Genomic DNA, 111795 nt, shown 5'->3' on the forward strand with positions numbered 1-111795 from the left:
GCCGCCGCCCGCACCGCCGCCGCCCGCACCGCCGCCGCCCGCACCGCCGCGGCCCTGCCGCTGCTGGCCGCGCTGCTGCTGGCCGCGCTGCTGGGGCGGCCGCCCGCCCCGCTGGGACCGGCCGCCGCCGCCCTCGGCGTCCGGCGCGGCCGCCTCGTCGTCCAGCCGGAGCGTCAGCGAGATCCGCTTGCGCGGGATGTCGATGTCCAGGACCTTGACCCTGACGATGTCGCCGGGCTTCACGACGTCCCGCGGGTCCTTCACGAAGGTCTTCGACAGCGCGGAGACGTGTGCCAGGCCGTCCTGGTGGACGCCGATGTCGATGAACGCCCCGAAGGCCGCGACGTTCGTGACGACCCCCTCCAGGACCATCCCGGAGGACAGGTCGGAGATCTTCTCCACGCCCTCCTTGAAGGTGGCCGTCTTGAAGGCGGGACGCGGGTCGCGACCCGGCTTCTCCAGCTCCCGGAGGATGTCCGTGACGGTCGGCAGACCGAAGCTCTCGTCGACGAAGTCGGCCGGCTTCAGCGAGCGCAGCACGCCCGTGTTGCCGATCAGCGACGCGACCTCGCTGCCCGCCGTCTTCACCATCCGCCGCACCACGGGGTACGCCTCGGGGTGGACGCTGGAGGCGTCCAGCGGGTCGCTGCCGCCCCGGATCCGCAGGAAGCCCGCGCACTGCTCGTACGCCTTCGGACCGAGCCGCGCCACGCCCTTGAGGGCCGTGCGGGAGGTGAAGGGGCCGTTGGCGTCGCGGTGCGCGACGATGTTCTCCGCGAGGCCGGAGGTGATGCCGGAGACCCGCGCCAGCAGCGGTGCGGAGGCGGTGTTCACGTCCACGCCCACGCCGTTCACACAGTCCTCGACCACCGCGTCGAGCGAGCGCGACAGCTTCACCTCGGACAGGTCGTGCTGGTACTGACCGACGCCGATCGACTTCGGGTCGATCTTCACCAGCTCGGCGAGCGGGTCCTGGAGCCGGCGCGCGATGGAGACGGCGCCGCGCAGCGACACGTCCATGTCGGGCAGCTCCTGCGAGGCGAACGCGGACGCGGAGTACACCGACGCGCCCGCCTCCGACACCATCACCTTCGTGAGCTTCAGCTCCGGGTGCTTCGTGATCAGCTCACCGGCGAGCTTGTCCGTCTCGCGGGAGGCCGTGCCGTTGCCGATCGCGACCAGCTCGACGGCGTGCTCCTTGGCGAGCCGGGCGAGCTTGGCGATGGCCTCGTCCCACCGGTTGGCCGGGACGTGCGGGTGGATGACGTCCGTGGCGACGACCTTGCCGGTCGCGTCGACGACGGCGACCTTCACGCCCGTGCGGAAGCCGGGGTCCAGGCCCAGCGTCGCGCGCGTGCCCGCCGGGGCCGCCAGCAGCAGGTCCCGCAGGTTCGCGGCGAAGACGTTCACCGCCTCGTCCTCGGCGGCGGTGCGCAGCCTCAGGCGCATGTCGATGCCGAGGTGCACGAGGATGCGGGTGCGCCAGGCCCAGCGGGCGGTGTCCGTGAGCCACTTGTCGCCGGGACGGCCGCGGTCGGCGATCCCGAAGCGGTGGGCGACGATCCCCTCGTACGAGGACGGTCCCTCGGTGGGCTCCTCCGGCTCCAGGACGAGGTCGAGGACGTCCTCCTTCTCGCCGCGCAGCATGGCGAGGATCCGGTGCGAGGGCAGCGCCTTGAAGGGCTCGGCGAAGTCGAAGTAGTCGGCGAACTTGGCGCCCGCCTCCTCCTTGCCCTCGCGCACCTTGGCGGCGAGCCGTCCGCGCACCCACATGCGCTCGCGCAGCTCGCCGATCAGGTCGGCGTCCTCGGAGAACCGCTCGGTGAGGATCGCCCGGGCGCCGTCCAGGGCGGCCTGCGGGTCGGCGACGCCCTTGTCGGCGTCGACGAAGGCCGCCGCCGCGGCGAGCGGTTCCACGGACGGGTCGCCGAGCAGGCCCTCGGCCAGCGGCTCCAGACCCGCCTCGCGCGCGATCTGCGCCTTTGTGCGCCGCTTGGGCTTGAACGGCAGATAGATGTCCTCGAGACGCGCCTTGGTCTCGGCGGCCCTGATCTGCGCCTCCAGCTCGGCGCTGAGCTTGCCCTGCTCGCGCACCGAGTCGAGGATCGCCGACCGCCGGTCCTCCAGCTCCCGCAGATAGCGCAGCCGCTCCTCGAGGGTGCGCAGTTGCGCATCGTCGAGCATCTCGGTCGCTTCCTTGCGGTAGCGGGCGATGAAGGGCACCGTCGAACCGCCGTCGAGCAAGTCGACGGCCGCCTTGACCTGCCGCTCCCGTACGCCGAGTTCTTCGGCGATCCTGCCTTCGATGGACCCTACGAGGGGTGTCGTCACGATCCCGTACCGCCTTCTCCACTGAGGTTGCGCGGCAATTGTGGCAGGTGACGCCGACATCGGGGGCTCAGGGCGGTACTCGGGGGGACCGCGCGCCGCGCACGGGCCCGGTCCACGCGCGGCCCATCCGCTCCGGCCGGGCCCCTCAGCCCTTGCCGATCATTCCCTCCGGGAACGCGCCGGCGGCGAAGGCGGTCATCAGCAGGCCCTTCGCGATCTCGGTGAGCCGTTCGACCCCGGCGGCGCCCAGGTGCTCGTAGGGAGCCCGGTCGAGGCGGTCCGTCCTGGTCTCGATGTCCCGGCGCAGTTCCGTACCGGCCGGCGTCAGCTCGCCCTCCGCGTCGAGCAGCCCGCGCCCGCGCAGCCGCTCCGACGCCGCCTCCCAGTCCCGCCGGGACCAGCCGCGGGTGCCGAGGACCCAGCGGGGTGCCATGCCCTTGCCGGTCGCGGTGTGGCTCACGAGGGCCTCCACCGGGTCGAGCTCGGCGTCGAGCAGCGCCGCGAGGTGACCGTCGCCCCGGTACTCGCGCAGCAGGGTGGCCGCGTGCCACAGCGCCAGGTGCGGCGCCTCGGGGACGGGCAGGTCGGCGTGAGCGGCGTACAGCGGGCGGAAGGCGGGGGTGCAGGCCTCGGCCGCGCGCAGGGCGAGCTTCGCCGCCTCGGCCACCTCACCGGACGCGAGGACGTCCTCGCCGAGCAGCCGCCTGAGCGTGGCGTCCACGGCACGCAGGCGCGCCGCGAGCACCGTCTCCGGAGAGGCGGCCCGCCACACCGCGGGCACGTGTCCGGCGACGAGTTCGTGCCGGAAGTTGAAGAACGTCGCCGTCACCGTGCCCGCGCCGACCGCGCCCATCGCGGCGGCCCGCACCGCGAAGTACGCGCCGCGCTCGTCCTCGATGCCGACCGCGGCCAGCTCACGGCCCAGATCGGGCGAGAAGTAGTGCGTCGAGTGCAGCGGGTTGAGGACGTTGTGGCAGCGCCGGCCGGCGCGCTCCGGCAGTGAAGGGGTCATACCCCGCACATTACCGACTGGTTGGTATGCCGGGAACTCCCGGACGTCCGATGGCAGGAAAGGTGGGATGCCCGTCATTGCGGCCATCCGCCCACCGGTCGAGAATCGACCCATGCGAACGGTCCTGATCGTCCTGTTCGACGGTGTGCAGAGCCTCGACGTCACCGGCCCCCTGGAGGTGTTCGCGGGCGCCGAGACCTACCGCGGCGGCTCGTACGCCATCCGCACGGCCTCGCCGGACGGCGCCCCGGTCCGTACCTCCAGCGGTCTCGTCCTGGTCCCGGACCAGGCGCTGGCCGACGCGCCGGACCCGCACACGCTGCTGGTGCCCGGCGGCAGCGGCACCCGGCGTCCGGATCCCGGCCTGATCGACTGGCTGCGCGCCCACGGGCCGCGCGCCCAGCGCCTGGTCTCGGTGTGCACCGGCGCCGGCCTGCTCGCGGCGGCCGGCCTGCTCGACGGCCGCCGCGTGACCACCCACTGGGCCCACTGCGACCGGCTCGCCCGCGACCACCCGGCGGTCACGGTCGATCCCGACCCCATCTACGTGCGCGACGGCAACGTCGCCACGTCGGCGGGCGTCACCTCCGGCATCGACCTGGCCCTCGCCCTCGTGGAGGACGACCTGGGCCGGGACGCCGCCCTCACCATCGCCCGCCATCTCGTCGTCTTCCTCCGCAGGCCCGGCAACCAGGCCCAGTTCAGCGCCCAGCTCGCCGCCCAGACCGCGCGACGCGAACCGCTGCGCGAGGTCCAGCACTGGATCTCCGAGCATCCGGGCGACGACCTGAGCGTCGAGTCGCTCGCGGTCCGTGCCCGTCTCTCGCCCCGGCACTTCGCGCGGGCCTTCCGGTCGGAGACGGGCACGACGCCCGGACGGTACGTCGAGCGCGTACGCCTCGAACACGCCCGCCGCCTCCTGGAGGACACCGCGGACGGCATCGAGGAGGTCTCCCGGGCGTCCGGCTACGGCACGCCCGAGGCCATGCGCCGCGCCTTCCTGAAATTCCTCGGCGCGGCCCCCGCGGAGTACCGCCGCCGCTTCCACCCGGCCCCCACGCCCTGACACCCCGGAGGAATCCCGTGCAGATCGCCATCGTCCTCTACGACCGCTTCACCGCCCTGGACGCCGTGGGCCCCTACGAGACGCTCGGCCGGCTGCCCGACGCGGACACCGTGTTCGTCGCGGAACGCACCGGCCCGGTCCGCTCCGACACCGGCCGGCTCGCGCTGACCGCGGACAAGAGCCTCGCGGAGGTGCCGCACCCCGACATCGTGGTCGTACCGGGAGGGCCGGGCCAGAGCGACCAGATGGACAACCCGGTCCTGCTCGACTGGCTGCGCGCCGCCGACGCCACCAGCCTCTGGACGACCTCGGTGTGCACCGGGTCCCTGCTGCTCGCGGCGGCGGGGCTCCTGGAGGGACGCCGGGCCACCTCCCACTGGCTGGCGCTCGACCAGCTCGAGCGCTTCGGCGCGACGCCCACGGGGGAGCGGGTCGTGTTCGACGGCACGTACGTGACCTCGGCCGGCGTCTCCTCCGGCATCGACATGGGCCTGACCCTGCTCGGCCGGATCGCCGGGGACGAACACGCCCAGGCCGTCCAGCTCCTGACCGAGTACGACCCGCAGCCGCCCTACGACGCCGGGTCCCCGGAGAAGGCGCCCGCGCACCTCGTCGAGGAGTTCCGCGGCAAGAGCCGTTTCCTCCTGACGTAGGGCCCTCGGCTCTCGCCTTCAGGTACCGCGCCCCGCGCCCCGCGCCCAGTGCCCCGTGTGCCGCGCGGGCGGACCCCCGAACCCTCAGGGTGCCCAGGTGAACCGCGGCTGCCTGCGTTCGAGGAAGGCGGCGACCCCCTCCGCGGTGTCGCCGCCGGCGCGCGCCTGCCGCGTCCAGTGCTCGTCCCGGTCGGTGCGCCCGTTCACGAACTCCTTCGCCGCCGCCTGCGTCAGCAGCGAGCGCGCGGCCAGGACCCGGGTGAACTCCGCGACCCGCTTGTCGAGTTCGCCCTCGGGCAGCACCTCGTCCACGAGGCCGGTGCGCAGCGCGCGCTCGGTGTCGATCAACTCGCCCGAGAAGAGCAGGTACTTGGCGGCGGACGGCCCCACCAGTGCCGCGAGCCTGCGGGTGGAGGAGGCCGGATAGACGATGCCGAGCTTCGCCGGTGTCACCCCGAACAGCGAGCCCTCCTGCGCGAAGCGCAGATCGCAGGCGGCCGCGAGCTGGGAGCCGCCGCCCACGCAGTAGCCGCGGATCGCGGCCAGCGTCGGCTTGGGGAACGCGGCGAGGGCCTCCTCGGCGAGCACGGCGAGGCCCTGGGCCTCGTCCGGCGACTCCCGCAGAGTCGAGATGTCCGCTCCGGCGCAGAACGTGCCGCCCTCGCCGGTGAGCACGAGCGCGTGCACGTCGGCGCGCGCGCCCAGCGTCTCCAGCAGCGGCGGCAGCGCTCGCCACATGGGTGTCGTCATGGCGTTCCGCTTGGCGGGGTGATGGATGACGACGGTGGCGACCCCGTCGCCGACGTGGTGCAACAGTTGCGGCTCCATACGGCGGATGCTATCCGGAGCGTCCGGCCGGACTTCGATCATGGTTCCGGACGCTGGAGCGGGCGGTGGAGCGGGCGGTGGAGCGGCCCGGAACGAACCGGGTCAGCCGGGGGTCAAACCCGTACAACCCGAAGAGTCTCGGAAGTCGACACGAAAGTGACAAGCCCTGTCGTAGAGATGGCTTTGTCTGACATTTGCGGTCAGAAATCGGCGATAATTGCTGACTTCTGTTCAGTCAACCGGTACGGACCGGCGCATTACCAACACTCGACGTGTGGTGACAATCGAGCGCAAGGGTGGCGACCGGACGATGGAGAACCTCGGGCGCGGGTCCGACCCGAGCCCCGAAGGCGGAGTCGCGACTCCCGACGTCAGATCGCCCGGACCGCTGCCGTACGAGGGGGTGTGGCGGTTCACCGCCGCAGCCGTCGACGCCTCGGTGCCGCAGGCGCGGCACGCCGTCCGGGATCTGCTGGTCCGCCAGGGGGTTCCGGTCTCGGACGATGTCGTTCAGGGACTGCTGTTGATCGTCTCCGAACTGGTCACGAACGCCGTCAAGCACGCGGCACTTCTGTCGCCGATGCTCGCGGTGGAGGTCGCCGTCGGTGCCGACTGGGTGCGGGTGTCCGTCGAGGACGACCACCCCTACCGTCCGACCGCCCTGGAGGCCGACTACGGCCAGACCGGAGGCCGGGGGCTGCTCCTGGTGCGCGAGGTGACCCGGGAGTTCGGCGGCGGGTGCGACGTCGAGTACACCGCGGGCGGCGGCAAGGTGATCTGGGCCGCCCTGCCGCTGGGATCCGTCTGACCGTCCCCGCCCGCCGCGTGGCGACGGGAACGGTCGGACAGACCCTGGTCGCGAGCGTCTGTGCGTCCGGCGGAGCGGCTACCAGCCCGCGGACGGACCCGTCAGCTCCCGCATCGCCGGACGGGCCGCGTCCAGCACCGTCATGAACCACGCCGAGAAGGGCTCCTTCGCGTGCCGCTCCGCCAGCTCGGCGGCGGTCACGAAGTCCGTCGAGCCGACCTCCTCCGGGTCGGGCCGCGGCGCCGACTGCACCATCCCGACGAACAGGTGGTTGTACTCCTGCTCCACCAGGCCCGAGTCCGGGTCCGGGTGGTTGTAACGGACCGTGCCCGCCTCGGCGAGCAGCGTCGGCGACACGCCGAGCTCCTCGTAGGTCCGCCGGGCCGCCGCCGCGAAGGGTGCCTCGCCCGGGTAGGGGTGGCCGCAGCAGGTGTTCGACCAGACGCCGGGCGAGTGGTACTTGCCGAGCGCGCGCTGCTGGAGCAGCAGCCGGCCCTGCTCGTCGAAGAGGAACACCGAGAACGCCCGGTGGAGCTGTCCCGGGGGCTGATGGGCCGCGAGCTTCTCCGCCGTACCGATCGTGTTGCCGTCCTCGTCGACCAGTTCCAGCAAGATCGCTTCAGCGGTGCCGTTCGACGAACTGTGCGTCGCGGTGGCAGGTGTGATCGGCATACCCATCCTTCGCATCGGTTTTCCAGGGCCAAGTCTGCCGTACGAATCCGGCACTCCCGGCACTTCGCGACTCTCCGCATGTCCCGCCCCGGGGTCCCCGGGGCGGGACACGCGGCCCACGTGGGTCAGACGCCGAACGCGGCCGGATACCTGATCGTGCCCGGTGCCACCGGCACGGAATCGTCGAGGACGAGGGCCATCAGGTGTTCGGACGGCACGTCGAAACCCGGCCGGATGCCGTGGCTGGCGGCGGGTCCGAAGCCGAACCTCGGGTAGTACCCGGGATGCCCGAGCACGAGGACGAGCCGCTCGCCGCGTGCCCGTGCCGCCTCCAGCACCGCCCGTACGACGGCGCTCCCGGCGCCCCGGCGGTGCAGGTCGGGACGGACGGCGACCGGCGCCAGGGCGGCCGCCGGGACCTCGTCGACGTGACAGCGGGTGATCAGGGCGTACGCCGCGATCGTGCCGTCCGGGGCCTCGGCGACGTACGACAGGCCGGGCAGCCACGCTCCGGGATCGGCGCGCAGCGCGTCCACCAGATCGGCCTCCTCCGCCCGGCCGAAGGCGGCGGCGGTCACGGCGTGCACCTCGGCGGCGTCCGCGGAGGTCTCCCGGCGGGTACGCCAGACGGTGCCGCCGCGGGCTGCGGGGCCGGTCGGGGGAACGGTCAGGGGATCGGCCGACGGTTCAGTCGGGGGAGTCGACGGTTCAGTCAGGGGATCGGTCATGGGGAACCCTTGGATGAGGGGCCCGGCCGATGTGTCGCTGGACGGCGGGTCAGCCCCGGGCCCGGAAGACGGGGACGACGAGGTCGCTGCGCGTGGCAGCGCCGGACACGGCCGTCATCAACCCACCTCCTGGGATCCCGGTCACGCTAGCAGCGCCCGCCCGGTGCCGCCTCCGGATTTCCCGGCGCGATCTCCCGGTGCCGGATCCGCCCGTCCGGGGGCGCGGGCGAGCGGCGCGACCGTCAGTGGCAGAGCTTCGCCTCGTGCTCCGCGTGTCCGCTCGGTTCGAGCTGGAACGTGCAGTGCTCGACGTCGAAGTGGACGCCCAGACAGCCCTGGAGCTCGTGCAGCATCTTCTCGTGGCCGATCGCGTTCAGGACGTCGGAGCTGACGACCACGTGCGCGGAGAGCACCGGCATCCCGGAGGTGATGGTCCAGGCGTGCAGGTCGTGGATGTCCTCGACCCCGTCCAGGGCCAGGATGTGGGATCGCACCTCCGCCATGTCGACCCCCTTGGGCGCCGCCTCCAGGAGCACGTCGAGCGTCTCCTGGAGCAGCTTCCAGGTGCGCGGGACGATCATCAGCGCGATGGCGATCGAGGCGATGGGGTCCGCCGCCTGCCAGCCGGTGGTCATGATCACGACGGCGGCGACGATGACGGCCACCGAGCCCAGCGCGTCCGCCGCGACCTCCAGGAAGGCGCCCCGCACGTTCAGGCTGTCCTTCTGTCCGCGCATCAGCAGCGTCAGCGAGACCGTGTTGGCGATCAGGCCGAACACGCCGAACACGATCGTCAGTCCGCCGTGGGTGTCCGCGGGGGTGATGAAGCGCTGGATCGCCTCGACGAGCACGTAACCGCCGACGACGAGCAGCAGCAGGCAGTTGGCGAGCGCGGCGAGGATCTCGGCCCGCGCGTAGCCGAAGGTGCGCTTCTCGCTCGGCGGGCGGGCCGCGAAGTGGATCGCGAGCAGGGCCATGCCGAGCCCCAGCGCGTCGGTCGCCATGTGCGCCGCGTCCGCGACGAGCGCGAGCGAATCGGCGAGCAGACCGCCGAAGATCTCGACGACCATGACGGTGAGCGTGATCGCCAGCGCGACGCGCAGCCTCCCCCGGTACGCGGCCGTCGCCGTGCCGGTCGGGGGAGCGCCGTGCGCGTGCCCGTGGTCGTGCCCAGCCCCCATGAAGCCGCCTCCTGTTTTCCGCTCGGTCCTTCCGCACGGATTCCCGGACGGATTCCCGCTCGGACTTCCGCCCGGTCGTGCCAGTCAACTACGGGCGGGGGGTATCGGGCAACGCGGCACTGAACACCGTTGTCATATGCTCTGACCTGCGGAAATGATCAGCAGGTCAGAGCATCGGAGTGATCATGCGCCGGTGGTCCCGGGGTGGTGCAGCAGCCAGCCCCGCCAGGCCGACTCCACCATCTCGCGGACCCCTCGGCGCGCGCTCCAGTCCAGCTCGGCGGCGGCCAGAGCGGCCGAGGCGACCGCGCGGGGGGCGTCGCCGGGGCGGCGCGGCTCCACGAGGGGCTCCAGCGGGTTCCCGGTGACCTCGGCGATGAGCGTGACGAGCTCCCGTACGGAGACACCCTCGCCCCGGCCGATGTTCACCGTCAGATCGCCGCTCGCCCCGCCCGTCAGCCGCCGGGCCGCCGCGAGGTGCGCCTCGGCCAGGTCGGCGACGTGGATGTAGTCGCGTACGCAGGTGCCGTCCGGCGTCGGGTAGTCGTCGCCGAAGATCCGCGGGGCCTCGCCGCGGGTGAGGCGGTCGAACACCATCGGCACGATGTTGAAGATCCCGGTGTCGGCGAGCTCAGGCGAGGCCGCGCCCGCCACGTTGAAGTAGCGCAGGCACACCGTGGCGATGCCGTGCGCCCGGCCCGCCGCCCGCACCAGCCACTCCCCGGCGAGCTTCGTCTCGCCGTAGGGGCTCATCGGCGCGCAGGGGGTGCCCTCCGTGATGAGGTCCACATCGGGGTTGCCGTAGACGGCGGCCGACGAGGAGAACACGAACCGCTCGACGCCCGCCCCGGCCGCCGCCTCCAGCAGCGTCGCGAGGCCGCCCACGTTCTCCTGGTAGTAGCGCGTCGGCTGGGCCACGGACTCGCCGACCTGCTTGCGGGCGGCCAGGTGCACCACACCCGTGATCCGGTGCTCCGTCAGGACCCGCTTGAGCAGATCACCGTCCAGCGACGACCCCTGGACGAGGGGGATGCTCTCCGGAAGCCGGTTCGGGATCCCCGACGACAGGTCGTCGAGGGCGACGACGCGCTCCCCGGCCTCCGCCATCGCCCGCGCCACGTGTGCCCCGATGTATCCGGCTCCGCCTGTGATCAGCCATGTCATGGACGACCACCCTATGCGGGTCCCGCGCCCGGTCCGCTCCGCCCGGCTTCGAGGGACGCGGGGGTGCCGTACGGCATGCCGGGAATGTTCCGGTCCGCGCCGCCGAGCTTGTGACCCCGGCCCGGGATCACCGATGATGATCTCGCCGCCCGCGGGACAAAATCGGTTGATCGGGCCGTGAACGGGCGGTGAACGCCCGCTTCCCTTCATCCGATAGCCTCTGCCGACATGCCGCCGGGGCCGCCGCCGTGGACCGGGGCCCATCCCATCACGCACACGCCGGACGCCAGGTCGCGCCGGCACCCAGGGAGTGAGTTCGCTGCCGACCGCCATCCTCACCGGCCAGCCGGTCCCCGGATCGTCGCTCGAAGGCGATCTGCGGTCCCTCGGCTTCGACGTGCGTCCCGCGTCCGACGCGGCCGAGACCGAGACCCTGCTCGCCGCCGTGCCGGCGACCGAGCGGGTCGCCGTCGTGGACGCCCGCTTCGTCGGGCACGTGCACGCCCTGCGTCTCGGGCTGACCGACCCCCGCTTCGCGGCCTCCGCCATCCCCGGCGCCGTGTCCGTGCAGCCCGAGGCCCGGCGGGCCCTGACCCGCGCCGTGACCCGCGAGACCGTGGCGTCCGGCAACGGCGCCGCGGCCCCGGACGACCTCGTCGGGCGCCTCGGCGAGGCACTCGAGGCCGACGAGCTCTCCGTGTACCGCCCGGAGCTCGGTACCCTCGTCGCCGCGGTCCCCGCCGATCCGCAGGAGCGCAACGGCGTCCGGCAGGCGGTCCTGGCCGTCGACGACGAGGCCGTACGGCTGCGCAGTGCCGTCAAGGCCCGCGACGGCTTCTTCACCACGTACTGCATCAGCCCGTACTCGCGTTACATCGCCCGCTGGTGCGCCCGCCGCGGCCTGACCCCGAACCAGGTCACCACCGCGTCGCTGATCACCGCGCTGATCGCCGCTGGCTGCGCCGCCACCGGCACCCGCGTCGGCTTCGTGGCCGCCGGTCTGCTGCTGCTGTTCTCCTTCGTCCTCGACTGCACGGACGGACAGCTCGCCCGCTACTCCCTGCAGTACTCGACCCTCGGCGCCTGGCTGGACGCGACCTTCGACCGCGCCAAGGAGTACGCCTACTACGCGGGACTCGCGCTCGGCGCGGCCCGCGGCGGCGACGACGTGTGGGCGCTCGCGCTCGGCGCGATGATCCTCCAGACCTGCCGGCACGTCGTGGACTTCTCCTTCAACGAGGCGAACCACGACGCCACCGCCAACACCAGCCCCACCGCCGCCCTCTCGGACAAGCTCGACAGCGTCGGCTGGACGGTCTGGGTGCGCCGGATGATAGTCCTGCCCATCGGCGAACGATGGGCCATGATCGCCGTCCTGACGGCGCTGACGACCCCCCGCATCACCTTCTACGCGCTCCTCGCCGGCTGCGCCTTCGCGGCCACCTACACCACGGCGGGCCGGGTCCTGCGCTCGCTCACCCGCAAGGCGAGCCGCACGGACCGCGCCGCCCGGGCCCTGGTGGACCTCACCGACTCCGGCGCGCTCGCCGAGTACCTGACCCGTCACGCGGGCCGGCTCCCGCGCATCCCCCCGGCCGTCGTCGCCCTCGTCGCCGGAGCGGTCGTCGTGACATGCGCCGCACTGGCCCCGTACGGGAGCTGGCTCCCCGTCCTGGGTGCCGTCGTGTACGTGCTGCTGTCGCCCGCCGCCCTGCTCAGGCCCCTCAAGGGCGCCCTGGACTGGCTGGTCCCGCCGTTCTACCGCGCGGCCGAATACCTCACCGTTCTGGCACTGGCGGTCGACGCCGACGTGAACGGAGCGCTTCCGGCGGCTTTCGGCCTGGTGGCCGCGGTCGCCTACCATCACTACGACACGGTGTACCGCATTCGCGGAAACGCCGGAGCCCCCCCGCACTGGCTGGTGCGGGCGATCGGCGGGCACGAAGGCAGGACGCTGCTGGTCACCGTCCTGGCCGCGCTGCTCACCGCCGCACAGTTCAAGGTCGCGCTCACGGCACTCGCCGTGGCCGTGGCGCTGCTGGTGCTCGTCGAGAGCATCCGCTTCTGGGTGTCCTCCGGGGCGCCCGCCGTACACGATGAAGGAGAACCCGCATGATCGGCCTCGTGCTGGCGGCCGGCGCCGGACGGCGTCTGCGCCCCTACACCGACAGCCTCCCGAAGGCTCTCGTGCCGGTTGGCCCCGCGGGCATAGAAGACTCCATCACGGTCCTGGACCTGACCCTCGGCAACTTCGCCGAGATCGGCCTGACCGAGGTCGGCATCATCGTCGGCTACCGCAAGGAAGCCGTCTACGACCGCAAGGCCGCCCTCGAGGAGAAGTACGGCCTCAAGATCACCCTCATCGACAACGACAAGGCCGAGGAGTGGAACAACGCCTACTCCCTGTGGTGCGGACGTGACGCCCTCAAGGACGGCGTGATCCTCGCCAACGGCGACACCGTGCACCCGGTCTCCGTCGAGCGCACGCTGCTCGCCGCCCGCGGCGACGGCAAGAAGATCATCCTCGCCCTCGACACGGTGAAGAAGCTCGCCGACGAGGAGATGAAGGTCGTCGTGGACCCCGACAAGGGCGTCCAGAAGATCACCAAGCTGATGGAGCCGTCCGAGGCCACCGGCGAGTACATCGGGGTCACCCTCATCGAGGGCGCCGCCGCCGCGGAACTCGCCGACGCCCTGAAGACGGTGTGGGAGACCGACCCGCAGCAGTTCTACGAGCACGGCTACCAGGAGCTCGTCAACCGCGGCTTCCGGATCGACGTCGCGCCGATCGGCGAGGTCAAGTGGGTCGAGATCGACAACCACGACGACCTCGCCAAGGGACGTGAGATCGCGTGCCAGTACTGACGAGGCTCATCCCCTCGCCGGTCGTCGTCGACATCCGTCCCGGTGCCCTGGACGACCTGGCGAGCGTGCTCAGCGACGAGCGCATCTCGCACTCGGGCAAGCTGGCCATCGCGGTCAGCAACGGCTCGGGCGCCCGGCTGCGCGACCGCATCGCCCCGGCCCTGCCCGGCGCCACCTGGTACGAGGTCGGCGGCGGCACCCTCGACGACGCCATCCGGCTGGCCGGCGACATGCGGGCCGGCCACTACGACGCGGTCGTGGGCCTGGGCGGCGGCAAGATCATCGACTGTGCCAAGTTCGCCGCGGCGCGGGTCGGGCTGCCGCTCGTCGCCGTGCCCACGAACCTCGCGCACGACGGACTGTGCTCGCCGGTCGCCACCCTCGACAACGACGCGGGCCGCGGCTCCTACGGTGTGCCGAACCCGATCGCCGTGGTCATCGACCTCGACGTGATCCGTGAGGCGCCGGTCCGGTTCGTCCGGGCGGGCATCGGGGACGCCGTCTCCAACATCAACGCGATCGCGGACTGGGAGCTGTCCAACCGCGTCACGGGCGAGAAGATCGACGGACTGGCCGCCGCCATGGCGCGCCAGGCGGGCGAGGCCGTGCTCAGGCACCCCGGGGGTGTCGGCGACAACGGCTTCCTCCAGGTACTGGCCGAGGCGCTCGTCCTCACCGGCATCGCGATGTCGATCTCGGGCGACTCCCGGCCGGCCTCCGGCTCCTGCCACGAGATCAACCACGCCTTCGACCTCCTCTTCCCCAGGAGGGCGGCCAGCCACGGCGAGCAGTGCGGCCTGGGCGCGGCCTTCGCGATGTACCTGCGCGGCGCCCACGAGGACGCGGCGTTCATGGCCGAGGTGCTGCGCCGGCACGGACTGCCGGTGCTGCCCGAGGAGATCGGCTTCACCGTGGACGAGTTCGTCGAGGTCGTGGAGTTCGCTCCGCAGACCCGGCCCGGCCGCTACACGATCCTCGAACATCTCGACCTGAAAACCCACCAGATCAAGGACATCTACTCCGACTATGCCAAGGCCATCGGTAGCTGAACTCCGCCCCGTCGTTCATCCCCCCGGGGTGAAGGACCGGCGCAGCGGTGAGCACTGGGCGGGACGCCTGTACATGCGAGAGATCTCGCTGCGCTGCGACCGGTACCTGGTGGACACCAGGATCACGCCCAACCAGCTCACGTACCTGATGACCCTCTGCGGCGTGCTCGCGGCCCCGGCCCTGCTGGTGCCGGGGATCGCGGGCGCGGTGCTGGGCGTGGTGATGGTCCAGCTCTATCTGCTGCTCGACTGCGTCGACGGCGAGATCGCGCGCTGGAAGAAGCAGTACTCGCTCGGCGGGGTCTACCTCGACCGCGTCGGCGCCTATCTCACGGACGCGGCCGTCCTCGTCGGCCTCGGCCTGCGTGCCGCCGACCTGTGGGGGACCGGACGCGTCGACTGGCTGTGGGCCTTCCTCGGCACCCTGGCCGCCCTCGGCGCGATCCTGATCAAGGCGGAGACCGACCTCGTCGGCGTCGCCCGGCACCAGGGCGGGCTGCCGCCGGTCAAGGAGTCCGCCGCCGAGCCCCGCTCCTCGGGCGTGGCGCTGGCCCGCAGGGCCGCCGCGGCGCTCAAGTTCCACCGGCTGATCCTCGGCATCGAGGCGACCCTGCTGATCCTGGTCCTCGCGATCGCGGACCAGATCAGGGGCGACCTGTTCTTCACCCGCCTCGGCACCGCCGTGCTCGCCGGCATCGCGCTCCTGCAGACCGTGCTGCACCTGGTGTCCATCCTCGCGTCGAGCAGGCTCAAGTGAGTACCGCGACGAAGGTCGGCGCGGTGATCATCACCATGGGCAACCGCCCCGACGAGCTCAGGGCGCTGCTCGACTCCGTCGCCAAGCAGGACGGCGACCGCGTCGAGGTGGTCGTGGTCGGCAACGGCTCACCCGTCCCGGACGTCCCCGCGGGAGTGCGGACGGTCGAGCTGCCCGAGAACCTCGGCATCCCCGGCGGCCGCAACGTGGGCATCGAGGCCTTCGGCCCCGGCGGCACCGACGTGGACGTCCTGCTCTTCCTGGACGACGACGGCCTGCTGGCCCGGCACGACACGGCCGAACTGTGCCGCCGGGCCTTCGCCGACGACCCCGAGCTCGGGATCATCAGCTTCCGCATCGCCGACCCCGACACCGGTGAGACCCAGCGCCGCCACGTGCCGCGGCTGCGCGCCGCCGACCCGATGCGCTCCTCGCGCGTCACCACGTTCCTCGGCGGCGCCAACGCGGTCCGTACGAAGGTCCTCGCCGAGGTCGGCGGACTCCCGGACGCCTTCTTCTACGCCCACGAGGAGACCGACCTGGCCTGGCGGGCCCTCGACGCCGGCTGGATGATCGACTACCGCTCCGACATGGTGCTCCTCCACCCGACGACCGCCCCCTCGCGGCACGCCGTGTACCACCGGATGGTGGCACGCAACCGCGTCTGGCTCGCGCGCCGAAACCTTCCCGCACCACTCGTCCCGGTCTACCTCGGCGTCTGGATGCTCCTGACGCTGCTGCGCCGCCCCTCGCGGGCCGCTCTGCGGGCCTGGTTCGGCGGATTCCGGGAAGGCTGGAGGAGTCCCTGCGGACCGAGGCGTCCCATGAGGTGGCGCACGGTGTGGCGGCTGACCCGACTGGGCCGGCCTCCGGTCATCTGACAAGCTCGACCCTGAGAGCACCCGGGCCCTACCCGGTTCCCCGGCACATGCCCACGCCCGAACCGGCTGTGCGCATCTTGAAGACGAAAGTTCCCCTTGTGAGTGAGACCACGCATGACGGCGGAGTCGCGGTGAGCGACCGGCCGTCGCCCGACGACGGGCTTTCCGCGGCCGAGCTGGCCGCCAAGTACGGCCTCGCGGTCAGCGGTGCCCGGCCCGGGCTGGCCCAGTACGTCCGCCAGCTCTGGGGCCGGCGGCACTTCATCCTCGCCTTCTCGCAGGCGAAGCTCACCGCCCAGTACAGCCAGGCCAAGCTGGGCCAGCTCTGGCAGGTGGCGACGCCGCTGCTCAACGCGGCCGTCTATTACTTCATCTTCGGCCTGATCCTCAAGGCCGACCGCGGGATGTCGCACGACGTGTACATCCCGTTCCTGGTGACCGGCGTCTTCGTCTTCACCTTCACCCAGAGCTCGATCATGGCCGGTGTCCGGGCGATCTCGGGCAACCTCGGACTGGTGCGCGCGCTGCACTTCCCGCGCGCCTCGCTGCCCGTGTCGTTCGCCCTCCAGCAGCTCCAGCAACTGCTCTTCTCGATGATCGTGCTGTTCGTCGTGGCGATCGGCTTCGGCAGCTACCCGGGCCTGTCCTGGCTGCTGATCGTCCCGGTGCTGTTCCTCCAGTTCCTCTTCAACACCGGCCTCGCCCTGATCGTGGCGCGGATGGGCGCCAAGACGCCCGACCTCGCCCAGCTCATGCCGTTCCTCCTGCGCACCTGGATGTACGCGTCCGGTGTCATGTTCTCCATCAGCACCATGCTCGCCGGCCGCCCCGAGTGGATCGCCCGGGTGCTCCAGGCGAACCCGGCCGCCGTCTACATGGACCTGATGCGCTTCGCGCTCATCGACGGCTACGGCGCCTCCAACCTGCCCCCGCACGTATGGGCCATCGCCGTCTTCTGGGCCGTGGCGACGGCCGTCGGCGGTTTCGTCTACTTCTGGAAGGCTGAAGAGAGGTACGGCCGTGGCTGAGCTCGACAAGAGGTCGCACATTCCGACCGTCATCGCGGACGAGCTGCACATCGTCTACCGCGTGAACGGCGCCAAGACGGGCAAGGGCAGCGCCACCGCCGCCCTCAGCCGCATCCTCAAGCGTGGCGAGGAACGCGGCGTGCGCAAGGTGCACGCCGTCAAGGGTGTCTCCTTCACCGCCTACCGCGGCGAGGCCATCGGCCTGATCGGCTCGAACGGCTCCGGCAAGTCCACCCTCCTGCGGGCCATCGCCGGCCTGCTGCCCGCCGAGAAGGGCAAGGTCTACACCGACGGCCAGCCCTCGCTGCTCGGCGTGAACGCGGCCCTCATGAACGACCTGACCGGCGAGCGGAACGTCATCCTGGGCGGTCTCGCCATGGGCATGTCCCGCGAGCAGGTCAAGGAGCGCTACGAGGAGATCGTCGACTTCTCCGGGATCAACGAGAAGGGCGACTTCATCACCCTGCCGATGCGGACGTACTCCTCCGGTATGGCGGCGCGGCTGCGCTTCTCCATCGCGGCGGCCAAGGACCACGACGTCCTGATGATCGACGAGGCCCTCGCGACCGGCGACCGCTCCTTCCAGAAGCGCTCCGAGGCCCGCATCCGCGAGCTGCGCAAGAGCGCCGGCACGGTGTTTCTGGTCAGTCACAACAACAAGTCGATCCGTGACACCTGCGACCGCGTGCTGTGGCTGGAGCGGGGCGAGCTGCGCATGGACGGGGCGACCGAGGACGTGCTCAAGGAGTACGAGAAGTTCACGGGCAAGTAGCCCGATTCGCCCAGGGCCCCGCCGGAACTCTCCGGCGGGGCCCTGCGTCTGCAAGGGAAACGCCAACTCCCGTCGGCATGAGGAATCTTGACGCCAATCGGTGTGTTGTTGTGATGTGCAGGACACCCCGGCGGAGTGTGCCGCGTTGTACAACGTAAGCTGTACCGGTGCTGAAACGCGTCAAGTAGGGCGATAATACGCGACACCCGGCACCGTCACGCCGAGCGGATCTCCGGGCGGCGTGTCCGAAATGGGCAGTGTTGGGTCGGCAGTGTAGAACGGGAGATGTGACGGCAATGGCTACGGTGACTCTCCAGCTCCGCGATGCGTGTGCCGTCCTCGCGTCGGGCGGCGAGCGGTGACCCAAGCCGGGACGGCCCGCACCGGCGATCCGGAGCGCGGCACCCTCGACAAAGCCGCGGACGAGAACTTCCCCGTGGCCCCGTTCTTCCTGCCCAGGGCCTGGCGCGACGACCTCATGGCCGTGTACGGCTTCGCCCGTCTCGTGGACGACATCGGCGACGGCGATCTCGCCCCCGGCGGCGCCGACGCCCGCCTCCTCGGCGTGCCGGCCGAGGACGCCGAGGACCGCCTGGTCATGCTCGACGCCCTCGAAGCCGATCTTCACCGTGTGTTCGACTCGGCCCCGCGTCACCCGCTGATGCGCCGGCTGCTGCCCACGGTCCGCCGCGCGGGTCTGACCCCCGAGCCGTTCCTCGGCCTGATCGCCGCCAACCGCCAGGACCAGCTCGTCAAGCGGTACGAGACCTACGACGACCTGCTCGCCTACTGCGAGCTGTCCGCGAACCCCGTCGGCCGCCTGGTCCTCTCCGTCACCGGAACCTCCACGCCCGAGCGCGTCCGCCGCTCCGACGCGGTGTGCACGGGGCTCCAGATCGTCGAGCACCTCCAGGACGTGACCGAGGACCTCGGCCGCGACCGCGTCTACCTGCCCGCCGAGGACATGAAGCGCTTCCACGTCGTCGAATCCGATCTCGCGGCCCCCACAGCAGGCGCATCGGTGCGAGCACTGGTTGCATACGAAGCAGAACGCGCCTTGAACCTCCTGAATGAAGGCACCCCCCTCGTGGGTAGCGTCCACGGCAGGCTGAAACTGCTGCTCGCGGGGTTCGTCGCGGGGGGGAAGGCGGCGGTCCGTGCGATCGCCGCCGCCGAATACGACGTACTTCCCGGCCCGCCCAAGCCCGGCAAGCTCCAGTTGCTGCGCGAGGTGGGAGTGACTCTGCGAGGAGAGGGGTGATCCGGACCGTGGAGTCGGACCAGCACGTGTCCGCACCGGTACTCGCCGCGTACAGCTACTGCGAGGCGGTGACCGGTCAGCAGGCGCGTAATTTCGCGTACGGCATCAGGCTTCTGCCGACGTCCAAGCGCCGTGCCATGTCGGCGCTCTACGCGTTCTCGCGGCGCGTGGACGACATCGGCGACGGCACGCTGGCGCCGGACGTGAAGGCGGCGCGCCTGGAGGAGACCCGGGCGCTGCTCGCCCGTGTGCGCGCGGGCGCCGTCGACGAGGACGACACCGACCCGGTCGCGGTCGCCCTCAGTCACACCGCCGCGTACTTCCCGGTCCCCCTCGGGGGCCTGGACGAGCTCATCGACGGCGTCCTCATGGACGTACGCGGGGAGACGTACGAGACCTGGGACGACCTGAAGGTCTACTGTCGCTGCGTCGCCGGGGCCATCGGGCGGCTCTCGCTCGGTGTCTTCGGCACCGAACCGGGGGCGCGTGGCGCCGAGCGCGCGCCGGAGTACGCCGACACGCTCGGGCTCGCGCTCCAGCTCACCAACATCCTGCGGGACGTCCGCGAGGACGCCGAGGGCGGGCGCACCTACCTGCCCGCCGACGACCTGGCCAAGTTCGGCTGCTCGGCCGGGTTCGACGGGCCGACCCCACCGCAGGGCTCCGACTTCGCGGGCCTCGTGCACTTCGAGGTGCGGCGGGCGCGTGCCCTGTTCGCGGAGGGCTACCGGCTGCTGCCCATGCTGGACCGGCGCAGCGGCGCCTGCGTCGCGGCCATGGCGGGCATCTACCGGCGGCTCCTCGACCGCATCGAGCGCGAGCCGGAGGCCGTGCTGCGCGGCCGGGTCTCGCTGCCGGGACGCGAGAAGGCGTACGTCGCCGTGCGCGGCCTCTCCGGCCTCGACGCCCGGCACGTCTCCCGCCGCACGGTCCGGAGGCGCGTCTGATGGACACCAGGGGTCTGGGCGGACACGCCCCGGGCGACACGGCCGGTGCCAAGCGGCAGGCAACCCTCCGGAGCCGGGCGGCGTCCCTGACTGCGACGGCCCGCCGTGGAGCGTTCGACGACCACGGCCCGGCCGCGGGGGAGGGTGAACGATGAACGAGGTCGAGTCCACGGACGACTCCGGCCGGTCCACCGCCGTGGTGATCGGCGGCGGGCTCGCCGGCATCACCGCCGCGCTCGCGCTGGCCGACGCCGGGCTCCGGGTGACGCTGCTGGAGGGCCGGCCGCGCCTCGGCGGTCTCGCGTTCTCCTTCCAGCGCGGCGAGCTCACCGTGGACAACGGACAGCACGTCTTCCTGCGCTGCTGCACCGCCTACCGCTGGTTCCTCGACCGCGTCGACGCGACCGCGCTCGCGCCCCTGCAGGATCGTCTCGACGTGCCCGTTCTCGACCTGGAGGCACCCGAGGGACGACGGCTCGGCAGGATCGGCCGCTCCGCGCTGCCCGTACCGCTCCACCTGGCGCGCAGCCTCGCGACCTACCAGCACCTCTCGCTCGCCGAACGCGCCAAGGTCGGCCGGGCCGCGCTCGCGCTCAAGGGCCTGGACCTCACCGATCCGGCACTCGACGAGCAGAACTTCGGCGACTGGCTCGCCGGGCACGGTCAGTCGCGACGTGCCGTCGAAGCACTGTGGGACCTCGTGGGGGTCGCCACCCTCAACGCGGTGGCCCAGGACTCCTCGCTGGGGCTCGCCGCGATGGTGTTCAAGACGGGTCTGCTGTCCGACCCGGGCGCGGCCGACATCGGCTGGGCTCGCGTCCCGCTGGGCGAACTGCACGACACCCTGGCCCGCAAGGCTCTCGACTCCGCGGGCGTACGTACCGAGATCCGTACACGCGTCACCTCCGTCTCCCCTTACGAGAACGGCCGCTGGAGCGTTCAGGTTCCCGGCGAGCGCATCGACGCCGACGCCGTCGTGCTCGCCGTACCCCAGCGCGAGGCGTACGACCTGCTGCCCGAGGGGGCGCTCGACGCCCCCGAGCGGCTTCTGGACATCGGCACCGCGCCGATCCTCAACATCCACGTCGTCTACGACCGCACGGTCCTCACCGCGCCGTTCTTCGCGGCCCTCGGCTCCCCGGTGCAGTGGGTCTTCGACCGCACCGAGGCCTCGGGGCTCCGGGAGGGCCAGTACCTCGCGCTGTCGCAGTCGGCCGCGCAGGACGAGATCGACGAGCCCGTCGCCGTGCTCCGGGAGCGGTACCTGCCGGAGCTGGAGCGGCTGCTGCCCGGTGCGCGCGGCGCCGGGATCAAGGACTTCTTCGTGACCCGGGAGCGCACAGCGACGTTCGCTCCCGCACCGGGCGTCGGGCGGCTGCGGCCCGGTGTCCGGACCAAGGCCCCCGGCCTGTACCTGGCCGGAGCGTGGACCGCCACGGGGTGGCCCGCGACCATGGAGAGTGCGGTTCGCAGTGGAGTCGGCGCGGCGGACGCCGCGCTGGGCGCCCTGGGCCGGCCCCGCGACCACCTCCTCGGACTCTTCGAGGAGGCGGCATGACGCTCGACCGGAGCATGGCAGGTCCCCGCACCCCCGGTTCCGTAACAAGAGGAGAGATTGTGCCCACTGTGCCCCCGGCCGAAACGGCTGCCGACGCGGTGGACGTGACCGCGCTCCTGGAGCGCGGCCGGACCCTGGCCACACCGGTGCTCAAGGCGGCCGTCGACCGTCTCGCGCCTCCCATGGACACCGTCGCCGCCTACCACTTCGGCTGGATCGACGCGGCGGGCAACCCCGCGGACGGCGACGGCGGCAAGGCGGTGCGCCCCGCGCTCGCCGTGCTCTCCGCGCAGGCCGCCGGCGCGGACCCCGAGGTGGGCGTCCCCGGCGCGGTCGCCGTCGAGCTGGTGCACAACTTCTCGCTGCTGCACGACGACCTGATGGACGGCGACGAACAGCGCCGCCACCGCGACACCGTCTGGAAGGTGCACGGCCCCGCGCAGGCGATCCTGGTCGGCGACGCCCTGTTCGCGCTGGCCAACGAGGTCCTGCTGGAGCTCGGCACCGTCGAGGCGGGCCGGGCCACCCGACGCCTGACCACCGCCACCCGGGCCCTGATCGACGGCCAGGCCCAGGACATCTCCTACGAGCACCGCGACCGCGTCAGCGTCGAGGAGTGCCTGGAGATGGAGGGCAACAAGACCGGCGCCCTGCTCGCCTGCGCCTGTTCCATCGGCGCGGTCCTCGGCGGCGCCGACGACCTCACCGCCGACACGCTGGAGCGTTACGGCTACCACCTCGGCCTGGCCTTCCAGGCCGTCGACGACCTCCTCGGCATCTGGGGCGACCCGGAGGCCACCGGAAAGCAGACCTGGAGCGATCTGCGCCAGCGCAAGAAGTCCCTGCCGGTCGTGGCCGCGCTCGCCGCGGGCGGACCCGCCTCCGAGCGGCTCGGCGAGCTGCTCGCCGAGGACGCCAAGGCGAGCGACTTCGAGAACTTCTCCGAGGAGGAGTTCGCGGCGCGCGCCGCGCTCATCGAGGAGGCGGGCGGCCGCGAGTGGACCGCCGACGAGGCGCGCCGCCAGCACGCGATCGCCATCGAGGCGCTGGACGCCGTACCGATGCCCGAGCAGGTCCGCGCCCAGCTCGTGGCGCTGGCCGACTTCGTCGTCGTGCGGAAGAGATGATCGTTATCGGTCGAATAAACCTCGCGTAGTCGCCGGCCGGTGCCTTCCCCAAGCTTCGAACCTCGTTCGAGCGGAGGGATATCCATCCGAACGAACGCACCGGCCGACGGCGGACCCACAGCAGAGACACACCACTGCACGAAGGGGAAGCCATGACAGCGACGACCGACGGAAGCACCGGGGCCCTGCCGCCCCGCGCTGCCTCGGCCAGCGAACGCCAGGAACAGACGACTCCCGAGGCGGCCGGGACAGTCGAGACCCGAGACGCCGCCACGCGCGCCATGGAGCGTGCCACGGACTACCTGCTCGCGCGGCAGGACGCCGAGGGCTGGTGGAAGGGCGACCTCGAGACGAACGTCACCATGGACGCCGAGGACCTCCTGCTCCGCCAGTTCCTGGGCATCCGTGACGAGGCGACCACCCAGGGCGCGGCGCTGTTCATCCGCGGTGAGCAGCGCGAGGACGGCACCTGGGCCTCGTTCTACGGCGGTCCGGGCGAGCTCTCCACCACCATCGAGGCGTACGTCGCCCTGCGGCTGGCCGGGGACGCCCCGGAGGCCGCGCACATGGCGAAGGCCGCCGCGTGGATCCGCGAGCGGGGCGGCATCGCCGCGGCCCGGGTGTTCACCCGGATCTGGCTCGCCCTCTTCGGCTGGTGGAAGTGGGACGACCTCCCCGAACTCCCGCCGGAGCTCATCTACTTCCCCAAGTGGATGCCGCTGAACATCTACGACTTCGGGTGCTGGGCGCGGCAGACCATCGTGCCGCTGACCGTCGTCTCGGCGAAGCGTCCGGTGCGGCCCGCGCCGTTCCCCCTCGACGAGCTGCACACCGACGCCGACCGCCCCAACCCGGCCAGGCCCCTTGCCCCGGTGACCAGTTGGGACGGCGTCTTCCAGCGCCTGGACAAGGCGCTGCACCAATACCGCAAGGTCGCCCCGCGCGCGCTGCGCAGGGCGGCGATGAACACGGCCGGCCGCTGGATCATCGAGCGCCAGGAGAACGACGGCTGCTGGGGAGGCATCCAGCCGCCCGCCGTCTACTCGGTGATCGCGCTGCATCTGCTCGGCTACGACCTCCAACACCCGGTGATGCGCGAGGGGCTGGCCTCGCTAAACCGTTTCGCCGTGTGGCGTGAGGACGGTGCCCGGATGATCGAGGCCTGTCAGTCGCCGGTGTGGGACACCTGCCTCGCCACGATCGCGCTGGCCGACGCCGGAGTGCCCGCCGACCATCCGCAGCTCGTCAAGGCCGTGGACTGGATGCTCGGCGAGGAGATCGTCAGGCCCGGTGACTGGTCGGTGAAGCGGCCCCAACTGCCTCCGGGTGGCTGGGCGTTCGAGTTCCACAACGACAACTACCCCGACATCGACGACACGGCGGAGGTCGTCCTCGCCCTGCGCCGCGTCCGGCACCACGACCCGGACCGCGTCGAGAACGCCATCGGACGCGGGGTCCGCTGGAATCTCGGCATGCAGTCCAAGGACGGCGGCTGGGGCGCGTTCGACGTCGACAACACCAGCGCCTTCCCCAACCGGCTGCCGTTCTGCGACTTCGGGGAGGTCATCGACCCGCCCTCCGCGGACGTGACGGCACACGTGGTGGAGATGCTGGCCGTCGAAGGACTCACCCGCGACCCGCGCACCCGACGCGGCATCCAGTGGCTGCTCTCCCACCAGGAGCCGAACGGCTCCTGGTTCGGGCGCTGGGGCGTCAACTACATCTACGGAACGGGGTCCGTGGTCCCGGCGCTCGTGGCGGCGGGGCTGCCCGGCTCGCACCCGGCGATCCGCCGGGCCGTGGCCTGGCTGGAGTCCGTGCAGAACGACGACGGCGGCTGGGGCGAGGACCTGCGCTCCTACGACGACGACGCCGGATGGAGCGGACGCGGCGCCTCGACCGCCTCGCAGACCGGCTGGGCGCTGCTCGCCCTGCTCGCCGCGGGGGAGGGCGAGTCCAAGGCCGCCGAGCGCGGGGTGGTCTGGCTCGCCGAGACACAGCTTCCCGACGGCACCTGGGACGAGCCGTATTTCACGGGGACCGGCTTCCCGTGGGACTTCTCGATCAACTACCACCTCTACCGCCACGTCTTCCCCCTCACCGCGCTCGGCCGCTACGTCAACGGGGAGCCCTTCTCCGCCGCCGAGGGGGGCTGATGGTCACGACGTCCGCCCCGGCCCCGCTGCTGATCGCCTGCGCGCTCGGCATCGAGCACCTGGCCCTGCGCAGCGGCGACCGGAGCGGCGCCGGCGGGCCGGTCACCGTGCTGCGCACCGGCATGGGGCCCCGGGCCGCCGACCGGTCGGTCACCCGGGTGCTGGCCGACCCGGCGCTGACCGGGGCGGCCGTGCTCGCGACCGGCTTCTGCGCGGGGCTCGCCCCGGGCATGCACCCCGGCGACCTGGTCGTCGCCGAGGAGACCCGGGACCCGGACGGCACCACGCCGTGCGTGGGCACGGATCTGCTGGTCAAGGAACTGGCCCGCGCCGTGCCGGGCCGCACCGTCCACACCGGGCCGCTCACCGGCTCGGATCACGTGGTCCGGGGTCACGAGCGGGCCGATCTGCTCGCGACCGGCGCCATCGCCGTCGACATGGAGTCGGCGGCCACCCTGCTCGGCGCGGTCCGCTCGGGAATCCGTCCCGTTGCGGCCGTCCGGGTGGTCGTGGATGCTCCAGAGCATGAACTCGTCCGAATCGGCACGTTCCGCGGTGGAATATCAGCCTTCCGCGTTCTTCGTGCCGTGCTTCCCGCTTTTTTCGAATGGCACCGTTCTTTGTCGCTCCCTCGGAGGTGAGCCGTATGGCCATGCCGCTTCGGCAGTCCATGAAGGTCGCTGCATACCTGTTTGAACAGAAGCTCCGGAAGCGGGACAAGTTCGCCCTGCTCGTCGAACTGGAGCCGCTCTTCGCGTGCAACCTCGCGTGCGAGGGGTGCGGCAAGATCCAGCACCCCGCCGGTGTGCTCAAGCAGCGCATGCCGGTCGCCCAGGCGGTGGGCGCGGTCCTCGAATCCGGTGCGCCGATGGTGTCCATCGCCGGTGGCGAACCCCTGATGCACCCTCAGATCGATGAGATCGTACGGCAGTTGGTGGCGAAGAAGAAGTTCGTCTTCCTCTGCACCAACGCGATGCTCATGCGCAAGAAGATGGACAAGTTCAAGCCCTCGCCGTACTTCGCCTGGGCCGTCCACATCGACGGGCTGCGGGAGCGGCACGACGAGTCCGTCGCGAAGGAAGGCGTCTTCGACGAGGCCGTCGAGGCCATCAAGGAGGCCAAGCGCCGCGGCTTCCGCGTCACCACCAACTCGACCTTCTTCAACACCGACACCCCGCAGACCGTCATCGAGGTGCTGAACTACCTGAACGACGACCTCAAGGTCGACGAGATGATGCTCTCGCCCGCCTACGCCTACGAGAAGGCGCCCGACCAGGAGCACTTCCTGGGGGTCCAGCAGACCCGGGAGCTGTTCAAGAAGGCCTTCGCGGGCGGCAACCGGCGCCGCTGGAGGCTCAACCAGAGCCCGCTCTTCCTGGACTTCCTGGAGGGCAAGGTCGACTTCCCGTGCACCGCGTGGGCGATCCCCAGCTACTCGCTCTTCGGCTGGCAGCGGCCCTGCTACCTGATGAGCGACGGCTACGTGCAGACGTACAAGCAGCTCCTGGAGGAGACCGACTGGGACTCCTACGGCCGCGGCAAGGACGACAGGTGCGCCAACTGCATGGCCCACTGCGGCTACGAGCCGACCGCGGTCCTCGCCACCATGGGCTCCCTCAAGGAATCCATCCGGGCCGCCCGCGAGACCTTCACGGAAAGCCGCGGGTGACCCCATGACCGCCGTTTCCCTGGGCCTCCCCGAGGTACCGGTCCGGCCGATCGCGGAGCGCCGTGTCTCGCGGCGCATCCAGGTCGGACCGGTGGCGGTCGGCGGCGGCGCGCCCGTGTCCGTCCAGTCCATGACCACGACCCGGACGTCGGACGTCGGCGCCACCCTTCAGCAGATCGCGGAGCTGACCGCGTCCGGCTGCCAGATCGTGCGGGTGGCCTGTCCCACGCAGGACGACGCCGACGCGCTCGCGACCATCGCCAAGAAGTCGCAGATCCCGGTGATCGCGGACATCCACTTCCAGCCGAAGTACGTGTTCACCGCGATCGACGCCGGCTGCGCGGCCGTCCGTGTCAACCCCGGCAACATCAAGCAGTTCGACGACCAGGTCAAGGAGATCGCGCGGGCCGCCAAGGACGCCGGCACCCCGATCCGGATCGGTGTCAACGCGGGCTCGCTCGACAAGCGGCTGCTCCAGAAGTACGGCAAGGCGACGCCCGAGGCGCTCGTCGAGTCGGCGCTGTGGGAGGCGTCCCTCTTCGAGGAGCACGACTTCCGTGACATCAAGATCTCGGTCAAGCACAACGACCCGGTCGTCATGGTCAACGCCTACCGCCAGCTCGCCGCCGCCTGCGACTACCCGCTGCACCTCGGCGTGACCGAGGCCGGCCCCGCGTTCCAGGGCACCATCAAGTCGGCCGTCGCGTTCGGCGCGCTGCTCTCCGAGGGCATCGGCGACACCATCCGGGTCTCGCTGAGCGCACCGCCCGCCGAGGAGTGCAAGGTCGGCATCCAGATCCTGGAGTCGCTCGGACTGCGGCAGCGGCGCCTGGAGATCGTCTCCTGCCCGTCCTGCGGGCGCGCCCAGGTCGACGTGTACAAGCTGGCCGACGAGGTCACCGCAGGTCTGGAGGGCATGGAGGTCCCGTTGCGCGTCGCGGTCATGGGCTGCGTCGTCAACGGCCCCGGCGAGGCGCGGGAGGCGGATCTGGGGGTCGCCTCCGGCAACGGCAAGGGGCAGATCTTCGTGAAGGGCGAGGTCATCAAGACCGTCCCCGAGTCGAAGATCGTCGAGACCCTCATCGACGAGGCGATGAAGATCGCCGAGCAGATGGAGAACGACGGCGTCGCGTCCGGGGAACCGGCCGTCACCGTGAGCTGATCAGCACGGACCGAGAGGGGGCCCGACGTGACGATTCTGGAGAACATCCGGGGACCACGCGACCTGAAGGCGCTGTCCGAGGCGGAAATCGGTGAACTGGCCGAAGAGGTGAGGGAGTTCCTGGTGCACGCGGTCGCCAGGACCGGCGGTCACCTCGGACCCAACCTGGGAGTGGTGGAGCTGTCCATCGCCCTCCACCGGGTCTTCGAGTCGCCCTTCGACCGCATCCTGTGGGACACCGGCCATCAGAGCTACGTACACAAATTGCTGACGGGACGTCAGGACTTCTCCAAGCTGCGCGGCAAGGGCGGCCTCTCCGGCTATCCCTCCCGCGAGGAGTCCGAGCACGACGTCATCGAGAACAGCCACGCCTCCACGGCGCTCGGCTGGGCGGACGGGCTCGCCAAGGCCCGCCAGGTGCAGGGCGGGAAGGGCCACGTCGTCGCGGTCATCGGCGACGGGGCGCTCACCGGCGGCATGGCGTGGGAGGCGCTGAACAACATCGCCGCGGCCAAGGACCGGCCCCTGATCATCGTCGTCAACGACAACGAACGCTCCTACGCGCCCACCATCGGCGGCCTCGCGAACCATCTGGCGACCCTGCGCACCACCGACAGCTACGAGCAGGTCCTCGCCTGGGGCAAGAAGGTCCTGCTGCACACCCCCCTCGTCGGCAACACCATCTACGAGTCCCTGCACGGCGCGAAGAAGGGCTTCAAGGACGCGTTCGCGCCGCAGGGCATGTTCGAGGACCTCGGGCTCAAGTACGTCGGACCCATCGACGGTCACGACGTGGGAGCCGTGGAGTCCGCGCTGCGCCGCGCCAAACGCTTCCACGGGCCCGTGCTCATCCACTGTCTGACGGAGAAGGGGCGCGGCTACGAACCCGCGCTCGCGCACGAGGAGGACCACTTCCACACCGTCGGGGTGATGAACCCCCTCACCTGCGAGCCCCTCGCCCCGTCCAACGGCCCTTCCTGGACCTCCGTGTTCGGCGACGAGATCGTCAGGATCGGTGAGGAGCGCGCGGACGTCGTGGCCATCACGGCGGCCATGCTGCATCCGGTCGGGCTCGGCAAGTTCGCCGAGAGATTCCCCGACCGGGTGTGGGACGTCGGCATCGCCGAGCAGCACGCCGCGGTGTCCGCGGCCGGACTCGCGACCGGCGGCCTGCATCCCGTCGTCGCCGTGTACGCCACCTTCCTCAACCGGGCCTTCGACCAGCTCCTCATGGACGTCGCGCTGCACCGCTGCGGGGTGACCTTCGTCCTCGACCGGGCGGGGATCACCGGCGTCGACGGCGCCTCGCACAACGGCATGTGGGACATGTCGATCCTCCAGGTCGTCCCCGGGCTCAGGATCGCCGCGCCGCGCGACGCCGACCAGCTCAAGGCCCAGCTCAGGGAGGCGGTCGCGGTGGACGACGCGCCGACCCTGATCCGCTTCCCGAAGGAGTCCGTCGGTCCGGTGATCCCCGCCGTGGACCGGGTGGGCGGGCTCGACGTCCTGCACCGGGGCGAGCGCCCCGAGGTCCTGCTCGTCGCGGTCGGCGTCATGGCCCCGGTCTGCCTCCAGACCGCCGACCTGCTTCAGGCCCGCGGCATCGGCTGCACCGTCGTCGACCCGCGCTGGGTCAAGCCCGTCGACCCGGAGCTGCCCCGCCTCGCCGCCGCCCATCGGCTCGTCGCGGTCGTCGAGGACAACAGCCGGGCCTCGGGCGTCGGCGCCGCCGTCGCGCTGGCCCTCGGAGACGCCGAAGTCGACGTGCCCGTACGGCGGTTCGGCATCCCCGAGCAGTTCCTCGCGCACGCCAAACGGTCCGAGGTGCTCGCCGACATCGGGCTCACGCCGGTCGAGATCGCCGGACGGATCAGCGCCGGGCTGGCCGTCAGGGACGAGCGGGCCAAGGCCGCGTACGAGGTGACGGAGGCCGCCGACCGGCCGGCCGAGGAAGAGTCGTCCAAGGAGAAACAGGAATGACCGACCCTGCCCAGAAGGGGGAGTTCGACCTCGGCGCACTCCTCGCCGAGCGCGGAGCCGAGCGCTACGACCTGCACACGAAGTACCTGAACCACCAGCTCCCGCGCATGCTGCACACCATCGGCTTCGACAAGGTCTACGAACGGGCCGAGGGCGCGCACTTCTGGGACGCGGACGGCGACGACTACCTGGACATGCTCGCCGGCTTCGGCGTGATGGGCCTCGGCCGCCATCACCCCGTCGTCCGGCGGGCGCTGCACGACGTCCTCGACGCCTCGCTCGCCGACCTCACCCGCTTCGACTGCCAGCCGCTGCCGGGCCTGCTCGCGGAACGGCTGCTCACCCACAGCCCGCACCTGGACCGGGTGTTCTTCGGCAACAGCGGCACGGAGGCCGTCGAGACCGCCCTGAAGTTCGCCCGGTACGCGACCGGCAGGCCGAGGATCCTGTACTGCGCGCACGCCTTCCACGGGCTGACCACCGGTTCCCTGTCGGTCAACGGCGAGGACGGATTCCGCGACGGCTTCGCGCCGCTGCTGCCCGACACGGCCGTACCGCTCGGCGATCTCGACGCCCTGGCCAGGGAGCTGAAGAAGGGCGACGTCGCCGCGCTCATCGTGGAGCCGATCCAGGGCAAGGGGGTCCACGAGTCCCCGCCCGGCTATCTGCGCGCCGCCCAGGAACTGCTGCACCGGCACAAGGCGCTGCTCATCGCGGACGAGGTGCAGACCGGCCTCGGCCGGACCGGGGACTTCTACGCCTACCAGCACGAGGAGGGTGTCGAACCGGACCTGGTGTGCGTCGCCAAGGCGCTATCCGGCGGCTACGTCCCGGTGGGCGCGACCCTCGGAAAGGACTGGATCTTCAAGAAGGTCTACTCCTCCATGGACCGGGTCCTCGTGCACTCCGCGAGCTTCGGCTCCAACGCCCAGGCCATGGCGGCGGGTCTCGCGGTGCTCTCCGTGATGGAGAACGAACAGATCGTCGCGAACGCCCGCGTCACCGGTGAGCTGCTGAAGTCCCGGCTCGCGGCCCTGGTCGACCGCTACGAACTGCTCAGCGAGGTGCGCGGGCGGGGTCTGATGATCGGCATCGAGTTCGGCCGGCCCGCCTCGCTCAAGCTGCGCAGCCGCTGGACCATGCTCCAGGCCGCGCGCAAGGGGCTGTTCGCGCAGATGGTCGTCGTGCCGCTGCTCCAGCGCCACCGCATCCTCACCCAGGTCTCCGGCGACCACCTGGAGGTGATCAAACTGATCCCGCCGCTGGTCATCGACGAGGGGGATGTGGACCGGTTCGTGGAGGCCTTCACCGCGGTGATGGAGGACGCGCACAACGGCGGCGGGCTGATGTGGAACTTCGGGAAGACGCTGGTGAAGCAGGCGGTGGCGAACCGCTGAGAGGTTTTTTGCCTCTGGGGCAAGAAAATTGCCCCAGAGGTAATTGTTTGGCTCAATGGTTCCATGAGCCCTGCCGAACCAGGGACGGTCGACGAGCCGTCCGCCGAGCTGCACGCCGTGGCGCCCCGGCTCCGCGCCCTGCGCCGCAGCGCCTCCCTCACCCTGGAGGCCGCCGCCCGCGCCGCCGGACTCTCGCCCGCCCATCTCTCCCGGCTGGAGACCGGGCAGCGCCAGCCCTCGCTGCCGATGCTGCTCACGCTGGCCCGTGTCTACGGTACGACGGTCTCCGAACTGCTCGGCGAGGCGGTCCCCGACCGTGACGCGATCGTACGCGCCGGCGACATGGAGCCGGCCCCTGCGGGCGGCTGGACCTACTGGCAGGCGGGCTCCGCGGGCCGCGGCATGCAGGCCCTGCGCGTGCACGTCCCCTACGGCTCCCAGGGTGACATCGTGCGTGTCCACCCCGGCGAGGAGTGGCTGTACGTCCTCGACGGGCGGCTCAGTCTGCGCCTCGGGGACACCGCGCACGTCCTCGCGCCGGGAGACAGCGCCCACTTCGACTCGCTGACCCCGCACCGCATCGCCGCCGCCGAGCGCGACGGAGCCGATCTCCTCTTCGTACACACCCTGCTGCAGAGCCCCGTCGCCGCGCTGTGCCTCGGCCCGGCGACCGGCCACCCCACCCCGGGAGAGACGTCATGACCGAACCCACAGAACGTCGCCGGTCCATGGAGGACAGGTTCCCGCGCGCCCTGTGGGTGCGGCTGATCATCTACGTCGCCGTCGGCCACCTGTTCGCGGCCTTCATCTACCTGCTCTTCACGCTGGGCGCGCAGAACCAGTAGATCCCCCGGTCGCGGAGCGCGGCTCCGGCTCAGTCCAGGAGCCGCGCGCGCAGGCGCTCCCGGAGCTCCGGCGTGAGCCCCAGTCCCTGTTCGAGATAGGCCTCGACGCCGCCCCACTTCTCCTCGATCGTCTCGAAGGCGGCCGTCAGGTACTCGGCGCGCGCGTCGAACAGCGGACTGAGCAGTTCCATGACCTCGGGGGAGTAGGCGCCGGCCGAGGAGCCGTTGCGGTGGACCTTGTAACGGCGGTGCGCGGCGTTCGACTCCAGGTAGTCGGTCACGATCGCCTCGCGCTCGACGCCGAGGGCGAGCAGGGTGACCGCGATGGACAGACCGGCGCGGTCCTTGCCCGCCGCGCAGTGCATCAGCGCGGGCACGCTGTCGTCCGCCAGGGCGTGCAGCACCTGGGAGTGCTCGGCGGTGCGCTCGCTGATGATCGTGCGGTAGGAGTTGATCATCCGGTTCGCGGCCTTGCCGTCACCGAGGAGTCCGCGGAGCTGGTCGATGTCGCCGTCGCGGACCATCTTCCAGAACTCGCTGCCGTCCGCGGGGTCGCTCAGCGGGAGGTTCACGTTCCGTACGCCGGGCAGCTCGACGTCCGGGCCCTCCAGCTTCTGGTCCGCCGCGTTGCGGAAGTCGAAGATCGTGTGGAGGCCCAGGGAGGTGAGGAACGCGGCGTCCTCCTCCGTGGCGTGCGCGAGGTGGCCGCTGCGGAACAGACGCCCGTAGCGCACTCGCCGGCCGTCCGCGGTGGGCAGTCCGCCCACGTCACGGAAGTTCCGCACTCCGCCGAGCTCGGGCTCGGTCGACGGGACCTGCTGCGTCACGGGGGCTCCTCCCATTCGGCCGCCGGCGTCGCCGGGCTGGACTCGGCGCCGCTCGTCGGCAGTTGTACCGGCTCGCGCTCTCGACGATACGACATGGGTGTCTCGGGCAATGAGTTGTCCACAGGCGGCCGCCCTCTGGGCGGAAGGCCGACGGAAAGCCCAGGAAGAGGGTTCCGCGGCGGTCTCGTATCGAACGTACGTGCGATTAGTGCGCGGGATCGGTCGCGGGTCCGGCCGCGCCCTTCTCGTCCCGCCGGAACGGCGGGGCGATTGCGATGAAATGCCGCATTAATGGGGTGCCGTTTTGTGCACCCTCTCGCTCGGGGATCCGAATGTGTCGGATATCCACGCGCGTCGCATCTGACCCTTCTGTCCGAATAGGCGCCTTCGTAACAACTGGCCCTGGAATAAGGCAACCTGGGGCGAGTCGCGTGAGGAGGGTCATATTCGTGACGATGCGTTGCCGTCCTCAATTGTCAACACGCCAGGATTCACGGGCGGGTTGAGCGGCCCGGAAGATCGTCACTCCACGGAGGGTGACGGCGATTTCCCCATGGATCAAGAAAGGCGAGCGCACAGAAACCGCCCATAGTTGTCGACGCGCTCTCATCTCGCTTACGTTCTGCCTCAATCCGGACGGACGCCCAATCCTGCCGCCGCCCGGAATCCGCACACTCACCCGTACACGGCAGGAGCGGGGGACCCACAGGTTCCGTGCCTGGTCCGGTTTCCGGAACAGGCTAGGGGTACAGCCGCGCAGCAGCGCGGCCGGGCATCTCCAGCCCGCACCCGACAGCTCACCCCGCAGGCGCCGGAGAGGAAATCGTCATGCCCGCGAAGGGTAAGCACCGCCGTCCCAAGTCCCTGCGTTTCACCCGCTCGATCGCCGTGGCCGGAACCGGTGGCGCCGCACTCGCGCTGCCCCTGATGGGAGCCACGGGCGCCCACGCCGCGACCCCGGCCGCCGCCGTCGCGCAGCATGTCGAGAAGGCCGCGACCGCCGCCCCCGCCGCGAAGACCGCCAAGGCCGCCACGGCCAAGACGTACGCGGTGAAGCGCGGTGACTACCTGTCGAAGATCGCCGACGAGCAGAACGTCGGCGGCGGCTGGAAGAAGATCTACGCCGACAACCGCTCCGCGATCGGCAGCGACCCCTCGCTGATCCACCCCGGTCTGAAGCTGTCGCTCGGCAAGAAGGCCGCCTCGGCCGCCCACTCGGCGACGCACACGTCCACCCGGACGGCCACCCCGGCGAAGTCCGCCCAGGCGGCCCCGGCCGCCGCCACGGCAGCGCCCGACACCGCCTCCGCCGACAGCTCCTCCGGCTACAACCTGCCGGTCGACAGCAGCAGCGTCGGCACCGGCTACAAGGTGGCGGGCAGCATGTGGTCCAGCGGCTACCACACGGGCGTGGACTTCGTGGTCCCGACCGGCACCACGATCAAGTCCATCGCCGCGGGCACCGTCGTCTCCGCGGGCTGGGGCGGCGCGTACGGCAACCAGGTCGTCATCCAGCACGCCGACGGCAAGTACTCCCAGTACGCCCACATGTCGTCCCTGTCCGTCTCGGCGGGCCAGACCGTGACCCCGGGACAGCAGATCGGTCTCTCCGGCGCGACCGGCAACGTGACCGGACCGCACCTGCACTTCGAGATCCGCACCACTCCGGACTACGGCTCCGACGTCGACCCGGTCGCGTACCTGCGCTCGCACGGTGTCGCGGTGGGCTGACCCCCTCCTCCTCCTGCTCCTGACGGCAGGAAGATCTCCGAAGGCCGGACCCCATGATCCCCGGGGTTCCGGCCTTCGGTGTTCCCGCGGCGCGGCCTCGGGTCGATCGCTGCTTCAACAGCCTTGACGCGGGCCTTATTCCAGAGTTGACCAATGCTTGGCGAGTGGCTTATCTCACCGCCCGTCAACCCTTCCCTACGGTCGCGTAGCTCACATCAAAAGGTGAATCATGCTCGATGTGGCAGACGATTCGAAGAGTGACAACAGATCAGTGATCGGGTCGTACGTGGCGGTGGGGGACAGCTTCACCGAGGGCGTCGGCGACCCTGGGCCCGACGGAGCGTTCGTCGGCTGGGCCGACCGGTTCGCGGTACTTCTCGCGGACCGCAGGCCCGAAGGCGACTTCGACTACACCAACCTCGCCGTGCGCGGCAAACTGCTCGACCAGATCGTCGAGACCCAGCTCCAGAGGGCCAAGGAACTCGGCCCGGACCTGGTCTCGTTCTGCGCCGGCGGCAACGACATCATCCGCCCCGGCACCGACCCCGACGAGGTCGCGGAGCGCTTCGAGCGCGCGATCGCCGACCTCACCTCCGCCGTCGGCACCGTCATGGTGACGACCGGCTTCGACACCCGTGGCGTTCCCGTGCTCAAGCATCTGCGCGGAAAGATCGCCACCTACAACGGACACGTGCGGGCCATCGCGGACCGCTACGGCTGTCCCGTCCTCGACCTCTGGTCCCTGAAGACGATCCAGGACCGGCGGGCCTGGGACGGCGACCGGCTGCACCTCTCGCCCGAGGGGCACACCCGGGTGGCGCTCCGTGCCGGACAGGTCCTCGGCCTCGAGGTCCCGGCCGACCCGGACCAGCCCTGGCCGCCCCTCCCGCCGCGCGGCACGCTGGAGGTGCGCCGCGACAACATCCAGTGGGCGCGCGAGTACCTGGTCCCCTGGATCGGACGGCGCCTGCGCGGGGAGTCCTCGGGCGACCACGTCTCGGCCAAGGGAGCCCTGTCCCCGGACGACATCAAGCTGCGCATCGAGTCGGTGGCCTGAACGGCGACCGGCCCTGCCGACGGAACCGGTTCGGCGCACCGAACCGGTTCGGCCGGCAGGGCCGACCGGCCGACGGGCATGGCCCGGCCCGGCCGGTGGATTCGGTTCACCCGCATCGCGCGGGCGCAGCGCTCCGGGTGTGCGGCGGGCGCCGCTCGCCACCGGCGGGTCAGGGACGATCATCGGTGCCACGGTCCGAACCGTGGTGCCGGGTGACACGCGGTCCGGGGGAGGCGCCGGGTCGGGCCCGAGGCGGGCCGGGGACCCCGCTCACCGTGTCCCGGACCGGGGCGGCAGCGCGAGCGTCAGCGCACCGCTGCCATCAACGCCTCGCGCTCCAGGCCCAGTTCGCGGGCGAGGGCCTCGTCGGCCCATTCCTGGGTGCGTGCCCGTGACACCGCTCCGGAGTACGCGGTCATCTGGACCGCCAGGCCGTCCAGCAGGGCCGTGAGCCTGAGGACCGCGCTCGCGGGGTCCGGGCAGCGGAACTCGCCGGCGGCCACACCCTCCGCGATCACCTCGGTCATGGCGGCCTTCCACTGCCGGTCGAGGTCGCGGGTGACCTCGCACAGCGCGGGCTCCCGCAGCGCGACCGCCCAGCCCTCGATCCACAGGCGCCAGCCCTTGGCCTGCCCCGTCGGGGCGTACCAGCGCACGGCGGCGCGAAGGCGGCGCAGGGCCGTCGTGCGGCGGCCGAGCAGCTTGCGCAGATGGGCGAGGTCGTCCTCGGCGGCGTGGGTGAACGCGGCGGCGACCAGCTTCTCCTTCGTGGAGAAGTGGTACAGCACCAGCGCGTTGCTCACGCCGAGGGCCGAGGCCACGTCGGCGATCCGTACCGCCGCGACACCTCGCGCCTCGATCTGCTCGACGGCGGCGCGCAGCAACTCCCCACGCCGCTCCGCCACACTCAACCGGACTCTCGCCACGCGGCAACCCTACACAGCCCTCTCGCCCAAAGCCCCGTGGGAGCGGGCCCGGCCCGGAGCGCCTTTCGCCCTCCCGCGAGGCCCCTCCGGCGGACGCGGCCCCGTGTCAGTCGACGAACTGGTAGTCGGCCTTGATGCGCCCCTCCTCGTCCAGGAGGAGGAACTCCAGTCCGCCGCCGGTGACCCGTCCCTCGCCGGTGTGGAACGACTCCCAGCGGAACGTGACCGCGTCGTGCAGGCGGCGGGCGGACTCCCCGATCCGGAACACGTACGTCCCGGGGGCCACGAACTCCTCGTAGGCACGCGTCACGCGCGCGTGCAGCTCGTCGTGACCCCGGGCCTCCAGCACGGCGGTGCCGAAGCCGAGGGACACGGCGCTGTCGTGCATCTCCGCGGGGGGACGCAGTACGTGCACACCGTCCTCGGCCCACAGTTCGCGTACGGTCTCGCGGCGGATCCGGGGGTCGGCCTCGTTCCAGACGCCGATGTAGCGCTCGATCAGGTCCTGTGCGTCGATGGCGGACATGATGCTCCTCGTGCGGGTCGGTGCGCGTCACTCGCGCGGTTCCTCTGACGGCACCGACTCTGCTGCGGTCCGGTCTGCGGCTCAATTCCCGCCAGGGAATCGCCGCCCCCGGCTCCGGGGCCTCAGCGGTACCAGCCGAACCGCTCCGCGATGACCGGGAGCCGGTCGGTGACGATGGCGTGGGCGGCGGCCCGCGGGGTCGTCCCGTCGGCCTCGGCGCGCGCGAGCGTCCGGTCGATCAGGGCGCGCATGGAACGCCGGGTGTGGGCGAAGGCCTCGTCCGCGTCGGCGCCGATGTCGCCGAACAGGGTCCACCACCACCAGGCGTTCGTACCGGAGTTGACGACGACGTCCGGCAGGACGGTGATCCCGCGCGCGGCGAGCAGCTCCTCCGCGTCCGCGAGGACGGGCATGTTGGCCGCCTCGACGATCCAACGGGCCTTGATGTCGCGCTGGTTGGACGTGTCGATCGCGTACGAGACCGCGGCGGGCACCAGGACCTCGGCGTCGGCGGACAGCCAGGCGTCGCCGGGGAGTTCGCGGTCGGCCGGCCGCAGCACCCCGCGGTCGACCGTCCCGTACGCGTCCCGCGCCCCGAGGAGCGCCTCGACGTCGAGGCCGTCCGGGTTCGCGATGGTTCCCTTGACGTCGGCGACGGCCACGATCCTGAGTCCCGCGCGCGCGAGGAAGCGCGCGGTGGCCCCGCCCATGGTGCCGAGCCCCTGGACGGCGACACGCGTTCCCGCGTACGGAGTCCCGGCCCGGTCCAGCGCGGCGAGCGCCGACTCGGCGACCCCGCAGCCGCCGACCAGTTCGTCGAGGCCGATGCCGTCCACCTCGACCGCGAAGGCGTCCGCGAGCCGCCGCCGGGCCGCCGCCTCGTCGTCGAGCAGCGGGTACACGGCCTGGATGGACGAGACGAGGCCCGCCTCCTCGGCGGCCCGGTCGACCAGGTCCTGGCTGAGTCCGAGATCCTCGCCGGTGGTCCAGAAGTTCTCGATGTAGGGGCGCATGGCGCGCAGATAGCGCACCAGCAGTCCGTACGCGGCCGGGTCCTGGGGATCGCAGTCGATCCCGCCCTTGGCGCCGCCGAGCGGGACGTACCGGCCCTCGGGGTTGTAGTGCAGAGCCTCTTTCATGGTCATGCCGCGGGCGAGTCCGGTGACCTCCTCCAGCGTGCAGCCGGGGCGCATCCGCAGACCGCCGCTGGAGACGCCCCGTACGAGCCGGTCGACGACGAGGAACCCCGGACGGCCGGTGACGTGGTCCGTCCAGGTGAGCGTCATCAGGGGGGCGGCGGTCATCGGGTCTCCTCGGGAACGACGATCAGGGTGGGGCCGGGGGTGCGCAGCGCCCGGGTGAGCGCGGTGCCCAGCTCGTCCGGGCTGTACGCGTGCGTGCCCTGTCCTCCGTAGGCGCGGGCCAGGGCGGGCAGGTCGACCGGAGCGAGGTCGACGGCCGTGGGCGTGTCGCCCCGGGCCGCCATCTCGTCGCGGATCTCCCCGTAGCCGCCGTTGTCGAAGACCACGACGGGCAGCGGGAGGCGGAGCTGTACCGCGGTCGCCAGTTCCTGCACGGTGAACTGGAGGCCGCCGTCCCCGCTGAGCGCCACGACCTCGCGGCCGGGGCACGCCGCCTTGGCTCCGATCGCCGCGGGCAGAGCGTAGCCGAGCGTGCCGTAGCCGGTCGGGTGAAGATAGCGGCCCGCCGGGCCGAGCGGGAGGTGGGGGAGCGCTCCGTAGTAGCAGCACTGGGCGCTGTCCGAGGTGATCACGGCGTCCTCGGGCAGGACGGACCGGATCACCCGCAGGTAGGGGATCCAGCGGGCGTCGCGCGCGGCGGTCTCGGCGTTCCGGGCGGCCCGCAGTGCCGCCGCCCGCCGGACGGGGTCCTCGTCGGGCACGCGCGCGTGCCCGGCCGTGACGCCCGGCTCCCCGACGGCGGCGAGCAGCGCCGTCAGGGACAGCAGCGCGTCGCCCACGACCGGGACGTCCACGGCCGGACCCGCGTACATCTGGTCCGGGTCGACGTCCACGCGGATCAGGGTGCCGTTCAGGGCGGGCGGCGCGGACCAGAAGTCGGACTCGGCGAGTTCGGTGCCCACGGCGAGGACGGCGTCGCGTTCCGCGAGCCAGTTCCGGACCGCGGGGCTGTGCAGCGACACGCCGACGGCCAGCGGATGGCTCTCCGCGACGACGCCCTTGCCGTTGGCGGTGGTGAGGACGGGAGCCCCGAGCCGCTCGGCGAGCGCCAGGAGCGGGGCGGCCGCACCGCGTGCTCCGCCGCCGAGGACGAGCGCGGGACGGCGGGCCTCGCGCAGCGCCTCGGCGGCCCGCTCCACGGCGAGGGGTGCCGGGGCGAGGGGGAGGAGGGGAGGGGTGACGCGCGCGGGAGCCGTCTCCTCGGCGGCCTCCAGCAGATCGAGGGGGACCTCGATGTGCGCGGGGCGCGGCCGGCCGGTGCGGAACAGGGTGAAGGCGCGGGCCACCGCCGCGTCGATCTCGGCGACCGAGGACACGCGGTGGCTGAACGCGGCGACGCCCCGCAGAGCCTCCGTCTGACTGCGCGTCTCGTGCAGCAGTCCGGTCGCGAGCCGGGGGTGGCGCAGGGGCATGCCGGGGGAGACCACGAGCAGCGGCACACTGTCGGAGTAGGCCTGGCCGACGGCGGCCGCGGCGTTCAGCAGGGCGGGTCCGGTCGTGGTGATCACGACACCGGGACGCCCGGTCACGCGCGCGTAGCCGTCGGCGGCGTATCCGGCGCCCTGTTCGTGGCGCGTCAGGACGTGCCGGACGCCGTACGCGGACAGGTGGCGGTAGATCTCCAGGTTGTGCGTGCCGGGGATGCCGAAGGCGCGGGTCACGCCGTGTCCGGACAGCGCGCGGACGACGGCCTCGCCGCCGGTGAGCATCTCGCCCATCACAGGCTCCGCGCGACGGCGTCGGCACGCCCGGCGGCGCACGCGGCGCCCTGGGCCGGGGCCGGTTCGGCGGGAAGGCGGTACACGGTGTCTCCAGACGTGGACGGGCCGGCGCGGCTCCCGGGCTGCCGGGGCGCCTGCTCTCTACTGAACCATGAGTCAGTATCGGAACGCTCGCCGGGTCGTGTCAACGCACCCGGCCGGTGTCGCCGCGGGCACGGCGGCGCCCAGAACGCTTCGCCGGAGCGGAAGAAGCGGGGGTGCGGCGGGGTTGGCATCTACGGAACGAAGGCCACGGACATCGCGTTGTGACCGGGTGACCCGGCGCTGTCAGAGGCGACGACCATAATGAAAGTCTGACCGACTCCATCTGGAGGTATCCGTGACCGGTTTCCGTACCCTGAGCTCCGGGCTCCGCGCGCTGCGGCCCGCCGCCTTCGGCGCGGATCCGGCTGGTGCGCGCATGCGCCGCATCCGCAATTCGCCGAACTTCGCGGACGGAGTCTTCCAGAACCCGGAGACCGCCCGTACCCGCCCCGACGGCTCGATGGTGGAGTTCGCGAAGGTCTACTTCCGCAGTGAGGAGCGCGCCCACCGCTCCCCGGCCGGGACCGTGCCCGTGCACGCGACGACCCTCGCCGACCTGGCCAGGCCCGCCGCGACCGGGCTGCGGCTGACCTGGATGGGGCACTCCAGCGTCCTCGCCGAGATCGACGGCCACCGCGTGCTGTTCGACCCGGTCTGGGGCGAGCGCTGTTCCCCCTTCGCCTTCGCCGGCCCCAAGCGGCTGCACCCGGTTCCGCTGCCGCTCGCCGCGCTCGGCCCGGTCGACGTCGTGGTGATCTCGCACGACCACTACGACCACCTGGACATGCCCACGATCAAGGAGCTGGGCGGCACGGACACCGTGTTCGCCGTACCGCTGGGCGTCGGAGCCCACCTGGAGCACTGGGGCATCGCTGCCGAGCGGATCCGCGAGCTGGACTGGAACGAGTCGACCAAGGTCGGCGGGATCACCCTGACCGCGACACCGGCGCGCCACTTCTGCGGACGCGGCCTGCGCAACACCCAGCACACCCTGTGGGCCTCCTGGGTCGCCGAGGGCGACGCGCACCGGATCTACCACAGCGGCGACACCGGCTACTTCCAGGGCTTCAAGGACATCGGCGCCGCCCACGGCCCGTTCGACGCCACGATGATCCAGATCGGCGCCTACAGCGACTTCTGGCCCGACATCCACATGACGCCCCAGGAGGGGATGCGCTCCCACCTGGACCTCCAGGGCGGGAAGCCCTCCGGAGTGATGCTGCCGATCCACTGGGGGACGTTCAACCTGGCCACCCACGCCTGGGCCGACCCGGGTGAGGGCACGCTGGCCGCCGGCCGCGCGGTCGGCGCGCGCGTCGCGCTGCCCCGTCCCGGAGAGCCCTTCGAGCCCACCGCCGAGACCGTCCCCTCCGAGCCGTGGTGGCGCGGTGTGGCGCGCGCGCCGGAGGGCGGCTGGCCGGTCGTCGAGGAGCCCGTGACCGATACGCCGGGTGACGTCGCCGACGGCTCGACGGAAGGCACCGGCGAGCCCGAGACGGTGCCCGCGGGCTGATCCACCGATCGGATGCGAGGGCCGGGGAGCGCCATGCTCCCCGGCCCTCGCTGTTTCCTTGCGACCGCTTGTGACCAGCTCTGATCGGATCCGGAGCCTGGTGCGAACGCCTGTCCGACGGGGTTATCGGTCAGCCGTGCGACGCCTCATACCAGAGCGGGACGCCACCCGGTGGACTTTGTCAACAGCCCACCGCACATGATGCGTTGGCGACTACTGTCAGTTGCCGACGGGCGACGCAGGGCCGATTTCTTCGGCTCTCTCGACCGGCACCGCGACGGCGCACACCCGAGTCGCGGAACCACGGGAGCTCCACGCCCCCGACGCATCCAGTACGAGGACGCCGATGTCTCACCTCCGCGCACCGGCCGCCCGCGCAGACCGCCGCGAGGGCGGGCGGCACGGCCGACCGGCCGCCCGCGCCACCCCCGCGCCGCCCGAGACCCACCTGCGGCACCAGCTCCTGCGCCTCGCGGTCCTGCCGCCGACCGCCGTGGCCCTCAGCGCGTGCGCCGCCGTCCTGTTCACCGTCCGCTCCACCGGCGCCCGGCCCGGCCCCGTCCTGTGGGCCGTCCTCGCCGGAGCGGTGGGCGTGGCCCTGGCCGGCATCCTGATCGCCGCCGTCGCCGCCGACCGCGCCGCCGCGTCCGTACGCGAGCGCATAGGAGCCCTGCGCCGCACGAGCGCCCGCACCGAGACCGACCTGCGCGCCGTCGTCGAGGGGCTGCGCCGCGGCGAGGACCCGCCCGCGCGCAAGAAGCGCCGCCGCCCGCCCGCCGACGCCGACGACTTCGAACTGCTCGCCGCCGACCTCTCGCGCGCCCACGACGGCGCCGTGGCCGCCGTCGTGCAGGCCGCGCAGCTCTCCAGCCGTGCGGGCAGCGACCAGAAGGTCGAGGTCTTCGTCAATCTGGCCCGGCGCCTGCAGTCCCTCGTGCACCGCGAGATCTCCATCCTCGACGAGCTGGAGAACGAGATCGAGGACCCGGACCTCCTCAAGGGCCTCTTCCACGTCGACCACCTGGCCACCCGCATCCGGCGCCACGCCGAGAACCTGGCCGTGCTCGGCGGCGCCGTGTCCCGCCGTCAGTGGAGCAACCCCGTCTCCATGACCGAGGTGCTGCGCTCCGCGATCGCCGAGGTCGAGCAGTACTCGCGGGTCAAGCTCGTGCCCCCGATCGAAGGCACCCTGCGCGGCCACGCCGTCGCCGACGTCATCCACCTGCTCGCCGAACTCGTCGAGAACGCCACCGTGTTCTCCGCCCCGCACACCCAGGTGCTGCTGCGGGTCGACCTCGTCACCTCGGGCCTGGCCATCGAGGTGGAGGACCGCGGCCTCGGCATGCAGGCCGCCGAACAGGACCGGATGAACGCCCTGCTCGCCGACCCCGACCAGGTCAATGTCGCCGGCCTGCTCCAGGACGGGCGCATCGGCCTGTTCGTCGTCTCGCAGCTCGCCCGCCGGCACGGCATCCACGTACGGCTCCAGAACAACATCTACGGCGGCGTCCAGGCCGTCCTCGTGGTCCCGCAGGACCTGCTGGGCGCGGCCCCGGACGCCGTCGAGGACGCGGGCCTGACCCAGGCGCCGCCGAACGGGACGAACGGCGGGCACCGGCCGGCCCTCGGACCCGGTCCCGCCCACCCGCCGCCGGCGCAGGTCCCGGCGCTTCCCGGCGGCCGCCCGCCGGCCCCCGTCGTGCCCCGGCAGTCGGCGCGCGAGCTGTCCCGGGAAGCCCTGCCCGAGCCCGTACGACGGGAACGGCCACCCGGGCGGGGCGCGGACGCGCCGGCCGGGACGCGCGGGGCCGGACCGCTCCCGGTGCGCGGCTCCCGTGCCGAACGGCCCAACCCCGCCGAGGCCCTGCCCGGCATCCGCCCCGAGGACCGCCTCACCGCCGCCGAGAACGCGGCCCTGCCGCCCACCCCGCGCGCCGGGGTCGTCCGCGGCACCATGGGCAAGCCCAGCCTCCCCAAGCGGCGCGCCCAGGAGCACCTCGTGCCGCAACTGCGCGAAGGACAGGCGCCCCGCCCGGACACCGACCACCACGTCGGGCACGACCCGGGACTCATGGCGGCCTTCCAGCGCGGGATCGGACTCGCGGAGACCGCTCACGCGGATCCGGCGGACCGGCGGCTGCCGGAGCCGTCCCGGGTCCCGTCGCCCGCGGCCCCACCGGGCGCGCCCGCCTCCTTCCCCGAGCGGACCCGCCCGGAGACCGCGCGCGGCGACGGCGCCGCCCGGGCCCGGGGACACCTGACCACCGGCACCCCCGCCGACGGCCCCGACGCGCTGGACGCACCCCCGGAGCACGGCGCACCGACGGTCCGCCCGGGCGGGGAGCGCACGACCCACGCACCGGCACCGCGAGGAGCCCACGACCTCGCCTCCGGCCACGATCGCACCAGCCGGCACGACGGGAGCACACCGGCCGGATGACGACCCCCGCACCCACCCCCACCGCTCCCGCAGACCTTCGTACCTCAAGGAGTCGATCCCCCATGGCGAGCGATGCGCCCACCGGCCACGTGTCCGACCTCGACTGGCTGATGAGCGGCCTTGTCCAGCGCGTACCCCACACCACCAGCGCGGTGCTGCTCTCCAGCGACGGACTCGTGAAGTCGGTCCACGGCCTGGACCCGGACAGCGCCGACCACATGGCGGCCCTCGCCTGCGGCCTCTACGCCCTCGGACGCAGCGCGGGCGTGCGGTTCGGCGACGGCGGCGAGGTGCGCCAGGTCGTGGTCGAACTCGACTCGACCCTGCTGTTCGTCTCCACGGCGGGCTCCGGAACCTGCCTCGCCGTGCTCGCGGGCCGGGAGGCCGATGCGGCCGTCCTCGGCTACGAGATGGCGATGCTGGTCAAGAGCGTCCGCCCCTATCTGGTCACCGCGCCCCGGCAGCCCGCCGTCGAACCGTCGGCGATGCGGTCTTGAACGCGGCCGCGGCCGGTGACGGGCCCTGGCTCGACGACGCGGCGGGACGCCTCGTGCGCCCCTACACCGTCAGCAACGGCCGGACCCGGCCGAGCACCGCGCTCGACCTCCTCTCCCAGGTCATGGCCACCGGAGCCACCCCCCTCGGCCACCTCGGCCCCGAACACCGCCAGGCGCTCGAACGCTGCCGGGCGCCCGTCTCGGTCGCGGAGGTCGCCGCCCATCTGAAGCTGCCGGCGGCGGTCACCAAAGTGCTGCTGTCGGACCTCGTCGACTGCGGGGCGCTGACCACCAAGCCCCCTCGGTTCCACCCCAACCCCACTGACCGGTCCCTTCTGGAGGCAGTGCTCGATGGACTACGACGACAGCTCTGACCCGTTCCCCACCGCGCTGAAGATCCTGGTGGCGGGAGGCTTCGGGGTCGGCAAGACGACGTTCGTCGGCGCGGTGAGCGAGATCGCGCCGCTCAGCACGGAGGAACTGCTGACCACCGTCAGCGCCTCGACCGACCGGCTCGACGGGATCGAGAACAAGGTCGAGACGACCGTCGCGATGGACTTCGGCCGCATAACCCTGGATCCGGAACACGTGCTCTATCTGTTCGGCACACCCGGACAGGAGCGGTTCTGGTTCATGTGGGACGAGCTCTCCGACGGCGCGCTCGGCGCGGTCATCCTCGCCGACACCCGGCGCCTGGAGGACTGCTTCGCCGCCGTCGACTTCTTCGAACAGCGCGGTCTCGCGTTCATCGTCGCGGTCAACGAGTTCGACGGCTCGTACCGCTACGACCCGGCCGAGGTGCGCGCGGCCATCGACCTCGACCCCGAGATCCCCGTCGTGTGCTGCGACGCCCGTATCTCCAGCTCGGGCGTGCAGACGCTGCTCACCCTGGTCCGGCACCTCCTCGCCCACGCGCCCGCCCACCTCCCGAGCCATGGAGCCCGTACATGAGGTACGACTCGCCGGGGCCGGGCGGCCGTCTGCTCCTGACGCCGCAGGACAAGGACGCCCCCGCCCGGGTGCGCAGACTGCGCCGGCTGGGCCTCGGGGAGCGCTCCGAGCCCGCCCTCGACGCCTTCGCGGACCGCCTCGCGCACGTCGCCGCCGCGCCCTACTCGATGGTCAACTTCATCGACGAGCGACAGCAGTTCTTCGCGGGTCTGCACACCCCGGACGGCGGAGCCCGGGGTGGCAGGCTCCCGGCCGCCCTGGACGGCGGCGAACTCGAACTGGGCCGCTACATGGCCCGGGACCACGGCTTCTGCCCCCATGTCGTGGTGCGCCGCAAGGCGCTCGTCCTGGAGGACGTCTGCGACTACCCGCGCTTCGCCGGGAACCCGGTCGTCGATGAGTTCGGCGTCCGCTCCTACCTCGGCGCCCCGCTGCTCGACCGCAGCGGCATCGCCCTCGGCACGATCTGTGTCGTGGACGTCGAGCCGCGCCCCTGGGGAAGGACGGGCCTGGAGACCATCAAGGCGATGGCGGCCGAGCTGACCGGGCAGCTCGAACGGCGGGAAGAGGACCACGGGATCTGACGACGCGCCGGGGCGAGGGTCCGGCCCTGCCGGCCGCCCGGGACCCATCCTGGGACGTATGCCGGGACCCCTCCCTGACATCCGTGACGCACCCCCGTGGAACGGGGGTGCCGCATGTCCCCGTAGCCGTGCCTGACACCACCGTCCCCCACATCGCCTCCTGCCCCGCGCCGCCCCGGCGGCCCGGCGACCGGCCCATGGACGGGCCGGGAGAACGCGGGCGTGAAGGAAAGCTGGGGCCGCGCTTAAGAAATCCTCGATGGACCCAGGGCACCGTCGTACGGCAGATTCCTGGGTGAATTCACCCCTCTCCCCGGTGCGGGCCGCTTCGGCGTGCCCCTTCCCGGGACCTCACGCACAGGAGCCGCACGAGTGAAGGCGCTGGTCAAGGAGAAGGCGGAGCCCGGACTCTGGCTCACGGACGTCCCCGAGCCGCAGGCCGGCCCCGGTGACGTACTGATCAAGGTTCTCAGGACCGGGATCTGCGGCACCGACCTGCACATCCGCAACTGGGACGGCTGGGCGCAGCAGACCATCACGACGCCCCTCGTGCTCGGCCACGAGTTCGTCGGCGAGGTCGTCGAGACCGGCCGCGACGTCACCGACATCAACATCGGCGACCGCGTCAGCGGCGAGGGCCACCTGGTCTGCGGCAAGTGCCGCAACTGTCTCGCCGGACGCCGCCACCTCTGCCGTGCCACCGTCGGCCTCGGCGTCGGCCGCGACGGCGCCTTCGCCGAGTACGTCGTGCTGCCCGCCACCAACGTGTGGGTGCACCGCGTCCCGGTCGACCTCGACGTCGCCGCGATCTTCGACCCGTTCGGCAACGCCGTGCACACCGCGCTGTCCTTCCCGCTCGTCGGCGAGGACGTCCTGATCACCGGCGCCGGACCGATCGGTCTGATGGCCGCCGCCGTGGCCCGCCACGCCGGCGCCCGCAACGTCGTCATCACCGACGTCAGCGAGGAGCGCCTGGAACTGGCCCGCAAGATCGGCGTCAGCCTCGCCCTCAACGTCGCGGGCTCGACGATCGCCGACGGACAGCGCACCCTCGGCCTGCGCGAGGGCTTCGACATCGGCCTGGAGATGTCCGGCCGCCCCGAGGCCATGCGCGACATGATCGCCAACATGACCCACGGCGGACGGATCGCCATGCTGGGTCTGCCGTCCGCGGAGTTCCCCGTCGACTGGGCCCGGATCGTCACCTCCATGATCACGATCAAGGGCATCTACGGCCGCGAGATGTTCGAGACCTGGTACGCGATGTCGGTCCTCCTGGAGAGCGGCCTCGACCTCACGCCCGTGATCACCGGCCGGTACGGATTCCGGGACTACGAGGCGGCGTTCGACGACGCGGCCGGCGGCCGTGGCGGCAAGGTCATTCTCGACTGGACCCTCTGAGGACTTAAGGAACTGATGATGTTCGACTCCGTCCGCGACGACCTGCGCACCACCCTCGACGAGATCCGCGCCGCCGGGCTGCACAAGCCCGAGCGGGTCATCGGCACCCCGCAGTCCGCGACCGTGAACGTCACCGCGGGCGGCCGCCCCGGTGAGGTCCTCAACTTCTGCGCGAACAACTACCTCGGTCTCGCCGACCACCCCGAGGTCGTCGCCGCCGCCCACGCGGCGCTCGACCGCTGGGGCTACGGCATGGCCTCCGTCCGCTTCATCTGCGGTACGCAGGAGGTGCACAAGGAGCTGGAGGCGCGGCTGTCCGCGTTCCTCGGCCAGGAGGACACGATCCTCTACTCCTCCTGCTTCGACGCCAACGGCGGTGTCTTCGAGACCCTCCTCGGCGCCGAGGACGCGGTCATCTCCGACGCCCTCAACCACGCCTCGATCATCGACGGCATCCGGCTGTCCAAGGCGCGCCGCTTCCGGTACGCCAACCGCGACATGGCCGACCTGGAGGCGCAGCTCAAGGAGGCCTCCGGCGCGCGCCGCCGGCTGATCGTCACCGACGGCGTCTTCTCCATGGACGGCTACGTCGCCCCGCTCCAGGAGATCTGCGACCTCGCCGACCGCTACGACGCGATGGTCATGGTCGACGACTCGCACGCGGTGGGCTTCGTCGGCCCCGGCGGCCGGGGCACCCCCGAGCTGCACGGGGTCATGGACCGCGTCGACATCATCACCGGCACGCTCGGCAAGGCCCTCGGCGGCGCCTCCGGCGGTTACGTCGCCGCCCGCGCCGAGATCGTCGCCCTGCTGCGCCAGCGCTCGCGCCCGTACCTCTTCTCGAACACGCTCGCCCCGGTCATCGCCGCGGCCTCCCTGAAGGTCCTCGACCTGCTGGAGTCCGCCGACGACCTGCGGGTGCGACTGCGGGAGAACACGGCGCTGTTCCGCTCGCGGATGACCGAGGAGGGCTTCGACATCCTCCCCGGCGACCACGCGATCGCCCCCGTCATGATCGGTGACGCGTCCGTCGCCGGCCGCATGGCGGAGCTGCTCCTGGAGCGTGGCGTGTACGTGATCGGCTTCTCGTACCCGGTCGTCCCGCAGGGGAAGGCCCGTATCCGGGTGCAGCTCTCCGCGGGGCACTCCACCGAGGACGTGAACCGGGCCGTGGACGCCTTCGTGGCGGCGCGCGCGGAACTCGACGCCTGAGGGCGGACGCGCCCCCGTGCCGGGGGCGCTCACCGGTCCGATGGCCGGAAAAGGCGTGTGACCTGAGAGAATCGGTCGCATGATCGAAGCGCGGCGGCTCCACATCCTCCGTGCGGTGGCCGACCACCGCACGGTGACGGCGGCGGCCGCCGCGCTGTATCTCACGCCCTCGGCGGTCTCGCAGCAGCTCACCGCCCTGGAGCAGGAGACGGGCCACCGACTCGTCGAGCGCGGCGCCAAGGGCGTACGGCTCACACCCGCCGGCGAGATCCTGCTCAGCCACACCAACGCCGTGCTGGCCCAACTGGAGCGGGCCGAGGCCGAGTTGGCGGCCTACAGTGCCGGCTCCGCGGGGACGGTCACCGTGGCGTCCTTCGCGACCGGCATCGGCCTGGTCGTGGCCCCCGCACTGGCCCGCCTCGGCGTCACCTCGCCGGGCATCCTCGTGCGCGTCCAGGACGCCGAGGGCGACGCGAGTCTGCCGATGGTGCTGGACCGGCAGGTCGACATCGCGGTGGCCGTCGAGTACCGCGGCGCCCCGGACGCGGACGATCCGCGCCTGACCCACGTCCCGCTCTACGCCGAGCCCTTCGACGCCGTCGTGCCGGTGACCCACCGCCTGGCCGACTCCGCGGAAGTGCCGCTCGCCGAGCTCGCCAAGGACCCCTGGATCGGCCCGTACCCCGGCAACCCCTGCCATGACGTGGTCGTCCTGGCCTGCGAGAACGCCGGATTCCAGCCGCGCCTCGAACATTCCTCGGACGACTTCCGTGCCGTCGTCGCCCTCGCCTCCGCCGACGCGGGTGTCGCCCTGGTGCCGCGTTCGGCGCTGCGGGGCATGGACCTCACGGGTGTGGTGGTGCGCCCCGTCGACGGGGTCGCCCCGACCCGCCGCGTCTTCGCCGCCGTGCGCCGCGGCGCCGAGGGGCATCCGCTGATCCGGCCCGTCCTGGAGGCGCTGACGCGGGCGGCCACGGACGACTGAGTCCGTCGAGCGCGTCACGTGCGTCGAGCGCGCCGACCGCGTCGAGTCGATCGAGTCCGTCGAGCGGGCCGTCGATCCCGGCGGCCCGCTCGCGCCTTCCCTGTGTTCCCGAATGTGGGATAGCATCCCGGATATGGGAATCGAGGAGGATGGTGAGGTCGACGTCCGGCTCGGGGCGCGACTGGCCGAGCTGAGGGCCGAACGGGGCTGGACCCTGGGCGAGTTGGCCGAGCGCAGCGGGATCAGCAGATCGACCCTCTCGCGCGCGGAACGCGCCGAGATCAGCCCCACGGCCTCCCTCCTCAACCGCCTCTGCCATGTGTACGGGCGGACGATGTCGCACCTGCTCAGCGAGGTCGAGCGGGAATCCGCGCTGCTGGTCCGCGCCGCCGACCAGACGGTCTGGACGGACCGGGCCTCCGGATTCGTCCGGCGATCGGTCTCGCCGCCGCACGCCGGACTGCGCGGCGAACTGGTCGAGGGGCGCCTCGCGGCCGGCGCGGACATCGCGTACGACAGGCCTCCCGTGCCCGGCCTCGAACAGCACATCTGGGTCCTCGACGGAAGGCTCGACGTGACCGCGCAGGACGTCGAGCACCGCCTCGACGCCGGTGACTGCCTCCGCTTGAGGGTGTGGGGGCCGACGCGATTCCACTGCCCGGGCCCCGCGGACGTGCGGTACGCGCTGGCGGTGGTGCTGCCGTGATCACCGTCACCCGCCTGACTGCGGCCGAACTCCACGCCGGAGCCGATGAGTTGGCGGATCTGCTCACCGACACCGTGGACGGCGGCGCCTCGATCGGATTCCTCGCCCCGCTCGGCCACACGACGGCGCTCGCCTGGTGGCGCGAGCGAGCGGACGCCGTCTCGGCCGGCCGGCACGCGGTCTGGGTGGCCCGCGCCGACGGCCGGCTGCTCGGCACCGTCGCCCTCTCCTTCCCGGACAAGCCCAACAGCCGCCACCGCGCCGAACTCGTCAAGCTGATGGTCCACCGCGACGGCCGCGGCCAGGGCGTGGGCCGCATCCTCCTCGCCACCGCGGAGAGCGCGGCCGCCGCCACCGGAATCACCCTCCTCCATCTGGACACCGAGACCGGCAGCCCCGCCGAGTCGCTCTACGTGTCGGCGGGCTGGACCCGGGTCGGCGCGATCCCGGACTACGCGGCGGCACCCTCGGGCGAGCTGCGCCCGACGACGCTCTTCTACAAGCGGCCCGGAGCGCACGCCGACGGCACCTGACGTCGTGTCTTCCCCGGGCCTTCGCCGTGTCGATGTCAGTGGTGTTGGCTAGCGTGCGTCTCATGCCGGATGCAGAAGACGTACGCCGTATCGCCCTTTCCCTGCCGGACACGACGGAGAAGATCGCCTGGAGCATGCCCACCTTCAGGGTCGCGGGAAAGATGTTCGCCACACTGCCCGAGGCGGAGACCTCCATCGCCGTGCGCTGTCCGAAGGAGGAGCGCGACGAACTGGTCCTGGCCGAGCCGGAGAAGTTCTGGATCGCCGACCACGAGGCCGGCTTCGCCTGGGTCCGTGCCCGGCTCGCCGCGCTGGAGGACGACGACGAACTCCGCGCCATCCTCGCCGACTCCTGGCGCCAGGCCGCCCCGCCCCGACTCGTCGACGCCCACCCCGGGTTGGGCCTGCCGTCCGCCGACTGAAACGGCCTCTGCACCACCCGTGCCCCGTGGCATGATCCGCATCGGGAGCGATCCGGGGACGGAGTGGTCCGGGGACGGAGTGGTCCGGGGACGGAGTGGTCCGCGACGGGCGCGATCCGGAAGCGGGAACGAAGCGTGGACGGGCGGCTTCGTGGGGGAGCCGCCGGGTGCAGGGGGAGGGCGCGAGCGGGATGACCAGGACGTCATCGGGCCAGGAGCCGCAGGACGGGACGCCGTGCGAGGGGCCGAGCGAGGCATCGCGCGGGAGTGAGGAACCGGACCCGGGCCCGGGCCCGGCCCGGGGCGGTCCGCTCGACGGACGGCGGAGCCGGTCCGTCTGGTCACGGGACTTCGCCCTGTTCTTCGTCGCGCGGGCCCTCGCCCGGCTCGGCGAGACCATGCTGCCGGTGGCGCTCGCCGCGGGACTGCTGCGGTACGGCTACGGGGTCGGCGCCGTCGGCCTCGCCATGGCCGCCTCCGCCGGACCCTTCGCCGCCCTGGTCGTGTTCGGCGGAGTGATCGCCGACCGGTTCAGCACCCGCAAACTGATGATCGGCGCCGACCTCGTGCGGCTCGTGGCCCAGGCGATCGCCGCCGCCCTCTTCTTCGCCGGCCACGTGGTCCTCTGGCAGGTCTGCGTGATCGGCGCGGTCAACGGCGTGGCCGGCGCGGTCTTCCAGCCCGGCGTCGCCAGCACCGTGCCGCGTCTGGCCGCCGACATCCAGGGAGCCAACGGCGCCATCCGGATCGCCGAGTCCGCCGCCCAGCTCGCCGGCCCCGCGCTCGCGGGCCTGATGGTCGCGTTCGCCTCCGCCGGAGGGGTCTTCGTGGCCCACGCCGGCACCTACGCGCTGAGCGCCCTGTGCCTGCTTCTGCTCCGCCTGCCCCCGGCCGCTCCCGGGAGCCGCCCCCACAGCGCCGGCTTCCGGGCCGATCTCGTCGAGGGCTGGCGGGAGTTCAGATCCCGTACGTGGCTGTGGGGCGTCATCGTCGTCTGGTGCGTCTACATGATCTCCGTCTGGGGCCCGACCGTCCCCCTCGTGGCGACCGAGGTGGTGCGGGCGCACGGCCCGCGCGCCTACGGCCTCATCAACTCCGCCCTCGGCGCGGGCACGGTCGTCGGAGGGCTCGTCGCCCTGCGGCTGCGCCCGCGCCGCATGCTGCGCGCCGGATCCCTCGCCCTCCTGGCCTTCGCCTGCTTCCCCGCGTCGGTGGGGGCGGGGTTCGGTGTGGCGGCCGTCGCCGGGTGCGCCGTGATCGCCGGCGCGGGCATCTCGTTCTGGGGCGTGATGTGGGCGACGAGCGTGCAGACGCAGGTCGCCCCCGACGTCCTCAACCGCATCCACGCCTACGACGTCGCGGGTTCCCTGGCGATGATGCCCGTCGGCCAGGCACTCGCGGGGCCCGCCGCCGGTGCCCTCGGCGCCGACAACGTCCTGCTCGTGGCAGGCGTCATGTCCCTCGTCGTCTGCGCGGCCCTGCTCTCGGTGCCCGCGATCCGGGACCTCGTACGGGTCGACGGTCCCGTGTCCAGGTCGCCGGGCGGCACCCCCGTACCGCCCGGAGACGCCGTTCGGCCGTCCCGCCCGCGAGAAACGGGTGCGCGACCACCGGCGTGAGTGCGGTATTGTTTCCGTGCGCGTCCAGCCAGGGGAAACCCCAGGTCAGACGGGCATCGGGACGTGGCGCAGCTTGGTAGCGCACTTGACTGGGGGTCAAGGGGTCGCAGGTTCAAATCCTGTCGTCCCGACTGGAGTCTTCTCCGTAGTCGCAGGTCCGAGGCCGTTCTCTCGTACGACGAGAGGGCGGCCTTCGGCGTGTTCCGGGCCCGCCCTCGGACGCGGCTCCCGCTGGCCTCGGACGCGGCTCCCGCCGGCCTCGGACGCGGCTCCGGCCGGTCTCGAATTCGCCTCGGGCCCGCCTCGGGTCCCCGCCTCGGGCCCGCGCCTCTCACGGTGTCCCCGCTCCGACCGGCGCGTGGGTCGCCGGCGTCGACGGCGGAGGCGAGGGGACGAGATCCTGTTCGGCCCAGATCGCCTTGCCCCGGCTGACGCCCCGGACGCCCCAGCGGCGGGTGAGCTGTGCGGTGATGAACAGCCCGCGTCCGTGCTCGTCGGTGTCCAGGGCCCGGCGCAGATGCGGGGCCGTATTGCTGTCGTCGGCGACTTCACAGGTGAGGGTGTCCCCGAGGATCAGCCGCAGCCGGATCGGGCCCTTGGCGTACCGGACGGCGTTGGTCACCAGCTCGCTGACGATGAGCGCGGTGTTGTCGACGACGTCGCTGTCGATGTCCCAGTCGGCCAGTTGGGTGGTCGCGGCCTTGCGCGCCATGGAGACGATCGCGGGGTTGTTGGGAAAGGTCCAGACGCGGGTCCGGTCGGGGCCGAGCGTGCGGGTGCGGGCCAGGAGCAGGAAGGCGTCGTGGTCGAGCCGGTCGGGAACCAGATCGAGGGCGAGCGAGTCGCACAGCTCCTGAAGGGAGGGGCCGGGTGCCGCCCCGCCGATCCGGCTCGGCAGGGACCGCTCCATGACCGGGGGATCGGCCAGGAGTGCGGTGTTGTACAGGACCAGGGTGCTGCCCGCGGGCAGGGCGCGTTCGGTCGACCGGTACTGGGCGATGCCCTGGCCCAGCGGGGGGCCGGGGTCCACGTCGAGGGCTTCGACGTCGCCGCCCGGGTGGACCAGGACGGGCGCCGGGTGCCCCGCGCTCGCCGCCGTGCAGAGCCGGGTGACCGGGTCGTAGACGACGTAGAGACAGCTCGCCGGGGCGCCGTCGGCCGGGAGGCCGGGCGTGCCGGGCGGGACCTGCTGGGGGCGGCTGGCGAGGTCGTGCAGGCGTTCCAGGATCTCGTCGGGAGGCAGGTCGAGGTCGGACAGCGCCTCGATCGCGGCCCGCAGCTCGCCCATGGCCGCGGGGTCGGCGGCGTCCGCCTCCGCGGTGGTGTCCCCGGCGACGAGCGCGATCCTGGCGCCGGACAGGGGGATGACGTCGAACCAGGCGCCGCCCGTACCCGCGGGCAGGTAGGTGTGGGCCACGTCGACCGCGGCGGCTCCGGGCGTCGCCGGATGGGTGAGGCGGCCGGTGACGATGCGGGCCGTGGAGCGTTCGCGTCCGTACTGCCGGGCGTTGTCCAGACACAGGGCGGCGTGGGTGGTGAGCTGCTCCGCCAGGGCCAGGTCCTTGTCGTCGAACGGGGTCGGATTGCGCCATCGGTAGAAGCAGGCGAGGCCGAGCACCAGGCCCCGGGCCCGGATGGGGACGAGCAGCATCGAGTGCACCCCGGCCGTCAGGATCCGGGCGTCGCGCCGTCGGTCCGGGTCGAGCCAGGAGGCATCCGGGTTCAGCCGCCGGATCAGCCGGGGCGCCAGGGTGTCCAGGGCGGCCCGGTAGGGCGTGGCGGGCGGATAGGTGGTGATCTCGCCCATTCTGGGCACGCCCTGGAAGTCGGGGCCGGCCGCGGAGCGGAAGCCCGCACGCCGCAGGGCCGCCCCCTGGTCGCGGGACTCCGGGGTGGGCGCGTGCCCGCGTATGACGGTGTCGTAGACGTCGACGGTCACGGTGTCGGCCAGACGGGGGACGGCGAGGTCGCTGAACTCCGCGGCGGTGCGGAACACGTCCAGGGTGGTACCGACCCGGGTGGCCGCTTCGTTCAGCAGACGCAGCCCCGCCTCGGCCCGGACACGGGCGGTGACGTCGGTCAGCGCGGCGGCGACCCCGAGCACGGTTCCGTCGGCGTGCTGGAGCCGCAGGACGTCGACCGAGGCGACGGCCTCGACGGCGGGCCCGCTCCGGCTGCGGAGCCGGACGAGCAGGTCGAACACGGGGCCGCCGGACTCCAGCACCTGCCGGGCGGTCCGCTCGACGACCCCGCGGTCGGGGATGTCGAAGGCCTGGAGAATCTCGGACAGCGAGCGCCCGACCATGTGGTGGATGGGGAAGTCGCGCATCATGCGCGCGGCCGGGTTCACCCGTACGAGTCGCAGGTGCCGGTCGTAGATGTGCAGACCGGCCGGAGACCGGGAGAACAGCGCGTCCAGGAGCGCGTCCCCAAGTTCCTCGCCCGCCGGGTCGGGTTTCGGGCGGTATCCATCGGTCACGACGGAACACCTCGATGGGTCGGCAACGATCCGTCGGACCGATCCAACCCCCGTCGGCGGCCTCCTGCCACCGGAGCGGAGCCGCCGCCACCGGGAGCAGGCCTCCGATGGCCGAGAAAAACGCTTGGACCGTGCGGCCACCGCCAGGGGACGATGTAACTTCTTGCCTTCCCATGTCCGGACATCGACGCTTTGGGGAGCCGAGGCGAGGTGAACCCGGACGACGCGGCGGGCAGCCGTACGACGACACAGGGTTGTGATGGCATCTCCTGAATCGCGCAAGGCCTTACCGGGCAAGGGCCCGGTCCTCCTCGCACTTCGCTACTACGGAAGGGAGCTGCGCAGGCTCCGCCGGCTGACCGTGCCGGGCATGCTGCTGCCCGCGCTGGGCAACATCGGCATCAGCTACGTCGCACCGCTCGTCGTGGCGAAGCTCGTCGGCCGTATCGCGGCCGGCGGCAGCGGTGTCTCCGCCGGTGACGCCCTGCCGTACGTCCTCGCCTTCGGCGGTGTCCTGCTCCTCTCGGAGGCGTTCTGGCGCCTGGGCCTGCACTGCCTCAACCGCCTGGACGCCCTCGGCATCGAGCGGCTGTACGTGATCGGCATGGACGAGCTGTTCGCCAAGGACGCCTCGTTCTTCCACGACAACTTCGCCGGCTCGCTGACCAAGCGGGTGCTGAGCTTCGCCTCCCGCTACGAGGAATTCGTCGACACGATGACGTTCCAGGTCGTCGGCAGCCTCGTACCGCTCGTCTTCGGGTCCGTGGTGCTGTGGCGCTACGAACCGCTGCTCGTCGTCGGACTCCTGGCGATGATCGCCGTGACGGCGGTGTGCGTGGTGCCGCTCATCCGCCGCAGGCAGGCCCTCGTCGACGAACGCGAGGAGGCGATCGCCCGTGTCTCGGGTCATGTCGCCGACAGCCTGATGAACATGGACACCGTGCGGGCCTTCGCCGCCGAGGAGCGCGAGGCGGCGGAGCACCGCTCCCGGGTCGCGGTGTCGCGGCGGCTCACCCTCCAGTCCTGGGACTACGGCAACCTGCGCATCGACACGTTCGTCGCGCCGATGTCCGTCCTGACCAACGCGCTCGGCCTGCTGCTCGCGATCACGCTCGGCGGGGGCGAGCACGGAGTGGAGGCGGTGGTGGTCGCCTTCACCTACTACGCCAACGCGACCCGGATCATGTTCGAGTTCAACCAGATCTACCGGCGCCTGGAGAGCTCGATGACGGAGGCAGCCCAGTTCACCGAGCTGCTGATGTCACCGCCGACCGTGCTCGACCCGGCCGCCCCCGAGCCGCTGCGGGCCCGTGACGCCGATGTCCGCTTCGAACAGGTGACCTTCGCCCACGGCGGGGCCGATCCGCTCTTCACCGGGCTCGAACTGGCCGTACCGAGCGGCGCGAAGGTCGGTCTGGTCGGCCGGTCGGGCGGCGGCAAGACCACGCTCACCCGGCTGCTGCTGCGGATGACCGACATCGAGGGCGGCCGCATCCTGATCGGAGGCCAGGACATCAGCAAGCTGCGGCAGGCCGATCTGCGCAGCATGATCGCGTACGTGCCGCAGGACCCGGCGATGTTCCACCGCTCGCTTCGGGACAACATCGCCTTCGCCCGCCCTGACGCCACCGAGGAGGAGATCCGCCGCGCGGCCGAGGCGGCCCACGTCACGGAGTTCGCCGACGCGCTGCCGGACGGTTTCGCGACCATGGTCGGCGAGCGTGGCATCAAGCTGTCCGGTGGCCAGCGCCAGCGGGTCGCCCTGGCCCGCGCGATCCTGCGCGACGCGCCGATCCTGCTGCTCGACGAGGCGACCAGCGCGCTGGACTCCGAGAGCGAGATCCTCGTCCAGTCGGCGTTGTGGCGGCTCATGGAGCGGCGCACGGCGCTCGTGGTGGCGCACCGGCTGAGCACGGTCGCCGGCATGGACCGGCTCGTCGTCCTCGACCGCGGCAAGATCGTCGAACAGGGCACGCATCATGAGCTGCTCGCCTCGGAGGGCGCCTACGCGAAGCTGTGGCGTCACCAGTCGGGCGGCTTCATCGACGACAGGCCCGACGCGGCCGGCCGGCGCTGAACACGAGGGCCGCGGGACGGCGCCGATCAGGCGGGCTCGTCGTCCCGGTGCAGCGGCACCGTCCACTCCAGGACGGTGCCGCTCGGCTCGGCGGGCGTCAGGGCGCAGGTGCCGCCGAGCTGTTCGGCGCGGGCGCCGATGTTGCCGAGACCGCTGCGGCGGGTGACGTCGGGGCCGATGCCGCGGCCGTTGTCCGCCACGCGCAGGCGCAGCGCGGTGGCGGTCGCTTCGGCGGTGACCTCCACGGCGGTGGCGTCGGCGTGCCGGGCGGTGTTGGACAGGGCCTCGCGCAGGACCGCGACCACGTGCTCCCGCTGCTCGTCGGACACCTCGGTGTCCAGCAGACCGCTCATGCGCAGGGAGGGGGCGAAGCCGAGCGTCTCGGCCGCGCGGCCGACCTCGGTGACGAGCCGGGTGCGCAGACCGGCGGTGGCGTCGGACCGGTCGCTCTCCCGCAGGGCGTAGATCGTCGAACGTACGACCTTGATCGTGTCGTCGAGATCGTCCACCACCCGCTGGACGCGTTCGGCCACGTCGGGCCGGTCGGCGAGGCGGTTGAGCACCGACTGCAGGCTGAGCCCGCCGGCGAAGAGCCGCTGGATGGCCAGGTCGTGCAGGTCGCGAGCGATGCGGTCGCGGTCGTTGAGGACGAGGAGCTGTTCCGCGTCGCGGCGGTGCTCGGCGATCTCCAGGGCCAGCGCGGCGTGGCCGGCGAACCCCTCGATCATGTCGATCGTGGCGTCGGGGAACGCGGTGCCGCCCTGGCGGTTCGCGACCTGGAGGACGCCCCGCACCCGTTCCTGGGTGCCGAGCGGGATCACGAACGCCGGGCCGAGGTCGAGGACCGACGCGCTGCCCGTCCCGGTGCGCGGGTCCTGGCTGAGCGAGGTGCTGACGATGCGCTCGCCCGAGGCGTACACCTTGGCCGCGAGGCTCGTCCCGTCCGGGAGGGTCAGCCCCCGCACCTGATCGGCGTCGCGGCCCTCGGCGGACTCGATGACGAGGTCCGTGGTCCCGGTCAGCGGCAGCGCCAGGGTGACCAGATCCGCGTCGGACAGCTCCCGGACGGTCGCCGTGAACGCGTGCAGGACGTCGACCGGGTCGGCGCCGGACAGCAGGGTCCGGGTCAGCTCGCTGCTCGCGGCCAGCCAGCGCTCGCGCCGCCGCGCGTCGTCGTACAGCCGGGCGTTGTCGATGGCCACGCCGGCCGCCGCGCCGAGCGTGCGCAGGACGGCCTCGTCCTCGGCGTCGAACGCGGCCCCGCCGTGCTTCTCCGTGAGGTACAGGTTGCCGAAGATCTTGTCGCGGACCTGCACGGGGGTGCCGAGGAACGTCGTCATCGGTGGGTGGCCGGGAGGGAACCCGACCGAGTCCGGGTGGTCGCTCAGCACGGGCAGCCGCAGCGCGTGCGGCTCGCGGATGAGCAGGCCGAGGATGCCCTCCCCCCGGGGGTAGTGACCGATGCGGGCGATGGTCTCCTCGTCGATGCCCACGGTGATGAACTGCTTGATGCCGCCCTCGTCGCCGAGGACGCCGAGCGCGCCGTAGCGGCAGTCGACGAGCTGCACCGCGGATTCCACGATCTGGCGCAGGACCACGTCGAGGTCCAGGTCGCTGCCGATCGCGAGGACCGCCTCGAGAAGGGTGTGCACCCGGTTCTGGGTGCCGCGCACACGCTCCACCTGCTCCTGGAGGTCCTCCAGCAGGGCGTCCAGCCGGAACTGCGGAACCGGGGGCTCCTCCGGAAGGTGTGCGCTCTGGTCCATTCGAGATCCCCTCACTCACCACCCGACGAAGCCATGATGCCCGACGGCCAGGGCCCGCGGTCGGGCACCTGTACGGATCGCGGCGACGTTTTCGGGGGCGGAAGGGAGGAACGTACGCGAATGGTTCAGGCGGGGGCGGTGACGCCCGCCGCGGTGCCGTCGACGGTGTCGTCGACACGGAAGGACAGGCTGTTCATGACGCCGACGACACCGTCGACCCGCCACGTCAGCCGGATGGCCTCCGGGATCTCGCTGCGGTGTTCGAGCCGCCCCTCCAGCGTCACCACTCCGTCGCCCACCGAGACGCCCACGGCGTGCGGCGGCAGCGACAGCGCGCGCCCCAGCACGGCGTCGGCGACCTCCCGGCGGATCTCCTCGTCCGTCCGCAGGAAGACCCGCAGCAGGTCGCGGCGGGTGGCGATCCCGATCAGCCGGTCCTCCTCGTCCACCACCGGAAGCCGCTCGACACGGTGGCGCTCCATGACCCGGGCGGCATCGGCCACGCGCTGCTCCGGATGCACGGTGATCGCGGGCGTCGACATGAGCTGCTCCACCGTCGTGGCGCGGACGCGTCCGACCCCCGCGGTGGTCGCGCGGCGCACGGCCGGCCCGGGCCGGCGGGGCCACGGGAGGGCGCGGCCCGGCGACGGCGGGAGCAGACGCCGGACCCGTCCGCCGCCGGACCGGATCGGCCGCGGGCGCAGCAGGTCGGTCTCCGAGATCACGCCCACGACCTTGTCGTCGTCGTCCACGACCGGCAGCCCGCTGATCCCGTACCGGTCCAGCAGCCGGACCACGTCCTTGAAGGACATCCGCCGATGCGCCTCGACGACCTCGCTGGTCATGACCTGCCCGACGATGAGGGTCATCTCGCCATCTCGCTTCCTGCTCGGACGGCTTCCCAGCGTGCCGTCCGGGCGCCCGCGGAGGCAGGGGCCGACGGTCCTCCGGCGGGGGCCGGACCGCCCGCGAAGACAGGTCCAAGGACCCGGCCTCGGGCCCCGACCGGGCACTCCGGCGCTTCGGGCGCTAGCGCTTCAGGCCGACCCCGCCGTACAGGGACACCGGCTCGTCGCCGATCGGGGTCTCGCCCTCCGCGAGCCCGGGACGCCAGTCCTTCACCGAGACGACACCGGGGTCGATCAGCTCCAGCCCCGCGAAGAAGCGGCTCACCTCGGCGTGCGAGCGGCCCACGAGGGTGACACCGCCGCGCGCGTACGCCTCGATGCCCCTTCGGACCTCCTCGGGCTCGAAGTCGGCGGTCATCGCGGACAGCGACAGGAAGCTGCCCGGCGCCAGCGCGTCGACCAGGGTTCCCACCAGTTCGTACGCGCCGCCCTCGTCGGCGACGAAATGCATCAGAGCGATCAGCGACAGGGCCACGGGACGGTCGAGGTCGAGCACGCGCGCGGCCTTGTCGAGGATCTTCCGCGGCTCGCGCACGTCCGCGTGGACGTACTCCGTGACGCCCTCGTCGGTGCCGCGCAACAGGGCCTCGGCGTGGGCGAGGACGATGGGGTCGTTGTCGACGTAGACCACCCGTGCGTCCGGAGCGGTGCTCTGCGCGATCTGGTGGAGGTTGGGCTCGGTGGGGATGCCGGTGCCGATGTCCAGGAACTGGCGGATTCCCGCCGTACGGACGAGGTGCCGGGTGGCCCGCTGCATGAACCAGCGATTGCTGCGCGCGGCCCGCTTGGCTCCGGGATCACGCGCCGTGATCTGCTGCCCGAGCCGTTCGTCGACCGGGTAGTTGTCCTTGCCGCCCAGATACCAGTCGTACACCCGTGCCGGATGCGGCCTGGTCGTGTCGATCCCGCCCGCGGCGGACTCCGGCCCCGTCATACGACAACTCCCCGTTCCGTCGGCCCTGTTGCCCCGACGGCCAGGGTTCGGCGGGGGCGCGCGAGCAGTCTGCCATTCACGCCCGGGGCGGGGCGGGCGGCCGTCGATCCTCGGCCACCGCCCGGACACCCCGATCCGGGGACGATCTTGCACAGGGTGGGGTGTTCGGGCCGGAGAGGCGTATACCGGGGACGCGAAGGGGCGTATACCGGGACGCTAAGGGGCGTATACCGGGGGCGGAGGGATCCGTCCCGGCCGAGGGAGAGATCTTCCCAAGGGTCCGGTGCGGGGCTATAGTCCGAAACTAGCAGTGCTAATTAAGGTGTGTGTTCACCCATGCCCGGTGTCCGTTCGCCGGCGTCCCCCAGGAGTCCTGTCGTGCGTCCCGTCCACTTCGCGGCCGCCCGCCGCACGCCCATCGGCAAGCTGCGCGGTGCCCTGTCCTCCGTGCGGCCCGACGATCTCGCCGCGGGCGTCATCCGCGCTCTGGTCGCCGAGGTGCCCACCCTGGACCCGGCCCGCGTCGACGACGTCTACTGGGGCGCCGCCAACCAGGCCGGCGAGGACAACCGCAACGTCGCCCGCATGGCCGCGCTGCTCGCCGGACTGCCGGACAGCGTGCCCGGCGCCACCGTCAACCGGCTCTGCGCCTCCGGGCTCGAGGCCGTCACGACGGCCGCCCGCGCCATCGCCTCGGGCGAGGCCGACATCGTGCTCGCCGGAGGCTCCGAGTCGATGAGCCGGGCCCCCTTCGTGCTGCCCCGCCCGGACGAGGCGCTGCCGCACCGCATCGAGACCGTCGACACCCGGCTCGGCTGGCGGCTGGTCAACCCGGCGATGAAGGACCTGCACGGCGTGCTGTCGATGGGGGAGACCGCCGAGGAGGTCGCCGCGCGGTACGGCGTCACGCGCGAGCGGCAGGACGCGTTCGCGCTGCGCAGCCACCAGCGGGCGGCGGACGCCCGGAAGAACGGGTACTTCGACGCCGAGGTGCTTCCCGTCGAGCGTCCCGACGGGGTGGTCGTCGACAGTGACGAGTGCGTGCGCGAGGACACCTCGCTCGACAAACTGGCCCGCCTCAAGCCGGTGTTCCGCGCCGACGGCACGGTCACCGCGGGCAACGCCTCGCCGATGAACGACGGCGCCGCGGGGGTGCTGCTCGTCAGCGAGGAGGCCCTGAACGATCTGGGGCTGGAGTCGCTCGGACGCTATGTCGCCGGGGCCTCGGCCGGTGTCGATCCCGACGTCATGGGCATCGGCCCGGTGCCCGCGACCCGGAAGGCACTCGCGCGCGTCGGCTGGACCGTCGCCGACGTCCAGGAGGCCGAGTTCAACGAGGCGTTCGCCGCCCAGGCCCTCGCCTGCGTGGACGCCCTCGGCATCGACCCCGACCTCGTCAACCCGACCGGCGGTGCGATCGCGCTCGGCCATCCGCTCGGTGCGTCGGGAGCCCGCATCCTCACCACCCTGCTGCACCGCATGCGCCGCACCGGCGCCGAGCGCGGCCTGGCCACGATGTGCGTCGGCGTGGGCCAGGGCAGCGCGGTCCTGGTGGAACGCCACTGACACCGAGCCGGAGGAGGCCTTCCCTCCGTCGCCGGGGAAGCCTCCGTCGCCGGGGGAGCCCCGGCACCGGCTGCCCCCACCGGCTGCCCCCGGAACCGGCTGTCGCCGGTACACCGGCAACCCGGGCCGCGTCGACTGCCCGGGCCGCGCAGGCTGCCCGCGCCACAGCGGCTGCCTCCCGGTGCACCGGCCGACCCCGGCGTACTACCCGACCCCGGCGCACCGGCCGACCCCGGTGCGCCGTCGGCCCGGTGAGTACCCGGAGGGACCCTCGGCGGTCGGGTGGGAAGCGTGGGCATAGCATCGACCCCCGCATGAACACGATGACGCTCTGGCACATATCCCCGGGGGAGTTCGCCGCTCTCGCCGCCGCGGCTCTGCTCGTCGGCTTCTCCAAGACCGCCGTCAGCGGCGCCAACACAGTCAGTCTGGCGGTCTTCGCCGCCGTACTGCCCGCCCGCGCCTCGACCGGCGTCCTGCTGCCCCTCCTGATCGTCGGCGACGTACTCGCCGTCGCCACCTACCGGCGCCACGCCCACTGGCCCACGCTGTGGCGGCTGTTCCCGGCGGTCGCCGCCGGCGTCGTGCTCGGCACGCTGTTCCTGGTGTGGGCCGACGACGGGGTCGTACGGGCCTCGATCGGCGCGACCCTGCTGCTGATGACCGGGATCACGCTGTGGCGCCGCCGGGCCGCGGCCCAGGACGAGGAACCCGACGCGGTCGTGACCCGCGCGGGCCGGGCCAAGGCCCGCTCCTACGGTGTCCTCGGCGGCTTCACGACCATGGTCGCGAACGCGGGCGGCCCGGTCATGTCGATGTACCTCCTCTCGGCGGGCTTCCGCAAACTCGGCTTCCTCGGCACCTCCGCCTTCTTCTTCCTGATCGTCAACGTCTCCAAGCTGCCCTTCAGCGCGGGCCTCGGCCTGATCGACGGCCGTTCGCTGCTGCTGGACGCGGCCCTGGCCGTGTTCGTCGTGCCGGGGGCCTTCATCGGCAAGTGGGCGGTGAAGCGCATCAACCAGCTCCTCTTCGAACGGCTGGTGATCGTGGCGACGGTGGTCGGCGGCGTACAGCTCCTGCTCCACTGACCCGGCGCGGTCAGCCCGGCGAGGCCGCGGACAGTTCCTGGGGCCGGTCCGGCAGACCTTGCGTCAGGTCCTCGACCAGCAGACGCTTGGCGATGGTGTCGACGGCGGCGCGCAGTTCCGCCCCGGACGGCCGGCCGATGTCCTGTTCCACGCGCCCGGCGAGCCAGCGGCCCCAGGCCTCGCCGATCACCCGCGCCTCGCGCTCGCCCGCCGCGGTGTGCGAGAACAGCGTGCCGTGCCGGGTCAGATAGCCCTCGTCGACCATGCGCTGGAAGACCGGGACGAGCACCTCGGGAGGCAGATGGCGCCGGGCGGCGATCAGCGCGAGGTTGGCGTGGCCGACCATGCGGGTGAACAGCTCCACCTGCATCACGGCCCAGGCGCCCGCCACGTCCAGCCGGGTGTCGGACTCGAAGACGATGCGGCGCGCGGTGTCCATCTCCGTGCTGCCGATGATCTTCGCGACCGAGAACTCCAGCAGCCGCTGGGAGTCCGCGGTGGACGGCGACGCGAATCCCTCGCCCATGTCCGTCGACCCCATGCGCGCGCTGTCCCGCAGCTCCACCTGCTTCAGGAACAGCGCCACGACGAAGCCGAGCAGCGCGACCGGGACCGTCCACAGGAACACCGTGTGGAGGGTGTCGGCGTACGCGTCGACGATGGGAGCGGCCGCCCGCGGCGGCAGTTTGTGCAGCCCCTCGGGGCTCTGCGCCGCCTTGGCGATGACGGCCGGCGGGGCCGCGCCCGTCTCGGCCGCCGCCCTGACCCCGTCGGCCAGGTTCGGCTTGAGCGCGTTGGTGTAGATCGTGCCGAAGACGGCCGTGCCGAACGAACTTCCCAGCGTACGGAAGAAGGTCACCCCGGACGTCGCCGTGCCGAGGTCGGTGTACTCGACGGTGTTCTGCACGGCGATCGTCAGCACCTGCATGCACAGGCCGATACCGGTACCGAGCACGAACATGTACAGCGACTCCAGCCACGCCCCGGTGTCGGGCCCCATGCGCGACATCAGGTAGAGCCCGACCGCCATCACGAGCGAGCCGACGATGGGGAAGAGGCGGTACTGCCCGGTCTTGCTCACCACGTTGCCGCTGAAGACGGACGCGATGAGCAGCCCGAGGACCATCGGCAGCGTGCGCACACCCGAGATCGTGGCCGACTCCCCGTCGACGTACTGCAGATACGTCGGGAGGTAGGTCAGCGCGCCGAGCATCGCGAAGCCCACGATGAAGCTGAGGATCGAGCAGACCGTGAAGACCGGGTTGCCGAACAGCCGCATCGGCAGCATCGGTTCGGCCGCGCGGGTCTCGACCCGGCAGAACAGCGCGAGGGCGATCAGACCGCCGACGAACAGGCCGATGATGGTCGGCGAGCCCCAGGCGTACTCGTTGCCGCCCCAACTCGTCGCCAGGATCAGCGCGCTGGACCCGACCGCGACCAGCGCGATGCCCAGATAGTCGATGACCGGCCGGGTCACCGATTTGACCACGGGGATGGTGCGGGCCGCCGCGATCACCACGACGATCGCGAGGGGCACGTTGATGTAGAACGCCCACCGCCACGACAGATGGTCCGTGAACAGGCCGCCGAGCAGCGGTCCGATGACCGTGGCCACACCGAAGACGGCACCGATCGCGCCCTGGTACTTGCCCCGTTCGCGCAGCGGGATGACGTCCGCGATCAGCGCCATGGAGGTCACCATCAGACCGCCCGCGCCGACGCCCTGGACCCCCCGCCAGGCGATCAGCAGCGTCATGTTGGTGGCGAGCCCGCACAGGAACGAACCCGTGATGAAGATGATCGCCGACGCCTGGAAGACCAGCTTGCGGCCGAACAGGTCGCCGAACTTGCCGACGAGCACGGTCGCCACGGTCTCGGCCAGCAGATAGGCGGTCACCACCCACGACATGTGCGCGGCGCCGCCGAGGTCCGACACGATCGTCGGCAGCGCGGTGCCCACGATCGTCTGGTCGAGCGCGGCGAGCAGCATGCCCAGCACGATCGTCGCGAAGACGATGTTGCGGCGGCGATTGTCCAGCACCGGTGGTCCGGGCGCGCCCGCCGGGGCGGGCGCGGTGTCCTCCGTGATCGTCACAATCGCCACCCTCACACCGGTGGGCTCCCCGTGCATGCGGGGCGACCCGCCCGGCGTACGGGCGGCCGGACGTCCTACTCGCCCGGATTCCTGCGCAGCAGATAGGTGTCCATGATCCAGCCCTTGCGTTCGCGGGCCTCGGCGCGCAACCGCTCGATACGGGGGGCCGCCTCGGCGATCGGACCCGAGGCGAGGATCTCGTCGGGCGTGCCGATGTAGGCGCCCCAGTAGATGTCGATGTCCTCGTCCGCGTACCGCCGGAACGTCTGATGGGCGTCGAGCATCACGACCACGTCGTCCACCCCCTCGGGGAAGCCCTCCGCGAGGCGCCGCCCGGTGGTGATCTGCACGGGCCGTGCCACCCGGTTCAGCCCCGTGCGGTGCCGGGCGACGAGCGCCGAGACACTGCTGATCCCGGGCACCACGTCGTACGAGAACGCCACCGCGCCCCGGTCCAGGATCTCCTCCAGGATGCCGAGCGTGCTGTCGTACAGAGCGGGGTCGCCCCACACCAGGAACGCGCCGGTCTCGTCCTCGCCCAGCTCCTCGGCGATCAGCCGTTCGTAGATGGCCGCGCGGGCGCTGCGCCAGTCCCCGACGGCCGGTGAGTACGCGGAGCCGCCGGCGGTCCGGTCCCGGTCCGGGTCGCGGGCCTCGACCAGGCGGTACGCCCCTTCGGGTATGTGCGCGTCCAGGATGTCGCGGCGCAGTTGGACGAGGTCCGACTTCACCTCGCCCTTGTCCAGGATGAAGAACACGTCCGTGTCCCTCAGCGCCTTGACCGCCTGCAGCGTGAGCTGATCGGGGTCGCCCGCTCCGATGCCGATGACATGAATCTTTCGCACACCGAGAGTCTGCCCCACGCCACCGACAGTGGACGCACCGGCCGCACCCCGGAGACGTGCATCCGGCCCGCGCCGTGGTCGGGCGGCCGGTCCGGGTGGCCCCGTCGATGCCCGGGCCCTGGTCAGGCGGCCCGCCCGCGCAGCCGCGGGGCTTCCCCCGCCGCGTCGGTCGGCCGGCAGTCGCGCTCCACCACGGCCGCCAACTCCCGTGCCCAGCGGGCGACCTCCGCGAGGTCCAGGTCGTAGGGCCGCGGCCGGCCGGTCGCCGCCGTCCACTCCTCGACCGCTCCGGCCCCGCGCCGCAGCAGCCGCGCGCCGCCCGTCACGTTCCCCCGGGCCGCGTGGGTGAGCCCCACGGCGAGCTGGGCCAGTCCACGCCACAGCCCGCGCTCGTCCGCGGGACCGGACTTCCAGGCGTCCTCGAAGACCTCGTGCGCGTGGAACGGCCGACCCGCGTCCAGCAGCGCCTGCGCCTCGGCGACCGTCTGCTCGGGACGGCGCACGACGCCCTCCGGCGCCCGCTCCACCCCGGGGGTGCCGTACGGCAGCGGGCGCCCCAGTCCGTCCCGGGGCCGGGCGTTCCGGGCCCGCCCCTCGGCGTCCCGATCGCGTCCGCCGGCCCGCCCCGTCTCAGATGTCCCGGTCATACGCCGATTGTCGCGCGCCCCCGTCCCCCTGCGGAGCAGCCCCCGGCGTGGGGTAAAGTTCTGTTCGCACGATCACGCGGGTCACCGCGGGTGAAGGCACCGGGACGTGGCGCAGCTTGGTAGCGCACTTGACTGGGGGTCAAGGGGTCGCAGGTTCAAATCCTGTCGTCCCGACTTGCTGGACAGCAGGTCGCAGGCCGTTTCCGCCGAGGCGGGAGCGGCCTTTTCCGTTCCCCGGGGGCGAGTGCGCGCCCCATTATTCCGTGGCCTGGGGCCGGGGCGGGCGCCATGATGACGCGATGGACGCTCGTTTCCTCGGCATCGCCGAGCTCACCGAAACCCCGTCCGTGGCGGTCGTGGTCGACGTCATGCGGGCCTTCACGGTGGCCGCCTGGGCCTTCGACCGGGGTGCGGAGAAGATCGTCCTCGCCGAATCCCTGGACGAGGCTCTGGCGCTGAAGGCCCGCCACCCGGACTGGGTGGCGCTCAAGGACGGTCCGCCCGCCCCGGGGTTCGACCTCGTCAATTCGCCGGGCCTGCTGCGGTCCGCCGACCTCGGCGGCCGGACCGTCGTGCAGAAGACCACGGCGGGCACGGTCGGCGCGCTCGCGGTCAAGGACGCCTCGCTCGTCCTGTGCGCCGGCTTCGTGGTGGCCGGGGCGACGGCCCGGCTCCTGCGGGCCCGCCCCGCCGACGGCGTCACCTTCGTCGTCACCGGCGAGGACGGCCGCGCCGAGGAGGATCTGGCGTGCGCCCACTACATCGCCGGGCGGGCCGCCGGGGCCGGGACGGACGCGGCCGGGTTCCTCCGCCGGGCCGCCGCGTCCCGCGCCGCCGACGAACTGGCGACCGGGGTGCGGCAGGGCGTCCATCCCGACGACGTCGCGCTCTGCCTCGAGCTCGACCGCTTCTCCTTCGCCATGGTGGCGGCCCCGGAGGGCCCGCTCATGGTCCTGCGCCCGCGCGCCACCGGCACGGGCCGCGCCGAGAACGCCGGGCCCCCGCGTCAGGCGATACGTCCGACGTAGGCCAGCGCCTGCCGCAGCAGAACGCCGTGACCGCCCGGCATGTCGTCCGTGACCACGGGGGAGGCCGCCTCCTCCGGGCTGAACCAGACCAGGTCCAGGGCGTCCTGCCGCGGGCGGCAGTCGCCGGTGACCGGGACGATGTACGCCAGGGACACGGCGTGCTGGCGCGGGTCGTGGAACGGCGTGACCCCCAGCGTCGGGAAGTACTCCGCGACGGTGAAGGGCTGCAGGGAGGCCGGGATCCGGGGGAGGGCCACCGGGCCGAGGTCCTTCTCCAGGTGGCGCAGGAGGGCGTCCCGGACCCGCTCGTGGTGCAGCACCCGGCCGGAGACGAGGGAGCGGGTGACCGTTCCGTCCGGACCGATGCCGAGCAGGAGCCCGATGTGGGTGACTTCGCCGTTGTCGTCGACGCGCACCGGTACGGCTTCGACGTACAGGATCGGCAGGCGGGCGCGGGCCGATTCCAGTTCGTCGCGGGACAGCCAGCCGGGCGTGGTTTCGGTCAAGTCAGACATTGCTTGATCATACTTTCCGTGCGTCCGGTGCGGGCGTGATGTTCCAGGTCAACGATGCCCCACGGAAAGGGTCATTGTGTGTTCTTCGGCGTCGGTGACGATGTTTCGGGCCACGGATCCGGTCTCGTAGCCTGGGCACGCTCGGCAGGACGACCGGCTGGACCTCGGGAGCGGCATGGCCAGGGAATTCACCACGGAGATCACCGACGCCGTCGTCGACAGCTTCGCGGGCACGGCCGATCCGAGGCTGCGTGAGCTGCTCGGCGCGCTCACCCGCCATCTGCACGCCTTCGTCCGCGAGACCCGGCCGACGACCGCGGAGTGGGAGCGCGCCATAGCCTTCCTCACCGCGACCGGGCAGACGTGCACGGACACCCGGCAGGAGTTCATCCTCCTGTCGGACGTCCTCGGCGTCTCCATGCTGGTGGAATCGCTGAACGGCCACGACGACCCGGGCGCGACGGAGTCGACCGTCCTCGGGCCGTTCCACCTGACGCGGTCACCCGTACGGGAACTCGGCGCGACCATCGACCTGGTGGGCACCGGCGAGCCGTGCGTCATCAGCGGCCGGGTCCGCTCCCGCGACGGCGGTCCGCTGCCGGGTGCCGTCCTCGACGTGTGGCAGGCGGACGGACGGGGCTTCTACGACGTCCAGCAGCCGGACGTCCAGCCGCCCGGCAACGGCCGCGGGCTCTTCACCACCGACGCCGAGGGCCGCTTCCGGTTCCGCACCTGTGTGCCGAGCCCCTACCCGATCCCCACCGACGGTCCGGTCGGCGCCCTGCTCGGGGCAACCGGCCGCCACTCCTGGCGCCCCGCCCACATCCACTTCATCGCCTCTGCCGAGGGGCACGCCCCCGTCACCACGCACATCTTCGTGGCGGGCAGCCCCTACCTGGACTCCGACGCCGTCTTCGCCGTGAAGCGGAGTCTCGTACAGGACTTCACCGAGACCGACGACCCCTCGCTGGCACGGGAGTTCGGTGTCGCGAACCCCTTCCGACACGCCCGCTTCGACCTCGTCCTGGAGCCGGAATGACCACCCCGCCGAGCACCCCGCTCGACTTCACCTACGAGACCCGGCCCGCCCGGGTCGTCTTCCGGCCCGGAGCCTCCGTGACCGCGACACCCGGGGAGGTCGCGCGGCTCGCGCTGCACCGCGTCCTCGTGGTGTGCGGCGGCCGGGGCGTGGACGCCGCCCGCGCGGTGGCGGACGCGCTCGGCGACAGTTGCGCGGGAATCCACTCCGGTGCCCGGATGCACGTCCCCGTGGAGGTCGCCGACCGGGCCGTCGAGGCGGCGCGGGAGACGGGCGCCGACGGGTGTGTCGCCGTCGGCGGCGGATCCGCGATCGGCCTCGGCAAGGCGATCGCGCTGCGCACCGGCCTGCCGCTGATCGCCGTGCCCTCCACCTACTCGGGCTCCGAGATGACGTCCGTGTGGGGCCTGACCGAACAGGGGGTCAAACGCACCGGCCGCGACTCCTCCGTACAGCCGCGCAGTGTCGTCTACGACCCCGACCTCACCCTCGGCCTCCCGGTCCCGCTCTCGGTCACCAGCGGCGTCAACGCCCTCGCGCACGCGGCCGAGGCGCTGTACGCCCCCGACGCCTCCCCGCTCGTCTCCCTGATGGCGGAGGAGGGCGTACGGGCGATGGCCGGTGCCCTTCCCGGCGTGGCCGCGGACCCCGCCGATCCACGGGCCCGCGCCCGGGCCCTGTACGGCGCCTGGCTCTGCGGTTCCTGCCTCGGGGCGACGACCATGGGCCTGCACCACAAGCTGTGCCATGTCCTCGGCGGCACCTTCGGTCTGCCGCACGCCGAGACCCACACCGTGGTCCTCCCCTACGTCCTCGCCTACAACGCGTCCGCCGCGCCGCACGCGCTCGCCGTCCTGGCGCGGGCCCTGGACGCCGACGACGTCCCCCGCGCCCTCCGGGACCTCGCGGGAGGCCTCGGCGCTCCTCGCTCTCTGGCCGAACTCGGTTTGAAGGAGGCCGACTTGGCGCGCGCGGCGACGATGGTCGCCGCCGAGTCCTGTCCCAACCCCCGGGAGGTCACGGGGAACGGAGTACTCGGGTTGCTGACGGCCGCGTACGAGGGCTGGGAGCCGCGGAGCGAGGTCCTCCAGTAACGGCAGAGCTGATTCTCGGAGTCGGCGGGCAGCGGGCGGCAGGGGTGACTCCGCGGGAGGCGGGAGGCGGGAGGCGGGAGGCGGGAGGCGGGAGGCGGGAGGCGGCAGGCGGCAGGCGGCAGGCGGGAGGCAGTCGGCGCCTTGCGCCGGGCGGCGGACGGCATGCGTCGGGCGGAAGGCGAAGGCGTCGGGCGGCACGGCCGGGGCCGGTCGGTCCGCCCTTCTCGGCGCCCATTGACGCCTCGTCATGTCCGTTGACAGCCAAGTTGGTTGAGCGGTCGACGACTCTTCGGGGCGTTCCGGGCGGGCGTGGCACACGTCACCCCGGCGGGTGCCGAAACGCGGGGCGGGGCTTCACGGGTTCATGACACCCTCACCTCTGGTTACCCGTCGGTAATCCCGAGTCACCCCCCACCCCCCTCAAGGACTGAACTTGCGTATCCGCAAGCGGGCCTCGCGGGCCGTCGTGCCCGCGCTCGCCGCATCCGCCCTCTTCCTCGCCGCCGGCTGTTCCGCCAGTCCCGCGGAGCCGTCCTCCCGTGCCGACCCCGCACGTCCCGTCGCGGCCTCGGCGTCCGCCGTCGAGGACGCCGGGCGTCCGCTCGCCGTCGCCGCGGCCCCCGAGGCGGCGGCCACCTCGACCGCCGTCGCCCGTCCGGGTGAGCCGGGCGGCCGGGCGCACCGGGCCGCCCTCAAGGTGGCGTCGTACGACAGCAAGACCCGAAGAGCCGTCATATCCCGTGTGGGCAAAGGTGGTTCGGGCGGAGCGGGGACGCAGTCCCCGTCCCCGTCCGCAGGGGCCTCGGCCGAGCCGCACGCCACCGCCGTCGGCGACGTCATCGCCAGCGCCCCGGCGCCCGGCGCACCCGACGGCCTCCTGGCCCGGGTGACCGACGTGATCGGCGAGAGCGCCGAGGGTACCCAGGTGCAGACCGCGCCGACGACCCTGGACGCGCTGCTCGGTGACGACGACGCCAAGGGTTCCGTCGCCGTCGACCCGGCGTCCTTCGACATCGAGAAACTGCTGCCGGACGTGCGGGTCTCGTGGGCGAAGGCCGGAGACGTCCACGTCGGCCCCGAGGGGGCGAAGGTTCCGCTCGGCAGCCTGCGGATCGACGTCGGCGCGAAGGTGGCCACGGCGCCCGGGGCGCCGGCCTCGGCGTCGGCGTCCGTCTCCGGATTCGTGCAGGTCGCGCCGGATGTCGACTTCTCCTACGGCGGTGACGCGGCCGACTCCGGACCCGGCACGGCCTACCTCGGTGTCTCCGGCGACTGGGACGCGCAGTGGGCGGTGAGGGGGCGCGCCGCCGCCTCCGCGCAGCCCCGGCGGGTGCCGTTCGCGAAGCTGCACGCCGACCCCGTCCTCCAGGTCGGCCCGATCCCCGTCGTGGTGAACCTCGATCTGACCTGCTACTTCCAGATCGACGCCGACGGGGTCGTCACGCTCGACGTGGAACAGCACCTCAAGGGTGACTTCAAGGCCGGAGGCGCCTTCGGTCCCGCCCGGGGATGGACGCCGGTCGACGAGTCGCACATGACGAGCAGTCCGGTGCGTACCTCCGTCAGTGCGGCGGGACGGGTGAAGTCGGCCCTCGGCGCGGAGGCCAGTGTCGGCCTCTACGGCGCCGTCGGTGTCACCGCCGACCTGGCCCCGTACCTGCGGGGCGAGGCCGCGGGCTCTGCCGGGACCACGACCACGACGGGATCCGCGGTGAAGACGGAGGCCACCGCCACGGGCGCCTGGGCTCTCTACGGCGGTGTCGATCTGACCGGCACCCTGCGGGTGCACCTGTCCGTCTTCGGCACGCCCGTGTTCCAACGCGCCATTCCGCTGGGCGCGTTGAACCGTGAGTGGAAGCTCGGCGACGGTCGCGTGTAGTTCCGGCGCCCGTGCCCGCCGGCGGCGGGCGGTCATCTCCCGTGCCCCCGGCAACCTGCCGGACGAGCGCGGGAGATGACCCTTGGCGTGGCCGACCCGTCTCCAACAGCCCATTCCTCGCTACCAGTTGGGCAATCCTTCATCGCTCCGATATCCGCGGCCTCTGGTGTTTTTCGCGGCCGCCCGGAAGGCTGACCGGGGCATGCCAAGGCGACCGCGTTGGCCTGCCCCGCCCCCACGCCGCGGTCGATCTGGAGGAAGCAGTGACAAGAAGCTCGCGGATCCGCAAGGTCTCGCTCATCCTCGGCAGCGCCGTCGCGCTGGTCGTCGCCTTCCCGGGCAGCGCCCTCGCCGACCCGCCCACGGCCTTGCCCGGGAACGCGGACGCGCTGGAGTCGACGTACCAGCCCGCCTTCGACTACGACACCGACGGCTGCTACCCGACCCCCGCCATCGGCCCCGACGGGACCGTCAACCCCGGTCTCAACCCCTCCGGAGCCCTGAACGGCCACTGCCGCGACTCCTGGGACCTGGACAACACCAACGGGTACTCCCGCGAGAAGTGCAACAACGGCTGGTGCGCGATCATCTACGGCCTCTACATGGAGAAGGACCAGGCCGTCGTCGGCAGCGGTCTCGGCGGACACCGCAACGACTGGGAGCACGTCGTCGTGTGGGTCCAGGACAACCAGGCCAAGTACGTCTCCACCTCGGCCCACGGCAACTTCAACATCTACACCCGGGACCAGATCCGCTGGGACGGAACGCACCCCAAGGTCGTCTACCACAAGGACGGCATCGGCACCCACTGCTTCCGCCCCGCCAACACCAACGACGAGCCGCCGGAGAACCACTACCACACCTGGCAGTTCCCGACCCTGGTCGGCTGGAACGGCTACCCTGCCGGGCTGCGCGACAAGCTGAGCGCCTACAACTTCGGCAGTGCCGTGTTCGGCCTCAAGGACGGCAACTTCAACTCCCACCTGTCGAAGGCCAAGCCCGCCGGCATCGCGTTCGACCCCAACGCCTGACCCGCTCCCTTGCGGCGACCCCCGCCCGTACGCCGGTGCTCACCCCCGTTGCGCTGCGACGATGACCGTGTGTGCGCGGCCGTCCACCGACGTGGGGTAAGGTTCGGGATGCGCGAACACGTGGGCCACCACGTGCGAGACGCATCGGGACGTGGCGCAGCTTGGTAGCGCACTTGACTGGGGGTCAAGGGGTCGCAGGTTCAAATCCTGTCGTCCCGACTTGCGAATACGCAGGTCGGAGGCCGTATCGGAAACATCCGATACGGCCTCCGTCCGTTGGGGCCCTGGCTCCGAGGACCTCAGGACCGCCCCAGGCTCCGAGGACCTCAGGGCTTCAGGGCTTCAGGTTCCTAGGCCTGGCCATCGGCTCCCTGGGCCGCCTGGGCGATGAGGGCGGCGACGACCGCCGGGCGGGACACGTAGACGGCGTGGCTGCCAGGGGTCTCGGTGACGACGGCCTTCGCCCGCTCGGACATGGCGCGCTGGGCGGGCGGCGGGATCATCCGGTCGTCCGTGGCCACCAGGTACCAGGACGGCTTGCTCTGCCAGGCCGGCTCGGAGACCGTCCCCTCGAGGGCCTCGACGCCCCAGGGGACCTGGGAGTCGGCCATGAACGCCGCCAGTTTCTCGGGCACGTCGGCGGCGAAGGACGCCGCGAACTTGTCCCGGTCCAGGAACAGGAATCCGTTCCGGGGCGGCAGGATCGGCGGGACCGGAGCCCCGGGCGGCGGGTCGGCGATCAGGGAATTGACCGACTCGCCCTTGTCCGGCGCGAACGCGGCGATGTAGGCGAGGGCCGCGACGTTGGGATGGCCGCCGGCCTCGGTGACGACGACTCCGCCGTAGGAGTGGCCGACCAGCACGGCCGGTCCGTCGAGACCGTCGAGAACCTGGTGGGTGGCGGCGACGTCGCCGGCCAGGGACAGGGTCGGGTTCTGCACGACGGCCACCTTGTAGCCGTCGGCGGACAGGTGGTCGTAGACCCCCTGCCAGCCCGATCCGTCCACGAATCCACCGTGCACGAGCACGATGTTCCTGATGGTTGCCATGGTCGCTCCTGATCTGGAGGGACAGGCCATGCCGCCCGTCCCGGTGTTCGTGAGCCAAGTCCAGGAACGGACGGCGCACCATGCGGAACAGGACGCGGAAGTACGGGCGGTACCCCTGGGGACCGACTCGGACGGGTGGCGCCGCCGGGCTCGGGGGCCGCGGCGGTACCCGGACGGGCACCGGCCGGAAGGCCCTTGCGCGGCACCAGCCCCGTCACGCGTCCGGTCAGCTCCTCGCGTTCGGCCCGCGTCTCCTCCGCGTGGAGCCGGCTGCGGGCGAACAGCCGGACGAGTTCGTGGAAGCGGTACCGGCCGGCCGCGCCGTCCTGGAGCAGTCCGACGTCGACGAGGTCGTCGAGAGCGTCCCAGGCGTCCTCGACCGCCACCCCCGCGGCGGCGGCCGCCGCGGCGGCGTCGAAGTCCCGTCCCGGCACCGCGGCCAGCCGCCGGAACATCCGCCGTGAAGCCTCGGTGAGTTGCTCGTACGACATCGCGAACGCGTCGGCGACCCCGAGATCGCCGGCCTTGAACTGATCGAGCCTGCGCTCCTCGTCGGCCAGCCGGGCGGCGAGCGCGGCGGGGTCCCATCCCGGCCGGCTGACCAGTCTGTTCCCGATGATCCGCAGAGCCAGCGGCAGACCGCCGCAGTGTTCCGCGAGCCGGGCGAGAGCCGGACTCCCGTCGGACGTGCCGGGCCCGCCCAGGACCCCGGTCAGCAGTTCCACCGACTCCCGCGACGACAGGGGGCCGAGGAGGAGCCTGCGGACCCCTTCCACCCCCGAGAGCAGACGCCGGCTGGTGATCAGCACTCTGCCCGCGCCCCCGCCCGGCAGCAGCGGGCGCACCTGCTCCTCCGACACCGCGTCGTCGAGGACGACCAGCACCCGCCTGTCACGCAGCACCGACCGGTACACGGAGGCGCGCCCCGCGACATCGTCCGGGATCCGCCGATCCGTGACGCCGAGGGCGAGAAGGAGCAGCCGCAGCGCTTCGCCGGCGGGCAACGGCCGCCGGGACGATCCGAACAGGTCGACGTGGAACACCCCGTGGGGAAAGCTCGGCCGCAGGGCATGCGCGGCGCGGATCGCGAACGCCGACTTCCCCAGCCCCGCGGCTCCGGTGACCAGCCCCACCAGGCCGACGCCCGGCGCGCTCTCCTCGTACACGAGCTCGCTCGCCCAGACCAGCTCGGCGGCGCGGCCGGTGAAGTCCGCGACCGACCGCGGCAGTTCGCACAGGCCGCTCGCGCGCGTCCAGTGATCGCGCAACCGGCCGTCACGTGCCAGCCCGGCGAGCCGCTCCCGGTCGGCCTCCGGCAGCGCGAGCGCCGCCACCACAGCGGTCACGGTCCGGTGCTGGGGCCCCCGGCTGCGTCCGCGCTCCATGTCCGACAGCGTCCGGGCGGCGACTCCCGAGGCCTCCGCGAGCTGTTCCAACGTCAGTCGTGCCGCGCGCCGATGACCGCGCAGCACCTCCCCGAAACCGGGACGTCCAGTAATGGAACACCCTCCCTCTCGGCCCGCACGGGCCGGTCCGCCGGACGGACGGCGTCATCCGCACGAGGCTAGAATCCGGGCGGCGGTCGTCGCTTCCGTCATGTGACGTAGACGTGGCCGGCACGTCGTGCGATCCGCCCGGGCGTGGCAAGGGGGCGAACGTGACCGACCGGTCCGGCGGAGAAGTGGACGACTCCCTCGTCGGCAGGGAGGCCGACATGGAACGCTTCGGCGTGTTCCTGTCCGGCATTCCGCGCCACGGCGGATCGCTGGTGCTGGCAGGGGAGCCCGGGGTCGGGAAGACGGCGCTGCTCACCGCCGTCGCCGGGCGGGCCGAGGCCGCGGGACTGCGGGTGCTGCGGGCCGTCGGCGTGCAGTACGGAACCCGGACCGGATACGGCGCCCTGCGGCAGCTCCTGACGTCGTTACCCGAGCTCCGCTCCACCGCGGTCCTCCCGCCTGTCCTGGCCGCGATCCTCGGTCCCGAAGGGGACGCGGCACCCGGCCATGACGCGGCATCGGGCCACGACGCGGTCTTCGAAGCCGTGGTGTCGCTGGTGGCGGACCTCTCCCGCGACACCCCGGTGCTCCTGGCGCTGGACGACGCCCAGTGGCTCGACCGGCCGAGTGCCGTCGTCCTCGGGCAGGTCGCGCGCCGACTCCCGGGGACGGGAACCGGACTGGTGTGCACGCTCAGGTCCGGAGAGGAGGGCTTCTTCGAGCACGGCGGGCTGCCCCTCCACGAACTGGGCCCCCTCGGCGAGGCGGCCTCCGAGGAACTGCTCCTGCGCCGCTTCCCGGACCTCGCCTCACGGGTGCGGCGGCGCCTGATCGCCGACGCCGAAGGCAATCCGCTGGCCCTGCTGGAGCTTCCGGCCGCCCTCACCGAATCCCAGCGGACCGCCTCCAGGGCCCTGCCCCGGCACATCCCGCTGACCCAGCGGCTCCGGTCGACGTTCGCCTCCCGCGTCCGGACCCTGCCGCCGGCCACCCGCCACCTGCTGCTCGTCGCCGCGCTGGAGGGCAGCGGCAACATGCTGGTCGTGCGCCGCGCGGTGGCCGGGCGGTGCGACGTGAAACACCTGGCACCGGCCGAACGGACGCAACTCGTCCGGGTCGAGGACGCCACCGGTCGGCTGGCGTTCCGGCACCCGCTCATCCGCTCCGCCGTGGTGGAGCTGTCGACCAGCTCCCAACGCCGCAACGTCCACCGGGCCCTCGCGGACGCCTGGACCGCGGTCCCCGAGCAGCGGGCCTGGCATCTGGCGCAGGCCGCGGAGGAGCCCGACGAACAGATCGCCACCCTCCTCGAGCAGGCCGCGGACATCAGTGCCCGCCGGGGCGACGGCCCGAACGCGGTGTCGGCCCTGGTGCGCGCGGCCGAACTGAGCCCGGCGGCGCCGACGTACGCGCGGCGACTGGCCAAAGCGGCGTACGTGGGCGCGAACCTCACCGGAGACGTCCGCGATGTGCCGGGCCTGCTGAACGACGCCCGGCAGGCCGCGCCCGACACCGATTCCACGGCGGCCGCGGTGGCCGCCGCCCTGTACCTGCTCAACAGCTACGGAGACATCGACACGGCCCATCGCCTGCTGTCCGGCGCGATCGCCCTGCGGCCCGAACCGTACGACCTCACCGACCCCACACTCTCCGAAGCGATGTCCACCCTGCTGATGGTGTGCGTCCACGGCGGGCGCCCCGAGCTGTGGTCGGCCTTCGACGCGGCCCTCGCGAAGTGCACGTCGGTTCCTGACACCCTGGAACTGCTGCGGGCCACCTTCGCCGACCCCGCCCGCGCCCGTCCCGCCGACTGGGCCCGGCTCGACGACGCCGTGCGGGCGCTCCCCGGCACCTCGGATCCGGTGCGGATCGTACGGATCGCCACGGCCGGCGCCTACGCGGACCGTCTCGGCGAGATGGAGGAGCCGCTGCGGCTCACCGCGCGCGGCGGACCGGGCGGGCAGAACATCTTCCCCGCCATCCAGGCCTCGTTCCTGTGGAGCAGCCACGCCTGGTTCACCGGCCGGTGGCCGGAGGCACGGCAGGCGGCCCGGCAGGGACTGCGCTGGTGCGAGGAACTCGACTACCCGCTCCGCTCCTGGACCGGCACGTTCGTCCTGGCCTGCGTGCACGCGGTCCGCGGCGAGTACCCGGCCGCCCGTGCCCACGCCGATCGGATGGATCAATGGGCGGGCTCCCGCCGGGGCCACGCCGTCGCCTGCTACGCCGCCCACGCCCGCACCCTGATCGCCTTGTCCCAGGGCGACTTCGAGGAGGCCCACCGCCACGCCGACAGGATCACGCCGACCGGAACGTTCGCGCCCTTCGCCGGGCACGCGGTGTGGGCGATCCTCGACCAGGTGGAGGCCGCGGTGCTCACGGGACGGCGGGCGAAGGCCGCCGAACACGTCAGGGCGGCCCGCGGGGCCGGACTCGAAACGGTGTCCCCACGACTGAACATGGTGATCCTCGCCTCCGCCGCGCTGGCGGCGGATCAGGACGAGGAGACGGTACGGGGCCTGGCGGCGGCCCTCGCCGTCGAGGGCGGCGAACGCTGGCCCTTCGACCTGGCCCGCATCCAGCTCCACCTCGGCGAGCACCTTCGGCGCGGCAAGGCACCCGCCAGGGCCCGCACGCACCTGAGCGCCGCCGCGGACGCCTTCGAACGGCTGGGCGCGCACCCCTGGACGGCACGGGCCGCAGCGGAACTGCGCGCCTGCGGCACGCCGGTACCCCCGCCGGGCGCCGCCGCTCTGACACCGCAGCAGGGGGAGATCGCCCGCCTGGCCGCGACCGGCCTGACCAACAAACAGATCGCCGAGCGACTCCGGCTGTCACCGCGAACCGTCTCGACGCACCTCTACCAGGTCTTCCCGAAGCTGGGCATCACCACCCGCGCGGCACTGCGCGACGCCTTGGCGGACCTCGGTCCGTGAGCGGACGCCGGGTGCTCCGCCCGGATCGCCGGGAGGCCGTACCGGACATCCGGTACGGCCTCCCGCGGTCGTACGCGCACCGCTGGGACGGCGGCCGGGAACGCGACGGGCGCTCCGGCCGCCGGAAGGGTCAGGCCTGGTCCAGCAGCGCGACCAGGGCCTTGCGCAACGTCGTCCGGGGGTCCTTGGACGGGCCCTCGGAGCGCCAGGCGACGAAGCCGTCGGGGCGGACCAGCACCGCGCCGTCCTCGCCGACGCCGTGCGCCTGCGCCCAGTCCGTGTCGCCCGCGGGGACGAGGTCCGCCTCGGGGCCGCCGCCGACCCGGTACGAGTCGAGCGGGACGGACAACTGCCGGGCCGTGTCCTTCGCCGCCGCGTGCCACCCGCCGGCGCCGTCCGCCGAGCTCAGCAGCACCATGGAACGCTCGTACAGATCGAGGGTCGAGATCCGCGCGCCCGCGCGGGTCAGCCACATGTGCGGCGCCCGGCTCCCCGGCTCGCCCGTCAGCCGTACGCCCTCGGGCACGACAGGAGCGGACTGATCGGCGCCGAGGACCGCGCCCCGCGGGTAGCGGTAGGCGAGCGCCACGTTCAGGATGCCGCCCTTCCTCCCGCCGGGGCCGCCCTGCCCGGCCGCCGCCGGCTCCGGGGTGTACCCGGGGTGGCTGTGCTCCACCGAGCGCGACGAGGCGCGGGCGCTCGTCGCCTCCGCGACCGGCCGGCGCTCGGCGTCGTAGGACTTCAGCAGCCCCGGGCCGGCCCAGCCGGCCAGCACGGCGGACAGCTTCCAGGCCAGGTTGTGGGCGTCCTGGATACCGGTGTTGGAGCCGAAGGCCCCGGTCGGGGACATCTCGTGGGCCGAGTCGCCGGCCAGGAACACCCGCCCCTGCGCGTACCGTTCGGCGACCCGCTCGGCGGCGTGCCAGGCCGCCCGGCCGGTGATCTCCACGTCGAGGTCCGGCACGCCGACGGCCCGCCGGATGTGCTCGACGCAGCGCTCGTCGGTGAACTCCTCCAGGGTTTCCCCGTGTTCGGGGTGCCAGGGGGCGTGGAAGACCCAGTGCTCCTTGTTGTCGACGGGCAGCAGCGCGCCGTCGGCCGCCGGGTCGGTCAGGTAGCAGACGATGAACCGGCGGTCGCCGACCACCTCGGCGAGACCGCGCGAGGTGAACGTGAGGCTCACGTTGTGGAACAGGTCGCCCGGCCCGGTCCGGCCGATGCGCAGCGCGTCGCGGACGGGACTGCGGGGACCGTCCGCCGCGACGAGATAGTCCGCGCGGATCGTCGTGTGCTCGCCGGTCTCCCGGCTCTTGACCTTCGCCGTCACCCCTTCGGCGTCCTGCTCGAAGGACATCATCTCCGTCGAGTACCGCAGGTCGCCGCCCAGCTCCCGGGCACTGGCCAGCAGTACCGGTTCGAGGTCGTTCTGGCTGCACAGGCACCAGGCGCCGGGGCTGAAGCGGGCGAGTCCGCCGCCGGGGTCGATCTCCTTGAACAGCCACTCCCCGGCGTCGCCCACCAGGGTCGGCGTCTGCAGGATGCCGTGGTTGTCCGCGAGGACCGACGCCGCCTCCTCGATGCGCCGCTGGACTCCGGCGACCCGGAAGATCTCCATGGTGCGGACGTTGTTGCCGCGCCCCCGCGGGTGCCGGGACGTGCCGGCGTGACGCTCGACCAGGATGTGCGGCACCCCGAGGCGCCCCAGGAACAGCGAGGTCGAGAGGCCCACGAGTGAGCCGCCGACGATGAGGACGGGCGTGCGGAGACCGTTCTCGCCGGCCCCTTCGAATCGGTTCATCGATTGCCTCCAGCGTCGCCTGCGACGCGAGTCAGGGATGGGGATGCAGTTTCCATGCCCGGTGCGGGCCCGTTCGCGCGGCAGGGGCACCCGGATGGCGCGCGGTTCACTCGCCTGACCCGCGGGGCTCGCGGAGTCCCGGGCACGCGGCAACGATCAGCTCATGGCGGCCCCGGCGTTTCGGATACCGCGGTCGTTCCGGACTTCCGTGACGAAAAGGAGAGGTGTGCCGCAATGTCCAACTCGGGACGTATCGCTCAGTCGGCCTTCGACGGCTCGAAGCTTCGGGTGATCCTGCTGCTCGACCTGTACGAAGGCGCCCAGCAGCAGTTCCTCGACGCCTACGAACTCATGCGCAACCAGGTCGCCTCGGTTCCCGGACACATCAGCGACCAGCTCTGCCAGTCGATCGAGAACCCCTCGCAGTGGCTCATCACCAGCGAGTGGGAGAGTGCCCCGCCGTTCCTGGCCTGGGTGAACAGCGAAGAGCACGTCGAGACCGTCCGGCCGATGCACAGCTGCGTCCGGGACACCCGGTCGATGCGCTACAGCATCCTGCGCGAGACCAGCCCCGCCGAGCCCCTCACCCCCGAAACGGCCCGGTCGGCGCTCCAGGTCGAGGCCCGCGAGGGCAAGGGCGTCGCACGCCACGCCCTCACCTTCACCGTCAAGCCCGGATCCGAGTCGAAGGTCGCCGAGATCCTCGCCGGGTACGAGTCACCCCAGGCCCAGGTCGACGACACCACCCGGCTGCGGCGCACCTCGCTCTTCATGCACGGCAACCGCGTCGTACGCGCCGTCGAGGTGGAGGGCGACCTCCTCGCGGCCCTGCGCCACGTGTCGCGCCAGCCCGAGGTACGGGCGGTCGAGGAGGCCATCAACCCCTACCTGGAGCAGGACCGGGACCTGAGCGACCCCGACTCGGCCCGCGTCTTCTTCACCCGTGCGGCCCTCCCCGCCGTGCACCACGTGGTCGCCGGCCGTGAGGAACCCGCGAAGGTGACCCGGCACGCGCTGTTCTACCCGGCCCGCAAGGGCCGCGGCATGGAACTGGCCCGGCTGCTCGCCCACCAGGACGAGGCCGCGGCCGACGACAGGAACAGCCCGGTCTACAGCAGCACCGTCTTCCAGCGCGACGACATCGTGGTGCGGCTCATCGACATCACCGGCGACCTCGACCTCGACCCCGTCGCCTCCCTCGGCCTCAAGGGCGCCAAGAAGGCCGCCGAGCTGGAGCGCCTCCTCGACGGCCCCGCGATCGGCGTCGAGGGCTCCCTGGAGACGGAACGCAACATCAACCGCCTCCTGTCGCACGCCGACATGCTGCCCATCACCGACCGGAGCTCGGCGGGTTCCTGACGGACCGCCGCAGCCCGCGTCCCCGGACGTCCCGTCCGACGTCCTGCCACACCCGGAGGTATCAAGCATGACCAAGCAGCATCCACAGATCGTGAACCTGAGCGAGACGGAACCCAACCGCAGACGCGGGGGAGACATCCGGGCCATGCTCACGCCCGCCACGGTCGGGTCCACCAGCGGCTTCATGGGCCTCGCCATCATCCAGCCCGGCGAGCGGATCGGCGAGCACTACCACCCGTACTCCGAGGAGTTCGTGTACGTGGTCGGCGGCGCCCTCGAAGTGGACCTCGACGGCGAGGCGCTGGCGCTCCGGCCCGAGCAGGGTCTGCTGATCCCGATCGGCGTGCGGCACCGGTTCCGCAACGTCGGCGCCGAGGAGGCCCGCATGGTCTTCCACCTGGGCCCGCTCGCCCCGCATCCGAGCATGGGCCACGTCGACACCGAGGAGGCCGCCCACGCCTCCGAACCCGCCCCCGCGTTCCTGTCCGGCGGAGCCGCGCACGGCCACAACGGACAGCCGTCCGAACGAAGCGGGGCCATAAAGTGACCCGCCGGGTGGCCGTCACCGGCATCGGTGTGGTCGCTCCGGGAGGCACCGGGACGAAGGCGTTCTGGGACCTCCTCGAAGGCGGCCGCACCGCGACCCGGGGCATCACGCTCTTCGATCCGGTGGGCCTGCGCTCGCGCATAGCCGCCGAATGCGACTTCGACCCGCTCGCGCACGGCCTGGACCCCGAGCTGATCGAACACGTCGACCGGTACATCCAGTTCGCCGTCGTCGCCGCCGCGGAGGCGGTGCAGGACTCCGGCCTCGACACGGACCGCGAGGACCCCTGGCGCGTCGGAGTCTCCCTGGGCAGCGCCGTCGGTGGCACCACCCGTCTGGAACACGACTACGTCCAGGTCAGCGAGTCGGGCCGGCGGTGGGACGTGGACCACCGGGCGGCCGACCCCAAACTGCACCTCGCGTTCGCGCCCAGCACCCTCGCCTCGGTCGTCGCCGAACGGTTCGGGGCCCAGGGACCGGTGCAGACCGTCTCCACCGGATGCACCTCCGGACTCGACGCCGTCGGATACGCCTTCCACACCATCGAGGAAGGCCGCGCCGACGTCTGCATAGCCGGGGCGTCCGACTCGCCGATATCCCCGATCACGATGGCCTGCTTCGACGCCATCAAGGCCACGTCGCCCGACAACGACGACGCCGAGCACGCCTCCCGGCCCTTCGACGCCAACCGCAACGGCTTCGTCATGGGCGAGGGCGCGGCCGTACTCGTCCTGGAGGAGTACGAGCACGCACGGGCCCGCGGCGCGCACATCTACTGCGAGATCGGCGGCTACGCCACCTACGGCAACGCCTACCACATGACCGGTCTCACCAGCGAGGGACTGGAGATGTCCCGGGCCATCGACAGCACGCTCGACCAGGCCCGCCTCGACCCCACGCGCATCGACTACGTCAACGCGCACGGCTCCGGCACCCGGCAGAACGACCGGCACGAGACCGCCGCGGTCAAACGGTCCCTCGGCGAACACGCCCACCGGACCCCGATGAGCTCCATCAAATCCATGGTGGGCCACTCGCTGGGCGCGATCGGCGCGATCGAGGTCGTCGCCTGCGTCCTCGCCCTGAAGCACCAGGTGGTGCCGCCCACGGCGAACTACGAAACCCCCGACCCCGAGTGCGACCTGGACTACGTGCCGCGCACCGCCCGCCCGCGGAAGCTCACGAACGTGCTCTCCGTCGGCAGCGGGTTCGGCGGATTCCAGTCCGCGGTCCTTCTCACCGGGCCGGCTGGGAGGACACGATGAGCACGCAGCGCCCCCGGAACGCGGCCATCACCGGCATCGGTGTCATCGCCCCCAACGGACTGCGTACCGACGCCTACTGGAAGTCCGTCAGGGAAGGCCTCACCGTCCTGGACCGGATCACCCGCGAGGGCTGCGGACACCTGCCGCTGCGCGTCGCGGGAGAGGTCCGGGCCTTCGACGCGGCGGACCTCATCGAGGAACGCTTCCTCGTCCAGACCGACCGCTTCAGCCACTTCGCGATGGCCGCGACCGTCCTCGCCCTCGACGACGCGGGCCTCGGAGCGGCCGCCCCCGACGACGCGTACGACGTCGGCGTCGTCACCGCCGCCGGATCCGGCGGCGGCGAGTTCGGCCAGCGCGAACTGCAGAAACTGTGGGGCCAGGGCTCCAAATACGTCGGCCCCTACCAGTCCATCGCCTGGTTCTACGCCGCCAGCACCGGCCAGATCTCCATCCGCGGCGGGTTCAAGGGACCCTGCGGAGTCGTCGCGAGCGACGAGGCCGGGGGACTGGACGCCGTCGCCCACGCCGCCCGCGGCGTACGGCGCGGCACCGGCGCCATGCTCGTCGGCGCCGCCGAGGCGCCGCTCGCCCCGTACTCGATGGTCTGCCAGCTCGGCTACCCCGAACTCAGCACCGTCGAGGACCCCGCGCGCGCCTACCGCCCCTTCACCGAGGGAGCCTGCGGCTTCGTGCCCGCGGAAGGCGGCGCCATGCTCGTCGTCGAGGACGAACGGCGGGCCCGCGACCGGGGCGCGGAGATCCGGGCCCTCGTGGCCGGACACGCGGCCACGTTCACCGGCGCCTCGCAGTGGGAGAGGTCCCGCGAAGGGCTCGCCCACGCCATCCGGGGCGCCCTCGCCGAGGCGCGCTGCGCCCCGGAGGAGATCGACGTCGTCTTCGCCGACGCCCTGGGCGTCCCGGCCGCCGACCGCGCCGAGGCCCTGGCCATCGCCGACGCCCTGGGGGCCCACGGCACCCGGGTCCCCGTCACGGCCCCCAAGACGGGCATCGGACGGGCCTACTGCGGGGCACCCCTGCTGGACACCGCGGCCGCCGTCCTCGCGATGGAGCACGGCCAGATCCCTCCCACCCCCAACGTGTTCGACGTCTGCCACGACCTCGACCTGGTGACGTCGAACGCCCGACCCGCCGAACTGCGCACGGCCCTGGTCCTCAGCAGGGGCCTCATGGGGTCCAACGCGGCCCTGGTCGTGCGACACGGCGGGGACCACGCCCGGTGACCCGGGCCGTACGTGAGGAGAACCACCGCATGATCACCACCGAAGTGACCGTAGACGAACTGGCCGCGCTCATGAAGAAGGCGGCCGGGATCACCGTCGACCCCCACGAACTCGCGCAGTCCCTCGACACGCAGTTCGGCACCCTCGGACTCGACTCGCTCGGTCTGCTCGGCATCGTCGGGGAACTGGAGAACCGGTACAGCCGGCCCCTGCCCACCGACGCCGAGCGCTGCAAGACCCCGCGGGAGTTCCTCGACCTCGTCAACGACAACCTCAAGGCTGGAGCCTGAAGTGGCAGGACACACCGACAACAGCGTCGTCATCGACGCCCCGCTCGACCTCGTCTGGGACATCACCAACGACATCGAGAACTGGCCGCGGCTCTTCAGCGAGTACGCGTCCCTCGAAGTCCTGACCCGGGACGGCGACACCACCACCTTCCGCCTCACCATGCACCCGGACGACAACGGCAAGGTGTGGAGCTGGGTCTCGCAGCGCACCGTGGACCGCGCCGCGCGGACCGTCCGGGCGCGCCGCGTCGAGACGGGACCGTTCGCGCACATGAACATCCGGTGGGAGTACGAGGAGACCCCGGCCGGCACGCACATGCGCTGGGTGCAGGACTTCGCGATGAAGCCCGACGCCCCCGTCGACGACGCCTGGATGACGGACAACATCAACCGCAACTCCGTCACGCAGATGGCCCTCATCCGGGACCGGATCGAGCAGGTCGCCCGCGAGCGCCGCAGCCCCGCGGCCATGCCCCGCTGACCGCCGGAAGCGGCACAGGAAGGACACCCGATGCACCACGCCCTGATCGTCGCCCGCATGGCGCCCGACTCGGCTCCGGCGATCTCCGACGTGTTCGCCGCCTCCGACCGGGGTGAGCTCCCGCACCTCATCGGGGTCAGCCGGCGCAGCCTCTTCCAGTTCGGTGACGTGTACCTGCACCTCATCGAATCCGAACGGGACCCGGGCCCCGCCATCGCGAAGGTGGCCGGACACCCCGAGTTCCGCAGCGTCAGCGAGGAACTGTCGGCGTACGTCAGCGCGTACGACCCGCAGACCTGGCGCGGTCCCAAGGACGCCATGGCGCACTGCTTCTACCGCTGGGAGCGCGACCCCGCCTCCTGAGCGGGCACCGTGACACAACCCGAGGCCGCCGGCTCCGCGATGAAGCGGAACCGGCGGCCTCGGGTTTTCCTGAAACTCAGGAGGTCCGGCCGGATCAGCCGGGGACGGTGCACTCGAAGGCGTGCAGATAGGGGTTCACCGGGCGGATCTCACCGATCACCAGGCCCGCCGCCGTGAGCCGGTCGACCATGCTCTGCCGGGTGTGCTTCGCACCACCGACGTTCAGGAGCAGCAGCAGGTCCATCGCCGTCGTGAACCGCATCGACGGGGTGTCGTCCACCAGGTTCTCGATGACGACGACCCGGGCGCCGGGCCGGGCGGCCGCGCGGACGTTCGCGAGCGCCCTGCGGGTGCTCTCGTCGTCCCACTCCAGGATGTTCTTGATGATGTAGACGTCCGCCTGGACCGGAATGCCCTCACGGCAGTCCCCGGCCACGATCCGCACCCGGTCGGCCAGCGCCCCGCCGTCCCGCAGGCGCGGGTCGGCGTTCTCCACCACACCCGGCAGGTCGAGCAGGGTGCCGTGCAGGCCGGGGTGCTTCTCCAGCAGACTGGCCACGACGTGACCCTGGCCGCCGCCGATGTCGGCGACCGACTTCACGCCCTTCAGGTCCAGGAGCTTCGCCACGTCCTGGGCGGACTGTGAACTGGACGTCGTCATGGCCCGGTTGAAGACGTGCGCGGACTCCGGGGCGTCCTCGTTGAGGTACGGGAAGAACTCCTTGTCGTACACGTCCTCGAAGACGTTGCGGCCGGAGCGCACCGCCTCGTCGAGCTTCGGCCAGACGTTCCACGTCCACGGCTCGGTGCACCACAGGGCGATGTAGCGCAGGCTGTTCGGGTCGTCCTCGCGCAGGAGCCGGGACATCTCGGTGTGCGCGAACGTGCCGTCGGGGCGCTCCATGAACACGCCCTGGCAGGACAGGGCGCGCAGCAGCCGGCGCAGGGTCCCCGGCTGGGTCTTCACCGCGGCGGCCAGGTCCTCGGCGCTCATGGGCGTGTCGTCGAGGGCGTCGGCCACCCCCAGCCGGGCCGCGGCACGTACGGCGGCGGCACGGGCCGCCCCGAAGACGAGTTCCCGCAACTGCATGGACGGCGGGGGACTCTGATCGACAGTGGTCATTCAATGCCTCGTTTCTGGTGTCGTGCCGTACGTGCTCAGCACATGCCCGAGGGCTCGGAGACCTTGCAGGTGTTGCCCCGGAAGGTGTTGCCCTTGCCGGTGGTGTCGCGGTTCGCGAGATCGGACGGACCGTTGCGCAGGACCACGTTGTCGCGCACCTCGTTGCGCTCGCTGAGCGCGCCCACGAAGCTCTTGAACAGCACGATGCCGCCCGACAGCGGGGAGGTGCCCACGTTGTCCTCGACCCGGTTGTGGGTCACGCGCGTGTCCTCCGCGCCGGTGAGGACGATGCCGGAACCCTGGAGGGCGGGCAGCCGGGGGGTCTTGGGGCAGGACTTGTTGTTGGCGTGGATGTAGTTCCCGGTGACGCTCAGGTCGCCGACGCGCGGCTTGTTCTCGTCGCCCACGACGAACACCGCGGTGCAGTTGCCGGTGGCCTCGTTGCGGGCGACGGTCAGGTTCCGCACCCGCCGGACCGTGATGCCGATCCGGTTGCCGCTCATCAGGTTGTGGGCGACCACCGTTCCCTTGGTGTCGCGGGCGCCCTCCTCGGTGGTCACCGTGTTGGAGACGAAGAGACCGGCGTCGCCGTTGTCCCTGGCGATGTTGCGGACGAACCTGGTCCGCACGGACCGTTCCTCGGCGATGCCCCACTGGCCGTTCTTCTCGGAGGTCACCCTGCGCACGGTCAGCCCGTCGGTCCCCGTCGCCCACAGGCCCTGCTTCGAGAAGCCCCTGATGGTCAGTGAGGCGACGGTGACCCCGCGCACGCGCTTGGCGTCGGTCCCGGTCACACAGATGCCGTTGCCCGCCTTGGCGCAGGCGTCGGTGGCGGCGGCGTTCGGCACGATGACGGTGGACCTGGCGCTCGCGCCCCGCAGGGTCACGTCCCGCGCGGTGATGGTGACGCTCTCGTGATAGGTGCCGGGGGCGACGACGACGGTGTCGCCCGCCCGCGCCGAGTTCACGGCCTTCTGGATGGATTCACCCGGGCGTACCAGGTGCACTGACGGGTGGTCGGCGGGCAGGGCTGCGCCCACTCCCGATGCCACGACCACAGCCGTGCACGCGAGGTAGGCCATCTGTTGTCTGGTCATAGGCCGAAGCTATGAACGGGTGTTGCGGCCCGCCACCGCTGATCGCCCAGGTGGGCCGCAGCCGTCACCGTGACGCGCCGGGAGACGCCGGAACGACGCCGCCCCGGCCGGAGGATCCGGCCGGGGCGGCGTGCGCGGGGCTGTGCCCGCGAGGTGGTGCGGTGGTGCGGTGGATCAGGCGAAGGTCGCCAGCGTCTCGTTCCAGGTGGCGGACGGGCGCATGACCTTCGCGGCCTTGGCCGGGTCGGGCTGGTAGTAGCCGCCGATGTCGGCCGGGTTGCCCTGGACCGCGTTCAGCTCGTCGACGATCGTCCGCTCCTGCGCGGTCAGCGTCTCGGCGAGCTGCGCGAACGCCTTGGCGAGGTCCGCGTCGTCGGTCTGCCGCGCCAGCTCCTGCGCCCAGAACAGGGACAGGTAGAAGTGGCTGCCGCGGTTGTCGATGCCGCCGACGCGACGGGTCGGGGACTTGTCCTCGTTGAGGAAGGTCGCCGTCGCGCGGTCGAGGGTGTCGGCGAGCACCTGGGCGCGCGCGTTGCCGGTGGTCTTCGCGAACTGCTCGAGCGAGGGCACCAGCGCGAAGAACTCGCCCAGCGAGTCCCAGCGCAGGTAGTCCTCCTTGACGAGCTGCTGGACGTGCTTCGGCGCGGAGCCGCCGGCGCCCGTCTCGAACAGGCCGCCGCCCGCCATCAGCGGGACGACCGACAGCATCTTGGCGCTGGTGCCCAGCTCCAGGATCGGGAACAGGTCGGTCAGGTAGTCACGCAGCACGTTGCCGGTCACCGAGATGGTGTTCTCGCCGCGGCGGATGCGCTCGACCGACAGCTTGGTGGCCTCGACGGGGGCGAGGATCCGGATGTCCAGGCCCTCGGTGTCGTGCTCCGGGAGGTACTGGTTGACCTTGGCGATCAGGTTGGCGTCGTGCGCGCGGGTCTCGTCCAGCCAGAACACGGCCGGGTCGCCGGAGGCGCGGGCGCGGGTGACCGCGAGCTTCACCCAGTCCTTGATGGGCGCGTCCTTGGTCTGGCAGGCGCGGAAGATGTCGCCGGCGGAGACCGCCTGCTCCAGCACCACGTCGCCGGCCGCGTCGACCAGGCGGACCGTGCCGGTGACCGCGATCTCGAAGGTCTTGTCGTGGCTGCCGTACTCCTCGGCCTTCTGCGCCATGAGGCCGACGTTCGGGACGGAGCCCATGGTCGACGGGTCGTAGGCGCCGTTGGCGCGGCAGTCCTCGATCACGGCCTGGTAGACGCCGGAGTAGGAGGAGTCCGGCAGGACCGCGAGGGTGTCGGCCTCCTGGCCGTCCGGGCCCCACATGTGGCCGGAGGTGCGGATCATGGCCGGCATCGAGGCGTCGACGATGACGTCGGACGGCACGTGCAGGTTGGTGATGCCCTTGTCGGAGTCGACCATCGCGAGGGCCGGGCCCTCGGCGAGCTCGGCGTCGAAGGACGCCTTGATCTCGGCACCCTCCGGGAGCGTCTCCAGGCCCTTGAAGATGCCGCCGAGGCCGTCGTTCGGGGTCAGACCCGCGGCGGCGAGCGTCTCACCGTGCGCCGCGAAGGTCTTCGGGAAGAAGGCGCGCACGACGTGACCGAAGACGATCGGGTCGGAGACCTTCATCATCGTGGCCTTGAGGTGCACCGAGAACAGGACGTCCTCGGCCTTGGCGCGGGCGATCTGCGCGGTGAGGAACTCACGCAGCGGCGCGACGTGCATGACGGACGCGTCCACGACCTCGCCGGCCTGCACGGGTACCGACTCGCGCAGCACGGTGGTGGAGCCGTCGTCGCCGACCAGCTCGATGCGCAGCGTGCCGGCCTCGGAGATCACCGCGGACTTCTCGGTGGAGCGGAAGTCGTCGACACCCATCGTGGCGACGTTCGTCTTCGACTCGGAGGACCACGCGCCCATGCGGTGCGGGTGGGTCTTGGCGTAGTTCTTGACCGACGCGGGGGCGCGGCGGTCGGAGTTGCCCTCGCGCAGGACCGGGTTCACGGCGCTGCCCTTGACCTTGTCGTAACGGGCGCGGATGTCGCGCTCCTCGTCCGACTTCGGGTCGTCCGGGTAGTCCGGAAGCGCGTAGCCCTGCGCCTGAAGCTCGGCGACCGCGGCCTTGAGCTGGGGGATCGACGCCGAGATGTTCGGCAGCTTGATGATGTTCGCGCCGGGCGTCTTGGCCAGCTCACCGAGCTCGGACAGGGCGTCCGCGATGCGCTGGTCCTCCCGGAGGAACTCCGGGAAGAGGGCGATGATGCGCCCGGCCAGCGAGATGTCACGGGTCTCCACAGTGACACCCGCCTGAGAGGCGTACGCCTGGACCACCGGCAGGAACGAATACGTCGCCAGGGCCGGGGCCTCGTCAGTGTGCGTGTAGATGATGGTCGAGTCAGTCACCGGGTGCTCCGCTCCACGTCTGCAACATTGCTCGACATCAAGATATCTCGTGGGAGCCCCCGTCTCGACAGGGGTCCGTCCCGCGTCGGACGCGGAGGGGCGGGAAACGGCCGTACGGGCCGAACCGGGTCCGCCGGAGCGAATCGCCCTGATCGGACACCTCCGGCATCCCCCCCGACGCCCCTCCGGCCCCGGAAAGTGAACGCGCCGACCGGAGTGAAAACCGGTTCCGCCCGCCGGAGGCAACCGGACGGCCCGCTCAGCCGTACATGAGAGTGACCGCGCAACTGATCTTGCGGCGGATCTCCCTGCCCTCTGTCGCCCGAACGAAAGCGAAACATGAGATATCGCACCAGAGTGACGGCCCCCGCGGCCGCGCTGCTCGGAACGGCGGCGGCGCTCGCCGCCGCCCCCACCGCCTCGGCGCGGCCCCTGGCCTTAAGGCCGGATCAGGGCACCCCCGGTGCGGAGACCCTCGGCGACTCCGTCTTCCCGGCGCTCGGCAACGACGGCTACCGCGTCGAGGCGTACCACCTCGACTTCGCGTACGACGCCACGACCCGCCTGGTCGACGCCAAGGCGATCCTGCGGATCAAGGCGACCCAGGACCTCTCGCGCTTCTCGCTCGACGCGCTCGGCCTCGACGTGCGGACGGTGAAGGTCGGCGGCGTGGCCGCGGCCTTCGAGCAGGTCGGCGAGAAGCTGCGGGTCACCCCGGCGCGCACCCTGCCGAAGTCCTGCGCCGTCGTGGTCTGCGTCGAGTACGGGGCCGACCCGGCCAGGACGCTGGCGTACACCGCCTGGGTGCCGACCCCCGACGGGTTCGCCATCTGTCCCCAGCCCAACGCCGCGCACACCGTCTTCCCGTGCAACGACCACCCGTTGGACAAGGCCGACTTCAGCTTCCGCATCACCGTGCCGAACACCCTGCGCGGTGTCGCGAACGGCTCGCTGACCGGCACGGAGCAGCTCGACGGCGACCGCACCGCGTACTCGTACCGCTCGGCCTCGCCGATAGCCACCGAGCTGGTGCAGATCACCGTCGGCGACTACGTCGTCAAGGAGCGGCAGGGGCCGAACGGGCTGGGGCTGCGGGACGTCGTCCCGGTCGCACGGGCCGCCGCGCTGGAGCCGGCGCTCGCGCTCACCCCCGGCCTCGTCGACTGGCTGGAGCAGCGCCTCGGCGCCTACCCGTTCGAGACGTACGGGCTGCTGCCCTGCAACTCGGACGCGGCCAACGCGTTCGACTTCACGGGCCTGGAGACCCAGACCCTGACGCTCTACAAGCCGAACTTCCTGCTCCAGGCGGAGAACAAGATCGGCTCGCACATGATGCACGAGCTGGTCCACTCCTACTTCGGCAACAGCGTCAGCCCCGCCAACTGGGCCGACCTGTGGCTGAACGAGGGCCACGCCGACTTCTACGGGCTGCTCTACCGCTACGAGCGCGGCTGGGCCGACTCGCTCGGTCTGACCACCATGGAAGCCCGGATGAAGGACACGTACGCCCGGGGCGACCAGTGGCGTCAGTCGTCCGGCCCCGTCGCCGCGCCGAACGCCGCCAACCTCTTCGACAGCCAGCGCTACCTGGGCGGCGTCCTCGTCCTGTACGCGCTGCGCGAGCTGGTCGGCGAGGACGTCTTCAACCGCATCGAGCGCACGTTCCTGGAGCGGTACCGCAACCGCGCGGCGACCACCGCCGACTACATCGCGGTCGCCACCGAGATCTCCGGCGCGGACCAGTCCGGCTTCCTGAACGACTGGCTGTACGGGACGAAGACACCGCGCATGCCGAACCACCCGGACTGGACGGTCACCCCGGTCGTGTCGAGCCTGGTCGCGCCGCGCAACCGCGCGCCCGGCCACTACCCGGACTCGACCGCCACGCTCTGACCGCCGCACGCCGGCCGCCACGTTCCGGCCGGGCGGCGTGAAGAAGGGGCCGGGCGTGAAGAAGGGGCCGGGCGTGAAGAAGGGGGACGGGCGGATCACTCCGCCCGGCCCCCGACCCGTTGGCCGTCGCCTTGCCGGCCGTCGCGGTTCCGGTCCGGTGGAGGGGGTCGGGGCCGCGCCGGTACATCCGCCCGTCGCCGTCGGACGAGAGGTGAACGTCGGTGGCGACGGGCATCTGATGTACCGGCGCGGCCCCTCACGCCGAAGCCGACTGCGGGTGCGTCGTGGTGCCCCGTACCCAACCCTCCGTGCCCTGCCCTTCCCCACGCGATGTCAGGGACGCTGCGCGGCCTCGCGCTGATGGGGGATGGCGGTCTCCAGGAAGCCCGCCCCGCCGGGCTGGAGCGCGACCGTCCGGGCGGGCGACGGAATCCGGATGCCCTCGTCCCGGTAGCGCTTGTGCAGGGCCTTGATGAACTCGTGCTTGATCCGGTACTGGTCGCTGAACTCACCCACGGCCAGGATCACCGTGAGACCGATGCGCGAGTCGCCGAACGTGTGGAAACGCACGGCCGGTTCGTGCTCCGGGACGGCACCGTCGATCTCGGTCATCACCTCGGCGACGACCTCGTTCGTGACCCGCTCGACGTGGTCGAGGTCGCTGTCGTAACCGACGCCGACCTGCACCAGGAGCGTCATCTTCTGCTCGGGCCGGGTGAAGTTGGTCATGTTGGTGCCCGAGAGCTGGGCGTTGGGGATGATGACCAGGTTGTTGGAGAGCTGACGGACCGTGGTGTTGCGCCAGTTGATGTCGACGACGTATCCCTCCTCCCCGCTGCTCAGCCGGATGTAGTCGCCCGGCTGGATCGTCTTCGAGGCGAGGATGTGCACGCCCGCGAAGAGGTTGGCGAGGGTGTCCTGGAGCGCGAGCGCGACGGCCAGACCGCCGACGCCCAGGGCCGTCAGCAGGGGCGCGATCGAGATGCCCAGGGTCTGCAGGACGATCAGGAAGCCGATCGCCAGCACCACGACCCGGGTGATGTTGACGAAGATGGTGGCCGAACCGGCGACGCCCGAGCGGGACTGCGTCACCGACCGGACCAGACCGGTGATCAGGCGGGCCGCCGTGACCGTCGCGACCAGGATCAGCAGGACGGTCAGCGACCGGTTCACGGTGCGGCCGACCGGCGCGGTCAGCGGAAGCACCGCGGCCGCCGCGGCGACGCCTCCGGCCACCGCCGACCACGGCACGACGGTACGCAGGGCGTCCACCATGACGTCGTCGCCGCTCCAGCGGGTGCGCTCGGCGTGCTTGCCCAGCCAGCGCAGCAGCATCCGCAGCAGGAACGCCGCCAGCAGCCCGGCCGCCACGGCTATTCCGGCGATCATCAGGTCGTCCAGGGTGACGGAGCGCTTCATCGGTGACCTCCTCGGAGAGCGGGACCGGGACCCGTACCGGGATGAGGGCCCACGGGCCGAATGTGCTGTGTCGTCACTTGCCACCTGCTCGAATCCGGGAACGCGATCATGCCCGGACGGGCGTCAGCCGTCGTCCGGGGAGACGGCTCATCCTGCCGCATCCCCCTGCCTCCCCGTCACCACCCCTACGAGGGCCAGCCCTTGACACCCCAATCCGACAGACCTCCAGCTCCGATCCGTCCACCGCGCACCCGCAGCCGGGATCCGGCCACCGCGCACCAGCAACCCGATCCGGCCACAGCACACCCGCAGTCGGGATCCGGCGCGAGGGGCCGTGCCGGTACATCACATGCCCGTCGCCACCGACGCTCACCCCTCACCCAACGGCGACGGGCGGATGTACCGGCACGGCCCCGACCCACCCACCTGCCGAAACCGCGGGTACGCGGCTACGCGGGTCCCCGGCCTGCACACCCGCCCTCGCAGTCACGCTTCGCCGAACGCACCGTGGCGCCCCGCGCCGGAGGCGAAACGGGCGGCGCCCTCCATGCTCTCCTCCAGGACGCCCATGCCGTAACGGAGTTCGGTCCGCATGGCCTCCTTCTCGACCAGGCCCTCCTGGTCGAGGACCGAGGCCCGGTCGCTGCGCAGGCAGGCCTGCGGGAAGTCGGCGATCTCCGCCGCCAGCCGCTCGGCCTCGGCGCGAGACCGGCCGACCGGGACCACCCGGTTCGCGAGCCCCATCTCGTACGCCTCGGAGGCGGCGACGGCACGGCCGGTGAGGATCATGTCCATCGCCCGGCTCGTGCCGATGAGCCGGGGCAGCCGCACCGTGCCCCCGTCGATCAGCGGCACGCCCCAGCGTCGGCAGAACACCCCGAAGACGGCGTCCTCCTCGGCGACCCGCAGATCGCACCAGAGCGCCAGTTCCAGGCCGCCCGCCACGGCGTGCCCCGCGACCGCCGCGATCACCGGCTTGGTCAGCCGCAGCCGGGTGGGCCCCATCGGACCGTCCCCCTCCTCGGCGACCGCGTTCCCCCGCTCCGTGCCGATGGACTTGAGGTCCGCGCCCGCGCAGAAGGTGCCGCCCTCACCCCAGAGCACGGCGACACGCGCCGTCTCGTCGGCCTCGAACTTCCGGAAGGCGTCGGCGAGTTCGGCGGCGGTCGGCCCGTCCACCGCGTTCCGGGCCGCGGGCCGGGAGAGGACGATCGTGGTGACGTGACCCTGACGTTCGCTGCGGACCGGCATCGCGCTGTCCCTCTCTGCGGCCGGCGCGCCCCGTCGCGCGCCGTGGTTACTCCTCGGTATCACAGCGCGCGGCGCCCCGCACGACCCAGGACGGAAGCGCTCGTGACCCCTGGCGCCTGCCCCAGCCCCCGACCGGGTCAGATCACCTTCCAGCGGACCAGCGCGCCCAGGGTCAGCGCCCCCGGCAGCAGCGGCACCCACACCGTGATGATCCGGTACGCCAGCACCACCGCCGTCGCCACGGCCACCGGGCCCCCCGCCGCGACGAGGGCCACGATCAGCGCGGCCTCCACCAAACCGAGCCCGCCGGGGGTCGGCACCATCGCCACCGCGATCGTCGCCGCCAGGTAGGCGATCATCATGTGCGTGGGCGACACCGGGAGGCCCAGCGCGCGTCCCACGGAGGCCAGCCCGGCGGCCTGGAGCAGCGGGAAGGCCAGCGATCCGCCCCACAGGGCGAGGGCGCGGGACGGGCGGGTGTGCACCGAACGGGCCTCACCGAAGGCGGTGCGCAGGAAGGAGAGGACGGCCGTGCGCAGCCTTCGTACGAGAGCGAGCACGGCCAGCGCGGCGCACAGGGCCACGCCGACGCCGATCAGCAGCGGTCCGAGCGCTCCGTCGGGTATCAGACCGTCGACCCGCAGCGCGTCCGGGAACGCGATCAGCAGGCCGACCAGCAGGGTCAGCCGGGCGACCGCCTCCGCCAGCAGGTACAGCGCGAGCGCGGCCGAGGAGCGGGCCAGCGGCACCCCGCACACGGTCATGAACCGCAGATTCACCGCCCCGGCACCCAGCCCCGTCGGCAGCAGATGGTTCGCCGCGCCCGCCGCGAACTGCGTGGCCAGCAGCCGGACCGCGGGCAGCCGTTCCATGACCGCGCCCTGCCGGGTCACGGCCGCGGCCACCCAGGTCAGGCAGGTCGCGGCGGCCGCGGCGACGAGCCAGGGCCACTCGGCCGACCTCAGATGCCCGAAGCCCTCGGCGAGCACGGACCGGTGCCGCACGGCCACCACGAGGACCAGCGCGAGCGGGATCAGGCACAGGACCGGCCGGACGGCGGGCCGCAGGGTGAGGAGGCGGGGGAGCCGGGGCAGCGCCCGGGGAAGTCGTACGGCTGTCACATCTCGAGAGGTTTTCCACACCGCACCAACGCGAGGTTGCGGGCGCGGGGACGGAGGCTGACACGCCGGGCAAGCCGAGGGAGGCCCGACCCGGGGGCGCCGGGTGCCGGTCTCCGGGGAGGCCCACCCGCGTGAGTGCTCCCGCCCCGATCCGTTGACCTCAACAAAGCTTGAGGTCCTACTGTCTCTCCCATGAGCATGGAGACCACAGCCTGGACACAGTTGCACAGTGTCATGAACGCCCAACAGGAGCGTCGTCCCTTCGACCGCGCGACGCTGCGCCGCATCGCCGCCTTCGCCCGCCCGCACCGCCGCCGTATCGCGCAGTTCGTCCTCCTCAGTGTGGTGACGGCGCTGCTCGCCGTCGCGACGCCGGTGCTCGCGGGGCACGTCGTGGACACCATCGTGGCCCACGGGGACGAGAGCACCGTCGTCCGTCTTTCCGTGCTCATCGCCGTCATCGCGCTCGCCGAGGCGGCCTTCGGGATCCTGAGCCGCTGGCTCTCGTCGACGCTCGGCGAGGGACTCATCCTCGATCTGCGCACGGCTGTCTTCGATCATGTGCAGCGCATGCCGGTCGCGTTCTTCACACGTACACGTACGGGAGCGCTCGTCAGTCGACTCAACAACGACGTGATCGGCGCCCAGCGCGCGTTCAGCAACACCCTGTCCGGCGTCGTCGCCAACGTGGTGACCCTGCTGCTCACGCTGGTCGTGATGCTCACCCTGTCCTGGCAGATCACGCTGCTCGCGCTGGTCCTGCTGCCGGTGTTCGTGCTCCCCGCCCGGCGGATGGGCAGCCGCATGGCCAGGCTCCAGCGCGAGGCCGCGGACCTCAACGCCGCCATGGGCACCCGCATGACCGAGCGCTTCTCCGCCCCGGGCGCCACCCTCGTCAAGCTCTTCGGGCGGCCCGGGGAGGAGTCCGCCGAGTTCGCGGCGCGCGCCCGGCGGGTGCGGGACATCGGCGTCCGTACGGCCATGGCGCAGTCCGCCTTCATCACCGCCCTCACCCTGGTCTCGGCCCTGGCACTCGCCCTCGTCTACGGGCTCGGCGGCTGGTTCGCCCTGCGCGGCACCCTGGAGCCGGGCGCCGTCGTCTCGCTGGCGCTGCTGCTCACCCGCCTGTACGCGCCGCTCACCTCGCTGGCGGGCGCCCGTGTCGAGGTCATGAGCGCCCTGGTCAGCTTCGAGCGCGTCTTTGAGGTGCTCGACCTCAAGCCGCTCATCGAGGAGAAGCCGGACGCCCGCACGCTCCCGGACGGTCCCGCCTCCGTCGAGTTCGACGACGTCCGTTTCGCCTACCCCTCCGCCGACAAGGTCTCCCTCGCCTCCCTGGAGGAGGTCGCCGCCCTCGACACCCGCGGCGGCGACGAGGTGCTGCACGGCATCTCCTTCCGCGCCGAGCCCGGCCAGACCGTCGCACTCGTGGGCTCCTCCGGCGCCGGCAAGTCGACCATCGCCCAACTCCTGCCGCGGCTGTACGACACAGACGCCGGCGCCGTTCGCATCGGCGGCGTCGACGTCCGCGAACTCAGCGCCGTGTCGATGCGCGCGACCCTCGGCATGGTGACCCAGGACGGGCACCTCTTCCACGACTCGGTCCGCCAGAACCTGCTCCTCGCCCGGCCGGACGCCACCGAGGACGAGCTGTGGGACGTGCTGGGCCGGGCTCGTCTCGACGACCTCGTACGGTCCCTGCCAGACGGTCTCGACACCGTGGTCGGCGAGCGCGGCTACCGGCTCTCCGGCGGCGAGCGCCAGCGCATGACCATCGCCCGGCTGCTCCTCGCCCGCCAGCGCGTCGTCATCCTGGACGAGGCCACCGCCCATCTCGACAACACCTCGGAGGCGGCCGTCCAGGAGGCACTCACCGAGGCACTGGAGGGCCGCACCGCCGTCGTGATCGCGCACCGGCTGTCGACGGTACGGGCCGCCGACCTGATCCTGGTCGTCGAGGCGGGCCGGATCGTCGAGCGGGGCACCCACGACGAGCTGCTCGCGGCGGACGGGCGCTACGCGGAGCTGTACCGCACGCAGTTCAGGACCGGCCGGCCGCAGCACGAGGAGGAGATCCCGGTCACGGCGGACGCGACGCCGTAGCGGCGACGCGAACGCCGTGACCACCTGATCACCTCACCCGGCCCGGTCCGTCCGGTCCCTCCGTTCCCGCGGCCCCCGGTCAGGTGGTGAAGCGGTGCCGGCCGGAGCCGACGCGGTACACCGCGCAGCCGTCCTCCGTACGCAGGAAGGCGGCGCCGGTGTGCGCGACCGCGTCCGGGCCGCTCGCCGGGATCCACACTTCGGCCGTGGTGTTGGCCGGGACGGCGCAGGTGAGGTCGAAGCCGTCGGAGCCCTGTCGCCACCGGGTGGAGACCGGACCGTAGAGGGACGTGAACGTGGCCCGCGCGGAGGTGAGGCCGCCGCCCGGCCGGGGACGGACGACGATCTCGCGGTAGCCGGGCCCGCCCGGCGAGATGCCGGCGACGGTCGCGTACATCCACTCGCCCACCGAGCCGTAGGCGTAGTGGTTGAAGGAGTTCATGTCCGGGGCCTGGAAGCTGCCGTCGGGCCGGATGGAGTCCCAGCGTTCCCACATCGTGGTGGAGCCCTTGTCGATCTGGTAGCCCCAGCTCGGGAAGGAGCGCTGAAGGAGGAGCCGGTAGGCGACGTCGGTGTGCCCGGTGTCCGTGAGGACCGGGAGCAGCCTGGGCGTCCCGAGGAAGCCGGTCGACAGATGCCAGTCCCTCGCGCGGATCAGGTCGACGAGCCGTCCGGCCGCCGCCGTGCGCAGCGCGTCCGGAACGAGGTCCATCGACAGGGCGAGCACGTACGCCGTCTGCGTGTCGCCCCGTACCGTCCCGTCGGCGCCGATGTACGCGTTCCGGAAGGCCTCCCGGACGCGGTCGAACAGGCCCGCCCAGGGCGCGGGGTCCTCGCCCAGCGCGGTGGCCATCCGGGCCGCGAGGTCGGCGCTGTGCGCGAAGTACGCGGTGGCGATGACGTCCTTGGGCGTCTCGTCCGAGACGTTCAGCCAGTCGCCGTATCCCTCAGCGGGCCGCAGCAGGCCGTGGCTGTGGCGCTCCAGATAGCCCAGCCACGCCTTGACGGACGGCCAGGCGTCGGCCAGGACCTGCCGGTCCCCGTAGGCCTGGTACAGCGACCAGGGGACGGTCACACCCGCGTCTCCCCAGCCCGCGACCCCGTTGCCGACCGTCCCGACCATGGGCGCCACGTCCGTGAACGCGCCCTCGGCGGTCTGGCCGTCGCGCAGGTCCACCAGCCACTTGGCCAGGAAGCGCGCCGACTCCATGGTGTAGGCGGCCGTGGGGGCGAAGACGTTGATGTCCCCGGTCCAGCCGAGCCGCTCGTCGCGCGCCGGCGTGTCCGTGGGGACGGAGAGGAAGTTGCCCCGCTGGCCCCAAGTGATGTTGCTGTGAAGCTGGTTGAGCAGGGGTGCGTCGGTCTCGAACTCCAGGGTGAACGGCGCCGACGTATGCATGACACGGCCGGTCACGGCCGCCGTGGAGGGAGTCCCGGGGAACCCGGTGACCTCGACGTAGCGGAACCCGTGGAAGGTGAAGCGCGGCTCGTACGTCTCCTCGCCGCCGCCCTTGAGGATGTACGTGTCGGTCGCCGCCGCCGAGCGCAGATTTGCGGTGTAGAGGGTGCCGTCCGGGTTGAGGACCTCGGCGTGACGTAGCCGCACGGTCGTTCCGGCCTCGCCCGTGACGCGCAGCCGGACCGAGCCGACCATGTTCTGGCCCAGGTCGAACACGTGGACGCCCGGGGCGGGTTCGGTCACCTTCTCGGCGGGCCGTTCGGCGGCCACGCGCACCGGACCGTCGGACTGCGCGACGATCCGGCGGGGCGCAGCGTCCCCGGCGGCACGGACGGCGAGCCAGGTCCGGTCGTCGAAACCGGGGGAGGTCCAGCCGTCGGTCTCCGCACGCGCGTCGTACGTCTCGCCGTTCAGCAGGTCGGCCGCGACGATCGGTCCGGACGCGGCCCGCCAGTCGGGGCCCGACGAGACGCTCTCTCTCGTCCCGTCGGCGTACTCGATCTCCAACTGGGCCAGCAGCGCGGGGCGTTCACCGTACTGGCGGGGTCCGAACATGCCGACGTTCCCCGCGTACCAGCCGGGCGCCACCCAGGCGCCGACGGCGTTGGCCCCGGGCCGCAGGAGGGAGGTGACGTCGTACGTCTGGTACTGGACGCGCTCGCGGTAGTCCGTCCAGCCGGGGGCGAGCTGGTCGCGGCCCACCCGCCGGCCGTTGAGGTGGGCCTCGTACAGGCCGAGGGCCGTCGCGTACAGGCGCGCGCGGGCCACTCGCTTGGCGGGCAGGGTGAACGCGTGGCGGAGCTGGTTCGCGGCGAACGAGGCCGGGACGACCCTGCCCCAGGGGCCCGCGCCCCACGCGGCCGCCACCTTGGCCGCCGGCCAGCCGCCGTCGTCGTAGCCGTCCCCGCGCCAGTCACCAGCGGGCTTCGCGTCCGTGGCCCGCCAAGACGCGTCGGTGACGATCCGGCGCTCACCGGAGGAGGTGGTCAGGGTGAGGACTCCGACCAGGCCGGCGGGCCCCACCGTCGCGTTGGCCGCCTCCACCGCGAGGACGTTTCGTCCGGGGCGCAGCCGTCCGAGGACGTCCACGACGGCCGGGCGGCGCCAGTCCTCGTGCTCGGTCGCCAGGTCGGTACGGGCCACCTCGGCACCGTTGACCGAGAGCGAGAAAACGTTGTCGGCGCTGAAGGCGATCTTCGCCGCCGTGACACCGTCGGGAACGTCGACGACCCGCCGGAACCACCGCGTGGCCGCCGGGGCGCTGCTCGCCGGATCACCTTCGGGGAACCAGATCCAGGCGCTGCCCTCCAGGGAGGGCGCGTCCGTGAGGGCGAGAGGAGCCGAGACCCACTCCGCCGACCACGGCGTGTCCAGGAGACCCGTCTCCCACCAGGACGGCGCGCTCCAGCCGGAGGCCGCTCCGTCGGTGTCCCAGACCCGCACGGACCAGAAGTACCGGGTCCGCGGAGCGAGCCGGGGACCGGCGTAGGGGACGAGGACGGACTGGTCGGACGTCACCTTTCCGCTGTCCCACACGTCGGGCCGGGACAGGCCGGACGCGCTGGTGGCCACCCGGATCCGGTACGCGCTCTGTCGCGTCCCCGGCGCGTCCGAGACCATCGGCCAGCTCAGCCGGGGGTGCTGGGTGTCGAGCCCCAGGGGGTGCTCGACGTACTCGACGGTCGGAGCGGTGACGCGCGGGGCCGCGCGCCGGGCGCGCGGGCCGGCCGGCGCGGATGCCGACGAGGGCGAGGCCGCGGCTGCCGGTCCCGCTCCCGCGGCCGTCGCCGCGACGACACCCGCCGCACCGGCCGCGCCCGCCAGGATGTTCCTCCTGCTGATCAACTGGGGCCCCTCACCTAGGAGTTATGAATCGTTTCACGGCGGTGAAGGTAGGGGCGGGGGAGGTAGCGGTCAACAAGTGCGGCGGTATTTTCCGGAAATCGGCCATGCTTATCCGTGTCGTCAGTCGATTCGGCCGGTTCGCGTGCCCGAACATTGAACGGTTTCAATCGGGTGGACGAGGGCCCGCGCCGACCGGGCGCGGCCGGCTGGAGGGGAGCGTGGGCCCGCGGCGGCCGACGGCCGGAGGGTCGGCCGCCCCGGCGGCCGGCGGGTGTGTCGCCCGCCTGGGTGCACGCGGGTGCCGACCCTGGCCGGGCGCCGTGCCGCGAGGTGGCAGAATGCTCCGGCGCCGCATGGTGCTGCCTGGCGCCGCCGGTCGTGTCGGCTGCTGACCGGCACTGACCGGCACTGACCGGCACTGACCGGCACTGACCGGCACTGACCGGCACTGACCGGCACTGACCGGCACTGACCGGCACTGCCCCGCGGTGCCCGCCGGCGCGTGGTGGCCCTGCTGCCGACCGGCGTGGCCTGCTGTTTCCCGCCGCCGCCCGGCGGTGAGGGCCCGTCGAGTGGTGATGGTCACGAACGGCGTCGGAGGCCCTTGCCGCGCTGCTATAGTCATTTCCGATCGATCTCGATCGCAGGATTGTTACTCCCTACGGAGACGCCCCCGGCGTCCGGTTTGAGGGAGGCAAGGCCTGGGTGGCGCCCCGTGCGCTTCCCGGGCCTTTTTTGTTGCCCTGGTCCATGCGCGAGAGATCGCGGACCAAGGCAAGACGGCAAGAATCAGGGATGCAAGGACGCGTCATGAACACACCCACACCCGGTGCGCTGGCGGAGCAGATCCTCAGCGGCGTCGGCGGAGCCGAGAACATCGGGAGCCTCACGCACTGCGCCACGCGGCTGCGCTTCGAGCTCCACGACGGCAAGAAGGTCGACCAAGCCGCGCTCGACGCCCTCGACGGCGTCATGGGCACGGTGCCCCAGTCCGGCGACCGCTTCCAGATCGTCATCGGCGGAGCCGTCGCCGGCGTCTACTCGGACATCATGAACCTGCCGTCGATGGCGGGCGGCGCCACGGCGCGTCCGCAGTCCGACGCCGAGGTCAAGGCCGAGATCCGCGCCAAGGGCCGCGGTCGCTTCGCCTGGCTGGACAACTTCTTCGAGTACCTCTCGGACTCGTTCCGTCCGCTCCTGGGCGTGCTGCTCGGCGCCTCCCTGATCATCGCGATCGCCTCGATGCTCGACGCCTTCGGCGTGGTCGACTTCCGCTCCGCGGACAAGTCCGCCACCTGGGTCTTCGTCGACTCGATGTGGCGCTCGGTGCTGTACTTCCTGCCGATCATGGTCGCCTACAACGCGGCCAAGAAGCTGAAGATCGACCCCTGGGTCGGCGCCACCGTGATGGCCGCGGTGATGACCCCGAACTTCACGGGCATGATCGGGTCCAAGACCCCCGGCGTCACCACGACCACCAACACCACGCTGGGCACCTCGGAGTCCGTGGCCCACGTCTTCGGGCTGCCGATGCAGCTCAACGACTACGGCGGCCAGGTGTTCGTGCCGCTGCTGATGGTCGCCCTGCTCGCCCTCGTCTACAAGGGCCTGAAGCGGATCTTCCCCGAGAACGTGCAGATGGTCTTCGTACCGTTCTTCAGCATGCTGATCATGATCCCGATGACCGCGTTCCTCATCGGCCCCATGGGCGTCTGGGCCGGCAACGGTCTCGGCACGGGTCTGTCGTGGCTGAACGGCAACGCCCCGATCGTCTTCGCGATCGTCATCCCGATGCTGTACCCCTTCCTGGTGCCGCTCGGTCTGCACTGGCCGCTGAACGCGCTCATGCTCGTGAACATCAACACCCTCGGGTACGACTTCATCCAGGGCCCCATGGGCACGTGGAACTTCGCCTGCTTCGGCGCGACCGCCGGTGTCCTGCTGCTCTCGATCCGTCACCGTGAGAAGGACATGCGCCAGACCGCCACCGGCGCCCTGGCCGCGGGTCTGCTCGGCGGTATCTCCGAGCCCTCGCTGTACGGCATCCACCTGCGCTTCAAGCGGATCTACCCGCGCATGCTCGTCGGCTGCCTCGTGGGCGGTGTGATCATCGGTCTCCTCGGCGGCGTGAACACCAAGGCCTTCGCCTTCACCTCCCTGCTGACCATCCCGGTCTTCGACCCGATGATCAAGTACATCATCGCGATCTCGGCGGCCTTCTTCACCTCGATGGCGCTCGTGTACTTCGCGGACTACCGCACCAAGGAAGAGCGCGCCGAGGCCAACGCCGAGCGTGACGCGGCCGAGGCGGCCGCCGGCGGCAAGGCCGTCGTCCCCGCCCAGACCGCCTCTGCCCAGACCGTCGCGGCCGACGACCGTGAGCTCGTCGGCGTCGGTGCCGCCGCCGCTGCCACCGGTGCCACCGGTGCCTCCACCGGCAGCGTCCCGGGCGCTGCCGCCACGGCCGAGACTCCCGCCGCCGGAAAGGGCCTCGAGCTCACGGCGCCCGTCGCGGGCCGTGTGATCGGCCTCGGCGAGGTCGAGGACCCGGTCTTCGCCTCCCGCGCGCTCGGCGAGGGCGTGGGCATCGAGCCGGCCGACGGCCGCGTCGTCGCCCCGGTCGACGGTGAGCTGATCACCGTCGCCGACACCGGCCACGCCTTCGGTATCCGTACCGCGAACGGCGTCGAGGTCCTCATCCACGTCGGCATCGACACCGTGAAGATGCAGGGCGAGGGCTTCGACGTGCGCGTCGCGGCCGGGCAGAAGATCGCCGCCGGCGACCTCCTCGCCGAGGTCGACCTCGGCGCCGTACGCGCCGCGGGACACCCGGCCGTCACCCTGATGACCGTCCTCAACACCGCGGACATGACCTCGGTCGAGCCGCACGTCGGGCAGGACGTCACCGCCGGCACCCCCGTGGTGACCGTGCGACGGTGATCAGCCCCGCTTGACGCCTACGATCCGGCGCGTGCACGCCTCCCGCGAGGGACGCGTGCACGCGCCGCGTCGGCGTTCGGGAGACCATGGAGATCGGACGGAAAGGAGGGCCGGCGGTGAAGGCTGTGCGTGTCCTGAACAACAACGTGGTCCTCGCGAGCGACGAGAAGGACCAGCCGGTCATCCTGACCGGGCGCGGCATCGGCTTCAGCTCCCACCAGGGCAAGCCCGTCGACCCCACGCTCATCGAGCGCGTCTTCGTCCCGGCCGACGGCCGCGACCCCGCCGCGGGCCCCGTCCCCGACGCGGACCCCGCCCGGCTGGCCGAGGCCATGGCCCTCATCAGCGAGGAGATCCTGGAAGCCGTCGTGACCGCCCTCGGCGACGCCGGCATCGAGGGCCGCGAGTCCACCCGGCCCACCCTCGCCATCGCGGTCGCCGACCACGTCGCCGGAGCGCTGGACCGGGCCGCGCGGGGCATCGTCATCGAGTACCCGCTGCGCGCCGAGGTGCAGACCCTGTACGCCACCGAGTACGCCCAGGCGCAGCTCCTGCTCCAGGCCATCAACGAGCACGTGACCCCGCAACTGGAGGCCTCCGAGGCGACCCCGCTGGCACTGCACCTGGTGAACGCGGGCTTCGTCTCGGGCGACCTGTCCTTCACCTACACGATGACCGGGGTCATCCAGCAGATGCTCGCGGTCATCAGGGAGCGGTACGGGCTGGACGTCTCGCACGAGTCGATGAACGTGGCGCGGTTCATCACCCACGTGCGCTATCTCTTCGTACGGATCCAGCAGCGCCGGCAGCTCAAAGGCCACGAGTCCACGATCGGGAAGGGCATCCGCCAGTACTACCCGGAGGCGACCCGCACCGCGCAGCAGCTCGCGACGATCGTCGAGCTGCGCCTGGGCCGCCAGCTGAGCGAGGACGAGGTCTCCTACCTGGCGCTCCACGTGGCCCGCATGACGATGGAGGCCGACGACACAGCGGCGTGAGCCACGAACCGGCCCCGGACCGGCACTCCCGCCCGCCGGACCGACGTTGCCCGGTCACCTGACGTCGCTCGCGCCCGCCCGACCGGCGTTTCCCCATCACCCGGCGTCGCATCTGCCTGCCGGACCGACGTTCCGGATCATCTGACGTTTCTCCCGCCCGCCGGACATTCGTTTCCCAGTCACCAGGCGTCGCTCCGGCCCGCTTGACCGGCGCGCTTCCGGTCGCCCGACCGACGCTTCCGGCTGCCCTTTTGGACCGCTCGGCCCGGCGCTCCCGGCCGCCCTACCGGACAGCCCGGCCCAGCGGTCCGGATCGATCAGCCCGGCGTCCGGCCTCTTGGTCGGAGAGCCCCGACGCCCTCAGCGCCGCCCATACGGTCTCGTCGTCGATCCGCTGCCCCAGCCGGTCGAGCAGCGCGGCGCCCTGGCGCGGGGGCCGCTCCCGTCGTCGCAGCTCAGGGCTCCCCGCCGTGCTTCTGCGCCCCCGCCAGCCCGTCCCGCCAGCCGGCCGGCCAGCCGCCGATCCGGCCTGATCGACGGTACGGATCGGTGGTCTACGTAAGGGTCCCGTCAAGGCCGGGAGCGTCGGCGTATGGGAGCCGTCAACGGGGGCCGGATCCGGGCGGAGCGGAGGTTTCCTCTAAGCGTCCGATGCAATAGGAACCTCCCCTAGGAGTTCGCGATGGCCGATCTGGCCTTCGTCGTCACCACGATCGCGTTGTTCGCGCTGGTGGCCTTCGTCGCCAAGGGGGTGACGAAGCTGTGACCGCCGAGAACGTCGTCGGCCTGATCGTGGCCGTCGCCCTGCTGGGCTATCTGGTCCTTGCCCTTGTCTTTCCGGAGAGGTTCTGAGCACCGATATGAGCCCCGTCCTCGCCGGCGTCCTCCAGTTGCTCGCCCTCATAGGCGCGCTGGCGCTCGTCTCCATCCCCTTCGGTACCTACATGGCCCGGGTCTACTCCTCCGAGAAGCACCTGCGGGTCGAGAAGTGGGTCTACAAGGGCATCGGCGCCAACCCGGACGCCGAGATGACCTGGCCCGCGTACCTCCGCGCGGTCCTCGCGTTCTCCGCGGTCAGCGTCCTGTTCCTCTATCTGCTCCAGCGGCTCCAGGGTGTCCTGCCGGGGTCGTTGCACTTCGACGCGGTCAACCCGGCCCAGTCGTTCAACACCGCCGTGTCGTTCGTGACGAACACCAACTGGCAGTCGTACTACGGCGAACAGACCATGGGCCACGTCGTGCAGACCGCCGGTCTGGCCGTGCAGAACTTCGTCTCCGCGGCGGTCGGCATGGCGGTCGCGGTTGCGCTCGTACGGGGCTTCGCACGGTCGCGCACCGGTGAACTCGGCAACTTCTGGACGGACCTGGTGCGTGGCACGCTGCGCATCCTGGTGCCGGTCGCGGCGGTCGCCGCGGTGATCCTGGTGGCGTGCGGGGCGATCCAGAACTTCTCCGGCATCCATGAGGTCGGCCAGTTCATGGGCGGCTCGCAGCAGTGGAACGGCGGCGCGGTCGCGTCGCAGGAGGCCATCAAGGAGCTCGGCACCAACGGCGGCGGCTACTTCAACGCCAACTCCGCCCACCCCTTCGAGAACCCGACCCCGTTCTCGAACCTCTTCGAGATCTTCCTGATCCTGGTGATCCCGTTCGCGCTGACCCGCACCTTCGGCGTGATGGTCGGCTCGGTCAAGCAGGGATACGCGATCCTCGCCACGATGGCCACCATCTGGATCGGCTTCACCGCCCTGATGATGGCGACCGAGTTCCACCACCACGGCGCGGCCTTCGACCTCGCGGGCGGGGCGACGGAGGGCAAGGAGACCCGCTTCGGCGTCGGCGCCTCGTCCATCTTCGCCGTGGCCACGACCCTGACCTCCACGGGCGCGGTGGACTCCTTCCACTCCTCGTTCACCGGACTCGGCGGCGGCATCACCATGCTGGGCATGCAGCTCGGCGAGATCGCGCCCGGCGGCACCGGATCCGGCCTCTACGGCATGCTGATCATGGCGATCATCGCGGTGTTCATCGCCGGCCTGATGGTCGGCCGCACCCCCGAGTACCTCGGCAAGAAGATCGGCGGCCGGGAGATGAAGCTTGCCGCCTGCTACATCCTCATCACCCCCGCGCTGGTGCTGGTCTTCACCGCGGCCTCCATGGCGCTGCCGACCCCGCCGCACTCGATGCTCAACTCCGGCGCGCACGGGTTCTCCGAGGTCCTCTACGCCTTCACCTCGGCGGCCAACAACAACGGCTCGGCGTTCGCCGGCCTGAACGCGAACACCGACTGGTACAACACCATGACCGGACTCGCGATGCTGCTCGGCCGCTTCCTGCCCATGGTGTTCGTGCTGGCCCTGGCCGGTTCGCTCGCGGGGCAGAAGCCCGTCCCGGTGACCGCGGGAACCCTGCGGACCGAGAAGCCGCTGTTCACCGGCCTGCTCGTGGGCGCGGTCCTCATCATCACCGGTCTCACGTACTTCCCGGCCCTCGCCCTGGGCCCGCTCGCGGAAGGACTCGCGTGATGACCACCCGTACAGAGAAGGCAGAGGACTCGATGTCCACAGCCACACCCACCAGGGCGCCGCACAGCGACGTCCCCACCGCGCACAAGCCCTCGGACGGCCGTGTCGGAGCCGGTCTCTTCGACGCCGGACAACTGATCAAGTCCGTGCCGGAGGCGTTCCGCAAGCTCGACCCCCGGGTGATGGTCAAGTCGCCCGTGATGTTCGTGGTGTGGGTCGGCTCGGTGCTCACCACCGTCTTCTCCTTCAAGGACCCGGGCGACTGGTTCGGCTGGACGATCAGCGCCTGGCTGTGGCTCACCGTCCTGTTCGCCAACCTCGCCGAGGCGGTGGCCGAGGGACGCGGCAAGGCGCAGGCCGACACCCTGCGCAAGGCCAAGACCGACACCGTCGCCCGCCGACTGCTGACGGACGGCTCCGAGGAACAGGTGCCCGGCACCGCGCTGACGATCGGCGACCTGGTCGTCTGCGAGGCCGGCGACATCATCCCCGGCGACGGCGACGTCGTCGAGGGTGTCGCCTCCGTCGACGAGTCGGCCATCACCGGCGAGTCGGCCCCGGTCATCCGGGAGTCCGGCGGCGACCGGTCGGCCGTCACCGGCGGCACGAAGGTGCTCTCCGACCGGATCGTCGTCAAGATCACGACGAAGCCCGGCGAGACCTTCATCGACCGGATGATCGCCCTGGTCGAGGGCGCGGCCCGGCAGAAGACGCCCAACGAGATCGCGCTGAACATCCTGCTGGCCTCGCTGACGATCGTCTTCCTGCTGGCCTGTGCCACACTGCCGCCGCTCGCGGCCTACGCGGGCACCGACCTGACCATGGTCGTGCTGGTGGCCCTGCTGGTCTGCCTGATCCCGACCACCATCGGCGCCCTGCTCTCCGCGATCGGCATCGCCGGCATGGACCGGCTCGTGCAGCGCAACGTGCTCGCCATGTCCGGACGCGCGGTCGAGGCCGCCGGTGACGTCTCGACGCTGCTGCTGGACAAGACCGGCACCATCACGCTCGGCAACCGGCAGGCGTCCGAGTTCGTTCCGGTGACGGGGACGACCGAGGCCGAGGTCGCCGACGCCGCCCAGCTCTCCTCCCTCGCGGATGAGACCCCCGAGGGCCGCTCGGTCGTCGTCCTGGCGAAGGAGAAGTACGGACTGCGCGAGCGTCACCAGGGCGAACTCGCCGGCGCCGAGTGGATCGCCTTCACCGCCCAGACCCGCATGTCCGGCGTCGACGTCGACGGACGCAAGATCCGCAAGGGCGCGGCCGGTTCGGTCATCGCCTGGGTCGCCGAGCAGGGCGGCACGGTCTCCGCGGACGCCGGCACCCTCGCGGACCGGATCTCGGAGTCGGGCGGTACCCCGCTGCTCGTGGCCGTCGAGGACGTGCACGGCGCACGGGTCCTCGGTGTCATCCACCTCAAGGACGTCGTCAAGGACGGCATGCGCGAACGGTTCGAGGAACTGCGCCGCATGGGCATCAAGACCGTCATGATCACGGGCGACAACCCGCTGACCGCGAAGGCGATCGCCGAGGAGGCGGGCGTCGACGACTTCCTCGCGGAGGCGACTCCCGAGGACAAGATGGCGCTCATCAAGCGGGAGCAGGCCGGCGGCAAGCTCGTCGCGATGACGGGCGACGGCACCAACGACGCCCCCGCGCTCGCCCAGGCCGACGTCGGCGTGGCGATGAACACCGGCACCTCGGCCGCCAAGGAGGCCGGGAACATGGTGGACCTGGACTCCAACCCCACCAAGCTCATCGAGATCGTCGAGATCGGCAAGCAACTGCTGATCACCCGGGGCGCGTTGACGACGTTCTCCATCGCCAACGACGTCGCCAAGTACTTCGCGATCATCCCCGCGCTGTTCGCGGCCGTCTACCCGGGCCTGGACAAGCTCAACATCATGCACCTGTCCTCGCCCGACTCCGCGATCCTCTCCGCCGTCATCTTCAACGCGCTCGTCATCATCGCGCTGGTACCGCTCTCCCTGAAGGGCGTCCGCTACCGGCCGGTCAGCGCCGACAAGCTGCTCCGCCGCAACCTCGGAATCTACGGACTCGGCGGCCTGGTCGCCCCGTTCATCGGCATCAAGGTCATCGACATGATCGTCTCGATCGTCCCCGGGATCAGGTGAAGGACATGAACAACTCCTTTGTGAACACCGCCCGGTTGCTCGGCGCGGGTCTGCGGGCGCTGCTCGTACTGACCCTGGTGACCGGTGTCGTCTACCCGCTGGTCGTCACCGGCGTCGCCCAGGGCCTGTTCAACGGCAACGCGAACGGCTCGGAGATCAAGGCGGACGGCAAGGTCGTCGGCTCCTCCCTCATCGGCCAGTCCTACGACCTGCCGCTGAAGAAGGGCCAGGAGACCCCGGAGCCCGACCTCAAGTGGTTCCAGGGGCGCCCCGCCAACGGGCTGGGCTCCAACAGCATCAACACGCGGTACACGCTGATCCTCTCGGGCGCCACCAACCTGGCCGGTGACAGCGGCGCGGTCGACGGGACGTGCCCGGCGAAGCCGGAGGACGGCACGCTCTGCGCCCAGGTGGCCGCCGCCAAGGCCGCCGTCGTCCAGGACAACTCGGTACCTGGCTACAAGGTCGAGCCGTCCGCCGTACCCGCCGACGCGGTCACCTCCTCCGGTTCCGGCCTCGACCCGGACATCTCCCCGGCGTACGCCGAACTCCAGGTCCACCGGATCGCCGAGAAGAACGGCCTGCCCGTCGCACGGGTCGAGAAGCTGGTGGAGGACCACACCCAGGGCCGCACCCTCGGCTTCATGGGGGAGCCCCGGGTGAACGTCCTGGAGCTCAACGTCGCCCTGAAGGACCTCGCGGCGAAGCGGTGACGGCTACGGCCTTACGCGGCCCCGAGGGGAGCCGGGGGGCCCGGGGGGCAACCCGGGCGCCCGGCCCCCCCCGCCGGGACCCCTCGCCCCCCCCCCCCCCCCCGGCCCGCCCCCCCCCCCCCCCCCCCG

92 protein-coding genes, 3 tRNA genes, 1 pseudogene and 1 riboswitch are annotated in these 111795 nt (G+C 71.9%); of the genes and pseudogenes, 66 read left to right on the forward strand and 30 right to left on the reverse strand.

The window, feature by feature from the left end; genetic code table 11:
- The coding region (locus ACFRIC_RS03765; protein ID WP_382778924.1) for a Tex family protein at positions 1-2331 on the reverse strand (2331 nt) is incomplete at its 3' end.
- Positions 2332-2476: 145 nt separating this feature from the next.
- Positions 2477-3343: a hypothetical protein gene (locus ACFRIC_RS03770; protein WP_382778926.1), complete on the reverse strand. Its 867-nt coding sequence runs from the start codon at positions 3341-3343 to the stop codon at positions 2477-2479.
- 112 nt (positions 3344-3455) lie between these two features.
- On the opposite strand from ACFRIC_RS03770, the gene ACFRIC_RS03775 reads away from it, so the two are divergent.
- Both ACFRIC_RS03775 and ACFRIC_RS03780 read left to right on the forward strand, forming a co-directional pair.
- Positions 3456-4409 carry a GlxA family transcriptional regulator gene (locus tag ACFRIC_RS03775; RefSeq protein ID WP_382778928.1) on the forward strand — a complete coding sequence of 318 codons (954 nt, stop codon included), beginning with the start codon at positions 3456-3458 and terminating at the stop codon, positions 4407-4409.
- A gap of 17 nt (positions 4410-4426) precedes the next feature.
- The gene (locus ACFRIC_RS03780; protein WP_382778930.1) at positions 4427-5062 is read left to right on the forward strand and encodes a DJ-1/PfpI family protein; all 636 of its coding nucleotides are present in this window, start codon (positions 4427-4429) and stop codon (positions 5060-5062) included.
- Between the two features lie 84 nt (positions 5063-5146).
- Here the strand turns inward: ACFRIC_RS03780 and ACFRIC_RS03785 are convergent, their stop codons facing one another.
- Positions 5147-5890, reverse strand: a complete 744-nt coding sequence (locus tag ACFRIC_RS03785; protein WP_382778932.1) for an enoyl-CoA hydratase/isomerase family protein — start codon at positions 5888-5890, stop codon at positions 5147-5149.
- A gap of 310 nt (positions 5891-6200) precedes the next feature.
- On the opposite strand from ACFRIC_RS03785, the gene ACFRIC_RS03790 reads away from it, so the two are divergent.
- Positions 6201-6698, forward strand: coding sequence for an ATP-binding protein (locus ACFRIC_RS03790; RefSeq protein WP_382780757.1), 498 nt, complete (start codon positions 6201-6203; stop codon positions 6696-6698).
- Between the two features lie 78 nt (positions 6699-6776).
- Here the strand turns inward: ACFRIC_RS03790 and idi are convergent, their stop codons facing one another.
- From idi to galE, 4 genes are all read right to left on the reverse strand, one after another.
- Complete coding sequence (gene idi, locus ACFRIC_RS03795; protein ID WP_382778934.1) at positions 6777-7370, reverse strand: isopentenyl-diphosphate Delta-isomerase; 594 nt, start codon at positions 7368-7370, stop codon at positions 6777-6779.
- Positions 7371-7495: 125 nt separating this feature from the next.
- Positions 7496-8098: a GNAT family N-acetyltransferase gene (locus ACFRIC_RS03800; RefSeq protein ID WP_382778936.1), complete on the reverse strand. Its 603-nt coding sequence runs from the start codon at positions 8096-8098 to the stop codon at positions 7496-7498.
- A 242-nt stretch (positions 8099-8340) separates the two neighbouring features.
- On the reverse strand, positions 8341-9279 hold the full coding sequence (locus ACFRIC_RS03805) for a cation diffusion facilitator family transporter (protein ID WP_382778938.1): 939 nt from the start codon (positions 9277-9279) through the stop codon (positions 8341-8343).
- A 183-nt stretch (positions 9280-9462) separates the two neighbouring features.
- Positions 9463-10443, reverse strand: coding sequence for a UDP-glucose 4-epimerase GalE (galE, locus tag ACFRIC_RS03810; protein WP_382778940.1), 981 nt, complete (start codon positions 10441-10443; stop codon positions 9463-9465).
- A 319-nt stretch (positions 10444-10762) separates the two neighbouring features.
- Between galE and ACFRIC_RS03815 the strand changes: the two genes are divergently transcribed.
- From ACFRIC_RS03815 to ACFRIC_RS03910, 20 genes are all read left to right on the forward strand, one after another.
- Positions 10763-12559, forward strand: a complete 1797-nt coding sequence (locus ACFRIC_RS03815) for a DUF5941 domain-containing protein (RefSeq protein ID WP_382780759.1) — start codon at positions 10763-10765, stop codon at positions 12557-12559.
- Positions 12556-13308, forward strand: coding sequence for a sugar phosphate nucleotidyltransferase (locus ACFRIC_RS03820; protein ID WP_382778942.1), 753 nt, complete (start codon positions 12556-12558; stop codon positions 13306-13308). The genes ACFRIC_RS03815 and ACFRIC_RS03820 overlap by 4 nt, the downstream gene beginning before the upstream one ends.
- On the forward strand, positions 13296-14357 hold the full coding sequence (locus tag ACFRIC_RS03825; protein WP_382778944.1) for an iron-containing alcohol dehydrogenase family protein: 1062 nt from the start codon (positions 13296-13298) through the stop codon (positions 14355-14357). Before ACFRIC_RS03820 ends, ACFRIC_RS03825 begins: the two co-directional genes overlap by 13 nt.
- Positions 14335-15114: a CDP-alcohol phosphatidyltransferase family protein gene (locus ACFRIC_RS03830; protein WP_382778946.1), complete on the forward strand. Its 780-nt coding sequence runs from the start codon at positions 14335-14337 to the stop codon at positions 15112-15114. Before ACFRIC_RS03825 ends, ACFRIC_RS03830 begins: the two co-directional genes overlap by 23 nt.
- A 35-nt stretch (positions 15115-15149) precedes the next feature.
- Complete coding sequence (locus ACFRIC_RS03835; RefSeq protein WP_382780762.1) at positions 15150-15995, forward strand: glycosyltransferase family 2 protein; 846 nt, start codon at positions 15150-15152, stop codon at positions 15993-15995.
- A 98-nt stretch (positions 15996-16093) separates the two neighbouring features.
- On the forward strand, positions 16094-17023 hold the full coding sequence (locus ACFRIC_RS03840) for an ABC transporter permease (protein ID WP_382778948.1): 930 nt from the start codon (positions 16094-16096) through the stop codon (positions 17021-17023).
- On the forward strand, positions 17016-17795 hold the full coding sequence (locus tag ACFRIC_RS03845) for an ABC transporter ATP-binding protein (protein ID WP_382778950.1): 780 nt from the start codon (positions 17016-17018) through the stop codon (positions 17793-17795). The genes ACFRIC_RS03840 and ACFRIC_RS03845 overlap by 8 nt, the downstream gene beginning before the upstream one ends.
- Positions 17796-18153: 358 nt before the next feature.
- The gene (hpnC, locus tag ACFRIC_RS03850) at positions 18154-19056 is read left to right on the forward strand and encodes a squalene synthase HpnC (protein WP_382778952.1); all 903 of its coding nucleotides are present in this window, start codon (positions 18154-18156) and stop codon (positions 19054-19056) included.
- Complete coding sequence (gene hpnD / locus ACFRIC_RS03855) at positions 19053-20003, forward strand: presqualene diphosphate synthase HpnD (RefSeq protein WP_382778954.1); 951 nt, start codon at positions 19053-19055, stop codon at positions 20001-20003. Before hpnC ends, hpnD begins: the two co-directional genes overlap by 4 nt.
- Entirely contained in the window at positions 20003-20158 is a 156-nt protein-coding gene (locus ACFRIC_RS03860) for a DUF6380 family protein (RefSeq protein ID WP_382778956.1), read from the forward strand. Before hpnD ends, ACFRIC_RS03860 begins: the two co-directional genes overlap by 1 nt.
- Positions 20155-21561, forward strand: coding sequence for a hydroxysqualene dehydroxylase HpnE (gene hpnE / locus ACFRIC_RS03865; protein ID WP_382778958.1), 1407 nt, complete (start codon positions 20155-20157; stop codon positions 21559-21561). The genes ACFRIC_RS03860 and hpnE overlap by 4 nt, the downstream gene beginning before the upstream one ends.
- 59 nt (positions 21562-21620) lie before the next feature.
- Positions 21621-22688: a polyprenyl synthetase family protein gene (locus ACFRIC_RS03870; protein WP_382778960.1), complete on the forward strand. Its 1068-nt coding sequence runs from the start codon at positions 21621-21623 to the stop codon at positions 22686-22688.
- Positions 22689-22840: 152 nt separating this feature from the next.
- Complete coding sequence (gene shc / locus ACFRIC_RS03875; protein ID WP_382778962.1) at positions 22841-24844, forward strand: squalene--hopene cyclase; 2004 nt, start codon at positions 22841-22843, stop codon at positions 24842-24844.
- A complete protein-coding gene (locus tag ACFRIC_RS03880) occupies positions 24844-25485 on the forward strand; it encodes a 1-hydroxy-2-methyl-2-butenyl 4-diphosphate reductase (RefSeq protein WP_382778964.1) in 642 nt (213 codons plus the stop codon). The genes shc and ACFRIC_RS03880 overlap by 1 nt, the downstream gene beginning before the upstream one ends.
- Before the next feature lie 5 nt (positions 25486-25490).
- Positions 25491-26513, forward strand: a complete 1023-nt coding sequence (gene hpnH, locus ACFRIC_RS03885; RefSeq protein ID WP_103549050.1) for an adenosyl-hopene transferase HpnH — start codon at positions 25491-25493, stop codon at positions 26511-26513.
- 4 nt (positions 26514-26517) lie between these two features.
- Positions 26518-27675, forward strand: coding sequence for a flavodoxin-dependent (E)-4-hydroxy-3-methylbut-2-enyl-diphosphate synthase (ispG, locus tag ACFRIC_RS03890; RefSeq protein ID WP_382778967.1), 1158 nt, complete (start codon positions 26518-26520; stop codon positions 27673-27675).
- Positions 27676-27702: 27 nt separating this feature from the next.
- Entirely contained in the window at positions 27703-29655 is a 1953-nt protein-coding gene (dxs, locus tag ACFRIC_RS03895; protein WP_382778969.1) for a 1-deoxy-D-xylulose-5-phosphate synthase, read from the forward strand.
- The gene (locus ACFRIC_RS03900; protein WP_382778971.1) at positions 29652-31052 is read left to right on the forward strand and encodes an aspartate aminotransferase family protein; all 1401 of its coding nucleotides are present in this window, start codon (positions 29652-29654) and stop codon (positions 31050-31052) included. The genes dxs and ACFRIC_RS03900 overlap by 4 nt, the downstream gene beginning before the upstream one ends.
- Before the next feature lie 63 nt (positions 31053-31115).
- The gene (locus ACFRIC_RS03905; RefSeq protein ID WP_382778973.1) at positions 31116-31754 is read left to right on the forward strand and encodes a helix-turn-helix domain-containing protein; all 639 of its coding nucleotides are present in this window, start codon (positions 31116-31118) and stop codon (positions 31752-31754) included.
- Positions 31751-31897, forward strand: coding sequence for a DUF6126 family protein (locus tag ACFRIC_RS03910; RefSeq protein ID WP_326784303.1), 147 nt, complete (start codon positions 31751-31753; stop codon positions 31895-31897). Before ACFRIC_RS03905 ends, ACFRIC_RS03910 begins: the two co-directional genes overlap by 4 nt.
- 29 nt (positions 31898-31926) lie before the next feature.
- Here the strand turns inward: ACFRIC_RS03910 and ACFRIC_RS03915 are convergent, their stop codons facing one another.
- Positions 31927-32724 carry a tyrosine-protein phosphatase gene (locus tag ACFRIC_RS03915; protein WP_382778976.1) on the reverse strand — a complete coding sequence of 266 codons (798 nt, stop codon included), beginning with the start codon at positions 32722-32724 and terminating at the stop codon, positions 31927-31929.
- 666 nt (positions 32725-33390) lie between these two features.
- A riboswitch (cyclic di-AMP (ydaO/yuaA leader) is annotated at positions 33391-33548 on the forward strand.
- A 4-nt stretch (positions 33549-33552) separates the two neighbouring features.
- Between ACFRIC_RS03915 and ACFRIC_RS03920 the strand changes: the two genes are divergently transcribed.
- Both ACFRIC_RS03920 and ACFRIC_RS03925 read left to right on the forward strand, forming a co-directional pair.
- Entirely contained in the window at positions 33553-34455 is a 903-nt protein-coding gene (locus ACFRIC_RS03920; protein WP_382778978.1) for a peptidoglycan DD-metalloendopeptidase family protein, read from the forward strand.
- Positions 34456-34726: 271 nt separating this feature from the next.
- Positions 34727-35512: an SGNH/GDSL hydrolase family protein gene (locus ACFRIC_RS03925; protein WP_382780765.1), complete on the forward strand. Its 786-nt coding sequence runs from the start codon at positions 34727-34729 to the stop codon at positions 35510-35512.
- A 305-nt stretch (positions 35513-35817) separates the two neighbouring features.
- On the opposite strand, the gene ACFRIC_RS03930 is transcribed toward ACFRIC_RS03925, so the two are convergent.
- From ACFRIC_RS03930 to ACFRIC_RS03945, 4 genes are all read right to left on the reverse strand, one after another.
- Positions 35818-36438, reverse strand: a complete 621-nt coding sequence (locus ACFRIC_RS03930) for a TetR/AcrR family transcriptional regulator (RefSeq protein ID WP_382778980.1) — start codon at positions 36436-36438, stop codon at positions 35818-35820.
- A 106-nt stretch (positions 36439-36544) separates the two neighbouring features.
- Positions 36545-36964, reverse strand: a complete 420-nt coding sequence (locus ACFRIC_RS03935; RefSeq protein WP_382778982.1) for a hypothetical protein — start codon at positions 36962-36964, stop codon at positions 36545-36547.
- Positions 36965-37086: 122 nt separating this feature from the next.
- Entirely contained in the window at positions 37087-38268 is a 1182-nt protein-coding gene (locus ACFRIC_RS03940; protein WP_382778984.1) for a Glu/Leu/Phe/Val dehydrogenase dimerization domain-containing protein, read from the reverse strand.
- Positions 38265-39884: a 5-guanidino-2-oxopentanoate decarboxylase gene (locus ACFRIC_RS03945; protein ID WP_382778986.1), complete on the reverse strand. Its 1620-nt coding sequence runs from the start codon at positions 39882-39884 to the stop codon at positions 38265-38267. The genes ACFRIC_RS03940 and ACFRIC_RS03945 overlap by 4 nt, the downstream gene beginning before the upstream one ends.
- A gap of 382 nt (positions 39885-40266) precedes the next feature.
- Here ACFRIC_RS03945 and ACFRIC_RS03950 point away from each other — a divergent pair, with 382 nt between their 5' ends.
- From ACFRIC_RS03950 to ACFRIC_RS04015, 14 genes are all read left to right on the forward strand, one after another.
- Positions 40267-41484, forward strand: a complete 1218-nt coding sequence (locus ACFRIC_RS03950; RefSeq protein WP_382778988.1) for an MBL fold metallo-hydrolase — start codon at positions 40267-40269, stop codon at positions 41482-41484.
- A 346-nt stretch (positions 41485-41830) separates the two neighbouring features.
- Positions 41831-43924 (forward strand): ATP-binding protein, encoded by a 2094-nt coding sequence (locus tag ACFRIC_RS03955; protein ID WP_382778990.1) that lies wholly within the window; start codon positions 41831-41833, stop codon positions 43922-43924.
- 62 nt (positions 43925-43986) lie between these two features.
- Positions 43987-44421: a roadblock/LC7 domain-containing protein gene (locus ACFRIC_RS03960; RefSeq protein WP_382778992.1), complete on the forward strand. Its 435-nt coding sequence runs from the start codon at positions 43987-43989 to the stop codon at positions 44419-44421.
- Entirely contained in the window at positions 44418-44795 is a 378-nt protein-coding gene (locus tag ACFRIC_RS03965; protein ID WP_382778994.1) for a DUF742 domain-containing protein, read from the forward strand. Before ACFRIC_RS03960 ends, ACFRIC_RS03965 begins: the two co-directional genes overlap by 4 nt.
- A complete protein-coding gene (locus ACFRIC_RS03970; protein ID WP_382778996.1) occupies positions 44773-45372 on the forward strand; it encodes an ATP/GTP-binding protein in 600 nt (199 codons plus the stop codon). The genes ACFRIC_RS03965 and ACFRIC_RS03970 overlap by 23 nt, the downstream gene beginning before the upstream one ends.
- Positions 45369-45956, forward strand: a complete 588-nt coding sequence (locus tag ACFRIC_RS03975) for a GAF domain-containing protein (RefSeq protein ID WP_382778998.1) — start codon at positions 45369-45371, stop codon at positions 45954-45956. The genes ACFRIC_RS03970 and ACFRIC_RS03975 overlap by 4 nt, the downstream gene beginning before the upstream one ends.
- A gap of 372 nt (positions 45957-46328) precedes the next feature.
- The gene (gene tdh, locus ACFRIC_RS03980; protein WP_382779000.1) at positions 46329-47357 is read left to right on the forward strand and encodes an L-threonine 3-dehydrogenase; all 1029 of its coding nucleotides are present in this window, start codon (positions 46329-46331) and stop codon (positions 47355-47357) included.
- Between the two features lie 18 nt (positions 47358-47375).
- Positions 47376-48569 carry a glycine C-acetyltransferase gene (locus ACFRIC_RS03985; RefSeq protein WP_382780768.1) on the forward strand — a complete coding sequence of 398 codons (1194 nt, stop codon included), beginning with the start codon at positions 47376-47378 and terminating at the stop codon, positions 48567-48569.
- A 79-nt stretch (positions 48570-48648) separates the two neighbouring features.
- Entirely contained in the window at positions 48649-49554 is a 906-nt protein-coding gene (locus ACFRIC_RS03990; RefSeq protein WP_382779002.1) for a LysR family transcriptional regulator, read from the forward strand.
- 133 nt (positions 49555-49687) lie between these two features.
- A complete protein-coding gene (locus tag ACFRIC_RS03995) occupies positions 49688-50260 on the forward strand; it encodes a helix-turn-helix domain-containing protein (RefSeq protein WP_382779004.1) in 573 nt (190 codons plus the stop codon).
- On the forward strand, positions 50260-50793 hold the full coding sequence (locus ACFRIC_RS04000) for a GNAT family N-acetyltransferase (protein ID WP_382780771.1): 534 nt from the start codon (positions 50260-50262) through the stop codon (positions 50791-50793). The genes ACFRIC_RS03995 and ACFRIC_RS04000 overlap by 1 nt, the downstream gene beginning before the upstream one ends.
- Positions 50794-50855: 62 nt before the next feature.
- A complete protein-coding gene (locus tag ACFRIC_RS04005; RefSeq protein WP_382779006.1) occupies positions 50856-51215 on the forward strand; it encodes an MmcQ/YjbR family DNA-binding protein in 360 nt (119 codons plus the stop codon).
- 191 nt (positions 51216-51406) lie between these two features.
- On the forward strand, positions 51407-52834 hold the full coding sequence (locus ACFRIC_RS04010; protein WP_382779008.1) for an MFS transporter: 1428 nt from the start codon (positions 51407-51409) through the stop codon (positions 52832-52834).
- A gap of 57 nt (positions 52835-52891) precedes the next feature.
- Positions 52892-52965 (forward strand) — tRNA-Pro (locus ACFRIC_RS04015).
- Between the two features lie 200 nt (positions 52966-53165).
- On the opposite strand, the gene ACFRIC_RS04020 is transcribed toward ACFRIC_RS04015, so the two are convergent.
- The gene (locus ACFRIC_RS04020) at positions 53166-55313 is read right to left on the reverse strand and encodes a SpoIIE family protein phosphatase (protein ID WP_382779011.1); all 2148 of its coding nucleotides are present in this window, start codon (positions 55311-55313) and stop codon (positions 53166-53168) included.
- A 259-nt stretch (positions 55314-55572) separates the two neighbouring features.
- On the opposite strand from ACFRIC_RS04020, the gene ACFRIC_RS04025 reads away from it, so the two are divergent.
- A complete protein-coding gene (locus ACFRIC_RS04025) occupies positions 55573-57390 on the forward strand; it encodes an ABC transporter ATP-binding protein (RefSeq protein ID WP_382779013.1) in 1818 nt (605 codons plus the stop codon).
- 26 nt (positions 57391-57416) lie between these two features.
- Here ACFRIC_RS04025 and ACFRIC_RS04030 read toward each other — a convergent pair whose 3' ends face one another.
- The 3 genes from ACFRIC_RS04030 to ACFRIC_RS04040 form a co-directional block, all read right to left on the reverse strand.
- A complete protein-coding gene (locus ACFRIC_RS04030) occupies positions 57417-59156 on the reverse strand; it encodes a GAF domain-containing protein (protein WP_382779016.1) in 1740 nt (579 codons plus the stop codon).
- Positions 59157-59281: 125 nt separating this feature from the next.
- Positions 59282-60025: a CBS domain-containing protein gene (locus ACFRIC_RS04035; RefSeq protein WP_382779018.1), complete on the reverse strand. Its 744-nt coding sequence runs from the start codon at positions 60023-60025 to the stop codon at positions 59282-59284.
- A 160-nt stretch (positions 60026-60185) separates the two neighbouring features.
- Positions 60186-60998 carry an SAM-dependent methyltransferase gene (locus tag ACFRIC_RS04040; RefSeq protein WP_382779021.1) on the reverse strand — a complete coding sequence of 271 codons (813 nt, stop codon included), beginning with the start codon at positions 60996-60998 and terminating at the stop codon, positions 60186-60188.
- Between the two features lie 378 nt (positions 60999-61376).
- On the opposite strand from ACFRIC_RS04040, the gene ACFRIC_RS04045 reads away from it, so the two are divergent.
- Positions 61377-62564 (forward strand): thiolase family protein, encoded by a 1188-nt coding sequence (locus ACFRIC_RS04045; RefSeq protein ID WP_382779023.1) that lies wholly within the window; start codon positions 61377-61379, stop codon positions 62562-62564.
- A 314-nt stretch (positions 62565-62878) separates the two neighbouring features.
- A complete protein-coding gene (locus ACFRIC_RS04050; RefSeq protein WP_382779025.1) occupies positions 62879-63652 on the forward strand; it encodes a sulfite exporter TauE/SafE family protein in 774 nt (257 codons plus the stop codon).
- Positions 63653-63662: 10 nt separating this feature from the next.
- Here the strand turns inward: ACFRIC_RS04050 and ACFRIC_RS04055 are convergent, their stop codons facing one another.
- The 3 genes from ACFRIC_RS04055 to ACFRIC_RS04065 all read right to left on the reverse strand — a co-directional run bounded on the left by ACFRIC_RS04055 (position 63663) and on the right by ACFRIC_RS04065 (position 67239).
- The gene (locus tag ACFRIC_RS04055; protein ID WP_382779027.1) at positions 63663-65747 is read right to left on the reverse strand and encodes an MDR family MFS transporter; all 2085 of its coding nucleotides are present in this window, start codon (positions 65745-65747) and stop codon (positions 63663-63665) included.
- 74 nt (positions 65748-65821) lie between these two features.
- Positions 65822-66592 carry a precorrin-6A synthase (deacetylating) gene (gene cobF, locus ACFRIC_RS04060; RefSeq protein WP_382779029.1) on the reverse strand — a complete coding sequence of 257 codons (771 nt, stop codon included), beginning with the start codon at positions 66590-66592 and terminating at the stop codon, positions 65822-65824.
- Positions 66593-66714: 122 nt separating this feature from the next.
- A complete protein-coding gene (locus tag ACFRIC_RS04065) occupies positions 66715-67239 on the reverse strand; it encodes a DUF309 domain-containing protein (RefSeq protein ID WP_382779031.1) in 525 nt (174 codons plus the stop codon).
- Positions 67240-67339: 100 nt separating this feature from the next.
- Here ACFRIC_RS04065 and ACFRIC_RS04070 point away from each other — a divergent pair.
- Positions 67340-67413: transfer RNA gene (locus ACFRIC_RS04070), tRNA-Pro, on the forward strand.
- A 125-nt stretch (positions 67414-67538) separates the two neighbouring features.
- Positions 67539-68267: a 2-phosphosulfolactate phosphatase gene (locus ACFRIC_RS04075; protein WP_382779033.1), complete on the forward strand. Its 729-nt coding sequence runs from the start codon at positions 67539-67541 to the stop codon at positions 68265-68267.
- On the opposite strand, the gene ACFRIC_RS04080 is transcribed toward ACFRIC_RS04075, so the two are convergent.
- A complete protein-coding gene (locus tag ACFRIC_RS04080; protein ID WP_382779035.1) occupies positions 68246-68782 on the reverse strand; it encodes an NUDIX hydrolase family protein in 537 nt (178 codons plus the stop codon). The two genes, ACFRIC_RS04075 and ACFRIC_RS04080, sit on opposite strands and share 22 nt — an antisense overlap.
- A gap of 175 nt (positions 68783-68957) precedes the next feature.
- Between ACFRIC_RS04080 and ACFRIC_RS04085 the strand changes: the two genes are divergently transcribed.
- From ACFRIC_RS04085 to ACFRIC_RS04105, 5 genes are all read left to right on the forward strand, one after another.
- Positions 68958-69821, forward strand: a complete 864-nt coding sequence (locus ACFRIC_RS04085; protein WP_382779037.1) for an intradiol ring-cleavage dioxygenase — start codon at positions 68958-68960, stop codon at positions 69819-69821.
- Complete coding sequence (locus ACFRIC_RS04090) at positions 69818-70915, forward strand: maleylacetate reductase (RefSeq protein ID WP_382779039.1); 1098 nt, start codon at positions 69818-69820, stop codon at positions 70913-70915. Before ACFRIC_RS04085 ends, ACFRIC_RS04090 begins: the two co-directional genes overlap by 4 nt.
- A gap of 439 nt (positions 70916-71354) precedes the next feature.
- Positions 71355-72794 carry a hypothetical protein gene (locus ACFRIC_RS04095; RefSeq protein ID WP_382780773.1) on the forward strand — a complete coding sequence of 480 codons (1440 nt, stop codon included), beginning with the start codon at positions 71355-71357 and terminating at the stop codon, positions 72792-72794.
- Between the two features lie 263 nt (positions 72795-73057).
- Positions 73058-73825, forward strand: a complete 768-nt coding sequence (locus ACFRIC_RS04100; protein WP_382779041.1) for an NPP1 family protein — start codon at positions 73058-73060, stop codon at positions 73823-73825.
- A 145-nt stretch (positions 73826-73970) separates the two neighbouring features.
- Positions 73971-74044, forward strand: a tRNA-Pro gene (locus ACFRIC_RS04105).
- Between the two features lie 131 nt (positions 74045-74175).
- On the opposite strand, the gene ACFRIC_RS04110 is transcribed toward ACFRIC_RS04105, so the two are convergent.
- The gene (locus ACFRIC_RS04110) at positions 74176-74874 is read right to left on the reverse strand and encodes an alpha/beta fold hydrolase (RefSeq protein WP_382779044.1); all 699 of its coding nucleotides are present in this window, start codon (positions 74872-74874) and stop codon (positions 74176-74178) included.
- 260 nt (positions 74875-75134) lie between these two features.
- Between ACFRIC_RS04110 and ACFRIC_RS04115 the strand changes: the two genes are divergently transcribed.
- A complete protein-coding gene (locus ACFRIC_RS04115; RefSeq protein WP_382780867.1) occupies positions 75135-75338 on the forward strand; it encodes a hypothetical protein in 204 nt (67 codons plus the stop codon).
- A gap of 195 nt (positions 75339-75533) precedes the next feature.
- Here ACFRIC_RS04115 and ACFRIC_RS04120 read toward each other — a convergent pair.
- Positions 75534-76346: pseudogene (locus ACFRIC_RS04120) on the reverse strand (helix-turn-helix domain-containing protein); the annotation flags it as partial.
- Between the two features lie 185 nt (positions 76347-76531).
- Here ACFRIC_RS04120 and ACFRIC_RS04125 point away from each other — a divergent pair.
- Positions 76532-79306 (forward strand): AAA family ATPase, encoded by a 2775-nt coding sequence (locus tag ACFRIC_RS04125; protein ID WP_382779046.1) that lies wholly within the window; start codon positions 76532-76534, stop codon positions 79304-79306.
- Positions 79307-79436: 130 nt separating this feature from the next.
- Here ACFRIC_RS04125 and ACFRIC_RS04130 read toward each other — a convergent pair whose 3' ends face one another.
- Positions 79437-81104 carry an FAD-dependent oxidoreductase gene (locus ACFRIC_RS04130; protein WP_382779049.1) on the reverse strand — a complete coding sequence of 556 codons (1668 nt, stop codon included), beginning with the start codon at positions 81102-81104 and terminating at the stop codon, positions 79437-79439.
- A gap of 234 nt (positions 81105-81338) precedes the next feature.
- Here ACFRIC_RS04130 and ACFRIC_RS04135 point away from each other — a divergent pair, with 234 nt between their 5' ends.
- The 7 genes from ACFRIC_RS04135 (at position 81339) to ACFRIC_RS04165 (ending at position 86653) form a co-directional block, all read left to right on the forward strand.
- Positions 81339-82463 (forward strand): SchA/CurD-like domain-containing protein, encoded by a 1125-nt coding sequence (locus ACFRIC_RS04135; protein WP_382779052.1) that lies wholly within the window; start codon positions 81339-81341, stop codon positions 82461-82463.
- 67 nt (positions 82464-82530) lie between these two features.
- Complete coding sequence (locus ACFRIC_RS04140) at positions 82531-83010, forward strand: cupin domain-containing protein (RefSeq protein WP_382779055.1); 480 nt, start codon at positions 82531-82533, stop codon at positions 83008-83010.
- Positions 83007-84275 carry a beta-ketoacyl-[acyl-carrier-protein] synthase family protein gene (locus ACFRIC_RS04145; RefSeq protein WP_382779058.1) on the forward strand — a complete coding sequence of 423 codons (1269 nt, stop codon included), beginning with the start codon at positions 83007-83009 and terminating at the stop codon, positions 84273-84275. Before ACFRIC_RS04140 ends, ACFRIC_RS04145 begins: the two co-directional genes overlap by 4 nt.
- Positions 84272-85519 (forward strand): ketosynthase chain-length factor, encoded by a 1248-nt coding sequence (locus ACFRIC_RS04150; RefSeq protein WP_382779060.1) that lies wholly within the window; start codon positions 84272-84274, stop codon positions 85517-85519. Before ACFRIC_RS04145 ends, ACFRIC_RS04150 begins: the two co-directional genes overlap by 4 nt.
- Before the next feature lie 29 nt (positions 85520-85548).
- Positions 85549-85809, forward strand: coding sequence for a phosphopantetheine-binding protein (locus tag ACFRIC_RS04155; RefSeq protein WP_382779063.1), 261 nt, complete (start codon positions 85549-85551; stop codon positions 85807-85809).
- A gap of 1 nt (position 85810) precedes the next feature.
- Positions 85811-86290, forward strand: coding sequence for an SRPBCC family protein (locus ACFRIC_RS04160; RefSeq protein WP_382779066.1), 480 nt, complete (start codon positions 85811-85813; stop codon positions 86288-86290).
- Between the two features lie 30 nt (positions 86291-86320).
- Positions 86321-86653 (forward strand): TcmI family type II polyketide cyclase, encoded by a 333-nt coding sequence (locus ACFRIC_RS04165; protein ID WP_382779068.1) that lies wholly within the window; start codon positions 86321-86323, stop codon positions 86651-86653.
- 94 nt (positions 86654-86747) lie between these two features.
- On the opposite strand, the gene ACFRIC_RS04170 is transcribed toward ACFRIC_RS04165, so the two are convergent.
- The 3 genes from ACFRIC_RS04170 to ACFRIC_RS04180 all read right to left on the reverse strand — a co-directional run bounded on the left by ACFRIC_RS04170 (position 86748) and on the right by ACFRIC_RS04180 (position 91267).
- Positions 86748-87776, reverse strand: a complete 1029-nt coding sequence (locus ACFRIC_RS04170) for a methyltransferase (protein ID WP_382779071.1) — start codon at positions 87774-87776, stop codon at positions 86748-86750.
- Positions 87777-87811: 35 nt separating this feature from the next.
- A complete protein-coding gene (locus ACFRIC_RS04175; protein ID WP_382779073.1) occupies positions 87812-88873 on the reverse strand; it encodes a nitrous oxide reductase family maturation protein NosD in 1062 nt (353 codons plus the stop codon).
- Between the two features lie 174 nt (positions 88874-89047).
- A complete protein-coding gene (locus ACFRIC_RS04180; protein ID WP_382779077.1) occupies positions 89048-91267 on the reverse strand; it encodes an NADP-dependent isocitrate dehydrogenase in 2220 nt (739 codons plus the stop codon).
- Between the two features lie 339 nt (positions 91268-91606).
- Here ACFRIC_RS04180 and ACFRIC_RS04185 point away from each other — a divergent pair, with 339 nt between their 5' ends.
- Positions 91607-93160 (forward strand): M1 family metallopeptidase, encoded by a 1554-nt coding sequence (locus ACFRIC_RS04185; protein ID WP_382779080.1) that lies wholly within the window; start codon positions 91607-91609, stop codon positions 93158-93160.
- A 333-nt stretch (positions 93161-93493) separates the two neighbouring features.
- On the opposite strand, the gene ACFRIC_RS04190 is transcribed toward ACFRIC_RS04185, so the two are convergent.
- The 3 genes from ACFRIC_RS04190 to ACFRIC_RS04200 form a co-directional block, all read right to left on the reverse strand.
- Positions 93494-94579, reverse strand: coding sequence for a mechanosensitive ion channel family protein (locus ACFRIC_RS04190; RefSeq protein WP_382779082.1), 1086 nt, complete (start codon positions 94577-94579; stop codon positions 93494-93496).
- A 486-nt stretch (positions 94580-95065) separates the two neighbouring features.
- Positions 95066-95830: a crotonase/enoyl-CoA hydratase family protein gene (locus ACFRIC_RS04195; RefSeq protein ID WP_382779085.1), complete on the reverse strand. Its 765-nt coding sequence runs from the start codon at positions 95828-95830 to the stop codon at positions 95066-95068.
- 137 nt (positions 95831-95967) lie between these two features.
- The gene (locus tag ACFRIC_RS04200) at positions 95968-96951 is read right to left on the reverse strand and encodes a YbhN family protein (RefSeq protein ID WP_382779088.1); all 984 of its coding nucleotides are present in this window, start codon (positions 96949-96951) and stop codon (positions 95968-95970) included.
- Between the two features lie 198 nt (positions 96952-97149).
- On the opposite strand from ACFRIC_RS04200, the gene ACFRIC_RS04205 reads away from it, so the two are divergent.
- Entirely contained in the window at positions 97150-99054 is a 1905-nt protein-coding gene (locus ACFRIC_RS04205; protein WP_382780776.1) for an ABC transporter ATP-binding protein, read from the forward strand.
- Positions 99055-99133: 79 nt separating this feature from the next.
- Here the strand turns inward: ACFRIC_RS04205 and ACFRIC_RS04210 are convergent, their stop codons facing one another.
- Positions 99134-102358, reverse strand: a complete 3225-nt coding sequence (locus ACFRIC_RS04210; protein ID WP_382779091.1) for an alpha-L-rhamnosidase — start codon at positions 102356-102358, stop codon at positions 99134-99136.
- 810 nt (positions 102359-103168) lie between these two features.
- On the opposite strand from ACFRIC_RS04210, the gene ACFRIC_RS04215 reads away from it, so the two are divergent.
- The 6 genes from ACFRIC_RS04215 to ACFRIC_RS04240 all read left to right on the forward strand — a co-directional run bounded on the left by ACFRIC_RS04215 (position 103169) and on the right by ACFRIC_RS04240 (position 111666).
- Positions 103169-105298 carry a glucose PTS transporter subunit IIA gene (locus tag ACFRIC_RS04215; protein ID WP_382779094.1) on the forward strand — a complete coding sequence of 710 codons (2130 nt, stop codon included), beginning with the start codon at positions 103169-103171 and terminating at the stop codon, positions 105296-105298.
- A gap of 116 nt (positions 105299-105414) precedes the next feature.
- Entirely contained in the window at positions 105415-106296 is an 882-nt protein-coding gene (locus ACFRIC_RS04220) for a PRD domain-containing protein (protein WP_382779097.1), read from the forward strand.
- A 762-nt stretch (positions 106297-107058) separates the two neighbouring features.
- Positions 107059-107148: a K(+)-transporting ATPase subunit F gene (kdpF, locus tag ACFRIC_RS04225; RefSeq protein ID WP_037896654.1), complete on the forward strand. Its 90-nt coding sequence runs from the start codon at positions 107059-107061 to the stop codon at positions 107146-107148.
- 8 nt (positions 107149-107156) lie between these two features.
- A complete protein-coding gene (gene kdpA / locus ACFRIC_RS04230) occupies positions 107157-108818 on the forward strand; it encodes a potassium-transporting ATPase subunit KdpA (protein WP_382779102.1) in 1662 nt (553 codons plus the stop codon).
- Positions 108818-110953, forward strand: coding sequence for a potassium-transporting ATPase subunit KdpB (kdpB, locus tag ACFRIC_RS04235; RefSeq protein ID WP_382779105.1), 2136 nt, complete (start codon positions 108818-108820; stop codon positions 110951-110953). Before kdpA ends, kdpB begins: the two co-directional genes overlap by 1 nt.
- Before the next feature lie 5 nt (positions 110954-110958).
- Positions 110959-111666 (forward strand): potassium-transporting ATPase subunit C, encoded by a 708-nt coding sequence (locus ACFRIC_RS04240; RefSeq protein ID WP_382779108.1) that lies wholly within the window; start codon positions 110959-110961, stop codon positions 111664-111666.
- Positions 111667-111795: the final 129 nt, after the last annotated feature.

Source organism: Streptomyces sp. NPDC056738, from assembly GCF_042790435.1.
Classification (GTDB): Bacteria; Actinomycetota; Actinomycetes; order Streptomycetales; family Streptomycetaceae; genus Streptomyces.

Bases quoted from the DNA above. Each gene is read 5' to 3' on its own strand.
- ACFRIC_RS03975 (WP_382778998.1), top strand. From the start codon at position 45,369: ATGAGGTACGACTCGCCGGGGCCGGGCGGCCGTCTGCTCCTGACGCCG.
- ACFRIC_RS04195 (WP_382779085.1), bottom strand. From the start codon at position 95,830: ATGCCGGTCCGCAGCGAACGTCAGGGTCACGTCACCACGATCGTCCTC.
- ACFRIC_RS03805 (WP_382778938.1), bottom strand. From the start codon at position 9,279: ATGGGGGCTGGGCACGACCACGGGCACGCGCACGGCGCTCCCCCGACC.
- ACFRIC_RS04165 (WP_382779068.1), top strand. From the start codon at position 86,321: ATGCACCACGCCCTGATCGTCGCCCGCATGGCGCCCGACTCGGCTCCG.
- kdpB (WP_382779105.1), top strand. From the start codon at position 108,818: ATGACCACCCGTACAGAGAAGGCAGAGGACTCGATGTCCACAGCCACA.
- ACFRIC_RS04030 (WP_382779016.1), bottom strand. From the start codon at position 59,156: ATGGACCAGAGCGCACACCTTCCGGAGGAGCCCCCGGTTCCGCAGTTC.
- idi (WP_382778934.1), bottom strand. From the start codon at position 7,370: ATGCCGATCACACCTGCCACCGCGACGCACAGTTCGTCGAACGGCACC.
- hpnH (WP_103549050.1), top strand. From the start codon at position 25,491: ATGGCCATGCCGCTTCGGCAGTCCATGAAGGTCGCTGCATACCTGTTT.
- ACFRIC_RS03790 (WP_382780757.1), top strand. From the start codon at position 6,201: ATGGAGAACCTCGGGCGCGGGTCCGACCCGAGCCCCGAAGGCGGAGTC.
- ACFRIC_RS03990 (WP_382779002.1), top strand. From the start codon at position 48,649: ATGATCGAAGCGCGGCGGCTCCACATCCTCCGTGCGGTGGCCGACCAC.
- ispG (WP_382778967.1), top strand. From the start codon at position 26,518: ATGACCGCCGTTTCCCTGGGCCTCCCCGAGGTACCGGTCCGGCCGATC.
- ACFRIC_RS04155 (WP_382779063.1), top strand. From the start codon at position 85,549: ATGATCACCACCGAAGTGACCGTAGACGAACTGGCCGCGCTCATGAAG.
- ACFRIC_RS04190 (WP_382779082.1), bottom strand. From the start codon at position 94,579: ATGAAGCGCTCCGTCACCCTGGACGACCTGATGATCGCCGGAATAGCC.
- ACFRIC_RS04170 (WP_382779071.1), bottom strand. From the start codon at position 87,776: ATGACCACTGTCGATCAGAGTCCCCCGCCGTCCATGCAGTTGCGGGAA.
- ACFRIC_RS03935 (WP_382778982.1), bottom strand. From the start codon at position 36,964: ATGTCCGCCATCGACGCACAGGACCTGATCGAGCGCTACATCGGCGTC.
- shc (WP_382778962.1), top strand. From the start codon at position 22,841: ATGACAGCGACGACCGACGGAAGCACCGGGGCCCTGCCGCCCCGCGCT.
- ACFRIC_RS04130 (WP_382779049.1), bottom strand. From the start codon at position 81,104: ATGAACCGATTCGAAGGGGCCGGCGAGAACGGTCTCCGCACGCCCGTC.
- ACFRIC_RS04025 (WP_382779013.1), top strand. From the start codon at position 55,573: ATGGCATCTCCTGAATCGCGCAAGGCCTTACCGGGCAAGGGCCCGGTC.
- ACFRIC_RS03800 (WP_382778936.1), bottom strand. From the start codon at position 8,098: ATGACCGATCCCCTGACTGAACCGTCGACTCCCCCGACTGAACCGTCG.
- ACFRIC_RS04140 (WP_382779055.1), top strand. From the start codon at position 82,531: ATGACCAAGCAGCATCCACAGATCGTGAACCTGAGCGAGACGGAACCC.
- ACFRIC_RS03785 (WP_382778932.1), bottom strand. From the start codon at position 5,890: ATGGAGCCGCAACTGTTGCACCACGTCGGCGACGGGGTCGCCACCGTC.
- ACFRIC_RS03970 (WP_382778996.1), top strand. From the start codon at position 44,773: ATGGACTACGACGACAGCTCTGACCCGTTCCCCACCGCGCTGAAGATC.
- kdpA (WP_382779102.1), top strand. From the start codon at position 107,157: ATGAGCCCCGTCCTCGCCGGCGTCCTCCAGTTGCTCGCCCTCATAGGC.
- ACFRIC_RS03770 (WP_382778926.1), bottom strand. From the start codon at position 3,343: ATGACCCCTTCACTGCCGGAGCGCGCCGGCCGGCGCTGCCACAACGTC.
- ACFRIC_RS03920 (WP_382778978.1), top strand. From the start codon at position 33,553: ATGCCCGCGAAGGGTAAGCACCGCCGTCCCAAGTCCCTGCGTTTCACC.
- ACFRIC_RS04175 (WP_382779073.1), bottom strand. From the start codon at position 88,873: ATGACCAGACAACAGATGGCCTACCTCGCGTGCACGGCTGTGGTCGTG.
- ACFRIC_RS03860 (WP_382778956.1), top strand. From the start codon at position 20,003: ATGGACACCAGGGGTCTGGGCGGACACGCCCCGGGCGACACGGCCGGT.
- ACFRIC_RS04005 (WP_382779006.1), top strand. From the start codon at position 50,856: ATGCCGGATGCAGAAGACGTACGCCGTATCGCCCTTTCCCTGCCGGAC.
- ACFRIC_RS03945 (WP_382778986.1), bottom strand. From the start codon at position 39,884: ATGGGCGAGATGCTCACCGGCGGCGAGGCCGTCGTCCGCGCGCTGTCC.
- ACFRIC_RS03905 (WP_382778973.1), top strand. From the start codon at position 31,116: ATGAGCCCTGCCGAACCAGGGACGGTCGACGAGCCGTCCGCCGAGCTG.
- ACFRIC_RS03900 (WP_382778971.1), top strand. From the start codon at position 29,652: ATGACCGACCCTGCCCAGAAGGGGGAGTTCGACCTCGGCGCACTCCTC.
- ACFRIC_RS03835 (WP_382780762.1), top strand. From the start codon at position 15,150: ATGGGCAACCGCCCCGACGAGCTCAGGGCGCTGCTCGACTCCGTCGCC.
- ACFRIC_RS04215 (WP_382779094.1), top strand. From the start codon at position 103,169: ATGAACACACCCACACCCGGTGCGCTGGCGGAGCAGATCCTCAGCGGC.
- ACFRIC_RS03955 (WP_382778990.1), top strand. From the start codon at position 41,831: ATGTCTCACCTCCGCGCACCGGCCGCCCGCGCAGACCGCCGCGAGGGC.
- hpnE (WP_382778958.1), top strand. From the start codon at position 20,155: ATGAACGAGGTCGAGTCCACGGACGACTCCGGCCGGTCCACCGCCGTG.
- ACFRIC_RS04040 (WP_382779021.1), bottom strand. From the start codon at position 60,998: ATGACGGGGCCGGAGTCCGCCGCGGGCGGGATCGACACGACCAGGCCG.
- ACFRIC_RS04240 (WP_382779108.1), top strand. From the start codon at position 110,959: ATGAACAACTCCTTTGTGAACACCGCCCGGTTGCTCGGCGCGGGTCTG.
- ACFRIC_RS04205 (WP_382780776.1), top strand. From the start codon at position 97,150: ATGGAGACCACAGCCTGGACACAGTTGCACAGTGTCATGAACGCCCAA.
- ACFRIC_RS04110 (WP_382779044.1), bottom strand. From the start codon at position 74,874: ATGGCAACCATCAGGAACATCGTGCTCGTGCACGGTGGATTCGTGGAC.
- ACFRIC_RS03960 (WP_382778992.1), top strand. From the start codon at position 43,987: ATGGCGAGCGATGCGCCCACCGGCCACGTGTCCGACCTCGACTGGCTG.
- ACFRIC_RS03830 (WP_382778946.1), top strand. From the start codon at position 14,335: ATGCCAAGGCCATCGGTAGCTGAACTCCGCCCCGTCGTTCATCCCCCC.
- ACFRIC_RS04035 (WP_382779018.1), bottom strand. From the start codon at position 60,025: ATGACCCTCATCGTCGGGCAGGTCATGACCAGCGAGGTCGTCGAGGCG.
- ACFRIC_RS03995 (WP_382779004.1), top strand. From the start codon at position 49,688: ATGGGAATCGAGGAGGATGGTGAGGTCGACGTCCGGCTCGGGGCGCGA.
- ACFRIC_RS04185 (WP_382779080.1), top strand. From the start codon at position 91,607: ATGAGATATCGCACCAGAGTGACGGCCCCCGCGGCCGCGCTGCTCGGA.
- ACFRIC_RS03910 (WP_326784303.1), top strand. From the start codon at position 31,751: ATGACCGAACCCACAGAACGTCGCCGGTCCATGGAGGACAGGTTCCCG.
- ACFRIC_RS03985 (WP_382780768.1), top strand. From the start codon at position 47,376: ATGTTCGACTCCGTCCGCGACGACCTGCGCACCACCCTCGACGAGATC.
- ACFRIC_RS03880 (WP_382778964.1), top strand. From the start codon at position 24,844: ATGGTCACGACGTCCGCCCCGGCCCCGCTGCTGATCGCCTGCGCGCTC.
- ACFRIC_RS03820 (WP_382778942.1), top strand. From the start codon at position 12,556: ATGATCGGCCTCGTGCTGGCGGCCGGCGCCGGACGGCGTCTGCGCCCC.
- ACFRIC_RS04150 (WP_382779060.1), top strand. From the start codon at position 84,272: ATGAGCACGCAGCGCCCCCGGAACGCGGCCATCACCGGCATCGGTGTC.
- ACFRIC_RS04010 (WP_382779008.1), top strand. From the start codon at position 51,407: ATGACCAGGACGTCATCGGGCCAGGAGCCGCAGGACGGGACGCCGTGC.
- ACFRIC_RS03940 (WP_382778984.1), bottom strand. From the start codon at position 38,268: ATGACCGCCGCCCCCCTGATGACGCTCACCTGGACGGACCACGTCACC.
- ACFRIC_RS04085 (WP_382779037.1), top strand. From the start codon at position 68,958: ATGGCCAGGGAATTCACCACGGAGATCACCGACGCCGTCGTCGACAGC.
- ACFRIC_RS04090 (WP_382779039.1), top strand. From the start codon at position 69,818: ATGACCACCCCGCCGAGCACCCCGCTCGACTTCACCTACGAGACCCGG.
- ACFRIC_RS04050 (WP_382779025.1), top strand. From the start codon at position 62,879: ATGAACACGATGACGCTCTGGCACATATCCCCGGGGGAGTTCGCCGCT.
- ACFRIC_RS04065 (WP_382779031.1), bottom strand. From the start codon at position 67,239: ATGACCGGGACATCTGAGACGGGGCGGGCCGGCGGACGCGATCGGGAC.
- ACFRIC_RS04075 (WP_382779033.1), top strand. From the start codon at position 67,539: ATGGACGCTCGTTTCCTCGGCATCGCCGAGCTCACCGAAACCCCGTCC.
- galE (WP_382778940.1), bottom strand. From the start codon at position 10,443: ATGACATGGCTGATCACAGGCGGAGCCGGATACATCGGGGCACACGTG.
- ACFRIC_RS04080 (WP_382779035.1), bottom strand. From the start codon at position 68,782: ATGTCTGACTTGACCGAAACCACGCCCGGCTGGCTGTCCCGCGACGAA.
- ACFRIC_RS03775 (WP_382778928.1), top strand. From the start codon at position 3,456: ATGCGAACGGTCCTGATCGTCCTGTTCGACGGTGTGCAGAGCCTCGAC.
- ACFRIC_RS04135 (WP_382779052.1), top strand. From the start codon at position 81,339: ATGTCCAACTCGGGACGTATCGCTCAGTCGGCCTTCGACGGCTCGAAG.